The following is a 115343-nucleotide window of genomic DNA, read 5'->3' as shown; positions in this document are numbered from 1 at the left end:
AAATAAGATTGGTTAATAATACAAGCTATAACTCTTATCAAATCTATGGTTTAGATGGAAAAATAGTTCAGATAATAGAGACAGATGAAAACATTGCAGCTATAGACACATCTTATCTTAGTGATGGTTTCTATGTATTAAATTTAATTAATGAAACAGAAAATTACACTTACAAGTTTATTAAGTACTAATTAATAGTCAACTCAACAAAGTGTGTGAGAGGAAGTTCTATAAAAAAGAGCTTCCTCTTGTTTTATAGCTTACAAATCTAATTGGAAACCCTAACTTTTTGTTTTAACTTTGCTAATTAGTAACGTCCTGTAAGCATATGAGTAAAAAAGTCTTACTTAATTCTAAAGAAGTAAATATTACCCTTCACAGATTGGCTTGTCAACTCATTGAAAATCATGATGATTTTTCTCAAACAGTGTTAATAGGCATTCAGCCTAGAGGTACTTTTTTAGCAGACCGTTTGGCATCAATGCTAAAAGAAGAGTATAAAATAAAGGATATAAAATTAGGTCATTTAGACATTACCTTTTTTAGAGATGATTTTAGAAGGGGAGATAAACCTTTAGAAGCCAATACTACCGAAATAAATTTTATAGTTGAAGATAAAAACGTTGTCTTTATAGATGATGTATTGTATACTGGCAGAAGTATAAGATCTGCTTTAACAGCAATACAATCATTTGGAAGACCAAAGAATGTAGAACTTCTTACATTAATTGACAGACGATTCAGTAGACATTTACCAATACAACCAAATTATAGAGGAAGACAGGTAGACGCTATTGATAATCAAAAAGTGAAAGTCAATTGGGTAGAAAATGAAGGTGAAGATGCTGTATATTTAATTGATAAATAAAATTAACTGAGACTTCTAATTAAACAATTATGAGCGAATTAAGTGTAGACCACTTATTAGGAATAAAATATCTTACAAAGCAAGATATAGATCTTATTTTTGAAACTGCAGATCAATTTAAAGAAGTCATTAATAGGCCTATTAAGAAAGTCCCTTCGCTTAGAGATATCACTATTGCTAACTTATTCTTTGAAAATTCTACAAGAACAAAACTTTCATTTGAATTAGCAGAAAAAAGGCTTTCTGCAGATATTATTAATTTTTCAGCAGCTCAGTCTTCAGTAAAAAAAGGAGAAACTCTTATTGATACGGTTAATAACATTTTATCTATGAAAGTAGACATGGTTGTTATGCGTCATCCTAATCCTGGTGCTGGAATATTTCTATCTCAGCACGTTAATGCAAGTATAGTCAATGCAGGTGATGGAGCGCACGAGCATCCTACACAAGCCTTATTAGATTCTTATTCCATAAGAGAAAAGCTAGGAAGTGTTAAAGGTAAAAATGTTGTTATTGTTGGTGATATTCTTCATAGTAGGGTAGCACTTTCAAACATTTATGCTTTACAACTTCAAGGTGCTAATGTTATGGTTTGTGGACCAAAAACATTACTGCCAAAATATATAAAGGAATTGGGTGTTAAGGTAGAGACAAATCTTATGAAAGCCCTAGAATGGTGTGATGTGGCTAATATGCTTAGAGTTCAAAACGAACGAATGGATATTAGTTATTTTCCATCGACAAGAGAATATACTCAGCAATTTGGTGTCAATAAGGAGATTTTAGATAGTCTAAAAAAAGAGATTATAATCATGCATCCTGGTCCAATAAATAGAGGTGTAGAAATAACTAGTGATGTAGCAGATTCTAAACAAGCCATAATTTTAAACCAGGTTGAAAATGGTGTAGCTATTAGAATGGCTGTAATCTATTTGCTGGCGTCTAAAATAAAAAAGTAAGTTATGATTATAGATAGAGATGGAAATATTACAATCATTACTCAAGAAAAAGCTTCAGTAAAAACGTTGGTCAACAATATAGAACAGGCTTACGATAAGTATAAGAATGACCATCTTATTGTGAATTTATCGAGCTTGGATAAAATTTCTTTAGAAGATATTATTGAGTTTTTACGCCTATCTAACAATCATCGCGGTGATAAAAAATCGTTTGTTGTTGTTTCAGATAAAGTAGATTTAGATGAAATGCCAGATGAAATCATCGTAGTTCCTACCATGCATGAAGCTTACGATGTTATTGAGATGGAAGATATTGAAAGAGATTTAGGGTTTTAGTTTGAATAATGAGGCTATCATACTAAAAGAAGAGAAAATCTTAGATTTCATTTGGTTTTTTATTCTATTGATTGTTTTTGGCATAATTTCTATTCCATTCGAAGGGCTTTTTGAAAAAGAGGTTCATAATAAAGCTTTCGATTTTATAATGGCTTTTTTGTTTTTTTCGATTCTTTACATGACTCGTATAACTTTTATAGAAGGAGGATATATAGTTAAAGGAATAAAATTATCGTCATTTATCTTAAACAAACAAAAAATTCTAATTGCAGAGATAAAAGATGTAATAATTACCCAAGATCTTGAAAATTATTATGTGATTTCTGCAATTCATTATAATAATACTAGCTTTGAAATAAAGAAAATACCTAATAAGAATCCAGCACTCAAAGAGTTGGATTTAATTAGAACATATTTGAATTTAAATTCACATAAAAATTGAAACTCACCATTCTCGGCTGTCATAGCGCCACACCACGTACCAATACCAATCCTACATCTCAGGTTTTAGAGATAAAGAATCATATGTTTCTTATTGATTGTGGTGAGGGTACGCAAGTAGAGCTACGCAGAAATAAGATAAAGTTTTCAAGAATAAAGCACATTTTTATATCGCATCTTCATGGTGATCATTATTTTGGTTTGGTAGGTTTAATTAGCACATTTAGGCTGTTAACAAGAGAAACCGAACTTCATATATATGCTCCAAAAGGTTTAAAGGAAGTTATAACGTTACAAATGAAACTTTCGGATAGTTGGACTAATTATCCCTTAATCTTTCATGAATTGTCTTCCAAACAATCCGAATTAATTTATGAAGATGACAACGTTGAAGTACACACTATACCTTTAGACCATCGCATTTATACCAACGGATTTCTTTTTAAAGAAAAGGAAAATGATAGAAAAATTGATATTGAAGCAGTCACAGAAGCCAATATTAATGTGGCATATTTCAGAAAGCTAAAACAAGGAGCTGATGTCTTAAATGAAGATGGTGTTTTGATTGATAACAATACTGTTACAATGGATCCTAATCCTTCATTAAGTTATGCATTTTGCAGCGATACCGTTTACAACGAAGCAATTATTCCTATAATAAAAGAGGCTACAGTTCTATATCACGAATCTACTTTTTTAGAAAAGAATAAAATACTTTGTGCACCAACAAAGCACAGTACGGCTATCCAAGCTGCAACTATTGCAAAAAAAGCTAATGTAGATCATTTAATTCTTGGTCATTATTCTACGCGCTACAATGGTTACGACGAATTTAAACAAGAAGCACAGACGGTCTTTGAGAATGTACTTTTAGCCAAAGACGGTAAGTCTTTTGAGTTTAATTAAACTCACTAAGTTTTTGTACCCAGTCTATAGCTTCATCTAAACTTAAAGCTCTTTTTATTGGTATTGAGGCGAGTTGCTTTTCAATATTAGCATTTATAAATGTAGAATCTCTATAACTAACAATAGAAGCAGCTACTAAAATACTATCATCTTTATCAAAATACGACCATAAAACAGGGTCAATAGAGTAGGCATTTACTCTGTTAGCTATATAGGCAAGGGTTTTATGATGTCCATAATGTGCTCTAAGCGAAATAAGAACCTCTCCTAATTTGTTCCAATTAAAGTGTTCACCCTCATTAACTTCCATTATAAAAAAGTTGTCACATAAGTAGTAAGAACCAAAGTCAAGAATGACTTTTTTGTGTTGTATTGATTTGGAATAAGGGGAATCTTCAAATCGCATTTGTAAAAATTTTCTCTAAAATAGTCTTTTTTTTATCTAATCAAAAAATTGAAGTATCTTCGTAATACCATGGAAAAAGACCTCAGTAACTATAGAAAATCTTACGAAAAAGGCGAGTTATTACTTGATAATGTGCCAGATAACCCAATAGAGTTATTTAGAAATTGGTTTGTAGAGGTGGAGTCTAATTTTGATGTTGAAGAGCCTAATGCTATGACGGTATCTTCCATAGGATTAGATGGTTATCCAAAAAGTAGAGTAGTATTATTAAAAAAATATACTCACGAAGGATTTATTTTTTATACCAACTATAATAGTGAAAAAGGAAAAGCTATTGCAGAAAACCCACATGTATGTCTATCTTTCTTTTGGCATTCAGCAGAAAGACAAATTATAATTAAAGGTAAAGCCGAAAAAATTGCTGAAAATTTAAGCGATGGTTATTTTGAGTCTCGTCCCAGAGGTAGCCAACTTGGTGCTTTAGTTTCTAACCAAAGTGAGGTGGTAAAAAATAGAGAAGAACTAGAATCTAAACTTAAGGATTTAGAACTAGAATACGAGGGTAAGGAAATCGAACGACCAAAACATTGGGGAGGCTATATCATAAAGCCTGTAGAACTCGAATTTTGGCAAGGTAGACCCAATAGACTTCACGATAGAATACGATACAAACTACAAGAAGATTTCGATTGGAAAATTGAAAGATTAGCCCCTTAATTTTTTAACTAATATTCTGTGTTTTAATAGTCGTTGAAATGTTGTTTTTTAACGGTTAAACGCATTTTTATTATCCTGAATTATGTATTTCGTCGATGTTTTACATTTAAAATCGACGAAATGCATGTTTTTAATCGATTTTAACTTTTCTTTAACAATTTAGCAAATTTCCGCTGTTAAATTAGTAATCCCAAACCTAAATAACCTACTTATGAAAGTGACTAAACTATTGCCATTATTGGCTATTGTTGCCCTCTTAGGCCTTACATCTTGTTCTTCAGAAGATACTTTAGACGACCAAATGAATGCTATAGAAGTATCTGAAGCTCCTCAAGCCAAACAAATTGAAATTGAGATTATGGAGCTAATTAATAATTACAGAATTACCCAAGGATTAAATGCCTTAAATCAACATACCATAGTTAAAGCTGTAGCTTATACTCATACTGATTATATGATTGAGGTAAACAATGTATCTCATGATAACTTTTTTCAAAGAAAGCAAAGTTTAGAAGTTAATGCACATGCCAATTTAGTTACCGAAAATGTAGCTTACGGATTTAATTCGGCTGCTTCTGTGGTTAATGCTTGGTTAAATAGTCCAAGTCATAAAGAGAACATAGAAGGCAATTACACAGATTTTGACGTATCTGCCGAAATGAATAGCGAAGGAAAATGGTTTTTCACAAATATTTTCATTAAGCGATAAACCGCTATAAAAGTTGATTAATAGCCCCAACAGCCACAATGTGATTGTGGCTTTTTTATTTCTAATGAAATAAATAACTATGCTATTAAGATTGTAGACTTAATTAAAATTTATTTAAATTTCTTCTTTTAAAGTAGATGAAGATTTCAGATAGATTTAAAGGCTGTATTATGGGAGGAGCGATTGGCGATGCTTATGGGAGTTGTCATGAGAATGTTTTGCCTATTCAAAATTCAAAAGAAACATATTTCCTTTATGGTAAGCCTGAATCAGAAGATATGATTTGGGGTATTACAGATGATACTCAATTAACAATTGCTACTTGTGAGGCAATAACTGAAAATGAAAGTTTAGATGCAGAGATTTTTGCAAAAAAATATCTAGAATTTTATAAATCAAGAAAGCTAACAGGGTTAGGTGCTAGTACCCTTAAAGCCATGCAAGAGTTAGAGGTTGGTGGCCATTGGAGTCAGGTAGGTAGAAAAGGTGAATACGCAGCAGGTAATGGTTCTGCTATGAGAGTAGCTCCTTTAGCTTTTGAAACAAAAGTATCTAGAGATTTCATTAGAAATTTTTCAATTATAACTCATCATAATGATGAAGCTTATGTAGGAGCTTTATCTGTGTTTTTAGCAATTCAAGCCATTATAGAAGGAACTTGGACAGGCTTAGAAAATTTGTTAGAAATAATTATTGAGCAAATTCCTGATACGAGAGTAAGAGATAGGTTAATTACCATAAATAAATTGAACTGTGACGTAAATGAAGTAGGCAAATTAGGGAGTGATGGATATGTGGTAAACTCTATTCCATTAGCTATTGCTTATGCAAGCATGGTTCCAAAATTAGGTTTACATAATGTGTATAAACAGATTATTAGTTTAGGTGGTGATACAGATACTAATTGTTCAATTGCAGGTCAAATAGCAGGTGCATTTATTGGATATAGCAATATTCCTAGAGAACTCTTATTTAACCTAAAAGAGCTTAAAGAATATACATGGATAGATAAGACTATAGAAGCTTATCTTTCAAATAAAAATTGGTCATAACAAAAAAGCAAGCTCATGGCAAGCTTGCTTTAAAAAAACTAATTTGAGGAAGGTTATTAATCTTCCAAAATATAGAAGTAAGATCTTCGGTTGAGCTGGTGCTCTTCTTCCGTACATGTTACTCCGTTAGCACATTTATTTAATAATTGAGTTTCTCCGTAACCAATAGCACTTTCTATTCGCTCTGAAGCAATTCCTCTAGAGATGATATAGTCTCTTGTAGATTTTGCTCTTCGGTCAGATAATTTAAGATTGTAGTTATCTCTTCCTCGACTATCAGTATGCGATTCTATTTTAATCACCATTGTAGGATGCTTACGCATAACATCAACAATATTCTCAAGCTCATATTCTGCATCGGTTCTAATATTAGATTTATCAAAATCGAAGAAAATAGGGTTAATTACAATTTGATTGCTGACAATTAATGGCTCAAGATTTAAGTCAACATTATTAGATTTTTCGTTTTCCTCCGAAGTGGTAATTGATTTTTGATCATCTTTATAATCAGGCTTACTTCCAACTACAGTATAGGTTTTGCTACAGTCTATTTTAGGGAAAATATATTCGCCATTACTATTAGTGGTTACTTCATCAATGACCTTACCGGTTTCATCAATGAGTCTAACAGTAACTTCTTCTAATGGGTTATCAGTTCTTAAATCTCTGGCAATACCTTTTAATTTTTGTTGACATAAGTGTGAATTAAAGCTATAGATATCATCTCCACCTTTACCATTTGGTCTATTTGAAGAGAAATAACCAGATTGTTTGTCAGAATCTATAAAAAATGCAAAATCATCATAACCACTATTATAAGGTGCGCCAATGTTTTCAGGTTCTGAGTTGTCTCCTTTTAGGATATTAGATTTAAAAATATCTAACAAACCCAGATTAAGATAACCATCTGAAGAAAAGTATAAGGTACTGTCTTTGCTAACAAAAGGGAACATTTCTCGTCCTTCGGTATTGATTTTATCGCCTAAATTTTCAGGCTCTCCATAAGAACCATCATCATTTATTTTTACAGAATAAATATCGGTTTGTCCAAAACCACCTTCTCTGTCAGATACAAAATATAAGGTCTTATTATCGGCACTCAAAGCAGGATGACCTGTTGAGAAAACATCATCATTAAAAGGTAATTCTACAACATTAGACCAGGTTTTATTCACTAAGTTTGCTTTATATATCTTAAGGTGTGTTGTGCCTTCTTTGTCGTAATTTAACCTTTTGCGTTTGTTAACATTATCTCTGGTAAAATACAAGGTTTTACCATCATTAGTTATGGCAATAGAAGCTTCGTGATATTCAGAATTTATAGCTTCAGCTTCAAGCTCTGTAGGTGAACCATAGTTAATACTTTGACCATTTTCATTAACATCAACGACATATAAATCTAAAAAAGGTTCTTTATTCCAGTCATAAACTTTTCCATCACCTCTTGATGATGCAAAGTATAATTTTCCATCAGCTTGAAAAGAACCGAAATCTGAATTTTCAGAGTTAAATGGTAAGTTTTCTATATTTACTAGAATCTCATTTTTTGCTGTTAGCTTACTGTATATATCTGTCTCATCTGGGTTATAACCTTTTAGTCTACTATCACCTTGTTGAGCAGCACTTAACTCTTTAAACCATTTATCTGCCTCGTCATACTTACCAATACTTCTTAAAGATTGGATGTATTTAAACATATGTTCAGCATCTATTTTTTTATGTTTTTTTATGGCTTCACCATACCAATAAGCAGCTTTATCAGACTTGGAATTATTGTAATTTGCATCACCTAATCGAGTTAGCACGTGTTCACTGTCATCACCATTTTCTAAAGCTTTTTCATAAAGTTCTATGGCTTTTACATAACCATAGTTATCAAAAAACTTATCAGCCAATTTCGTTTGTGCAAAAGAAACTGACGAAGCAATAATTAGAAGTAAAGCTAATAGTCTTGTTTTCATAATCCGTTTCAATTTAGAAGTATCTTGGCGATTTAATTCGTTTGCTTTTAAAGACTTCAAACATTAAAAGAACCTCATGTGTTCCACCTGTGTAAGGTCTTATATCAGAAATAGGATATTCATATGCATATCCAACTCGTAGTTGTTTTGAAATTTGAAAATCAGCAATGCCTCCAATAGCACCAGCGTTATTATCAAATCTATATCCACCACCAATCCAAAACTTTTCATAGAACAAAAAGTTTGCCGAAGCATCAAAAGAAAGTGGCGCACCATTGGTTGCTTTTAATAATACCGAAGGTTTCAATTTTGTGTTTTCGCTAAGCGTGAAAACGTAACCACCAGTAAAATAATAACTGATTCTTTCTAAAGCCACATAGTCAAGAGTTCCGTTTTCACCTTTGTTGTAATCGGTATTTAATATTCTGGGAGCAGATAAACCAATGTACCATAATTGGTTGTGTAAATAAATTCCAGCTCCAAAATTTGGACTCCATCGATTAGATACATCTGCAAAGAATGGATCATTAATAACACTAGGGTCGTTTAGTAATTCTTCATCTAGAGTATAATGTGTAACACCACCTTTAATACCAAAAGCTAATTTTGTTTTTTCACTAGTCTTTATGGTATAAGAGTAATCAGCATATAAATAAGAGAAATTTTCATAACCTAGTTGATCATTTATAAAAGAAATCCCTAAACCCATATTTTCATTTCTCATAGGAGTATGTATAGATAGGGTTTGTGTCTCTGGGCCTCCTTCTAAGCCAACCCACTGGCTTCTATGTAAACCAACGATACTTAGTGTTTCTCTGCTTCCTGCATAAGCGGGATTTATAGAAATAGTATTAAACATGTACTGTGTAAATTGTGGAAGCTGCTGTCCGAAAACTGCAGAAACACACAAAAGGAGCAATACACTACTTATTAATTTATATAACTTCATCGGTTAAGTTTTAATTTGTTGCTACATAGATAGGACCTGTAAAAGGAGCCAATCCACTATTCTTTATATTGATGATATAATAGTATGTTCCAGTTGGGACTTTTCCAGAATTTCCTACAGATGAGCTATGCGACTCACCTCCCCAATCATTTTGATAATTACCAGACTTGTAAACTTCCGCACCCCAACGATTGAAAATCTGAACTTCAATTTCGAAACCACATTCTTCAATGGCAGAAACAGTAAAGAAGTCATTAAAGTTATCACCGTTAGCGGTAACAGTTTTAGAAATAACAACATTATCTGCAGAGCTACACGGTAATACTAAACACTCGTCATCTACACTAACAGTTACTTCAACTTCTGTCGGACATGGACCTTCAGTAATCGAATACCTAAAGATGTAATCACCAACATCAACAGAATTAGGATCAAAGTAGCTACCGTTTAATGTAGCATTTCCAGAAACTACTGTCCATGCTCCATTCATATCAAAATCTCCAGATAAGAGATTGAATAAATCAAATTCAATATCAAGAACACAACGTTGAGCATTCTCAGCTTGTATAACATTACTTATTTCAACAGTAATATTTTGTACAAACTCAGATTGATTTCCACAATCATCGGTAACAGTCCACATTCTTGTAATACTGTAATCTTCAAAATCATTAGTTTGAGTAGATGTTTCGTTATAATCAACATCAATATTATTAGAACAAGAATCTTGAAATACTAAACTTGGTACATTTGGAATTTCATCACATGAAACTGTAATATCTGAATCAAATGTAGATACCATTGCTGGTGGTGTAGTATCTTGAACTGTAATAATTTGAATATGAATTAACTCATTTCCACAGCTGTCACTTGCTATCCAAATGCGTTCTATAATATATTCGCCAATACAAGATGAATTTGAATTATCTATATTCTCAGAGAAATTCACAGTAGCAGATCCACAACTATCTGTTGCTGTTAAATTTGCAGCAGCTGGTACATTGTCGCATTCAACAATGATATCTGTAGGTAAATTTTCATTAAAAGTTGGCGCAGTAGTATCTTGAACAGTTATATTTTGCGTATGGCTAGTTTCGTTACCACAAGCATCCTGAGCAACCCAAGTTCTAATCAAAGTATAATCATTATCACAACTTCCAGAATTGATAGTTTCAGTCAATGTTACAGTAGCATCACCACAATTATCGGTAGCAGTTAAGTTTTCAGCATTTAATAAATCTTCACACTCCACAGTAATATCTGCTGGTAGACTTTCATTGAAAGTTGGTGCAGTAGTATCTTGAACTGTAATGGTCTGTACCAGAGCAGTAGTGTTTCCACAGTCATCAAATAAAGACCAAGCACGATTAATTGTAAAGCTTCCAGCGCAAGCACCATCTACTATAGTGTCTGTAAATGTTGCCTCAAGGTTTGAAGAAGAACAGTTATCACTTTCATCTGTAACGTCACCTGTAAAGACAAGGTCGTTGACATCCTGATCGCATTCCAAGGTTAAGTTTGCAGGAACCGAGAAAGTAGGAGGCGTTGTATCTTCAGTGGTTATGGTCTGATTAGCAGAAGTCGTATTTCCACAAGCATCAGTAGCCGTCCAAGTTCTGATGATAGTTTTGGTGTTTCCACATGCAGCGGTTTCTACGTCCGAGTATGAGATAGTTGGTGTAGCACAATCATCTGTAGCTGTAGCCTGACCTGTATTGGCGGGAGAAGTATCTTCTGTACATTCAATAGTTACATCTGCAGGAACAGTAAGAACAGGTGCAACGGTGTCTACAATAGAATATGTAGCAGTAACCGAGTCTGAATTTCCACAGACGTCTGTAGCAGTAAATGTTACTGTAATAGCACCATTGGCACAATCCACAGTAGTACTGTTGTTATAGTCATTGGACCAAATTACGTTACCACAACTGTCAGAAGCTGTTGCTCCAGCGTTGTTGGCAATCCAAGTCTCAAGCGTACCATCAGGTGTAACACCACATTCTATATCTATATTTGAGATATTTGAAGCATCGATAATAGGAGCAGTAGTATCTATAACTGTGATGGTTTGGTCAGCTGAAGCCGTATTTCCACAAGCATCAGTAGCAGTCCAAGTTCTAACTATGGTTTTAGTGTTGCCACATGCAGCAGTCTCAACATCGGACTGAGATATAGTTACATCTCCACAATTATCTGTACCAGTAGCACTTCCGGTAGCATTACTAGAGCTGTCCTCTGTACACTCTATAGTTACATCTGCAGGCACTGAAATTTCTGGTGCAGTTGTATCTTGAACTGTAATGGTCTGTACCAGAGCAGTAGTGTTTCCACAGTCATCAGATAAAGACCAAGCACGATTAATTGTAAAGCTTCCAGCACAAGCACCATCTACTATAGTGTCTGTAAATGTAGCCTCAAGGTTTGAAGAACAGTTATCATTTTCATCCGTAACGTCACCTGTAAATACAAGATCGTTGACATCCTGGTCACATTCTAAAGTCAAATTAGCAGGAACAGAGAAAGTAGGAGGCGTTGTATCTTCAGTGGTTATAGTCTGATTAGCAGAAGTTGTATTTCCACAAGCATCAGTAGCTGTCCAAGTCCTGATGATAGTTTTGGTATTTCCACATGCAGCGGTTTCTACGTCCGAGTATGAGATGCTTGGAGAAGCACAATCATCTGTTGCAGTAGCTTGACCTGTATTAGCAGGAGAAGTATCTTCTGTACATTCTATAGTTACATCCGCAGGAACAGTAAGAACAGGTGCTACGGTGTCAACAATAGAATATGTAGCCGTAACCGAATCTGAATTTCCACAGTCGTCTATGGCCGTAAATGTCACTGTAATGGCACCATTAGCACAACCCACAGAGGTACTGTCGTTATAGTCATTAGACCAAGTTACGTTACCACAAGAATCAGATGCTGTAGCACCAGCATTATTGGCAATCCAAGTCTCAAGCGTACCATCAGGTGTAACACCACATTCTATATCTATATTTTCGATATTTGAAGCATCGATAATAGGAGCAGTAGTATCTTGAACAGTTATGGTTTGTGTATGGCTAGTTTCGTTACCACAAGCATCCTGAGCAACCCAAGTTCTAATCAAAGTATAATCATTATCACAACTTCCAGAATTGATAGTTTCAGTCAATGTTACTGTAGCATCACCACAATTATCAGTAGCAGTTAAGTTTTCAGCATCTAATAAATCTTCACACTCCACAGTAATATCTGCAGGTAGGCTTTCATTGAAAGTTGGTGCAGTAGTGTCTTGAACTGTAATGGTCTGTACGAGTGAAGTCGTGTTTCCACAGTCATCAGATAAAGACCAAGCACGGTTAATTGTAAAGCTTCCAGCGCAAGCACCATCTACTATAGTGTCTGTAAATGTTGCCTCAAGGTTTGAAGAAGAACAGTTATCACTTTCATCTGTAACGTCACCTGTAAAGACAAGGTCGTTGACATCCTGATCACATTCTAAAGTCACATTAGCAGGAACAGAGAAAGTAGGAGGCGTTGTATCTTCAGTAGTTATGGTCTGATCAGAAGAAGTAGTATTTCCACAAGCATCAGTAGTAGTCCAAGTTCTGATGATAGTTTTGGTATTTCCACATGCAGCGGTTTCTACGTCCGAGTATGAGATAGTTGGTGTAGCACAATCATCTGTAGCTGTAGCTTGACCTGTGTTGGCAGGAGAAGTATCTTCTGTACATTCTATAGTTACATCCGCAGGAACAGTAAGAACAGGTGCAACAGTATCTACAACAGTTATTGTTTGTACACCTGTTGTTACATTACCACAATTATCTGAAACAGTCCAGGTTCTTTCAATAACTTGTGTATTCCCACAAGTATTCGTAATGTTATCAAATTCTGAAATAGTTACACCACCACATGAATCTTCTCCTTTTGCTAAACCAGTATTATCACTGGAAGTATCATCTCCACATTCTAAAGTAATATCTTCAGGTAAAGTTAAAATTGGAGGAGTGGTATCTTCGACAGTAATAACTTGATCAGCAGAAGTGGTATTTCCACATTCATCAGTAGCAGTCCAAATTCTAACTATAGTTTTTGTATTCCCACATGTACCAGGTGTTTCATTATCAATTTGTGTGATAGTAACAGTACTACAGTGATCATTACCTGTGGCTTGACCTGTATTATTACTTGATGAATCGTCTGTACATTCAATAGTAATATCAGAAGGAATATTGATAATAGGTGCAATTGTATCTTCTATAGTTATGGTTTGTACAGCACTAGCAGTATTATTACAGCTGTCAGTAATTGTAAATGTTCGAGTTAAAATTATTGGGCAATTATCAGTTGAAGTTATAACATCAATATAAGTTATATTTTCAATGCTAAAATCATCAGAGGCATTGTAATCTGAATTAGACTGAAATATAGATTGAACATCTGCTGATTCCACTGAACTATATGTGAATAAAGCATTGCTTTCTGTGATGTCTGAAGTGCTGCAACCTTCTATTGTGATTGTAGATGGTACAGATATTTCTGGGTTTTCTGTATCGTCAGCAGAAATAGTTATATCTAAACTAAACGAACAGTTATTAGAGTCTGTAACAAGAACAGTATAATTTGATGCTGATAAATTATCAAAAATCCCATCAGATTGAGATGTTATACCATTATCAATAGAATATGAATACGGAGAAACTCCACCAGATGCTTCAATTATGAAACTTCCTGTATCATTTCCAGAACAATCTACATTAACTGTTTGTGTAACGGATGCAGAAAGATTTTCAGAAGGTTCACTAATTGTATTTTGAGCTGTAGTAATACAACCATTAGCATCAGTTATGGTAACAGAATATGTACCAGCTGACAAGTTATTAATATCCTTACTTGTAGCTCCATTATTCCATGAATAAGTATAAGGTTGTGTTCCGCCAGAAACTGTTAAATCTATGGATCCTGTACTATCTCCTTTACATAGTACATGAGATGGGTTAGTAGAAGCACTCAAAGTATCAGGTTCTGAAATAGTGATGGTTGTAGATTCTTCACATAAAGTAGTTTCATCCGTAACTGTTACAGTATAATCTCCAGCTGGTAAGCCTGAAACTGAAGGTGTTGTATCGGTTAAAGAATCCCAAGTATAAGTAAATGGTCCAGTTCCATTAGAAACTATAGCAGTAGCAGTACCATTACTTTCACCATTACAAACTACAGGTGTCGATGTACCAGAAATAGATAAATCATGGCAAGTACCTGAGTCTACTGATGCAGATTTTGATAATGTACAACCATTAGCGTCCGTTACGGTTACAGTATATGAACCGACAGATAAGCCTAAAATACTAGGAGTTGTTTCACCACCAGGACTCCATAAATATGAATAAGGAGGAGTTCCACCAGAAACTGTTGCCAAGATGATACCATCATTGGTAAGAGGTCCTAACAAATCTGTTACAAGTGTAGAAATACTTAAAGGACTATCTGGTTGGGTTATTGTAAATGATTTTTGAACAGAAGAACATACGGTTCCATCCATAGTAACCGAAACATCATAGTCTCCAGATGGTAAGTTGTTAAGCGTACTGCTTGTTACTCCAGAATCAACCTGACCTGTACTCCAAGTAAATGTATATGTAGCACTTGGATTGTAGGCTGAGGCAGCAGATACTGTTGCAGAACCTGTAGCTTCACCGTAACAAGATACATTATTTGTGTTATCTATAGTAACTTGAGTATCACAGGTGTCATTACATTCTATTACAATAGTTTCTATTATTTGACAGTTGTTTGCATCGGTAATAGTTACAGAGTGGTTTCCATTACTCAAATTAGTTACAGTAGCACTAGTTTGGCTATCAGCAGAATTACTCCATAAATAGGTGTATGGTGCAGTACCTCCAGAAACATTTATTGTTGCTTGTCCATTGTTACAACCTTGAGAGGTAGTAGCGTGTGTAATATTTATATTTGAACTTAGAGCACTAGATGGAGAAGAAATGTTTTGACTTATTGTAGCTGTACAACCATTAGCATCAGTTACAGTAACCGAATAATTTCCTTGTGCAATATTTGTTATATCTTGACTTGTAGCTCCATTATTCCAACTGAAAGTGTAAGGAGGAGTTCCTCCTTCAACATAGGTGTAAATATTGGCATCAGATTCGCCATAACAAGAAACGTCATTATAATCTTCAATTGAAATTTGTAAAGCTTCGGCTTCAGTAATTTGAGCATCAATTGTAGTAGAACATGCGTTTGAATCTAAAACTGTTATAGTATAATTGCCAGCAGCTAAATTTTCGAATAATCCACTAGTTTGATAACTTGTACCTCCATTGATAGAATATGAGTATGGAGAAGTTCCACCAACACCTTCAACACTAATACTTCCAGAAGTATCGTCATTACAATCAATATTTTCTATACTAATAATATTTGCTGTTAATATAGAACTAGGTTGTGATATTGAAACTTGACTAGTTGAAGTACAGCCATTTGCGTCTGTAACAGTAACTCCATAAGATCCTGGTGCTAAATTGTTTAAATCTTGAGAAGTAGCTCCCGTATTCCAATTGTAAGTGTAAGGAGCTGTGCCACCAGAAACCGTAAGATCAATAGAACCATCAGATTCACCATAACAGCTTACGTTTGAAGTTGAAAGTGATGTTACTAACTCTTGAGAAGGTTGATTTATAGTATAACTATCTGATATAGTACAACCATTAGCATCGGTAACAATTACATTGTAAGTACCTCCAAAAACGTTTGAAATATCTTCCGAAGTAGCAGTATTATTCCATTCATAAGAGTAAGGTGGAGTACCTCCTGTTACAGTTATATCTATAGCTCCTGTGTTTTCAAGTTTACATAGAACATCAGTTACTGTAGCGGTTAAATTCATACCAGTAAGAACAATAGGATCTAAGTTTATGTTTTCACATTGAGTGTAGCTACTTCTTACTCTAAGTGTATAAGTACCAGATGATCTGGAAAATATTGGTGAACTTTGAAATGGTCCATTGTTAAGACTATATTCAAACTCATCACCAACAGGATTAATAACTTCAATTAAAAAGTTGCCATTTGTAGGGTCACAGCCTATTTCTACTTCAGGTTCCGTAGGTTTATTAACATAGGTTAATGTAACAGTAGCTTCATCACAGACGGATGTGTTAGGTGCAGGAAGGCAAACACTATAATCAAAAGTGACGTCACCTGTAAAACCATCATTTGGTACATAAGTATATGTACCATCAGAGTTTAATTGAAACGATTGACCAGCAGGTGTAGGACCTGATACTAATTGATATGTTGAACCGGCAGGCACATTGTTACCTAAATCAATATCACCACTATATGTAGAATTTATACAATTTACATCATGGCTATCTATGGCATATTTTTGAAGTATAAAAAACTTACCATCTCCATGGTCTCTTGTAGCGGCAACAAACTCTATTTTAGTGATTTTTGAACCAATAGGCGCAATATCATTTAAATAAAATAGAGCTATACCTATAGTCTGTCCATTTTCATTACATCTTCCAGATTGCCAATAGTCAGAATTATTATAAGGACTACCAAAATTACAGTTTTGGTAATTACCAGCATTTCTTACAAATGTAGATCCTAATACTTGTTCTGGGCCACCACCATTAGGTGTTCCCCAAATTTCTATATAAAAACAGTTATTTCCACCTCTTTCGGTAACTGCTAAAACACTTCCTTCATTAGCAGGAATAGAAGGGCTGTAAAAGATTGTTTGCCTTTGAGCATCAGTTGATTGGATTGCGCCAAAGTTTGAACAAATATTTCTACCGTTAAAGTTAGAAGTAAAGTAATGGTTTAAGTTTTTATCCTGAAAAGCACTTATAGCATCAGTATTCCAACTTGCAAAACTACTGTTAACACCCAAATCACTTCCGTTTAGTTGAATGCCGTTTCTGTAATCTCCATCAGGACCTAATGTGGTCATTTCATAACTCGTAGGAACTACGAATGTATTATACATTGTACCATTTACGGTAACAGACTGTATAGTTGCAGGATCACTAAGGCTTGATTGTGTATCTTCCCACTGAAACGTAACGCCTGATTGGATTGATGGAGCTTGTTGTGCTAATATTAAATTAGGAGTAATAATAGAAAGCGCTATTAAAACAATCCAAGATACATTTACTATTGTAGCACAAAAGTATCTATTTTTCATACTTTACTTTTATAACATTATTTAATGTTGTATACCTAAGAATTAAGCAAACTAAATTCAGAATTAGATTCTGTGTATTAGATAGTTACTTAATCATAAGTACTGAAAATTTGTTTTGTAAAAATGTAGAGGGAAGCAATGTTAATGTAAATGCACAACAGAATGGATTAATATATTTTTGATTTGGGGTCATTTACATTAATTTTACATAACAAAAGAAATTATAACTTAAATCATACACAAACATTAGAGTTAAGGGGGCAAAATAATCGTTAAAACGGATATAAACAACCTTTTGTCGATAAAATTTGTGCTTAATCGATAATTTATGAAATCAGTAATCTTAGTAAGACACGGAAAATCATCGTGGGAATTTAATGTTGTCGATAGAGATAGACCATTAAAATCCAGAGGAATAAATGATGCTAATTTGGTCGCTCAAGAGTTCTTAAATAGGGTAGATTTGCCAGAAAAAATTTTTTCAAGTCCAGCCAATAGAGCATTAAGTACTTGTAAAATTTTTGCCAAACATTTAAAAATATCCGAAGATTCTATTCATGTTGATGAAGAACTCTATGATTTTTTAGGTGAGAATGTCACAAGATTTATTAAAAATATATCCAATGATTATGATACTGTTATGATTTTTGGTCACAATCATGCTTTCACCTCAATTTCCAATATATTTGGCGATAAATATATTGAAAACCTTCCCACAAGCGGTTTGGTAAAATTAAATTTCAATATTGAAAACTGGAAAGATTTAAAACAAGGCACCACGGAATACATCATTATTCCTAAGGAAATAAGATAATGACAAAAGACAAGAATATTTACATAAATAGAGAGCTAAGCTGGTTACAGTTTAATGCAAGGGTACTTCAGGAAGCGGCAGATAAGGAAGTTCCTCTTATTGAACGGTTAAGATTTTTAGGTATATTTTCAAATAACTTAGATGAATTCTTCAAGGTAAGATATGCAACGGTTAAACGTATTTATGAAGCAGGTAAAGCAGGAAAAGCAGAGCTAGGAGGTATTAGTGCAGGTGATCTGTTAGAGGAAATAACCAAAATTGTAATAGACCAACAAAGCGAGAGTATTGAGATTCTAGAATCGATAGATGAAGAGCTAAAAGGAGAAAATATTCATGTGATTAATGAAACTCATATTGCTAAAGATCAGCACGATTTTATACGTAATTATTTCTATCAAGAAATAAGTCCAGCTCTTGTTGTTATTGTGCTAAATGAAGATGTAGAATTACCACATTTAAAAGACACTACAGGCTATTTAAGTATAAAGATGTCTAACAAAAATGGTCCAGATCAATATGCACTTATTGAAATTTCAAAAGCTATGGATCGTTTTGTGGTTTTGCCAAAGAAAAATGGTGCTGATTACATCATCATGGTAGATGATATCATCAGGTATTGTTTAGATGAAATATTCAACATATTTGATTATGAGACGATAACATCTCACATGATAAAAATTACTAGAGATGGTGAATTAGAATTCGATAGTGATTTAAGTAAAAGTTTTATTGATAAACTTTCTGCAAGTGTAAAAGATAGACAGATAGGTGAGCCAATTAGATTTGTTTACGATAAAAGTATTGATGAAGACACCTTAAATTTTCTTTTAGAGAAGATGGGAATTGACTCTAAAGATAGTATTATTCCTGGTGGTCGTTATCATAACCGTAGAGATTACATGGACTTTCCTAGTCTTGGAAGAACAGATTTGTTGTATGATAAAATAAAACCTTTACCTGTTCAAGGGTTAAGTTTAGAGGAAAGTATCTTTAAAACCATTGCAAAGAAGGATTATTTGGTTTATGCACCATATCACACCTTTTCTTATGTAGTGAAATTCCTAAGAGAAGCAGCTCTTGATCCTAAAGTTAGATCTATAAAAATTACCATATACAGACTTGCCCAAATTTCTCATGTAGCCAGTTCTTTGATAAATGCAGCTAAAAACGGAAAACATGTTACGGTTTCCATAGAACTTAGAGCTCGTTTTGATGAGGAAGCCAATATTCATTACGCAGAACAAATGCAGGATGCTGGAGTTAATATGTTGTTTGGTGTTCCTGGTCTTAAAGTACATTGTAAAATGTGTGTTATTGAGCGCGAAGAGAATGAAAAATTAGTGCGTTACGGATTCATAAGCACTGGAAATTTTAATGAATCTACAGCTAAGTTTTATACAGATTTCACTTTGTTGACTTCAAACCAAAAAATACTCAAGGATGTCAATAAAGTTTTCAACTTTTTTGAAGTCAATTATAAGATCAATAGATACAAGCATATTATAACATCGCCGCATTATACTAAATCAAAATTATTTAGTTTAATCGATCACGAAATTGATAATGCTAAAAGTGGAAAACCAGCTTATATAAAGCTAAAGATGAATAGCATCAGTAGTTATAAGATGGTTGATAAATTGTACGAAGCAAGTAGAGCAGGCGTAAAAATTCAGATGATTGTTAGAGGTTTGTGCTGTTTGGTTCCAGGTATTGAAGGTATGAGTGAAAATATTGAGATAATTAGTATTATAGACAAGTTCTTAGAACACACACGTCTTTATATTTTTGGAAATAACGATGATCCAAAAATTTATATATCTTCGGCAGATTGGATGACTAGAAACATAGATAATAGAGTAGAGGTGAGTTGTCCGATTTATGATGAAGACATCAAGAAAGAGCTTCAAGATTTATTTGAAATTTGTTGGAATGATAATGTTAAGGCTCGTATTGTAAATGAAACACAAGACAATCAATATCGTAGAAACGATAAGGAAAAAGTAAGAGCTCAATTTGATACTTACGACTATTATTTAAAAAAATTAGAAGGATAACATGCTGAAGATTGAAAAATACGCAGCTATAGATATTGGATCTAACGCTGTAAGACTACTAATTTCTAACATAATCATTCAAGATGATGTATCAGTCATTTTCAAAAAGAACTCATTGGTACGTGTGCCCATAAGGCTAGGTGCTGATGTGTTTATGAATGGCGAAATTTCAGAATACAATCAAAATAGAATGATTGATACCATGCAAGCTTTTAGTTTGCTTATAAAATCTCATGGAGTCGTTCGTTATAAAGCTTGCGCAACTTCAGCAATGCGAGAAGCTAAAAACAGTGAACCTCTGGCACAAAAAATTGTAGATACCACAGGAATTAATATCGATATTATTGATGGTGAAGAAGAAGCAGCTATTATTGCAGCAACTGATTTACATGAGTTTATAGATGAAAACAAAACCTATCTTTATGTTGATGTTGGTGGTGGTAGTACAGAGTTTTCCATCATTCATAATGGTGAAAAAATAAAGTCTAGATCTTTTAAAATAGGTACGGTTAGACTGCTTAACGATATCGTAAAAAATGAAACCTGGCAAGAATTAGAAAAGTGGATTAATGAAAACACCAAGCAATACGAAAAAATAGACCTTATAGGTTCTGGTGGAAATATCAATAAGATTTTTAAAATTTCAGGAAAGGCAATCGGGAAACCTTTAACGTACTTTTATTTAACCAGTTATTATAAGACTTTACAAAGTTATTCTTACGAAGAGCGTATAACAAAGTTGAATCTTAATCAAGATAGAGCGGATGTTATTATTCCTGCAACAAGAATATATTTGTCTGCAATGAAATGGAGTGGAGCCAAGGATATTTATGTACCAAAGATTGGTTTGTCAGATGGTATTATTAAAAGTATGTACTATGAAACGGTGTCTAGCGTAGAATTATAAGATTACAGTTATCCTTTCGTCTAGTATTTCTGTACAAAAATCCGATTATTGAATTCAATATTATAATTTAATTTATATTCGCTTACTCAAGTCTTAATAAATTTTAAATGAAAAAATTACTATTCGCCCTTGTCTTCGTAGCTTTTACTGTTTCTGGTTTTTCTCAAGACGTAAGATATGGTGTAAGAGGCGCTCTCAATATTTCCAATTTAGATTTTGATCCTGATGCTGATTTTGAAAACAAACACCGTAATGGTTTTGCTTTTGCTGGTTTTGTTGATTATGGGTTTACAGAAGACATCTCTTTATTAACGGAAATACAGTGGTCTGCCGAAGGTGGTAAGGATGAATCGCTACGAGCAGATTATATTAAAATGCCTATACTTTTAAGATTTATGCTATCTGATCGATTTACTGTTGGAGTAGGTCCTCAACCAGCTTTAAAAACGTGGGAGGATAAAGATGGTTTTGCAACATTTACTTTTTCTGGTGTTGCAGGATTAGAGTATATGATTACAGATGAGCTTTTTATTGATACAAGATTAACTTTAGGTTTAAGTAATATCTTAGATGAAGATTTAACAGATACAAAAGCAACAAACCATGTTATTCAATTTGGTTTCGGAATTAAGCTATAATATTTTCAAAAACATATAACAGAAAAAGCCTCGATATTAATCGAGGCTTTTTGTTTATCCATGTATGGTTTCTTTTGTACCTAAGTCTCTCATAATTTCAGCTTCATATTCTAAAAGATTCTGCCATTTTTCATCAACCTCTTTACGTTCTCCATATTTTCTAGCAAAGTTTAAAAACATAGTGTAGTGGTTAGCTTCACTAATCATTAGTTTTCGGTAAAACTTGGCTAATTTTTTATCCTCTAGTTCTTCAGAAAGTAATCTGAATCGTTCACAACTCCTAGCTTCAATAAGTGCTGCGTATAATAATCTATGTACTAATTGTGTGGTTCTACTACCTCCTTTTGGAAAGAATTTTAATAACGCAATTACATAGTCGTCTTTACGATCACGACCAAGTGTCCAACCTCTTTCAAGTATCAGATCATGAACCATTTTAAAGTGGCTCATTTCCTCTTCAACTAAATCAATCATTTCTTGTACAAGTTCCGTGTATTCAGGAAAGCCAACAATTAACGAAATAGCTGTACTTGCTGCTTTTTGCTCACAAAAAGCATGGTCAGTTAGTATGTCCTCAACATTTTTCTCAACAATATTTACCCATCTAGGGTCTGTTGGTAATTTTAATCCTAGCATAATTATTTTTTAGCAGTTTGAATAAAATTTGATCGTCCCTTACTATTAATGGTCATTCTATGGTAAGACGTACGTTCTGTTTCTGGTATGGTATAAATGAAATCTATTGCCACATTGTTAGTCAGGCTAGGGTCATCATCTACCTGAACCGATTTTAATACAGCCAATTCATAAAAGTTATGTAGTTCAGAACCTTGCTCAAAATTAGATTTAAATCCGAAGACTTTATTAGCCTTCTTTTTATCAAAGCTTTTATTGTAAATGATTTTTCCGTTTTTTTCAACTAAAATATCAAACTTGAAGTTTCTATAATGAGTTTGATAGTTAATAGTGTCTTTTATTTTGGTGAAAAGAACACTATTAGACATATCAGAATAGCTCTTTATTTTTACATGAAATCCGTTGCTTAAAAGTGTGTCAACTTCACGCTCAATATAGGTTTCAGGAATATAAATATCCTTTTGAAAACTTACTGTTTTTTTGAATTCTTCAACGCTATCCGCTAAAGACTGATTAGAAGTTCTTCTGCCTTCACAACTTGTAAAGCCAATAACCACAATTAATAATAATCCAAGAAGTGCTCTCATATTAAATTTCGTTTATCAAAGATATTTTAAAAATTTAATATAGAAAGTTCTGAAGTATTATTCTCTGTTTTTAGAAATAACAGATAACTATAAAGCTCTTTTATTTAAGTTTTCATCAGGGAAATCTCTTGGTAAATCATTCGGCTGATCAAAAGATTTAGTATCGCTAAGCGCTTCCATAAATTTAATAATATCTGATATTTCCTGCTCAGTTAAGTTTAACGGATCACTAGATAAAGTTTGATGTTCTAAATTTAATCCATTTCCAGCTCCACCACCTTTGTTATAAAAGTCCATGACCTCTTCTAAGGTGTCAAAAACTCCATTATGCATGTATGGTGCTGTTAAAGCTATATTTCTCACTGTTGAGGTTTTAAATGCTCCTTCATAAAAAGAAGCGACTTCTTGTGTAAGACCATTGCTGTATCTGCCTTTATCGTCATCAAAAGCCCAAGGCTCTTGTTTATTATTAGGCACGCCTAAAACTTCAGCTTCGCTATCAATATAAAGCGGTGGTAAGTTTCCTGAAAATAATGGAGCAAAATGACAAGTTGCACAAGCTGCTTTGCCTGTAAAGAGATTAAAACCTCTTTCTACAGCTTTTGGTAATTGATCTATTTTATTTTGAAAATATTGATCTACAGGACTGTCAAACGTATTAAGTTGCATTACGTAAGCTGCTAGAGCATAGTCAATATCATTAAATTTGATTTGATTACTGTTTGGAAATGCTTTTTTGAATAAGTCCACATACGTTGGACTATTTTTAATTTTTTCTAAAATCTCTTTGTATGAAGAGTTGAATTCTTTTTCACTTAGTACCACATGTTCAAACTGATCCTCTAAGCGCTGCGCTCTTAAATCGTGAAAGTATTTTGTAGCATAAACTGAATAATTTAAAGTCATGGCATTACGCTCAAGGTGACCGCCATTACTAGAAGAACTCAATGTTTTTCCGTCGGTAAATGCTTTTTTAGGATCATGACAAGTTGCGCAAGACATGGTGTTTTTTTGAGATAGAATAGGATCGTAAAAGAGTAAACGACCTAATTCTGATTTTTCATCGTAAGTATCGTCTTTACTTAAACTAACATAATAGAAGTTATTCAGAAAATCTTTTTCAAATAAATTTTCTGAAGTATAATTAACAGCTTGTGGATATCTTGAAACTTCATCTATAGTTTCATAATTCAAAGCTAAGTGAATGTCTTTTATATTTTTATATAAAGGATTTATAACTTCTTTAATGAAAACCAAACGATTGAAATTTTCAAAGTCAGCTCCTTTAATAATCTTTAAACCTTTTGAAATAATATTTGAGTTTTTCTTTAATAACTCAATTTGATTTACATTGTTTAATTCTGGTTTATATAAGCCAGTGTATTTTTTTATAGTTTGTAAAACTTTGTCTGCATCTTCAATACCTTGCAGTGTTCCAGGTGTATCAAAACCTGTGATACCTAATGAAGCCAAACGAATTATGGATTGTCTAGTAGCTTCAAAAAATTGTCTATCGTTAAATTTTCTAATTTTAAGATAGGTATTGATTTTTTTGATGTTTTTTTCAAAAAGTTCAACTTCTTTTAAAAAGGCTTCTTTTTCATCTTTATTAGAAAAATCCGAACCAGCAATCATCTCATCAATAACTTGCAACCCGTGTGGTTCAAGTACTGTAAGATCGGAAACTTTTTGTTCTAATTTAGGTAAAGGAGCTCCATTGACAATTTTATCATAAGCTTCCTTGTCTGAATATTCAATAATATACTCTACACTTTTAAAAGCATCTCGTAAAGCTCTATAAGACTTATCTACATTTTGTTTGGACTGATTTTGGTTTACAAAACCATCAACACTTTCTCTAAAATTGGTTGATTCTTCAACTAAAAATTCTAAATCTTCTATAAATTCAGCGTTGATTTCACCTATTACATTTGGTCTATAACCTTTGTAATTATTGAGATCGTTAAAATTAGAATCTGACCATTGGCTAAAAAGAGAAAAAACAAATCCAAGCAACAAGCCAACTAAAACAATGTGAGTATTTATCTTCATAATATTATAAAATGAAATAAGCCGGATGATTTACTCATCCGGCTAAAATTTTCTAAAAAACTTACTTAATGATTACTTTTTTAGTAATGCCTTCGCTAGTTTTTAATAAATATGTTCCTGTTTGGATACCAGAAATATCTATTGATTTTGTGTTACGATATACACCAATACGCTTTCCTGTAATATCGTATAAAGCACAATCAGTAGTTTCGCTTAAGTATAAGATACGCTCTGTTGGATTAGGATAAATTCCAAATTTGTTTGAATCAAAATGAAACTCTCTACTAGATAACGTCGCTAATGCTGTAGGATCATCAAACCCAGTGATAGCAAAAGTTAATGAGTTATTGTATGGGAATGGGTTAGCACCATCTGGATGCTGAGAGTTTACCAATACAGATTTACCATCAGCTGTAGCGCAAGCACCTGTAATTTCTGCACCTCTAGGAGTTTGGGTTAAACGAATTAAATTATCAACCGTAGGGTTAGCAACATCCATGTCTAAAATATACATTTCACACATACGATCGTTAGGATATTCTGATGGAGTTCTACCAAAAGACGTTCCATTTAAATCTTCGTTGATTAACATATATGTTTTTGGTGTACCATCAACATCTACATAAAGCATGTTTAAACCATCAGGATTAGATAAGTGCTTTGTTGGATAGTTAGCAACATCAGGACTTGTTGTAAAATAAGGACCACCTTCAACAAAAATATTAACATCTCCAGTAGCAGGATCGTATTCTAAAACACGTCCGTAATAATCCCAATATGCAGCATCGTCAGGACCAGTTGCTCCTTGATCTATAGCTCTTTGAATATGGTGAGCAGCATAAACTCCACCAGCAGTAGCGTCATCAGACCAGCTAGAAGCAGGATTGTCTCTGCCAGTTTCAGTCATATATATTTTACCATTATTTTTGTTTATAGTAACCCATTCTAAGCGGTTGAACATTGTAGCACCAGCAGCAATAGCTAAATCTGTAAAGTTCAACATGTTTGAGAAGTTAGAGTTGTCTATTTCAACCCAAGGATCACCAGCATTATCATGCTTATAAACATAAGTTGTTCCAGAAGTAAAATCACCAGGAGTATCTGCAACGAATTTTGTAAATAAACCAGGAGTTGCATCTGCACCCATATAAACTGTTTGGTTATCATTAGCAATTGTACCACCTTCAAATGGTTGACGTCCCCAATTATATTGTTTGCGTATTGCTTTAGAAGCTCTTGGGTCTATTTCTACCATCCAGTTGAAGTTTTGGTATTTTGGAATCGTTTGGAAGTTAGCCATCTCAAACTCTGTGTATTTAATAGTGTAGTCACTAATGTCTCTTACACCATTACCACTATCGTAAACGTCATTATTACTATTTCTAAACCATTCTTCAGCAGACCAAACACGACCATCAATATTAGAGTTAATACCTCCACAGTTCATCCCTGTTTCACCAACAGCAGAAAAATCTACATTAAAGAAGTCACCTTCACGACCATCACTTAAAGTTTGTGGAATAATATATAATTCATCAGTAGAAGGGGTTCTACCTAATAAGAAGGTAGTCATTCCACCACCATCACCGATTTTGTCATCAGCAATAATCATTTCGTGATTTACAGAAGCCCAACCAATAGCATTAGGATCATCTACACAGTCTTCAGCTGTTAAAGGAGTAAAACCGATAAAATCGTGCCATTGCTTAGCAGGTACTTCTTCATTAAGCCCTGTTTGTACCATATCTTCTCCACCAATAAATAATACTTGGAGTTGAAAAGGAGAAGGAGGAACTACTACTGTTGTAGCATCCCAATCTGTGTCAACCATAGTGGTTGGAAATTGACTCTGTGCTATTGATACTAAACCAAATCCGCACATCATCAAAGAAAGTAACTTACGTTTCATTTTAAATAGTTTTGTGATTAAATAAATTGGTTAATAATTAATGACTTAAAATTACTGGCGCTTTGTAAAGTCATTTTAAAAGCTATTTAAAATAATTGCAAACGAAACATTAAGGATGTGTTTTAAACATTATGAGAATGACCTATTATTAATTAGATAATTTACCTTTTAGTAACAAAGATTTTTTAAATTATTTAGTGTTGAAATTCTATAAACCCAATAAATACAAGTGATGTGAATTGAATTTAATGCTATGCCATTTTTTTTAACATTTATAAACAAGTGAAAGTTTCCTCTTATTTAGACATGTTATAAACAAGCGATTATCTCAAGTTATTCTTAAGAATAATAAACGGAATACCATCTTTCATCCATTGTTCAACATAGCCAAGTTTTGGAATTACTTCAAATGCTAAGGAGCCTAGAATTAAATCTGTATCACCATCTTTATCGTAGTCAGCGGCATCCATAACTACCCAACGGCCTTTATTTACTTCAGGAAAAGTGAAGTTTTGAAACGTATTATTTCCTGTGTTTTCATAATAAACAAAACTTTCTTCAGGTGTATTTACCCAATCTGGAAAAAAAGAAATCGCAGCTATATCCTTGTCGCCATCTCCATCAAAGTCATTGACTATGGCATTGTACGCTCCATTATGTTGAATGAATAACTCTTGTTTGAATTTGTTATTTCCATCATTCAAATAAATATAGATGCCATGCCAGGGCTTCATTATAGGTTTGTAATCTGCATTATCACCAGCTGTGTAAATGATATCCAAGAAACCATCATCATTATAATCTATAAGATCCATAAAACTTCCTCCCATAGATGGCGAAAATTGAAGTACTCGGTCTCTTTTAAAATTGGCCTTACCATCGTTGTAATAAATATCAATGCCTTCATCGGCTTGAGCAAATAGTGCTACAATATCTAAAAAGCCATCGTTGTTCATATCTCTCATATATGATTTTATAGCGCCAGGCTTTGCTAGTAAGGTTTTCTTAGTGTAAGAACTATCATTTTGAATGAAAACAGACAACGCACCTGTCCATTTTCCAAATTCTGAAACTACAATATCCATTTTTCCATCACCATTTAAATCTCCATAATCACTATGCACAGGTCTTTGTAAACCTTTTATAGGAACAGTTGATTTTATTCCAGATTTTTTTGGCAAGGTGGCAATTAACCCTTTTGGCGCATCGGTAGGAGAAAAACTACCCATTACGGTAAGCCAGAAGGCGTCATCTGTATCATAAAGGCTTACAGCACCTTCTTGTACATTTCCAGAGGTTAATAATTTTAGGTTACTAGAAAAAATGGAAAAACTTTTAGTAAAAGCATCACCTAAATAAATTTGACCGTTTTCTGAAAATTCTGCCATAGTAGAACTTGGTACATTTACTTTTTGATCTGGAATTATTGTGGTAAACTGCTTGAGTTCTTTTTTAATTATCTTTTTTGGTGGCAACGCTAATTCGTTTGGAGCATTATTTAAATAATAATCTTGAATCTTTTTCCAAGATAAACTATCCAAGGTTTGTTCGTTTGGAAATAATCCACTGGCTTTTACCAACTCACCACCTTCATTATTTTCAAAAAGGGCTTTTCTTTCATTGGCATTTTTATAAATGCCATACATGTAACCCATTCTTGGCAGCATATAATCTTTCCATATGTCTACAGTTAACATTTCAGGCTCTGGGTATTGATGACAGGCTTTACAATATATTTTTGAAAGCTGTTCTCCACTTAAATCGTCTTGTTTAGTGGTTTCTATTATTTCGTTGGAAGGTATAGAGTAAGTGTCATTACTATTATTTTTACAAGAAACGAGTAGTGTAGATAAAACAAGGATGAAGTAAACTTTATTCATTTGGTATTCAAAATAGAGATTAGTATAGTCATACTAATTTCAAAAAAAAGGGTATGCTTTATAATACCTTATTGTTACTATTTTATTAAGCTTAAGTAGGAATAAAATAAAAGTACCTAAATGTCTAACCCAAACGTTTTTTTGAGTAGTTCAATGTTTGGGTTTTTCTCCTTTAGTTTTTCGTACTTCTCTCTTGGTGTAAAGGCATATTTTTTAGCGATTTCTTCATTAACTTTTATATCTAATTCTAGATCGTAGTTAAGAAGTGTTTTCTTTAAATAAGCCATTAGAGGAAATTGAGCACGCTCTAACTCAATTTTATTTGTATTGTTGGAGTAGGTAAGATGAATCGTAGTTCCTTTTAGCTTAGGTGTATCCATTTGTAATATGGAAGCCATAATTTTTTCACCTTTCTTATCCATTTTAGCTGTGTAGGCTTTCCAAGCTTTTAGCAATGCTTCTTGGGTAACTGGTTCTTTTGGTAAATCGTCTTCATCAATAACAACATCCATCTGTCGTATTTGATGCTCTTTCTTTTCCCTTATACTTTTTAAAGAGAGACCAGAAGTAACTTTGCCAGGTTTATTGATGGATATCTTTGGTATTGTTGTAGGTTCTGAAACAGAGTTCTGAACTTTTTCAGGCTGCTTTTTAACAACTTCCTTGTTTGAGATATCTTTAGATATTTTTGGTTGAGCTTCTTCAGGTTTTTTTACAGGAATAGGAGTAATACCTTTTGCTGTAAAATAAGAAGCAGGAATTATGAAGCCCTTATTTTTTTTTTGCTCCATCAAAGGTGATAGAGGCTAGCTGCATCAATGTGAGTTCGACTAAAAGCCGTTGATTTTTACTCGATTTATATTTTAAATCACAACTGTTGGACAAATCAATACCTTGCATCAAAAAGGTATGTGAGGTCTTTTGGCATTGAATCATGTATTTTTCCTTAGTTTCTTCACCTACTTCTAAAAGTTCAAGCGTTGCTGGATTTTTACAAACCATTAAATCTCTAAAATGGGAAGCTAATCCTGCGATGTAATGATGACCGTCAAAGCCTTTAGACAGTATAGTGTTGAATTGTACTAACAACTCAGGAATTTTATTTTCTAAAATTAAATCGGTACTTGTAAAATAAGTCTCGTAATCTAGTACATTAAGATTTTCGGTAACGGCTTGTCTTGTTAGGTTTTTTCCAGAGAAACTTACTACACGATCAAAGATTGAAAGCGCATCACGCATAGCACCATCTGCCTTTTGAGCTATAATGTGAAGTGCATCATCCTCAGCAGTAATATCTTGTTCTTCTGCAATGTATTTTAAATATTCTTTAGCATCTGAAACCGTAATGCGTTTAAAATCGAAAATCTGACAACGCGATAAGATGGTTGGTATAATCTTATGTTTTTCAGTAGTTGCTAAAATAAAAATACAATGCTTTGGTGGTTCTTCTAAGGTTTTAAGAAAAGCATTAAAAGCCGCTTGAGACAACATGTGTACCTCATCAATAATGTACACTTTGTATTTACCAACTTGTGGCGGAATACGAACCTGATCGGTTAGGTTTCTGATATCATCAACGGAGTTGTTAGAAGCCGCATCCAATTCAAAAATATTGAAAGCAAAATCTTCGTCCTCGCTAGTGTTACCGTCACTGTTTATCATTTTAGCCAAAATACGAGCGCAAGTGGTTTTACCAACACCACGTGGACCAGTAAATAATAAAGCTTGAGCTAAATGATGATTTTCAATAGCATTCAGTAAAGTATTGGTAATAGCCTGCTGACCTACAACATCCTTAAAGGTTTGTGGTCTGTACTTACGTGCCGATACTACGAAATGTTCCATTGATAAATTAGTGAATTACAAATTTAAGAATAACCTATAAATAGGCGTTTTTGATATTTAATATTTAATATGAGTTATTAACAATTTATGTACATTTGCCGCCACGCAGATTGCCTTATCGTTCCGATAATTATCGGGAAGGAAAGTCCGAACACCATAGTGCAATCATAGTGGTTAACAGCCATCCATCGAAAGGTGAGGAAAAGTGCAACAGAAAGTATGTACAGGTAATGCTGTAGTGAAATCAGGTAAACTCTATGTGGTGCAATGTCATGTATACCAACGCTCGAGGGCTGCACGTCCGATTGTTGGAGGGTAGACAGCTAAAGTTTGCTGGTAACAGTAAATTCAGATAAATGATAAGGGTTAAGACCTTTGTGGTTTTAATACAGAATTCGGCTTATAGATTTGCTTGTCATTAAAAAACCCTTTACTGAAATAGTAAAGGGTTTCTTTTTGCGTTTAAGATTTTTTTATTCTGCATAGTAGCTTAAATCTGGACGAATTTTAGCTTCTACTTCATTGTATTTAGTAGCGAGCTTAATAACTTCCCAAAATGTAGCTTGGCTTTCATCTCCTAAAAGTTCATCATCATCTTTACCGTCTTGTGCTATGGCTAACTCACTTTCACCAGCTACAGAGACCATATAGTAACTTTCTTCGCTACCAAAACCGCTGTGATATACCTCATATCCATTTTTAACACCTTTATTTTCAAACATCTCTTTAATTTTTGCCATGCCTTCATTCATTGCTTTGGCGTTTTTGGGTGCGTAATACAAAAAGTGATATTCCCTTTCGTTTTTGTCTTTGGTATCATAGCCTTCTGGCATGTATGATAACTCAGGAATGAAATGTATAATCTCGTTACTATGAGAGTCATAGCATTCGTCCATTTCCCCAAACATTTTGCCCATTTCTTCTTTTCCAATTTTCTTAGCAAGGTCTTCCATTGGGTTGGTATCTAACTCAGCCATGTTCTTAATAGGAGATACATAAACGTATCGACCATCTTCCACACTAATAGTTGTCCAACTCATACCTTCAATCTTATTCTCCTCACAGCTATTTTTTAGCTTTAGTGCTAATTCTTCGTATTTTGGCATCATTTCAAACTTTACATTGTCTGTATGTACAACAAACATTGTAGGTTGCGCTTCTTCTTGTGAATTTGAAAAGTTTACAGTAAAAACTGTCATTAAGAGAACTAGTAATCCCATTTTTAAATTCTTCATAATAATTTGATTTAATTGGTTAGTAATATGTTTAATAGCAAGCACTAACAAAGAGGTTAATTAAATCGTAGATAAACAGGACTAGTTTATTTATTTAAAAATCAGAAGTTTATACAGCTAATTTAATAAAAAAATAATTTTAGGATTTATACTACAAATTGAAGTGTTTTAGAGTAGTATGCTTTGGTTTGAATTGAAGAGTAAAAAAGATATCTTTTTAGCTAAAAAAGCTAAACACATTACCACCATAACTTTTAGAATGGCTGTAATGATTTAACTGACTTAAATCGGTGTGTTTAGAATGTTCAACAATTAGAAGACCATCTTCTTCTAAAAGATTATTTTCAAAAACCAATTCAGGGATTTTAGAAAAAGCCTCTAATTCAAACTCATAAGGAGGATCTGCAAAAATGATGGTGTGCTGTTGTTTTGAATTCACCAAGAATTTAAAGACATCACTTTTTATAGTATTGATGGGCATTTCAAAAGCTTTAGCAGTTTCATTTATAAACTTAATACATCCAAAATTGTCGTCTACAGCAGTGATTGCAGTGGTACCTCTAGAAGCAAACTCATAACTAATGTTTCCGGTTCCAGAGAATAAATCTAAAACAGAGATATCATCAAAATAATAATGATTATTCAAAATATTGAAAAGTGCCTCTTTTGCCATATCTGTTGTTGGCCTAATAGGTAACTTCTTTGGTGCGGTAATTCGCCTTCCTTTGTATTGTCCTGAAATTATTCGAATCAAAACGAATTTAGAATTAAATAGTGATGATGAATTTTGGTATCATCAATACTGTTTGAAAATTTAAAATTATATTTTGTGGTGTTAAACTCAACATGTCTTACATAAGTGTAAAGTATGTTGTATAACTCATCATGTTCATCAATTAACCCACTAAGTTTTATGGGTGAGGTTTCTACATCAAGTTTTAATTGTTCAAAAACAAATAAGATATAGTAGATAAAATCTTCTTTGCTGTGATATTCAAATACATTGAATAACTGCAGTTTGTTGTAAGTAACAACAAGCAATTCTAATGTAGTTTTGTTACAATTGATATAAACAATAGGTGTTTCTGTAACGTCGTTCTTCTGTAAAACAGAATTGATTAATACACTAGCTGAATGCTTGTAAATAAATTCGCCAAAGGTTTCAAAAATGTAATTGTTGATGTTTACATAAGGTATGTAAACATTAATACTATCATTTACGGCAATATCATCTTCGGTGATAAAATCTGTTTTAAGAATTTTAGCGTTAAACTTTAGATAATCTGCTTTATTATTTTCGTTATAAATTTCCTTAGGAACTAGTGATGATAATTCGTTTTGGTGTATCACAGAAACAGAATTAAAATCTTCGGAAAATACGGTGTTGCTGCTTAATTCAGCTTTTAAATGATTTAAAGTATTGTAAGGTGTAGATTTTTGCTCAAACTCAATAGTATTGAGATATTCTACAGTATTTGTAGTTTGGTTTAGTATACAAAAAGAAAGCCCATTCAAATGTATTTGAATGGACAGTTCTTTAATATCTTTTGGTTTCAAATTTACTCTTTGTTTGTGTAGCTCTTTGGCCAGTTTCCTTTTGTGAATACTTCTTCCATAGAACCTACTTTAAGCGTTGGTCCGTTAACACCATCAACAGAAACTACTTGCTTTTCTTTTTCTACTAAGTAAGGCTCCTGGTCGTTTAAGATAACAGACTTTTCTACACTAGCTTCAAATACAGGGAATTCATCTAGTTTACCTGCTTTTAATGTAAACTTAGCTCCTTCTTCACCAACACCAACGTTCATCATCTTTTTGTAACGGTCACTACCTTTAAAAAGAGAATCTTTTACAGAGAAGTAACTTAAGGTATCTATTAAAGTAATTGTTTTAAAAGTTTCAACACCTTGAAAACGACGTGTAGCTTCTTCATCTAATACTAATGTGTCACGTCTTTGTGTAATTGGCACTTTAGCAGTATCAATAAACTTTATTAAGTTATCAAAACTATCAGTGTATTCACCATTAACTTCTTTATAGACTAATTGAGAGTCTCTAATATCTATTAATCGATCGATAGCTACTGCAAAACGTTTTTTCTTTAATTGGTTGAATTGAATCTCTTCATAAACGGACATGAAGGTTAAATAGCCTAAGAATATAATTAATGCCCAAAGCAAAAGGTTAATGACTGGTTTTAATTTTTTAGGAACAAATTTGTCAATTAACCAAACAATACCAATGGTTAATAGTATAATAACTACAACTGCAATAATTACGTTTAACATTTTCTTTTTTATTAATTAGGTCTTATCGCAAATCTACAATTTTTTTTTGTTCGTAAAAACTATCTAAATAAAAATCATTCAAAAATAAATTGTCAATAACTTATGATTTTGGAAAATATATAATAATGCTATCTTGCTTCATATTTATTACTCTATGATTTCTAATGCATCAGCATTTTACTCACTTTTAAAATCAAAATTTCCATTTGTACCCACATCTAAACAAGATCAGGTACTTATGCAATTATCTCAATTCATTTTTAGTAATGATAAGAATGCTATTTACCTCTTAAAAGGATATGCAGGTACAGGAAAAACTAGTATTATAGGTACTATTGTTGCTAATTTATGGCAAGCAAAAAAAAATGCTGTTTTGTTGGCTCCAACAGGTAGAGCGGCTAAGGTGATCTCTAATTATTCCCAAAAAGAAGCTTTTACCATTCATAAAAAAATATATTTTCCTAAAAAAGAAAAAGGAGGCGGTGTAAAATTTGTAATGCAACCCAATAAGCATAGAAATACAATTTTTATTGTAGATGAATCTTCTATGATTCCTGATGCGCCATCAGATTCCAAGTTTTATGAAAATGGTTCGCTTTTAGATGATTTAATGCAATATGTGTACTCTGGTCATCAATGTAAACTTTTACTTATAGGTGATGTTGCTCAGTTGCCTCCAGTAAAATCAGATTTAAGTCCTGCGTTAGATCCTAATGTTTTAAGCTTACACTATAACAAAGAAGTTATAGGAATTGAGCTTGATGAGGTTGTAAGACAAGAACAAGACTCTGGTATATTAGAAAATGCAACGGAATTAAGATCTGTATTAGAATTTGATTTTTATGAAAGTTTCAAATTTAATGTAGGTCCATTTAAAGATATAGTAAGGTTGATTGATGGGCATGAAATAATGGATGCTATTAATGATGCCTACAGCAGTGAAGGTTACGAAGAAACGGCTATAATTGTTAGGAGTAATAAAAGGGCAAACCTATATAATAAGCAAATAAGGGAACGTATTTTATTCAACGAAAATGAATTGTCAGCCGGAGATTACCTTATGGTGGTTAAGAATAATTATTTCTGGATAAAACCAACAACCGAAGCTGGTTTTATCGCTAATGGAGATATTATTGAAGTATTAGAAATATTCAGTATCAAAGAATTATACGGGTTTAGATTTGCCGAAGTAAAAATTAGAATGGTAGATTACCCTAGAATGCGACCTTTTGAAACCGTTTTACTTTTAGATACTATAGATGTTGAAAGTGCATCTTTAAGTTACGAAGATTCCAATAGATTATATCAGGAAGTAATGAAGGATTATGAGAATGAAACCTCAAATTATAAAAAGTTTTTAGGTGTAAAAAACAATAAATACTTCAATGCATTACAAGTGAAGTTTTCTTATGCTATAACATGCCACAAATCTCAAGGTGGACAATGGAATACCATTTTTGTAGAGCAACCTTATTTACCAGATGGTATGGATAAAGATTATATCCGTTGGTTATACACTGCTGTAACAAGAGCCAAAGAAAAACTATATTTAATTGGTTTTAAAGACGATATGTTTACCGAAAACCATTTGAACTGATAAGCTAAATAGCATAAGGCTTTCATGAGCCATATGCATATAAACTTTATAAAAAGTTAAAACATAACAAGACAAAATCATCCTAAAACAGTATTTTTGAATTCAGATAAAGTCGAAATATGAAGATTATTTCCATGATTCCTGCACGGTATAGTGCGTCACGTTTTCCAGGTAAATTAATGCAAAATTTAGCAGGAAAATCGGTGATTTTAAGAACTTATGAAGCTACTGTGGCTACAGAACTTTTTAGCGAAGTCTATGTGGTTACCGATAGCGAAATTATTTATAATGAAATTGTAAATAATGGAGGCAAAGCCATTATGAGCCAAAAAGAACATGAGTCTGGAAGTGATAGAATTGCTGAAGCCGTAGCCAATGTAGATTGCGATATTGTGGTAAATGTTCAGGGAGACGAGCCCTTCACAGAAAGAGAAAGCCTTTTTAAAGTTCTAGAAGTTTTTAAAGGAGATGCAGAAAAGGAAATAGATTTAGCTTCACTTATGGTTGAAATAACTGACTGGGATGAAATTAATAATCCAAATACAGTTAAGGTTATTGTAGACCAAAATAATTTTGCACTTTACTTTTCACGCAGTCCAATTCCTTTTCCACGAGATAAAAATGTAGGTGCACGTTATTTTAAACATAAAGGTATTTATGCATTCAGAAAACAAGCGTTGTTAGATTTTACGGTATTGCCGATGCAATTTATAGAAGCTACCGAAAAGATAGAATGTATTCGTTATCTAGAATATGGTAAACGTATAAAAATGGTAGAAACTGAAGTACAAGGTGTGGAAATTGATACACCAGAAGATTTAGAAAAAGCCAAGCGTTTGTGGAAATAGATTACAGTAACATAAAAGTAATTGGCTTTGATGCTGACGATACACTTTGGGTCAATGAGACTTATTTTCGTGAAGCAGAAGAAAAAGTAGGCCAATTATTATCCCATTATGAAACCCCTAATAAAATAGACCAAGAACTATTTAGGTTGGAAATAAAAAATTTACCAATTTATGGTTATGGAGTTAAAGGGTTTGTGCTTTCTATGATAGAATTGGCTATTGAACTATCTAATGGGCAAGTTTCAAACGAAATTATTTCAAAAATACTTCAAATAGGTAAGGATATGATAAACAAACCTATTGAGTTGTTAGATGGAGTAGAAGACGTATTAAAATCACTTTCCAAAGATTATAAGCTTATTGTAGCAACAAAAGGAGATCTTTTAGATCAGGAACGTAAGCTAGAAAAATCAGGTTTGCTCCAATATTTTCATCATATTGAAGTTTTAAGTGAGAAGCAAGAATCTAATTACGAGAAGCTTTTGAAGCATTTAGATATTAATCCATCAGAATTTTTAATGGTTGGTAACTCATTAAAGTCAGATATTTTGCCACTTGTAAATATTGGTGCAGAAGCTATTCATATACCTTTTCATACCACTTGGCTTCATGAAGAAGTTACAAAAAACGAAACTGATGGTGTGGAGTATAACACTATAAAAAGTTTAACAGAAATTTTAAAATATTTCAAACCGACTAAATAGAACTAAGTTCTTATTTTTGAAAAAGATATTAAAAAGTAAATGACATACAAAAATTATCCAATGGTGTCCAGAATTGTCTTTGGACGTGGAAGTTTCAATCAACTTGATGAGATTCTTGCGCCAAAGCGTAAAAACAGACAGGCTCCATTTATATTTTATGTAGATGATGTCTTTAAAGGCAATCATTGGTTAACGTCTAGGATAACACTGTCTTATAAAGATAAAATTGTTTATATACCTACTGAAGATGAACCTAAAACATCTCAGATAGATCAACTGGTAGAAGATATTATTTTAGAATATAGTGAATTGCCTTCTGGAATTATTGGTATTGGTGGTGGTATTGTAATGGATATTGCAAAAGCAGTTTCATTAATGCTAACCAACAAAGGGGAGTCAAAAGATTACCAAGGTTGGGATTTAATTAAACATCCTGCGGTATATCATGTTGGTATCCCTACAATATCTGGAACAGGAGCTGAAGTATCTCGAACAACAATACTCACGGGTCCAGAACGTAAACTGGGTATTAATAGTGATTACACACCATTCGATCAGGTAATTTTAGATCCAGAGCTTACTAAAGGAGTTCCTAAAGACCAGTGGTTTTATACAGGCATGGACTGTTTTGTTCACTGTGTTGAGTCCTTAAACGGAACATATTTAAACGCTTTTAGTCAGAGTTATGGTGAAAAAGCCTATGAACTTTGTAGGGAGATTTTTGTTGAAGATAAATTAAGCGAGGAAGAGTCTCAAGATAAATTAATGATGGCATCCTGGCATGGTGGTATGAGCATTGCCTATTCTCAAGTAGGAGTAGCACATGCTATGAGCTATGGGTTGGGATATTTGTTGGGTGTAAAACATGGTATTGGTAACTGTATTGTTTTTGATCATCTAGAGGAATTTTATCCTGAAGATGTGAAATTATTTAAAGAAATGAAGTCTAAATTCAACATAGAATTACCACAAGGAATTTGTGCAGATTTAGATGAACATCAGTTAAATATTATGATTGAAGTAGCTTTAAGCTTAGAGCCACTTTGGGAAAACGCTATTGGTAAAAATTGGAAAAAAATAGCTACACCAGAAAAATTAATGGAGCTTTACAAAAAAATGTAAGATGCATTGGTTAGCCAAATTCATCTATTTTAAGCTTTTGGGTTGGAAAATTGTAGGAAATACAAACTTTTCAAAAGATGCGCTTAAGAAAGTTGTTATTATAGCTGTTCCTCACACGAGTTGGCATGATTTCTATATTGGCGTTCTGCTCAGAAAAGCTGTAAATATTAAGGTGAATTTTGTAGCTAAAAAAGAATTGTTCAGGTGGCCGTTTGGTTATTATTTTAGAGCCGTAGGCGGTAGAGCTTTGGATAGAACTTCGGGACAGAATAAAGTAGAATCCATTGCAAAACTTTTTGAAAATGAAGAAGAATTTAGGTTAGCATTGGCACCTGAAGGTACACGGAAAAAAGTTGAAACATGGAGAACTGGCTTTTACTACATTGCTAAAACAGCAAACGTTCCTATCATTATGTTTACGCTAGATTTTAAAAACAAACATAATAAAGTCTCTGAACCATTTTATCCAACAGATAATATGGAAGCCGACTTTAAATTTATGAAGTCATTTTTTGAAGGTGTAGAAGGAAAGGTAAAAGCTTATAGCTGAGACTTTGGCATGAGATTTGAATATTATATTATGCAATGAAACATAAAGTAAACTCTATATAGTCCCTAAAAAGAAACATTGCCTCAAAAAGCTATCAAATTTATTTTGGTAGCTTTTTTTCTGCCATATACTTATCGAGAAGATAGTTGGTTTGAGATTGCAATTTAGTTCTGAAAAATTTAGTCCCTCCAAGTAATAAGCCTTTGAATCCCATAGCTTGCTTTGCCCATTTGTGCAGATCAAAGTTGTCTGTATGCTTAATAATAAGTCCATCTTTAAATTCAAATTCGGCATCAATTTTATTATGAACTTTTCTTCCTGTTTTGCTAAAAGTATACATAGCTTCCCAGTGTGCAGAACCTTTATTAGCATCTGTTTTTATATCAGAAAAAGTTACTGTAAAATCTTTTCCTTTTTGAGATTCGCACAACATAAGCCACATAGCCTTGGCGCGTTCACCTTTTAAAATACCAAAAGCAGGATCTTGAAAAATGATATCGTCATGATAGTATGACACCATTTTTTTAGCATCTAAATTGTTAAAAGAATCATAAAATTTAAATATTAAATCACTCATTATCAATTTATTGTGAAATAAGAGTCGATTTTTTAAAACCCACTTATTCATAATTGCGTAGGTAAAGTACAAACAAAAAACTTAAAATCATGAAAAATCAAAATGTAATGAGAAATCGAAAACTGAACTTAACCTTAACTATGGTAATGGCATTATCATTATTTGTAACATCTTGTAGTGATGACGATAGTAATGATGGTGGTATGAATAATACAAGTGTAGAACTTTTTGCCTCAAATAATTCTAATGGTAATATTACTGTTTATGACTTTTCTTCTGGAATGAATGGTTCCTCAAGAACTTTGCTTACTGCATCAACTGCAGCTGATGGTGTTTATTATAACAGTAGTTCTGAATCTGTTTTTCAAGCCTCAAGATCTGGAAACAATTTAGAAGGTTTTATGAATATTGATGATATTTTAGATGGTTCTTCAATTAGTGTAGGTATCACTGGTACAAGTGATATGATGAGTCCAAGAGAAGTTGCTGTAAATGGAAATCTTTTCGTTGTGGCAGACAATGCAGATGTAGATGGCGATACTAATACTCCTGACGGTAGGTTGTATATCTACAACATGAGTGGTGGAAACTTTACTTTAAGAAACGTTATTACAACAAATTTTAAACTTTGGGGAATTACCTTTAACGGTAATGATTTATATGCTGTGGTAGATGCAACAAATGAGTTAGCTGTGTTTACCAATTTTCTATCTAATACATCAACAACTACACTTAGTGCTTCTAAAAGAATTGCTATAGAAGGTATTGTTAGAACACATGGTATTACTTACGATGCTGGTTCTGATGTATTGGTGATGACTGATATTGCTTTAGCGTCTAACGGACAAGATGATGGAGGTTTTCACGTGATTGAAAACTTTACTAACAAACTTAACTCTACAGCTAATGGTGCAACATTAGCAATGTCTAGCCAGATTAGAGTTGCTGGTAGCGCTACAATGTTAGGTAACCCAGTAGACGTAGCTTATGATGCTGATACAGAAACAGTATATATTGCTGAAGCTGGTAACGGAGGCGGAAGAATATTAGCCTTTAATGATATAGGCTCTGGAGGAAATTTAACTCCAAGCTTTAATAGCGCGCTGGCATCGGCTTCGTCGGTGTACTTGTCTAGCAATTAATAATAATGATTGAGTTTTTAAATTTAAATTGCTATGAAGAAGAGGGCTTCCTTTAATTAGGAAGCCTTTTTTATTCTATAACAATTTTATTTCTATAGCCTATATCGGTGCGTTTATCAAATAAGAAATCAAAATAAATAGCATCACCAGCTTTACCTTCAACCATTACTTTCGTTCTTCCTATCTCTTGGTTCTTTTTGTTGTAAGCCTTAGCTATAAGTTCTTTGCTAAAATCCTTTTCAAAAATAATGTATAATATAAGCTTGTTGTTATTACCTACAGGTTGACTTTCTATGTCATAAACACCTTTCTTTAAGCCTTTGTTTAATAGTTCTTCAGAGAAAATAATTTCGCAATCTAAGGTTTTGTCTACACCATCAGAAACTCCATCAAAAAATTCCGTAGCAGATTCGCCGACAACTTCGCCACCTCGATTTATGCCTTCTTTAGCTTTATTAGAAATTCTATCACAGGATAAAAAGAGTATTAACGTAATTGTAAGTAATAATCTAAAATATTTCATTCTGAAAGTGATTTAATTTATAGTTATAAAACTACAATTTTAGAAGTAATTAATTAGTATAACGCTTTACTTTATCAATCAACTTTGTAATTTTTGAATAGATAAATTCATTGGTCTTCACATAATAAAAGGCAATAAAACAAACTGTTAATAAAAATAGAATTGCGCCAATTATCGCTTGCCATGGTACAAGTGTTCTTCCTATAAATCGATTGAGTCCTAAACCTGTATAACTTCCATAAATAATTATAAAATGAATGACATAGATGGATAAGGTTTTTTGTCCAATCTTTAAAATAACCGGTTGCTTAATATAGTTTTCGAACAGATAGAAAATAGCAAATATGACTAAAACGTTTCCAAGTCTGGTAAAGAGGTAATTGTAGTTTGCAGCATCTAGTAATAATTTAAAATCTGTAATATAAGATAAGCTTGTTAGTATATCAGATGATAGCATTATAAGGATAATCCCAACTACAAAAAAGCCTGAAACAATAGCAAGCTTAAATTTTGGACGCTCTAAATATTTGTAAAATAAAGTGGCTATAAACGCACCAAAAGCTACATAACCAAACCAAGGAATAATATTAAAAATAGAACCATTGGCTTTAGATAAATAGTTGGAAAATACCAGAGGTACATTAGGCAATTCTAAAAACCGATATAAAGGTTCTGTAATGAAGATGGCAACTCCAAAAAGCAACATTAATATTGAAAAAATTAGTGTCTTTTTAAAAGTAGCTTTATAAACTAATACGACCATTATTAGAGATAAACCAATGCATTGTAATACATCAACTACTAAAAAATAAGGTCTAAAGACACCAGTTAACCACTCAAAAAGAGGAATTCTAAGTGAGTAACCTATAGCAATAAGCATAAGACCGCGTAACAAGCCTTTTCGCATACGGATTTTCTCTGTGCCTTTATGTTTAGCCTTAATTAAGAGATAGGAAAATATTAAACCCGAAATAGTAAAAAACGTGGGTGCTGTAATACCTCTAAAATATTCCCAAGTACTGTAAGCTATATGGTTAGGATCTCTATACGAAACATCTATCAACGTATCAATAAAATGCCCTTGCAGCATCATAAGGATGGCAAATGCTCTTACAGCATCAATAAAATATAAACGATTTGCACTCAAGTTTTAGTTAGTTGGTATACAAATGTACTATTTACTCGGAAATATAAAAGTTGAAAGTTTTTGAGAGATGTGTATATTGTTAAGATATAGTTCCGTTTCAATAAACTATACCAATTGACATAACTAATTTAGTTTTTTAATGCTAAAGATCAAAGACTTAAGTATTTTAGTCTACCTTTGTCATATTTTAAAATAACGTATAACCCAAAATTAAAGACATAGAGTTGTAGTCTGAAGTCCAATCATTATAATAGGTCAACACGTTTCTTCTTGTGTGTAATCTGCACTCAATACTAAATTTATCAAGCAATTTATAGCCTATGCCAAATCCAAGATTACTAGAGGATTTAATATCTAAGTTAGACCTGTTTTCATATTCAATAACCGAACCATCACTAAATAAGTCTACAACCAAAGAAGCATTTATAAATATCTTAGAGTTCTTATTAAGGAAAAAGTAATGTCTTATACCAATAGGTAACTCAATAGAAGTATAATCTACTTCTACCTTTTGTGTTACAAAATAAGCAGTAACATCTGTGTCTGTTTTAAAGTAATGATAAGTCGGTTCTATAATAATAGCCCATTTATTTTTGTGGAAAGGCATTATCATTTCGGCTTCAACACCTAATCTAAAGGTAGTTTGTTCACCAAAATCAATATACGATGTGATTGAGTAACCGTTGATTGAAAGAGATGTTTGATTGACACCTAGTCTGGCGTTTAGATTAAAGAGATCTTTTTTCTCTTTATTTTCAAAGTTTGTAAATGTTTCGTTATTGCATTTATTGTATTTCTCAAAAAACTTAACCAAATCGCTTTTTCTGTAATGTAAATTCTTAATAGTGCCCATACCAATTGATGAGCATTGAAGATTGTTTATCAATTGTTGTTTGTATTGGTTGTTTTTTGTGATTTTATCAGATTCATTTAGAAATTCTTTGTAAACAAGTTGCTCAACATTTTTGTCTTCGGTACTAAAAAAATAGCGACTAACTTCAGCATTGATATAAGAATATAAATTGGCTTTGCCTTCTATGAGTACTTGTAAAAACAGAGTCTCTTCTTTAAAATCAGGTAGGTAATTTCTGTTTAAATCTTCGTTTCTAGAGCTAGAATAATCTATATCAACGGTATGTCTGCTGTATTTAAATCTATCATATACACCAAACTCTTTTACAGAATTAATTGTTTCTTTTTTATTTTCAGAGGTTTCTGTTAATTTATAGGTAAACCCGTCTGGATTAAATTTTAAATCTACATTTCTTATGAGGCACTCTACCTTTTCATCCGAGTTTGTTATAAAGTAACCTTTTTCAAATTTGATTTGGGAAAAAGAAAATAGATTGATAAAAATGATAAGAAAGAAAGTTAAGGTGTATTTCATGGCTAATAGCTGTAACTTTGTTGTTGTATTGTGTTTGGTTAGTTTTTGATAAAAAATATTGGCAATATAGGTTTTAAAGAATGAAAACTAAAGATTTACAAGTTAATAAAGTAAGAAATTACCAACAATATTTTTGAGATATAAAATTTATGAAAGCATTAGAAAATATACTTGCAGAATTCTCATCCTTAGCCTGGGGTTTACCATTACTTATTTTACTGATTGGAGGTGGACTTTATTTAATTGTGCGTTCACATTTTTTGCCCTTTCGGTATTTAGGGCATGCGATTAATGTACTTAGAGGCAAGTATGATGATTCTAACGATCCTGGTCAGATATCGCATTTTCAAGCGTTGACTACAGCATTATCTGCTACCGTTGGCATGGGGAATATAGCAGGTGTTGCTGTGGCTATTTCTGTTGGTGGTCCTGGTGCAGTATTTTGGATGTGGGTGAGTGCGGTTATTGGTATGAGTACTAAGTTTTTTACATCAACTTTAGCTATTTTATATCGTGGAAAAGATAGTGCAGGTGAGATACAAGGAGGTCCGATGTATTTTATTATCGAAGGTTTAGGGAAATCATGGAAACCTTTGGCAGTGTTTTTTAGTATTTGTGGATTGGTTGGTGCGCTTCCTGTGTTTAATGTTAATCAATTAAAGCAGGCAATAAATGATATTTTATTAGTTCCAAATGGTGTTGAAGTTAATCTGTATACCAATATAGGAATAGGTTTGGTTTTGGTATTTATCACTTCATTGGTTATTCTTGGAGGAATAAAGCGAATAGGTTCTGTAGCTTCTAAGTTAGTGCCGAGTATGGTCGTGTTGTATTTTGTTTTAGTGGTTGTTATTTTGATTTCGCATAGCGACGTGCTTCTTGATTATTTAATCTTAATTTTTACAGATGCTTTTGCTGCGAATAATTTTAAAGGAGAACCATTTCTAGGAGGTGCTTTAGGCGCTTTGATTCTTCATGGTATAAAGCGAGGTGCTTTTTCTAATGAAGCTGGTATTGGTACTGCGCCAATGGCACATGGAGCTGCAAAAACAGATGAGCCTGTTAGAGAAGGTTTGGTTGCTATGCTAGGACCTGCAATAGATACTTTAGTAGTTTGTACATTAACAGCATTAGCTATACTGGTAACAGGAGTTTGGCAAACTACAGATAATAATGGAGTAAGTCTTACAGCTTCTGCTTTTGCAAATGTTATGCCTGTTTATGGCAAATATTTACTTTTAGTTTGTATAGCTATTTTTAGTATGAGTTCTTTATTCTCTTATTCTTATTATGGTTCAAAATGTATGTCTTTTCTATTTGGATCAAAAAACAAACATTACTATAATTATTTTTACATTCTTAGCATTATCCTCGGAGCAACTACAAGTTTAAGTATGATGATTAATCTTATTGATGGTGTGTTTGCGCTTATGGCAATACCAACAATGTTGGCTACTATTATTTTGGCGCCAAAGGTTATAGTTGAAGCTAAAAGGTATTTTAAAAGTATTAAAAATTAAGGCTTACTAATCGAAGACTTAAACTGTGCAGGAGTCATCAATTCCATTTTTTTGAATTGTCGGTTAAAGTAACTCGTGTTATTAAACCCAGATTTAAATGCGACTTCAGACATTCTTAAATCTTTAGCCTCTTTGATCAGTTTTTTGGAAAACTTAATCTTTTCGGAATTAATATAATCTATTGGAGAAATACCTAGTGTGTTTTTAAACTGCTTGTGAAAATGAGAGGTGCTCATATGAGCTTTTTCGGCTAATAAATCGACAGAAATATCTTTATTGGTAAGATTGTCTTTTATGAACTTAATAACCGTTCCGATTCTGGTGTCATTAAAAATATTATTAGAGTCATTAATGATTAAAGACTTAGCTTTGGTTTGAAGTAACCTTACAATAAGTTCCTGAATCATTAAATCTAATAATACATCTTTAGATTTATTATTGTTTGTAAAGGTGTAAGTTAATCGTTCAATAAGATGATTAACATCTACATTATTAATAAGGTGCGAAGCGGAATTATCAATATCCCAATTATTGTTTTCATTTTCTATAGCAACATTGTGATTGAACTTTTCTACGACTTCTTCAATTTTGTTGGCATCAATACCTAAAGCTAAGCATTGCGTAGGTTTGTCTTCAGTTGCTAAAGGAAAGTCAATAACCATTTCCTTATTAGTTGGCATTACTACCGATTCTCCTGGGAAAAAATCAAAAGCTTCAAAACCATCAATATGCATAATTTTCTTTCCTGTAAGCATACTTGCTATAATAGGAAAATCAAAAGTTAAAGACACTTTTTCAGCATAAGCGTGAGTTTCGTAGATATTCAACTCGGCATATTCTGCATTGTAAGTAGTTCTATTTTCTACTAATGTAGTGAGTTTTCGGTTGTTTCGGTGATGACTTAGTAATGTTGCCATATTCAATAATACGAAATTTAATTTCTAAAAAGTCTTAATTATCGTTAATAATAGATATGTTCAAAAATATAATAATTATGTTCAATTTTTTTAGAATTTGATAAAATAACTTTATCAAAACTAAGTAATAGTCAGTTTTTTGGCTAAATAATAACAAATTAATAAATAAACAATTTAAAGGTATGAGTTATTCAAAACCACAATTTAAAGACAAATATTCCAACTTTATAGACGGAAAATTTGTACCACCTGTAGGTGGAGATTATTTTGAAAACACGTCTCCTATTGATGGGAGTTTAATTGCAAAATATCCTCGTTCTCAAAAGGAAGATGTAGAAAATGCAGTTGCGGCTGCTAATGCGGCAAAAGAAGCTTGGGGAAATACTTCGGTAACTGAGCGTGCAGCACTTTTAAATAAAGTAGCAGATATTATAGAAGAAAATTTAGAAGAGTTTGCATTGGTTGAAACTTGTGACAACGGTAAGCCAATTAGAGAAACTTTGAATGCAGATATTCCTTTATGTGTAGATCATTGGCGCTATTTTGCGGCTTGTATTAGAGCAGAAGAGGGTAGTGCGACAGAGTTGGATGCTAATACACTTTCCATGAATATTAAAGAGCCACTGGGTGTGGTTGGTCAAATTATCCCATGGAACTTTCCATTATTAATGTTATCGTGGAAGTTGCCTCCTGCTTTAGCAACAGGTAACTGTGTAGTGTTAAAACCAGCAGAGCAAACACCGTCTTCAGCAACTTTATTAATGGAGAAGATTGCAGATGTTTTTCCTCCTGGTGTCATAAACATAATTCATGGTTTTGGGCCAGAAGCTGGTAAGCCGTTAGCCTCAAGTTCAAAGATTGATAAAGTAGCCTTTACAGGTGAAACTACAACAGGGCAATTAATAATGCAATATGCCTCTAAAAACCTAAATCCTGTAACAATGGAATTGGGCGGGAAATCTCCAAACATTTTCTTTAACTCGGTTATGGATGCAGATGATGAGTATTTAGACAAAGCTATAGAAGGTGCTGTATTGTTTGCGTTTAACCAAGGTGAGGTTTGTACATGTCCTTCTCGTATTTTGGTTCAAGAAGATATCTACGATAAATTCATGGAGCGTGTTATTGCTAGAACTGAAGCAATAGTGCAAACAAGCCCATATAGTACAGACTGTATGGTTGGTGCTCAGGCTTCAAACGATCAGTACGAAAAAATTCAATCCTATATTAAAATAGGAAAAGATGAAGGTGCTAAAGTTTTATGTGGAGGTGAAGCGAATACAGAAGGTGATTTGGCAAATGGTTACTACATAAAACCAACAATTCTGGAAGGTCATAATAAAATGAGAGTTTTCCAAGAAGAAATTTTTGGACCTGTAGTTTGTGTGACAAAATTTAAGGATGAAGCTGAAGCTTTAGAAATAGCAAACGATACACTTTATGGTCTAGGAGCTGGCGTTTGGACACGCGATGCGCACCAATTATATCAAATACCACGAGCTATTAAAGCAGGTCGTGTTTGGGTAAATTGTTATCACGCTTATCCTGCACACGCACCATTTGGTGGCTACAAAAAATCTGGATTCGGTAGAGAAAATCACCAAATGATGATGAGTCATTACAGACAAACAAAGAACATGCTTATCTCTTACGATAAGAATAAATTAGGCTTCTTTTAATGGTTGATTAGTAGCTTTAAAGGCTGGATTATATATTATAGTTCGGCCTTTTTTATTACATTATAATATGAAAAGAGTAGAAATTACAGATAAGGCAGTTGAAATTGTAAAGCAATTAAAATCTAAACACGGAGATTTGATTTTTCATCAAAGTGGAGGTTGTTGTGACGGATCCGCACCTATGATTTTTGAAAAGGATGATATGTATTTAGATGAGAGTGATATTTTTCTTGGTGAGGTTGAAGGAATTCCTTTTTATATGAACCAAGATCAGTTTGAATATTGGAAGCATACACACTTAACAATCGATATTACTAAAGGAAGAGGGGCAAGTTTTTCTTTAGAGATTCCGTTAGGTCTAAGGTTTATTATTCATTCAAGAATATTAACTGAAGAAGAAGACGAATATTTTAATCCTAAGTTAACTTAAGAACACATAAATATTTTCTTACAATGGAAACCTCTAAAATTTATGATTTTAGAGGTTTTATCATTTTAATAAATTTACATGCTTAAATATTGTAATCTTTCAATTTTAAACACGAGTATTTACGGTATTTTTAATTAATTAAGATTATTTTACTTTGTTTGTTGCTAAAATAGTATATTTATGCTAAAATAATATATATGATAATTGATCTGTGTCCAAATTGTGGTTCTGACCAATACATTAAGAGTGGTGTTGTAAAAGAAAGACAACGCTATAAATGTAAAAAGTGTGGTTATTTTTTTACCGTAAATAAGATGGGAAAGAAAGTTGACGACTATTATGTAAACAAATCATTGCAGCTTTATTTAGAGGGTTTAACCTATAGAGAGATTGAGCGTATTTTGGGTGTCTCTCATGTTAGTGTGATGAATTGGGTGAAAAAATATAATATCAAACGTCCTTATAATTCTAATTATCACCCTACTTATAAAATACTAAATGCTCATGAGCTCGGTAAATTCTTTCAGCAACCTGAAAATATAAAAGGAGCAGGAGTTGTTGTAACTGAGTTAGGAGATAAATTTATGCTTATAAAATGGGAGAGATTCAAGGATTAGTATAGTATTTTAACAATTAAGTATATTAACTTTTTGTTAAGCATTTGTTTTTTAGAGATTAGTGGTGCACACAAAACTAATATTTAATAACTAACTAATTTCTAAGCTTTATGAAAAGACTTAATTGTTTTATAGTGTTATTTGCACTATGCTTCTTTTCTGGGTTTTCCCAATCAGAACCTGAAACAGGTTATGGGAAAGGTTACAGAATTAATTTTAACGACGACGGTACTAAGTACATGAGATTTATTTCTTGGGGACAATTTTGGGCACAATATAATGGTGATGCTCCAGATGGTACCGAACAATTATCACTTAGTGTAAGAAGAGCTAGAATTCTAAGCTGGATAAAATTCAGTGATAGATTTTCTCTAGTTACTCATTTTGGACTTAATAGTTTAAATGGTAATAATACTGGTCCGGTTGGTAAAGATGCTAGCGCTCAACTATTCTTCCATGATTTTTGGGGTGAATATAAGGTCGCTAAAGATTTTTATGTAGGTGCAGGTCTTCACTATTGGAACGGTATTTCTCGTTTAAATAATCAGAGTACATTAAATATGTTGACCTTGGATAATAATAGATCTTCATGGTCTACTATAGGTCTGTCAGATCAGTTTGCACGCCACATAGGTGTTTATATTAAAGGTAAACTAGGAAAAGTTCAGTATCGTTTTGCATTGAACGAAGCAAACACAAATACTTTAGATAATGATGCTTCTTCAAGAGATGTTGGTACGGCTACAGTTTATAGAGGAAGAGAGGTGCTTGGAGCTGATGAGGCTGGAAAAGTTATTCAGGGTTATGTAGATGTTAATTTATTGGACCAAGAATCTAACGCTTTACCATACAAAGTAGGAACATACTTGGGGGCTAAAAAAGTGTTGAATGTGGGTGCTGGTTTCTTCAGTCATCCTAACGGTGTAGTGCTTCCTAATGGAGAAGGTGATGATGTCCTTTTGTTTGCAGCTGATGTTTTCTATGATGCACCAATTGGAGAGAATGGATCGGCAATTACAGCCTACGCTACTTATCAAAATAATGATTATGGTGAAGATTTCATTTTAGGACCTTATACAACTGGTAATATGATTTATAGTCACGTTGGTTATGTACTGCCTGGTGATAAAACAAAAACAAGATTCCAACCTTATTTGGCTTACTCTACAAGAGCAATAGATGTTATCGATGACAATGCTAATGAATTTAAACTTGGAGCAAATGTATACTTCACAGGTCATCATTCAAAATTGAGTTTTGAATATGCTAACAGTAAAGTTGGTGATGCAGATGCAACAGGAATATTTACAGTGCAAGCTATGATTTTCTTGTAAAATCGGGCTCAAGAATTTATTTAATAATAACTAACTAAATATTAATTATGAGTGAAAAACAACAACACGCAACAGCGTACTGGCGAGAAAACCTCAGATACTTAATTGTATTGTTAACAATATGGTTCGTGGTGTCTTATGGATGTGGTATTTTGTTTAAAGATGCCTTAAACGAATTTAAACTTGGTGGTTTCAAACTAGGCTTCTGGTTTGCACAGCAAGGTTCAATTTATGTATTCGTGGTTCTTATTTTCGTTTACGTAAGATTAATGAACAAATTAGATAAAAAATACGGTTTCGACGAGTAACCCTTAACTAAAAAAAAATCAAAAAAGATTATGAGTGTACAAACTTGGACATGGATATTAGTAGGGCTTACTTTCGCTCTATATTTTGGAATAGCAATTTGGGCTAGAGCAGGCTCAACAAAAGAATTTTACGTTGCTGGTGGTGGAGTTTCTCCTTTAGCAAACGGTATGGCAACTGCTGCAGATTGGATGAGTGCCGCCTCTTTTATTAGTATGGCTGGTATAATTTCTTTTGCAGGTTATGACGGTTCGGTTTATCTGATGGGATGGACTGGTGGATATGTGCTTCTAGCTTTACTTTTAGCACCTTATTTAAGGAAGTTCGGTAAATTCACAGTGCCAGATTTTATAGGTGACAGATATTATTCTAACACTGCAAGAACAGTTGCGGTAATTTGTGCTTTAATTGTGTCATTTACCTACGTTGCTGGTCAAATGAGAGGTGTGGGAATTGTATTTTCTCAGTTCTTACAAGTAGATATTAACCTTGGTGTTATCATTGGTATGGCAGTAGTATTGACTTTTGCATTGTTAGGAGGTATGAAAGGGATTACCTATACACAAGTAGCTCAATACTGTGTTTTAATATTTGCGTTTATGGTGCCGGCTTTCTTTATTTCTATGCAAATGACAGGAAATATAATTCCTCAAATAGGTATGGGAGGAACAGTAGAAGGTGGTGAATTCTTGTTGGATAAATTAGATAAACTTCACACCCAACTAGGTTTTAACGAATATACGAGTGGGACAAAGTCAACTTGGGATGTATTTGCTATTACACTAGCTTTAATGACTGGTACTGCTGGTCTTCCACACGTAATTGTACGCTTCTTTACAGTTCCTAAGGTAAAAGATGCACGTAAATCGGCAGGATTAGCATTATTGTTTATAGCTATACTTTATACAACAGCTCCAGCTATTTCAGTTTTTTCTAGAACAAATTTAATTGAAACAGTAAGTAATACTGAATATACTGAAATCCCTGAGTGGTTCAAAAACTGGGAAAATACAGGTCTTATTGCTTGGGCAGATAAAAATGGAGATGGAAAAATACAATACGTTAATGGAAGCTCTATAGATGGTAAAAAGCCAGTTTACACTGATGCAAGAGGGGAGTATGGTCAGCGTATGATCTCTAACGCTAACACTTCTGCAAACGAACTTTATGTGGATAGAGATATTATGGTATTAGCAAATCCTGAAATTGCTAAATTACCAAATTGGGTTATTGCATTAGTTGCAGCTGGTGGGTTGGCTGCAGCTCTATCCACCGCAGCAGGTTTATTACTTGTGATCTCAACATCTATTTCTCACGATTTAATTAAAAAGCAATTAAAACCAGACATTTCTGATAAAGGTGAATTAATGTGGGCTCGTATTTCAATTTTTATAGCAATCTTAATTGCTGGTTATTTTGGAATTAATCCACCAGGTTTTGTGGCGGCAGTGGTTGCGCTGGCCTTCGGATTAGCGGCAGCATCATTCTTCCCAGCGATTATTTTGGGTATTTTTGATAAGCGTATGAATAGCCAAGGTGCTATATCTGGTATGGTTGTCGGAATTGTATTGATGTTGTTTTACATGATGAAATTCAAATTGAATATGTTTGGTGGAGGAACTAGTGAAGATTGGTGGTTTGGAACATCTCCTGAAGGTTTTGGTACCATTGCTATGTGTGTGAATATTGTTATCTCTGTAGTTGTATCGAGATTAACAGCAGCACCTCCTCAAGATGTTCAGGAAATGGTTGAAAATATTAGGATTCCTTCTGGTGCAGGAGAAGCATCAGCACATTAATATTTAGTTTTTAATTAGTACTGAATAAAGTTTTATTCAGAAGGTATAATCAGCATTACTTTGTAGTGCTGATTTTCCTTATATTAGTATCAAGAATATACTTATGAAAAAACGCCATGAACAAAAGCTGATAGTTCTCTCTATAGCTTTGTTTTTAATTTTTAATGTGCCTTTTGTATTGATTTTCAGTATTGATGGCCAGTTTCTTGGTGTACCTGTATTTTACTTATTTATTTTTTTAGTGTGGTTAATATCATTGATTATTTCTTACATTGTTTTAAAACGTCACTATGAGTAATTATGCATTGGTAGTCATAATTGTAGTGTATTTGGCAGTGTTGTTCTACATTGCCTTTCTTGCTGAAAGAAAGAAACAGAGCAAGTGGGTTAATAATCCTTATGTATACACCTTGTCCTTGGCGGTTTATTGTTCCGCTTGGACGTATTATGGAAGTGTAGGTATAGCAGCAAATTCTGGTGTTAATTTTTTACCGATTTATCTAGGGCCTGTAATTGCAGCTCCTCTGTGGATTGTAGTACTTCGAAAAATCATAAGAATATCAAAGCAACACAAGATTTCCTCTATTGCGGATTTTATTTCATTACGCTATGGTAACAATCGTTTTCTCGGTGCTTTGGTTACTTTTACATGTCTTTTAGGAACACTTCCTTATATCTCGTTACAGTTAAAAGCGGTATCTGAAACTTTTGAAATAATGTCTGATGAAACCAGTTATGTTTCAACTTCGGCTATAGACGATTCTACGTTTTATGTGGCTTTACTTCTTGCTGTATTTGCTACATTTTTTGGAACTCAAAAAACAGATGCTTCTGAAAAACATAAAGGTATTATTGCATCAGTGGCTTTTGAGTCGATATTAAAGTTGGTCTTTTTCATTGCAATAGGTGTATATATAACCTTTTATTTGTTTGATGGTACAACGGATATTTATGATCAAATTTCTAAAACCGATAATTTTAAAGCCTTAACGAATATTGATGGACTTAAGGGAGGATTTAATTGGTTTTTTACTTTAGGATTATCTTTTATAGCGGTTTTTCTATTGCCAAGACAATTTCAAGTTGCTGTATTAGAAAATAATAGAGAAAAACATTTAAAGAAAGCCATATGGTTGTTTCCATTGTATTTACTACTGTTTAATCTTTTTGTAATATTTATTGCTTGGGCAGGAAAGTTAACCTTTGGGGACTCGGCAAATGCTGAATACTATACTTTATTACTGCCGCTTCAGCATGACAATTCTTTTTTAGCAACTCTTGTGTTTTTGGGCGGCTTTTCAGCTGTGATATCAATGGTTATAGTTTCTACTTTAGCACTTTCGACTATGGTGAGTAATAACTTGGTGATTCCTTATGGTTTCTTGGATAAATTCATTAGAAATCAACCTGAAAGAAATTCAAAATACATAAAAACCATTCGTAGAATATCAATTTTCACAATAATTATATTTGCTTACTTTTTTTATATATCGTTTTCCAAAGAACTGTCGCTTTATTCTATAGGTCTTATCTCTTTTGTTATTATTGCTCAGTTAGCTCCTTCGTTTTTCATTGGATTGTATTGGAATCGAGGCTCTTCTAAAGCTACGATTATTGGGATGATAGTGGGTTTGTGTGTAACCATTTATACTTTGGTGCTTCCTTTTACTCTTGAAGCATATACGGGTACTGATGATTTTGTTCAAAATGGGTTGATGGGAATTTCACTATTAAAACCTCATGCCTTATTTGGAATTGATTTTTTAAGTCCACCTATGCATGCGTTTTTCTGGAGTATTACAATTAATACGCTGTGCTATTTAACATTTTCGTTGACTTCTAAGGGGAATTATAGGGAAAGAAATTATGCTGAAATGTTTGTGGATAGTAGAAATTTCACAACATTACAAGATAGTGCCTTGGTTTGGAAAGGTGAGGCTTACGTCGCTGATATTAAAAATGTTTTAGTGAGATTTTTGGGTGAAAACAGAGCTAATCGAGCGCTAAAAATATTTTTTACCAAATACGATTTACCTCAAGATACCCAGTTAGCAGATGCTAGATTGATTAATTTTTCAGAAAAACTATTGACAGGAAGTATAGGTTCGGCTTCTGCTAAAATACTGATAGCGAGTGTTGTGAAAGAAGAGCAAATAAGTCTTGTTGAAGTGTTAAAAATACTCGAGGAGTCTAAAGAGAATATAGTGAGTAATAAAGCTCTTTTAGAAAAATCAGAAGAACTGTCGCAGTTATCTTCAAAATTAAAAACTGCTAACCAAGAACTGATTACTAAGGATAGGCAAAAGGATGAGTTTTTAGATACCGTGGCTCATGAGCTAAAAACACCAATAACAGGAATTAGAGCAGCTACGGAATTACTTATGGATGATGAGGAAATGCCTAAGGATATCAAAAATCAGTTTTTGAAAAATATTCTTCAGGATTCTGACCGTTTGGGGAGATTAATCAATAATATCTTAGATTTTGAAAAGCTTGAAACAGGACGTCTGAATTTAGATTTGTCTCGTCAAGATATTTCAAAAACAATAGCAAAGGCAATATCAAGCTTAAAACATATAGCAGCTAAAAAGGAAGTTGAAATCATAAATAAGAATCCACACAGTTTTAAACTTGATTATGATGAGGACAGAATCTTGCAAGTTCTTACAAATCTTTTGTCTAATGCAATTAAATTTACAGAAGCTAAAAAGGGAAAAATTATAGTAGATTACAAGTTAGCTAACGAATTTGTAGAAATCTCAGTAAGCGACAATGGTAAAGGGATTCCGAAAGAGGATCACGATTATATATTTGATAAATTTTACCAATCGCAACATCAAAATACAATAAAGCCTCAAGGGAGTGGATTGGGCTTGGCAATTACCAAACAAATAGTAGAAAAACATCACGGAAAAATATGGGCTAAAAAAGGGTTAAAAAAAGGTGCAATGCTTGTTTTTACGTTACCTTTTAAGTAAATTGTCCCCACGTTTATATGAAGAAGAAAATTTTAATTGTTGATGACGAACCTAATATAGTGATGTCGTTAGAATATACTTTCAAAAAACAAGATTTTGAAGTGTATATTGCAAGGGATGGTAGTGAAGCACTAGAGATATTAAAGCATGAAATACCAAATGTGGTATTGTTAGATATCATGATGCCAAATGTAGATGGTTACCAAACCTTAACACAAATAAAAAATAATGACAGTCTTAAGGATACTAAAGTTGTATTTTTAACTGCAAAAAATAAGGCTTCAGACATAGAAAAGGGTTTAAATTTAGGAGCCGATAAGTATTTAACTAAACCTTTTTCAGTAAAAAAAATAGTTTCAGAAATATTGGAACTTGTAGATTAGAATTCAGTCTTTTAGGTTATTAAATATTGGTTTTGTGTGCAAACAAACAGTATTTAATTAAAATGAAAAGACAATGAAGTTTCGTATCAACCCTTTAGCATCAGATATTATAATTAGTATCTATGTTGTAGCTACGCTATACCTTAGGTTTAAGTTCGAAAATCAAACTCCAATTAGCCCAATCTTATCCATCGTTATGGGTATTTGTTTTGTGGTAATCATTTGGGCGTTGATTAAATTGAAAGTACTTAATCCTAATTGGTTCGGTTTGTTTAATTCCAAAAAATCGTAGCTATGCCATATCAAGATTTCTACAGAAAAAGTATAGATCAGCCAGAGCAATTCTGGAAAGAACAAGCCGATCAATTAGAGTGGTTTAAGCAACCAAAAACTATTTTATCTAAAGATTCACATGACTATTTTCAATGGTTTGAAGATGGAGAACTTAACTTAAGTTATCTGTGTATAGACAAACATATTAAAGATGGTTTTGGTGATCAAGATGCTGTTATTTATGACTCTCCAGTAACACACACTAAGCAACATATTACTTTTAATCAGTTGCATGAAGAGGTTTCTAAACTAGCTGGTGGATTACAGAGTTTAGGCCTGAAGAAAGGTGATACCTGTATTATTTATATGCCTATGATTCCGCAGGCATTATATGCAATGTTGGCTTGTGTAAGAATAGGTGTAATACACTCAGTTGTTTTTGGTGGTTTTGCACCGCATGAATTAGCTATTCGTATAGACGATTGTAAGCCTAAAGCAGTAATTACCGCATCAAATGGTATCGAAATTCAACGTGTTATTCCGTATAAACCTTTTGTTGATGAGGCTATAAAACAAGCTGAAAGTAAGCCTGAACATGTTATTGTGTTTGATAGAGAACAAAACGTTGAAATTCCAAAGCAAAATTATGATGTGGATTATAAGACATTGGTAGAGAAATCCTCTTCAGCAGAAGCGGTGTCTTTACCAGCAACACACCCTTCTTATATTTTATATACTTCAGGAACAACAGGAAAACCAAAAGGTATTATTAGAGATACCGGTGGTTATGCTACGGCGTTAAAATTCTCTATGAAATACGTGTACGGAGTAGATGAAGGTGATACTTATTGGGCAGCTAGTGATGTGGGGTGGGTAGTAGGACATAGCTATATTGTTTATGCTCCATTACTGAATAGAAATACAACTATTTTATTTGAAGGTAAACCTATAAAAACACCAGATGCCTCAACATTTTGGAGAGTGATTTCAGAACATAATGTAAAAGTGATGTTTACAGCTCCTACAGCAATTAGAGCAATTAAAAAAGAAGATCCTAACGGACACATGATAAAGCGTTTTGATTTGTCATGTTTAAAATATCAGTTCTTAGCTGGTGAACGTTGTGATGTAGCAACACTAACGTGGACTCACGAAAAATTAAACGTTCCTGTAATTGATCACTGGTGGCAAACCGAAAGTGGTTGGCCTATGTTAGCTAATATGGTTGGTGTACAATTACAGGAAGTAAGGCCTGGTTCAGCAAGTTTCCCTGTAAGTGGTTATGATATTCAAATTTTAAATGAAGAAGGGCACGAATTAGAAGCAGGAGTAGAAGGTTACGTTGCTGCTAAATTACCATTACCACCAGGAACATTAATGAATTTGTGGGGTAATCCAGAGCGTTTCAAATCAGGATATTTAGATAGATTTCCAGGTTATTATTTTTCTGGTGATGGAGGTTATAAAGATGAAGATGGCTACGTGTTTATCACAGGTCGTGTAGACGATATTATTAATGTTGCTGGTCACCGTTTATCTACTGCTGAAATGGAAGAAATTGTTGCTTCTCATAAGTCTGTTGCGGAATGTGCGGTATTTGGTGTCCACTGTGATTTAAAAGGGCAAAAACCTTTAGGTCTTGTTGTTTTGAAATCGGGATTAAATGATGATGAGGCTAACGTTCAAACAGAAATAATTAAAGAAGTAAGAAAAGAAATTGGTGCTGTAGCTTCATTTAAAGATGTTTACGTTGTCAATCGATTACCAAAAACAAGAAGTGGGAAAATTCTTCGTAAATTACTACGAAATATTGCGGATGAACAACAATATAACATTCCTTCAACAATAGATGATGTGGCAATTATAGACGAAATAAAAAATGTTTATGCCAAAAATCATGTTGGAATTCATTAACAAAATCTTAAATAACTAAAATAAACATATCTAAATCATGAGTAATTATCATATTAAACACTTAGAAGAATATTATCAAGTCTACCGTAAGTCAGTCAGAAATCCTGAGGTGTTTTGGGAGGAAATAGCAGAAGAGCACTTTATGTGGCGTAAAAAATGGGATAATGTTCTTAGTTGGGACTTTACTAAACCTGAGGTAAAATGGTTTGAAGGTGCGCAACTTAATATCACTGAAAACTGTATCGACAGACATTTGTACACACGTGGAGATAAAACGGCTATCATTTTTGAACCTAATGATCCGAGTGAAAAAGCAGAACACATCACGTATAGAGAATTACATGAACGCGTTTGTAAATTTGCTAATGTTCTAAAAGCACAAGGTATAGGAAAAGGGGATAGAGTTTGTATTTATTTACCTATGATACCAGAATTAGCGGTTTCAGTCTTGGCCTGTGCTCGTATTGGTGCTATACATTCTGTGGTTTTTGCAGGATTTTCATCTACTGCATTAGCGACACGTATAAACGATTCTGAATGTAAAATGGTCATCACTAGTGATGGGTCATATCGTGGATCTAAAACAATAGATTTAAAGGGTATTGTAGATGAAGCTTTGGAAGAGTGTGAGTCTATAGACAGTGTTTTAGTCGCTAAGCGCATCAATTCAGAAATCAGCATGAAAGATGGTCGCGATCATTGGTTGCAGCCCTTGCTAGATGAAGCACATCATGAATGTGAACCAGAAATAATGAATGCTGAAGATCCATTATTTATTTTATATACATCAGGCTCTACAGGAAAACCAAAAGGAATGGTGCATACTACTGCTGGTTATATGGTATATACAGCCTATACATTTAAAAATGTGTTTCAGTATAGAGAAAAAGATGTGTATTGGTGTACGGCAGATATAGGCTGGATTACAGGACATAGCTATATAGTTTACGGACCGTTATGTAATGGTGCAACAACCATAATGTTTGAAGGTGTGCCTAGTTATCCAGATTTTGGGCGTTTTTGGGAAATTGTAGAAAAACATAAAGTCAATCAATTTTACACGGCGCCAACAGCTATTCGTGCCTTAGCTAAAGAAGGTGTAGATTATTTAGATAAACATGATTTATCATCATTAAAAGTATTGGGAACTGTTGGTGAGCCAATTAATGAGGAGGCTTGGCACTGGTATGATGATAACGTAGGAAAGAAAAAAGCACCAATTGTAGATACTTGGTGGCAAACTGAAACAGGAGGTATTATGATTACGCCAATTGCTTTTGCTACACCAACAAAACCAACGTATGCGACCTTACCATTTATCGGAATTCAACCAGCATTAATGGATGAGCATGGACAAGAAATAAAAGGAAACCAAGTTGATGGTCGTTTGTGTATAAAATTTCCTTGGCCTAGTATGGCGCGTACCATTTGGGGCAACCATCAACGTTATAAAGACACCTATTTCTCAGCGTATGATAATAAATACTTCACAGGTGATGGAGCATTAAGAGATGAAGTAGGGTATTATCGTATTACAGGTCGTGTGGATGATGTTATTATCGTTTCAGGACATAACTTAGGTACTGCACCAATTGAAGATGCTATAAACGAGCATCCAGCAGTAGCAGAATCTGCAATTGTAGGTTTCCCACATGATATCAAAGGAAATGCATTATATGGATATGTGACTTTAAAAGAAACAGGTGAAAGTCGTAACCATGATAACTTACGTAAAGAAATCAATCAATTGATTACTGAGCAAATTGGGCCTATTGCTAAGTTGGATAAAATTCAGTTTACCAATGGATTGCCAAAAACACGAAGTGGAAAAATTATGCGTCGTATTTTAAGAAAAATTGCAAGTAAAGATACTAGCAATCTTGGTGATACAAGTACATTGTTGAATCCAGAAGTTGTTCAGGAAATAATGGACAACGCTTTGTAGAGTTTAATTAACTCAACTGTTTGTAAAAAAAGCGCCAAAGCATTTTATGTTTTGGTGCTTTTTATTTTATTCCTTTTATCTTCGCCTCAAATTAAAATTCCTATGCTTAAAGCTGTTTTATTCGATATGGATGGTGTTATTGTAGATACTGAGCCATTGCATCGAAAAGCCTATCATCAAATGTTTAAAGATGTTAACATTGAGGTAGATGAAGATCTGTATTCGTCTTTTACCGGACAATCTACGATTAATATTTGCAAACGATTGGTGGATCGATTTGGTTTAAGTCAAACGCCTGAAGATTTAGTAGCTTTAAAACGTAAAAATTATAAGGACTATTTTGAGAATGATGGTTTGGAGCTTATAGATGGTGTTTTAGAGAGAATTAAAGACTATCATGCTAATGGAGTTAATTTGGTTTTGGCTTCTTCGGCATCAATGACAGGAATTAATCAGATTTTTGAAAGATTTGATTTAAATCAATATTTCAGTGCGAAATTTAGTGGAGCTGATTTGGAAAAATCAAAACCGCATCCTGAAATATTTTTAAAAGCTGCTGCATCCACAGGTTTTGATAAGTCTGAATGTATGGTGATTGAGGATTCTACCAATGGTATTAAAGCAGCAAAAGCAGCAGGTATTTATTGTGTGGCTTTTAAAAGTCCTCACTCAAAACATCAGGATTATCATTTAGCGGATAAGGTAATTTCAAGTTTTAAGGAAATTAGTTATGCTAATATAGTTGATGCTATTTAGTTTTATTGACTATACTTCTCCTGTAATTGGTCAACAACATTAGCAATTTTTTCATCCATTAATTTTGAAGTGATAACGTTTGGTTCAGCCTGACGAACATCACAATTTTTAATAACGCAGCGTTCGCAAGTTACACCGACTTCAGCTTTTGGTATGGATTTGCTCTCGGCAAAAGAAACTTTCCTTTTGAACTGATTGTTGATTTGAATACCAATACTAACACTTCTATAACGATTGGCAACAAACGGATCTGTAGTTGCTGAAGACATTACCAAATAGGTTTTTTCTTCATTTGGATAGTTAGATATTTGAATATCAAATTCATGGTCTTTATTTGAAGCACTTATGCTTTTCAAAACTTTCATAGATACCCAACGTCTACAATAATGCTCGTCTGTTTCGTTAGCATGAGGAGATTGTTGTTTTGATAAGTGTAACTCTTTGTTGAGTTTAAAATCATTAGTGCCCTTCTGATGAGAAAAACGTAAAAAGAATAAACTTTTTAAGTTAAAATCTTTCGGTAAAATATTGGTTAGTCTTTGGTAAATAGACTCTGGAGAAGCGTTGTAGTTTTTTATAATACGCTCAAAATCTTTTGCTTTAAAAGACTTTTTTGAAAATAAAAGCTTTAGGTCGTCAACTAATCTTGTTCTAGGTATTATCAATGCTCCTGCAAAATAAGAGGCATAAAAATTATTTAAAACCTGATCGAAATTTTCAAACTTAATCCAAGAAAAAGTGTAAAGTCGTTCGCTTATCTTTAAATAATTATAGGCAATTTCTTTAGCATATATAAATGTGCGTTGCGCATCGTCAATATGTTTGGCTAGTAAAAGCGTTTTTGATTTTGGAATAAAAACAGAACGTAGATTATCTAATTCTGTGTGCGAAGCTAATTCTGTATTGTTGATTTTATAACTGTACTCTTCAACTAAAATATCTTCAAGCTCTTTAGATTTTAAAGGTTGGGTTAAGTCAACTTGGTAGGTTTTGGCAAATGCCAAAACCGCTTCTTCCATAGTGTCAATGTAATTATTGTTGGCTTCTTGAAAAGATCTCACAGAGGCTAAATAAAAACTCTCCTTACTGAAATTGTAGTTTTTAGCAATTTCTATTATGGTACTTATAAAAGCAGTAACCTTTGTAGGCGCATTTGAAATAATGTCTATCATAGTGCTTTCCTGAATGCCAAATAGCTCTAAAGGAATCTCTTTTAAGATTTTGGATTGTAGAATTTCACCAATAGGAGCAAGGTTTTTATCTAGTTTTAACGATACTAATTCGTCATAAGGCACTTCAAGATGTTTAGAAAGTAATGCTATTTTATCTGGTTTAGGATATTTTTTTCCCTTCTCTATTTCATTTAAATACGACTTAGAAAGTCCTGATAATTTTGAAAGTCCAAATAACGACAACTCTTTATCTGTGCGGATTTGCTTCAGTTTTAATCCGAAAATTAACTTGATATAATCTTGTTCCATAAATACAAATATAACACTAATTGCGAACTTATTTAAAAAGCGAAAAATAATTTTTAGCGAACGTTCGCTTGTTTTTTTAAAAAATTGGTTGTAACATTGTTTCATCAAAAAATAACAGTATGGAAATTTCAGTAACCACTCAGCAGAACATTACATTTTCACCACAAGTGAAAAACGTTTACCCACAATTGTTAACCGAAGAAGCTTTGGAGTTCCTTTCAGCTTTGCACCAAAAATTTAATTCTAAACGTTTGGCCTTATTAGAACGTAGAGAAAAACAGCAAGAAATTTTTGATAAAGGCGCCTTTCCTTCATTTCCGGTTGAAACAAAATCTATTAGAGAATCTGATTGGACAGCAGCACCAATACCAGAAGATCTTTTGGATCGCAGAGTAGAAATTACTGGTCCTGTAGATCGTAAAATGGTGATTAACGCACTTAATTCTGGTGCAAAAACTTTTATGGCAGACTTTGAAGATAGTAATGCACCATCTTGGGCAAACAATCTTGAAGGACAACAAAACCTTATAGATGCCAATAATAAAACCATTGAATTGATAGACGAAGCTAGAGGAAAGCATTATAAATTAAATGATGAAACAGCTGTGCTTTTGGTGAGACCTAGAGGTTTGCATCTTAACGAAAGTCATTTGCTGATTGATGGGGAAGAGGTTTCAGGAAGTTTATTTGATTTTGGATTATATGTGTTTCATAATAGTAAAACATTAATGGATAGAGGTTCTGCACCATATTTTTATTTGCCAAAATTAGAGCATTATCTAGAGGCTAGATGGTGGAACGAGGTTTTTGAATTTGCACAAGGTTATCTAGAAATTCCAAACGGAACTTTCAAAGCGACCTTACTTATTGAAACGATTACAGCAAGTTTTCAACTCGATGAATTTATCTATGAACTTAAAGAACATATTGTTGGATTAAACTGTGGACGTTGGGATTATATATTCTCATATATTAAAAAGTTCAGAAATCACGATGGATTTGTAGTGCCAAACCGAGATCAGGTAACCATGACAACACCATTTATGGCTGCATATTCTAATTTGGTTATTCAACGTTGTCATAAACGCGGTATTCATGCCATGGGAGGTATGGCAGCACAGATTCCAATCAAAAATAACCCTAAAGCTAACAAAGCTGCTTTAGAAAAAGTAAGAGTAGATAAAGAAAGAGAGGCTAAAAACGGACATGATGGTACATGGGTGGCGCATCCTGCTTTGGTAGAAGTGGCCATGTTAGAGTTTGATAAATACATGCCAACACCAAACCAGATTTTTAATAAACGAGAAGACATTAATATAACAGAGGAAGATCTGGTAGAGATGCCTCAAGGAACAATAACTGAAGCTGGCATACGCAAAAATATTAATGTTGGTGTTCTTTATATGGAGGCATGGTTAAGAGGTTATGGTGCAGTGGCACTTTACAATCTTATGGAAGATGCTGCTACAGCAGAAATATCAAGAACTCAAGTGTGGCAATGGTTGAAAAATGAAGCTTATTTAGAAGATGGTAGAGTTTTTAATAGAAATTTATTTGATGATCTTTTCGATGATGAAGTTGAAAAAATAATACGTGAAGTAGGTGAGGGAAAAATTAAAAATACAAAATTTTGTGATGCTATTAATCTCTTTAAAAGATTGGTGGCACAAACCGAATTTGAAGAGTTTTTAACGCTTTCGGCATATAAACAACTATAATATAAACAACAAATCCCGCGAATGCGGCAACATTCAAACGGGACTCATATTTAATAATCGTTAATTACAAATTTATGAAAAATTTATCAGAAACTAAGTACAGTTCTGCATTACAAACCGTGAAAGACCTAAAACAAAAGTACGGTGACACGTGGAATGCAATCAATCCTGAAAGTGCAGCAAGAATGGCTGCTCAAAACCGATTCAAAACAGGATTAGACATAGCTAAATATACAGCAAGCGTAATGAGAAAAGATATGGCAGCGTATGATGCAGACAACTCTCAATATACACAATCTTTAGGGTGTTGGCATGGTTTTGTAGCGCAGCAAAAAATGATTGCAGTGAAAAAGCATCACAAGACGACTGATAAAAAATATTTGTACTTATCTGGTTGGATGGTTGCGGCCTTACGCTCAGAATTTGGACCATTACCAGATCAATCTATGCACGAAAAAACAGCTGTACCAGCATTAATTGCTGAGATTTATGATTTCCTCCGTCAGGCAGATGCCATAGAGTTGAATGATTTATTTAGAAGATTAGAAAATGGTGAGGATGTTCAAGCAGAAATAGATAATTTTCAGACTCATGTTGTTCCAATTATTGCAGATATTGATGCAGGTTTTGGAAATGAGGAAGCAACATATTTATTGGCAAAGAAAATGATTCAAGCTGGTGCTTGCGCTATTCAGATAGAAAATCAGGTTTCTGATGCTAAACAATGTGGTCATCAAGATGGTAAAGTAACGGTTCCTCATGAAGATTTTATTTCAAAGCTAAATGCGGTTCGTTATGCCTTTTTAGAATTAGGTGTTGATGATGGTATTATTGTAGCAAGAACAGATTCTGAAGGAGCGGGACTAACCCAAAAATTACCTGTGAGTAAAGAGCCAGGTGATTTAGCTTCAAAATATCTCGCTTTTGTAGAAGCTGAAGAAGTGGCTATTGAGGATGTAAAAGAAGATGAGGTATTGCTAAAACGAGACGGAAAATTGACAAAACCAGTGAGACTACCTAATGGTTTATATAAATTCAAAGATGGATCTAATATTGATAGAGTAGTGCTAGATTGTATTACGAGTTTGCAACATGGAGCGGACTTGTTATGGATTGAAACTCCAACACCAAATGTGAAGCAAATTGCTCATATGATGAATAGAGTTAAGGAAGTTGTTCCGAATGCTAAATTGGTTTATAATAATTCTCCATCATTCAACTGGACCTTAAATTTCCGCAATCAAGTATTTGAAGAAATGCTAGCTGAAGGTGAAAACATGACAGCTTATGATAGAAATAACTTAATGGATGCACAATATGATGGAACAGAATTATGTCATCGTGCTGATGAAAAGATACGAACTTTCCAAATTGATGGAGCAAGAGAGGCAGGTATTTTCCACCATTTAATTACGTTACCAACATACCACACAACAGCTTTACACATGAACAATTTAACAGAAGGTTATTTTGGAGATGAAGGTATGCTGGCTTATGTAAGAGATGTGCAGCGTCAAGAAATTAGAAAAACAGTGTCTTGTGTAAAACATCAAAGAATGGCAGGCTCAGACCTTGGTGATGATCATAAAACATTCTTTGCAGGTGATAATGCATTAAAAGCTGGAGGTTCTAAAAACACGTCTAATCAGTTTGAGACTGAAGCAGCACCCAAGAAGAAAAAATTGACAGCTGTAGCGTAAAGCTTTAAGATAATTTAAATTGTTAGAAGAGGATGTGATTTAATTCTTTTATTTATTTTAATTAGTTAGGTTGAGGCACACTTATTTGCAAAGTGTGCCTCTTTTTATAATAAACCTCTTCGTTCAGGTTTTAATAAATCTTTCAATTTTAAACTCCCATTTTTGTTAAGAATGGATACCAATTTTAAGAATAGGAGTGCAGTGATATAAGCATCTCCTGAAGCAGTATGTCTATCGTGAAGTGGAATTTTAAAACGCTCAGCTAATTCGTCTAGACTAAAATGAGCTTTACTAGTATCTAGTCTGGTTTTATTGAATAGATGGCTAGTGTCTAAAGATTTATTCTTCAGTTTTGGTAACTCCATACGTTTTAAAGCATTGTTTATCATAGCAATGTCGAATGCGGCATGATGTGCTACTAAAACACTATTTTCAACATAATTTAAAAATTCAATGATGGCATTTTCTTCCTCAACTTTATTGAGCTTACCTTCTTTCAATAAACCATGGATTTTTACAGTTTCAGAATTGAAATGTTCTTGTTCTAAATAATATTCAAACTGATCTGAAACTCTAATTTTTAGGTGAATTATCGCAATACAGCCAATAGATAAAATCCTATCATTTTTTGGATCTAAGCCGGTAGTTTCGGTATCAAAAACTATAAATCTTATAGCTTCTAGGTTTTCTTCAGAATTCTTGAATTTTGAAGTATAATCTTCCCAAAATTTGGGATATGATTTTCTACTAAACCAACCCATATTACATCAATTGATTAAGCTTAAAACGCATTTTTATCAATTCTTGGATAGCTTTAACAGCTTTAAAACTTCGTTTTAGTTTCAATCGATCGCTTTTACTCAAGTCCACCAAATTTATAAAGCGACCAGAGTCAGAATTGGCAAGACCTTGTTCTGTTCTAAAGCGCAATAAGTCTTTGAAAGCTTCTATGCAGAATAAATAAGTGTCTTTGTTTTCGGGTTCTAATTCTATTAATTTTTCATAACGATTAACAGTGTTATTTACAGACTTAATATTGTGAGATAAAATGAGTAGCCGAGCAGCATCAACCAAAGGCATCATTGCCCTAGCTTTAATATCAAATTGATCTTTGTGTTCACCATTATCTTCAACTAAAAACTGTCTGAAGAAGCTCAATGGAGGTGGGTTTTGTAGTGCATTTCTGCCTAAATAACTCAAGAAAATTGAATTATGTTCAATGGTTTCAAAAATATGTTCAGATAGTTTTTCGACCAATTTTGTATCACCATATACATAATCGTAATCAAAGAAAATAGTGCAGAGCATTAAATTGTCTTGATCTGGTGTGGTAATCCAACTTTTAAATTGCGCTTGCCACTCTGAAACCGAATTGCACCATTTAGGATTGCTACCCATCATATGTGCAGGGCACAATTCAAATCCAACTATACTCAAAGCTTTATTGATATGTTTTGAAAGCTCTAAAAAATATGGTTTTACGGTTTCATTTTTTTCTTTAGAAACATCTTCATAAACCAAAGCATTATCTTGGTCGGTGAGCAGTAATTGTTCTTCACGACCTTGACTTCCAATGGCCAGCCAAGCAAAATTTACAGGTGGCTTTTTGTTCATTTTATCAATAGACAATTCAATTACTTTTTGCGTAATAGCATTATTAATAGCGGAAACCATTCGGGCCACAAAGTCAATTGGAATATCTTGTTTTAGGTAACGCTGAAGCAAGTCTTCGGTACGTTCTCTTATATTTTTGAGCTGATCAACAGCTGTACTTCGTTTTATTTCTTTTACTAAAGATGACGCATTATTTTCTCTTAAAACAATAATATCATGTTCAGAAAGTATACCTGTTAGCTCAGAATTTGTAGTACCATCTTTTGTAATACAAAGGTGAGTAATTCTATTTTTAAGCATTGCAATTTGTGCTTCTGAAACACTTATATTCTCTGGAAATGTTTTTACAGGAGAAGACATAATGGCTTCGACGGTTTGCTGAATATCCACTTTTCCTGTTGCGATTTTTGTTCTTAAATCTTTGTCAGTTATTATACCTACAGGCTTCTTGTTTTCAACAATAACAATTGAACCAACATGAGCTTCGGTCATTATAGATGCAGCTTCTTTTATAGTTGAGTTTAGGCTACATGTAATTGGATTTTTGGAATAGTCTGCAGATTGTAATTCAGGGAGATTTAGAGAACCATCTAATTCTAGCTCAGTTCTAGTTTTATTTCTGTCTGAAGGTTTTACATTAGAAACAAAGCTTTGCATTAAAAATTTTGAAGCATCACTATTAGTTGTGATGAATTCGTTCAAAATTTCTGATGATATACTATATAACACACTTTCTTCAATAGCTTTGGCGTCTAGAATATAAGTGCCTGTTCTGATTAGTGCTCTTAGACCAAAAATATCACCTTCGTCACACTTATCAACTAAAGTGTTTTCTTCAGAATAAAGACCAATCGCTCCATCTTTGACAACATAGAAATTAGACTCAATACTTTGATTTATAGAGAAAACTGTTTGATCTTTTTCAACATAAATCACTTCCACAGCTTTAGAAATAGCGAACAGTTGTTCGCGAGAAAGCATATTGAAAGGCGGAAAACCTTTTAGAAAGTCATAGATGCGTTCAGCAATGGTATTCATCTTAGCAATTTAGCCAAAAATTGAATTTGGCTAAATGATATCCATCATATAATTGCTAAAATATTATAGTTTTTGCTAACCTTCGAAATCAAAATCGTCATCTCCGCCACCATTTTGACCTCTTCTCGAACCTTCTCTTTTATTCAATTGTTGATTGAATCTATAGATAAAGGATAGGTTGATTTGGCGCTGTCTCCACTGAGATTCGTTATATCTAGTAAAGAAGTCTGTAGTTGTTAAAGCTTGACGTTTTCTTGAGTTTAATAAGTCTCTTACGTTAAGAGATAACGTTCCTCTATTGTTTAAGATTTCTTTACTGAAAGCTAAGTCTATGGATAAGATACCATCTGTATCTGATTGAGCATCTTGTCTGGCACCTCTGTAGAAAGCGTTAGTTTGCCAATCTATTTTCCATGGCATAGTAACTTTAGAGCTAAATCTAGCGAACCAGCTTGTATTTTTTGTACTATAATCTACACCGTTGAATTCACCTTCAGTTTCGAATTGAAAAAAGTTAAAACTAGAATTTAATCTAAGCCATTTTGCAGGGTTGTATAAGAATCCTAATTCTGCACCAGTCCTGTTATTTGTTGAAAGGTTTACAGGTATTGTTCTAATAATATCTATGCCATCAGATGTTTGTTGACCTGTATTTTCTTCAACTCGCTCAAATGAATCCGTTTCATGTTGATAGTAAATAGAACTTGTTAATGTAAATATCTCCCAACGTCTAAGATACCCTAAATCGAATGTACTTGAAAAAGCAGGTTCTAAATTTGGGTTCCCTTGAAAAACGTTAGTTCTACTAGATCTAGAAGGGAATGGGTTGATAAACCAACTGCGCGGACGGTTAATTCTTCTATTATAACCTACAGTTATACTTTCTTCGCTGTCTGAATCGCTACCACCTAAATTATAGATTAAATTAACTGTAGGGAAAAGGCCTAAATAGTTGTTATTGAAATCTGTTTCAATAGGAAAACCAAATTCTTCTACAAGTTCTTCATCTGTTAATCTAGAATCTATTGTTCCTTTAAGTTGTGTATGTTCTAAACGTAACCCTAATAGGAAAGAAAATTTACCAAACTTATTACCATACTGAGAATAAATAGCATTTACATTTTGATCATAATCAAAAACATTGGTGTAAACATCATTAACTTCTAAGTCGCCATTAGCTAAATTTTCTTGTTCAAGAACATAATCAGTAACCTCATTTTCAAAATTACCTCTATAACCTGCTTCAAAACGAGAGTCTTCACCTAATGGTAAAACATAATCAGCTTGGAGTAAATATTCCTTTTGATCTTCGGTAGTAGTTTCTTGTTCGCTTTGTATACCAGTAGGATTTGTTTGGTTTGTAAAAATGTAATCTTCATTATAATTTGTAAAACCTTCTTCTGAAGAATTTTCAAATTGAAAATCAGCTGTTAATTTATGGTCGCTGTCCTCGCCAAAACGTTTCACGTAGTTTAAAGCTACTTGATATCTATTGTCTTGTTCAGTTTGTTTTTCGCGACGTAATGTTTCTTCTACAATGCTACCATCATTAAAACGTTCACTACTATTTAAGGATAAATCTGCATCGCTACCAAGTCTATAGAAAAAGCTACCTGTTAAAGAAGACGATTCACTTAGAAAGTATTCCATACCTATGTTGGCATTATAATTTCTATTGAGTCTTTCTACCTCTTGATCTTCACGAATTCTTCTAAACTCAGGCTCTACAAGATTGTTATCTTCATCAAGTTGATCAAAATACGTGATATCATTAAAACTATTTCTTGGCGCATCAAAATAACGCCACCCAAAGTTAGAGAAAAGGTTATATTTCTCTGTACGGTAATTTATAGCAGCAGAAACCCCTAGATTATCTGGATTACCAATAGTAAGATTTACAGATCCGTTAAATCCTAAAGTTTCTTTTTGACGAAGAATGATATTTAAAATACCAGCAGTACCTTCAGCATCATACCTTGCAGAAGGTGAGGTAATAACTTCTACACGTTCTATAGCTTCTGCGGGAAGTTGACTAAGAATATTGCTATCTCCAAAACCTGCCATTGCTGATGGTTTTCCGTTAATAAGAATTCTTACGTTTTCGTTACCTCTCAAGCTTATAGCGCCATCAATATCAACAGCTACAGACGGAACATTATTAAGTGCATCACTTACGGTACCACCAGCTGTAGTTAAGTCCTTACCAATATTGTATACTTTTTTGTCTAATTTTATTTCTACGGTTGTACTCTCAGCGACAATTTCAACTTCATCTAAGGATTCTATATCTAAATCGAGAGCAACAGTACCGAGATTGATATCTTCAGAAATGGTTTTGTTATAGTAGTTTTTAGTTTTATATGAGATATACTCTACCGCAATATCGTAAACTCCAGATTCTAAGTCTACATTAAATTTTCCTTCACTATCAGTTATACCACCAGTAACGGTTTTGTTATCAGATTTACTCGTAAAAGTAATAGTGGCATATTCTAAAGGGTAGTTAGAGCCTTGCTCTACTACAGTACCTTTTACTGTGACGTCTTTCTGTGAAAAAGAGAAATTAAATACAAGTAAAAGCAAAAAAGGTAAGTATATTTTCATAGCGGTTTTTTAATCGCCACAAAAATACACTTACCCTTATTGTAATCGGTTAATCTTTTGTTAAAGCAGAATTGATTTCTTTAATTCGAAATAGTTAAAAGCAATAGTAACCTAATTCTCAATTGTCTTTGTCTTTTCTTTTTTTACGTTTTTTTTTCTTTTTATCTTTAATAACGTCTTTTTCATCAAAGTCACCTTTAATCATTTCTTTGATTTTTTTCATGTCATTTTCCGAAATGAGTTCTTCCAATTCTTTAAAGTGAGTTTCTTCTAACTTTTTAATAGCTTCTTTTCTATCAAGGCTGTGCTCAAATTGTGTTTTGAAAATAGCGATCTTAGCTTCGAAAAAACTATAGATCTTCTGTTTTAATATCTGTTTTTGAAAATCATCAGCTTCTAAAGTGGAAAGGAAGTTTAGAACATATTCTTCTCTACGCTCTTCCATTTCACGCTCTCTTTTTTCTATTTCTTGCTCGGTAGGTTCAGTATTTGCAGGTACTCTGCCTATATTTCTAGAGCGTTGTCCTAATGCAGAAAGACTTGTTAACAAGAATAAGAATAATATTGTTTTTTTCATACTTATATAATTTTTGAAATCAATTCTGGCGGTCTTCCTACAACAGCTTTTTCTTTATTTACTACTATAGGGCGCTCAATTAATTTAGGATTATTAATCATAGCTTCGATAACTTCGTTGTCACTTAAATCTTTGCCTTTAAACTCAGATTTCCAGATGGCTTCATTTTTTCTAACAAGTTCTAAAGGGCTTATTCCTAGTTTTTCTACTATAGATTTAAGTTCTTTAGCATCAATGTTTTCTTCTAGGTATTTAATGGTTTGAAATTCTTTTCCTGAAGATTCTAATATAGCTAGCCCTTGTCTAGATTTTGAGCATCTTGGATTGTGATATATTTTTATCATCTCCTTAATTTTATAATTATTGTGCCGTATCTTTTTGTCCCATCATCATAAGATAAGATTTTAAAAATGGTTCAATATCCCCATCCATTACGGCATCTACATTACCAGTTTCGTGTGTGGTGCGTACGTCTTTAACTAACTTGTAAGGATGCATTACATAATTTCTTATTTGGCTTCCCCATTCAATTTTCATTTTGCCTGCTTCGATATCTTCTCGTTGAGCCATTTGTTTCTGAAGTTCAATTTCGTATAGCTGAGATTTTAGCATTTGTAATGCTCTGGCTCTGTTATCGTGTTGTGAGCGTGTTTCTGAACATTGAATTTGTATACCTGTAGGCTTGTGTAATAACTGAACTTTGGTTTCAACTTTATTGACATTTTGTCCACCAGCACCACTTGATCGCGCCGTTGTAATTTCGATATCTGCGGGATTTATTTCAATCTCAATAGAATCATCTACTAAAGGGTAGACATATACGGAAGCAAAACTAGTATGACGTTTTGCATTACTGTCAAAAGGTGAAATACGAACTAGTCTGTGAACACCGTTTTCGCCTTTTAGCCAACCAAAAGCATAGTCGCCTTCAATCTCTAAGGTTACGGTTTTTATACCAGCAACATCACCTTCTTGGTGGTTAAGCTCTTTTACTTTGTAACCACTTTTTTCAGCATACATTAGGTACATACGCATAAGCATGCTTGCCCAATCACAACTTTCGGTTCCACCAGCACCAGCAGTGATTTGAAGAACAGCACTTAAACTGTCTCCTTCTTCAGAAAGCATGTTTTTAAACTCGAGCTTTTCAATAGCGTTTATTGCTTTATTGTAGCGGTTTTCAACATCTTCTAGAGTAGCTTCCTCTTCTTTATAGAACTCATAAATGACCTCTAAATCTTCATAAAGTGTTTTTGCAGCATTAAAATCATTAACCCAACTCTTTTTTTCTCTTAGGGAACGCATAACCTGTTCGGCTTTTTTAGAATCGTTCCAGAAGTTTGGGTCAAACGTTTGCTCTTCTTCGTTGCTTATTTCGATGAGTTTGGCATCTAAGTCAAAGATATTGCCTAAGTGCATCTAGGCGGGAATTAAGATCTTTTATTTGATCTGATGTTATCATAGTCTATTTTAATTTATACAAATATAATAGGCCTTATTTAAGTGCCATAATTTTGAATTGTTTTTTTAGAAATTCCGTAGCTTTATCACAAAAGTAAAAGAATGATAATAGATTTAAGAAGTGATACTATAACCAAACCAACACCTATGATGTTGGATGCTATGATGAATGCAAAAGTTGGTGATGATGTGTACAAAGAAGATGCTACTGTGAATGAATTGGAAACGCGTATTGCTGATATGTTTGGTATGGATGAAGCCTTATTTTTTCCAACAGGAAGCATGGCTAATCAAGCAGCATTGAAACTACATACAAATCCTGGTGAACAGGTTATTTGCGATAAGTATGCACATATTTATAATTATGAAGGTGGTGGAGCTTCTTTTAATAGTGGGATTTCGTGTAAATTGATTGATGGTCATAGAGGGATGTTTACAGCAGATCAGGTTGAGGAATCTATTAATCCACCAGATTTTTATCATAGTCCATTGACATCATTGATAGAAATTGAAAATACAACAAATAAAGGTGGAGGTGCTTGTTGGGATTTTGAAGAGCTGAAAAAAATAAGAAAGGTAGCAGATAAACATCATCTTGGTTATCATTTAGATGGAGCAAGACTTTGGAATGCAATGGCTGTCACTGGTGAGGATCCAAAACTTTATGGTGGATTATTCGATACTATATCTGTATGCTTAAGTAAAGGTTTAGGGTGTCCGATAGGTTCTGTTTTAGTAGGTAAAAAAGAACTTATGAAAGGAGCTCTTAGGGTTCGTAAAATTTTAGGAGGTGGTATGAGGCAAGTAGGATATTTAGCAGCTGCAGGACTTTATGCTTTAGACAATCATTTGGATAGACTTTCTGAAGACCATAAAAAAGCAAAGGAAATAGGTGATCTCTTAGAAACATTTTCTTGGATAAAAAAAGTAGAGCCTATAGAGACCAATATTGTTATTTTTGAGTTGAATGAAAAGGTGAATGAAGATATATTCTTATCTCAGTTAAATGAAAAAGGAATAAGAATTATAGGAATGGGAAGTAATAAATTACGTATTGTAACACATTTAGATTATACAGATACTATGCATTACTGCTTATTTGATGAACTAAAGAAACTAAAGGTTTTATAATTTTTGAAAATTCGATTTAACTCATCATTTTTATGACTTTGCAACTAAGTATTATTATTCCCGTATACAATTCTGAGGAATACATAAATACTTGCATTCAAAGTATATTGAAACAAGGTTTAAGTCCTAAAGAATATGAAATCATAATTGTAAATGATGGTTCAACTGATAGTTCTGAAAAATTAATAGAAAAATATTCAAAGAGATTTGAAAATATTAAAGCCTTACACAAAGAAAATGAAGGAGTAGGAAGTGCAAGAAATAAAGGTCTGGAAGTTGCCAACGGAAACTACATTTATTTCATAGACCCTGACGATTACTTAGTAGGAAATGTTTTGGGACAATTGGTAGAGACTGCAAAAAATAACGATTTAGATATATTGACTTTCGAATCTAAATCAACAAAAAGTACTTTTGAAGATAGTACTTTTTCTGAAAAACTTTATTTAAATATAATACTTAATGGCTTAGATTATATAGCAAATCATAAAGTTAAAAATGAGGTTTGGTGGTACTTAATAAAAAAAGATTTTTTATTAAAAACTAATATTAAGTTTATTGAAGGTCGCTGGATGGAAGATGCAATCTTCACAATACAATTATTTCTCAAAGCTTCAAAAATAGCCCACCTCCCTTTTAAAATACATAGACATTATTTATCCAAAAACTCAGCAATGACAAATAGAAATAGTTCTCATTATATCAAAGTCATTGATGATAACAGAAATGCAGCAGTAGTTTTTGAATCAATAATTAATGATGTAGAAAATCAGAGTTCTAATTTTAGAACAATTGAAAGACTTAAAGTGAAACAGCAGTCATTTGTCTTTTTTATGATGATAAGAATGTTAAAATCCAAAATGAAATTATCTGAAATTAAAAAGGTTATTCAAGACCTGTCAAATACCAGTGCTTATCCTTTAGATAAGTTTCCAGGTAAGGATTATGAGGGTTTGCAATATGTTATTTTAGCTAAGTTTTTAAGTAATCAGCACATGTTTTACATGACTTTTAGACTTTTAAATCCTTTTATTCGGTAATAAATAGGTAAAAAAAAGAGACCCAATTTTGGGTCTCTTGTTAATATTATTTTTAGGTGTAGAAAATGATTTCTACCACCACCAGCACCAGTTGTAAGAAGGTTCGTATTCACATAATTCACCTCCTAAAGAACTTTCACCACTTACCACTTCTAGTACTCCACGCTTATATCCAGGACCTATATTGATATCACAGTCAGTTCTAAACTTAGTGTAATAACAGTTACCTACATAAACATAAACATAATCACCGAATGTTCCGTTCCAGTTAACACCACTTAAATCAATTGTGTCACCATGACCTACTACTTGATCATAGATTTTTACTGCATAACAAGTGTTTTCGTAACGTTGGTAAATTTTAACTCTATAGTTGTAATACCAATCCCATTCAAGAGTTAAGTCGGTAACTTTACCAAGACAGTCTTCACAAGAATCAGCTTCAACTTCTTTAGTTACGATTACTGATTGTTTACCATCTGGTACAAGTACTATTGCCATTTGCTCACCACAGCTAGGTGTAAAACCAGCACCTTGAGATAAAGCTAAGCTCTTTAATTCATGTGCTTGAGCAACATCATTTCCGTCGTCATTCCAGTTACCTGTTGGGTCACTTAAATAAACACAATCGTAGCAAACAGAATCGTCAATTAATAGCCAAATAGCATATTGAACATGTCCAAAATTATATGCTCCAAGTCCATTTGGACTTTCCTCACCAATAATAGTTTGATTTAATAACCAGTTTACTTTATCAAAGTTTTGAGGCTTTTCAAAAACTCCTTCAGGTAAGTCTCCGTAAGTAGAATAAACGTCAAAGTCAACAGTCTCGTTGTTATTTAAACTTAAATCCTGGTCAGCACACCAAGCAGGTATGTTAGTTCCAGATAAGTAACCTGAGTTATCGTTGATAGTTAAATTAAAGTAAGCGTCAGTCCCAGGTTTTGCAGTTGTAGTTACTGTAACTTGGCTAGGAAGCATTGCTTCAATAGTATCAATACTACAAGCATCTGATCCACTATTGTTATTACTTCCACCGCCATAGTATCCGCCGTAATAACCTGTTTTAGCAGTAGCTAATTCATTAGAGGTTTTTATTAATTTTTCACTGTCTTTATCAAAGACTAATTCTTTTTCTTCTAAAAGTCCATCAGAAATGACGTTACCATCTTTAAAACGTAATTCAGCTTGATTTTCATTTTGTTGGTTGTCAACTGATTCGCTTTGACATGATGCCATTATGAATAGCACCATTAATAAACATAATTTAAGTAATTGTTTCATAAATTGAAATTTGGTTAATAGCATTATTAATGGGTCAAATATATGTGCAAAGATTTTTCCGAATTTAAAATTTAGATAAACGGTATAACTATTAGGTAGGATTCACAGTCAAATCATTTCGTCGACTAAAAATGCATTTTTACGACTATTTTATTGAATATATAATAAGTTAAGGTATCTGAAAATCAGAATGTAACAAAAAAAAGGCATCTCTTTATTTTGAAAGAGATGCTTTTAAAGTTTTATAAATGAGTCAATTATTTAAACATATCCATACCAGGAATATTAGGCATTCCTTCTTTTGCTACTGCAGCAATTTCAGATTCATTGACGTTTGTAGCTTTTTCAATGGCCTTGTTAATTATAAGAATGAGATAATCTTCAAGCATTTCTTTATCCTGTAATAAATCTCCATCTATCTCAATAGACTTTAGGGCTCTATTAGCGGTAATAGTAACTTTTAGCTTATCGTCATTACTAGATTCGTCAATTAAAACAGTATTTAAGCGTTCTTTAGTTTCTTCAACTTTTTTCTGAGCTTCTTTAAGTTTACTCATCATTCCCATCATATCTCCAAACATAAAATTTCAATTTTAAATTAATACAATACAAAATTACTAAATTGCGCCACTTTTTGAATAAATATTTCCTAAAACAGTGTATGGGTAAATTAGAAATTAAGCCACCAATAGCAAAAAAGATTCCTCATCAATTAGAAAAGCATGGAGACGTCAGAGTAGATGATTATTTTTGGATGAAAGACAGAGAACATCCAGAGGTGATAGATTATCTCAATGCAGAAAATGACTATTGCGATTCTGAAATGGCTCATACCAAGCAATTTCAAAAGGATTTATTTGAGGAGATGAAGGCCAGAATTAAAGAAGATGATTCTTCGGTGCCTTATAAATACAATGGTTATTGGTACATCACAAGATTCGAAAAAGGTAAAGATTATCCAATATATACTCGTAAAAAGGAGTCATTGGATAACCCTGAAGAATTGATGTTTGATTGTAACAAAATGGCAGAAGGTCACAGTTATTTTAAGTTGGCCGGAATTAGTGTAAGTCCAGATAATAAACTTGTGTCATATGGAGTCGACACTACAGGAAGAAGAAATTATACTGTAAAAGTAAAACGTTTAGATACGCATGAAGTATTTAATGATGATATTGAAAACACTACAGGTTCTTCAAGTTGGGCTAATGACAACAAAACATTGTTCTATACTAAAAAAGATGAAGTAACTTTAAGAGCATATCAAATTTATAAGCACAAGTTAGGTGAAACTGAAGACGAACTAGTGTTTGAAGAAGGTGATGATACTTTTGGTGTTGCGGTTTACAAGTCTAAGTCTAGAAAATATATCATTATTGCTTGTTACAGTACGTTAACAAATGAATATCATATTCTTAATGCAGACAAACCCGATGAGAAATTTCAGGTATTTCAAGAACGTATTAGAGGATTAGAATATAGTATATCGCATTACGATAATCATTTTTATATCCTAACGAATAAGGATAAAGCTTCCAACTTTAAATTAATGAAAGTTGAAGAAACCAAAACTAAGATTGAAAGTTGGACAGAAGTTATTCCACATAGAAAAGATGTATTGCTAGAAAATATAGATATTTTCAAAGATTATTTAGTGGTAAGCGAAAGAAGTAATGGCCTTAACGAAATCCGAATAATGAGATGGGATGGAGCAGAGGATTACTATTTGCCGTTTGATAACGAAACCTATACAGCGTATACAGGTACAAATGTCGATTTTGATACAGAATTACTTCGTTATGGTTACAATTCACTAACAACACCATCTTCTGTTATTGAATTTAATATGAGAACCAAAATAAAAACTGTTTTAAAAGAACAGGAAGTTTTAGGAGGAAAGTTCAATAAGGATAATTACACTTCAGAACGTATTTGGGCTACTGCAAATGATGGTGCTAAAATTCCTATGTCTTTGGTATATAGAAAAGACATTAAAAAAGATGGCAATAATCCATTATTGCAGTATGCTTATGGGAGTTATGGTTCTACAGTAGATCCTTATTTTTCTACAATTAGATTAAGCTTATTAGATAGAGGTTTTATCTATGTTATTGCTCATATTAGAGGAGGTGAATATTTAGGTCGTGGCTGGTATGAAGATGGTAAATTATTACAGAAGAAAAATACGTTTTCAGATTTTATAGCATGTTCAGTTCACTTAATAAAAGAAAAGTACACGTCGTCTAAACATTTGTATGCCATGGGCGGAAGTGCAGGTGGCTTATTAATGGGAGCTGTAATTAATGAAGCACCAGAATTATATAATGGAGTTATTGCAGCAGTACCATTTGTAGATGTAGTAACAACTATGTTAGATGATTCTATTCCATTAACAACGGGAGAATATGATGAATGGGGAAATCCTAATGATGTACTCTATTATAATTATATGAAGTCGTATTCACCTTACGATAATGTTGAAGCTAAAAATTATCCAAATATGTTGGTAACAACAGGTTTGCATGATTCACAGGTGCAATATTGGGAACCTGCAAAATGGGTGGCTAAATTAAGAGAGTTGAAAACAGATTCTAATAAACTATATTTAAAAACAAACATGGATGCTGGTCATGGTGGTGCTTCAGGACGTTTTGAAAGCCTAAAAGAAGATGCCGAAGAGTTTGCTTTTTTATTAGACTTAGAAGGAATCACGGATTAATTCAAAAAAAAATGTTACTTTTGCGAGGTTTTAGGTGTCAAAACAAGTAACTTGATTACCGATAAATAGCATTTATGGACAAAAACAAAAATGTATTTGATAATGTACTTCAGCTAATTGGAAGTACACCTCTTATCAAACTGAATCGAATGACAACCGAAATAGACGGTGAGTTTTATGCAAAAGTTGAAGCATTTAATCCAGGTCATTCATCTAAAGACAGAATCGCTTTACACATTATTGAAGAGGCCGAGCGTCAAGGTATCTTAACTCCAGGCGATACAATCATAGAAACTACATCTGGTAACACAGGTTTTAGTATCGCAATGGTAAGTATCATCAAAGGATATGAATGTATTTTGGCAGTAAGTTCAAAATCTTCAGCAGACAAAATAGACATGTTAAAGTCTATGGGAGCTAAAGTTTACGTTTGTCCAGCACACGTAAACGCTGATGACCCTCGTTCATATTACCAAGTAGCAAAGCGTCTTCACGAAGAAAATAAAGGTTCAATATACATCAATCAATATTTCAATCAATTAAATATTGATGCACACTATAACAGTACAGGTCCAGAAATTTGGAATCAGACAAATGGTGAAATTACGCATTTGGTGGCATGTAGTGGTACAGGTGGAACTATCTCAGGTATTGCAAAATACTTAAAAGAGCAAAACCCAAATGTAAAAATCATTGGTGTTGATGCTTATGGTTCTGTTTTGAAAAAGTATCATGAAACTAGAGAGTTTGATGATAAAGAAATTTATCCATACAGAATTGAAGGTTTAGGAAAAAACCTTATTCCTACAGCTACAGATTTTGATGTTATAGATAAGTTTATAAAAGTTACTGACGAGGAAAGCGCACATACAGCAAGAGAAATCTCAAATACTGAAGGTTTATTCGTAGGTTACACTAGTGGTGCAGCAATGCAAGCAGTAAAACAATTAAGTGAAGAAGGCGAATTTAAGCCAACAGATAAAGTTGTGGTGGTTTTTCCAGATCACGGTTCAAGATACATGAGCAAAGTGTACAATGATAAGTGGATGGAAGATCAAGGTTTTTTCGATAGTAAAAATAAAGTACACACAACAATAGAGTACGTAAAGTAAGACTACTAACTATATCTAAAACCTATCTCAATGCATGTTGCGATAGGTTTTTTTATGTTTAAAACTTGGTGGATAGTTACTTTAAATAAATTATGCTGTGATAATATTATTAATTAATTTTGCAGCAACTAACAAGATTAAATTAACAATAAATTAATGGTTTATTTACTTGCTTTATTTCAGGTAAAAAAGCATTAATAGCAATTTTAACGCATGAAGGATTTATTTGAAAAGATTTATAGAGATAAAGGACCACTTGGTAAATGGGCTGCTCAGGCAGAAGGCTATTTCGTTTTCCCAAAGCTAGAAGGTCAAATTTCTAATAGAATGAAGTTTCAAGGTAAAGAAGTTATTACTTGGAGTATTAACGATTACCTTGGATTGGCGAATCATCCGGAAGTAAGGAAAGTTGATGCAGAAGCAGCAGCACAATACGGATCTGCTTATCCTATGGGCGCACGTATGATGTCTGGCCATACAGATCTTCATGAACAACTACAAAACGAACTTGCTGAATTTGTTAGTAAAGAAGCTGCTTATCTTTTGAATTTTGGATACCAAGGTATGGTATCTACAATTGATGCTTTAGTATCTAAAGACGATATCATTGTTTATGATGTTGATGCGCATGCATGTATTATTGATGGTGTGCGTTTACACATGGGTAAACGATTTACATACAAACACAATGATGTTGAAAGCTTAGAGAAAAACTTGGAGCGTGCAACTAAAATGGCAGAGCAGACTGGTGGTGGAATCTTAGTGATTTCAGAAGGTGTTTTTGGTATGCGTGGCGAACAAGGACGACTAAAAGAAATCGTTGAGCTTAAGAAAAAATTCAATTTCAGACTTTTTGTTGATGATGCGCATGGTTTTGGTACGCTAGGAGCTACAGGTGCTGGAGCAGGTGAGGAGCAAGGAGTCCAAGATGATATTGATGTGTATTTTGCTACGTTCGCAAAATCTATGGCGAGTACAGGTGCTTTTATTGCTGGTGATAAAGAAATCATTGATTACTTAAAGTATAATTTACGTTCTCAAATGTTTGCCAAATCTTTACAAATGCAACTTGTTGTAGGTGCATTAAAACGTTTAGATATGTTGCGTACAATGCCAGAGTTAAAGAAAAATCTTTGGACAATTGTAGATGCATTACAATCTGGTTTAAAAGAAAGAGGTTTTGATATCGGTACAACTCAAAGTTGTGTAACTCCAGTATATTTAAAAGGAAGTATTCCTGAAGCTATGGCACTAGTTAAGGATTTAAGAGAAAATCATGGAATATTCTGTTCTATTGTGGTTTATCCTGTTATACCAAAAGGGTTAATCTTACTTAGAATGATTCCTACGGCAACACATACTTTAGAAGATGTTAGAGAAACCTTAGATGCTTTTGATGCTATTAGAGAGCGTTTAGTGAATGGAACTTACAAGAGAATGTCTGCAGCTTTAAATGCCGCAATGGGAGAATAATTAAAATATTATTATTTGATATATAAAAAAAGCTACCGTAACGGTAGCTTTTTTTAGTTTAAGTTTTTTCTAAAGGTTTTACGTCTTTTATAAACTTCAGGACCAAAGTGTTTCCATATTTTGTGAATGGCTACATTGTCTTCAAGTTCAGGTGTTCTATAACAGTTTTGGATACCTTTGCTTTTAAAGATGTCATAGTATTCATTAAAAATAACAGCATGGACACCTTTGTTTTGATATTCAGGATGAATACCTATTAAGTAAAAAATAACGTCTTTACTGTTCTTTTTCGCTTTTAATATATGTGTGAATCCAAATGGAAATAGTTTACCATTAGCTTTTCTTAATGCCTCAGCAAACTTTGGCATTACAATAGCAAAACCAATAAGCTTTTCATTTTCATCAACGACAAATTTTATATATTCTGGGTTAACAAAACTGATGAACTTTTTCTTAAAATATTCCTTTTGAATATCGGTAATTTCAACAAAAGAGGATAGTGAAGAGTAAGACTCATTAAACAAATCAAACATCTTATCCGCCCAAGGCATTACCTCTTCGGTTTTTGTGAAAGAAAGTGCTTTTAATTTATAACGTCTTTTGATTAAGGCTTGAGCTTTTCTAAAGCTTTCAGGATCTACATTGTTAAATGGAAATCTACTTTCAGAATATTCTTTTTCAATTTCATAACCAAGCGCCTTATAGTGGTCTACATAGTATGGATGATTATACCATGTTATCATACTTGCAAGACTATCGAATCCTTCCGTTAAAACCCCAACTTTATCAAGGTTAGAAAAGCCTACTGGTCCTTCAGCATAATCTAGTTGGTGCTCTTTACCAATATTTTCAACGGTTTCTAATAATGCTTTGCTGACTTCGAGATCGTCGGTGAAATCAAACCAGCCAAAACGCATTTTCTTAATTTGCTGTTTATTTATTTCTAACCAATTTACAATAGCTGCAACTCTACCAACAATTTCATTACCCTTATATGCTAGGAAAAACCGAGCTTCGGCATCATTGAAAATAGGATTTTTATCTTTATCAAAGGTTTCTAATTCTTGCTTTATAATAGGAGGAACCCAATATTTGGAATCTTTATAGATTTTAAAAGGAAACTTTACAAAATCCTTTAAGTCTTTTTTAGAGACTGCTTCTTTAATTGTAATCATAAAAATTAATTATAGTTGAAGACTAATTGTCGAAACCATCTAGTACTTTAACTTTTTCTTCTTTTTTCTTCTTTTTCTTTTTTCGTTTCTTTTTGAAATTTCCATCATTACCATTGCCATTATCAATTTTCTTATCTTGATGGAAATCTAACCTGTAAGAAGCCCCAAAAGCAATATTGAACACAGAAGGAGTATCTTTAGTATTGAAGGCTATATTGGCGTCTAATTGAAAATCTCTAGTCCATAGATAGGCACCACCGAATCTAAATATATTATCGGCATAAAAATCACTTTTAATACCTTGAGCTTCTCCAAAAATAACCCATTGAGGAGTAAAAGAATGTGTTAGAGTCAGAATATATTGAAAGTCTGAAAACTCAGAACCAATTCTATCTTTTATTAAATTCATTACAAATACCCATCCACCATTAAAATTATTTTGTGTTGCTACCATTATTTTTGGACTTACACCTTCAACATCTGGAGCTGTGTATGGATTATTTTTTGTGTCGAAATTAGCACCTGCATAAATAGAAACAGCTGGAATTAATGATTTCCATTGGAACTTTCTATTCGCGTGATAACTATATAAATTAGGTTTTGCTTCTTCTGCATTTTTGTAAGGATCGTAAATAAGATATTTTGCACCTAGAGTAAAGTTCTTCATGTTTGAACGAGAATTTTCTGTAGGTATTACAGCATTGTTGTTAGTGAAAGTATCATTCTGATAAACACCATCTAAGGATAATTCTAGTTCTTCAAAAAGTAAACCGTATCTAATAGCAAAATCCAATCCAAATCCATTTACCTCATAATTTAATGGTACATGTTCTTCATTTACTGTAAAAGCGCCTGCTTCTAATTGAACAACACCTGTTCCGACAGAAAAAGCACTTTTAGAGACACCTGGTCTGTTAGAATTGATGACTTCAGTATACTGCGCATAGACAGAACTAAATGACAATAAAATAAGTAGAGAAAAAAATGATTTGAGTGTTTGCATTTTCTTTTGGTTTAAAATCAAATATAGATATTTTATAGTTTTTTTAAGGAATAATAACGGATTATAAATACGTATAATTGTATTTTTGATAATTATTAGAGAATATGATACAACAAGCTTCGGCCATGGGATTATTGAGAACCATTTTAATTATCTTACTCATTTATTTTGGTATAAAAATATTATCTCGCCTTTTTGCTCCAGTACTTATGCGTTTTGTTGCTAAAAAAGCACAAGAAAAGTTTGGTCAGCAATTTGGAGGATTCCAAAATCAAGCAAATCAAAAACAACAGCAGAAATCTAAAGAAGGTGAAACTGTAATTGACAAAATGCCAAATCAGAATAAACAATCAAATTCTGATGTTGGAGAATATGTCGATTACGAAGAAATTGATTAATTTTCCACTTTAATGATTTAAGCCAACTTACTACATGTCATTTTTTTTAAAACGATTTTTACCTCACATCCTAATGATTATAGGCTTTGTGGTACTTTCCCTAGCATATTTTAGCCCAGTTTTACAAGGCAAAAAGATATTTCAAAGCGACATTATGCACTACATTGGTATGGCGCAGCAGCAAAAGGAATTTGCTGAGAGTACTGGTGAAGAAACCTATTGGACAAACAGTGCTTTTGGTGGTATGCCCACCTATCAGTTAGGTGCAAAATACCCTCACAACTATATAAAGAAGTTAGATTTAACTTTAAGATTTTTACCAAGACCAGCAGATTATCTGTTCTTATATTTCATAGGTTTTTACATCTTATTGTTATCGCTAAAAGTAGATTTTAAATTGGCAGCTCTTGGAGCTATAGCTTTTGGTTTTTCAACATATCTCATTATAATTCTAGGTGTAGGTCACAATTCAAAAGCTCATGCTATTGCATATATGCCTTTGGTTTTAGCAGGAATCGTATTGGTATTTAGGAAAAAATATATTTTAGGATTCTTACTTACCGTTGTAGCTTCTGGTTTAGAGATTGTGGCTAATCATCCACAGATGACTTATTATTTGCTGTTTTTAATTATAGTTTTAGGAATTACGTATTTAATAGATGCTTACAAAAAAGGCGTTCTACCTCATTATTTTAAATCTGTTGGTTTGTTGGCTTTAGCAGGAATTTTGGCAGTTGGCCTAAACGCCACAAGTCTTATGGCAACTCAACAATACGCTAAAGAGAGTACAAGAGGAAAAAGTGAACTTACTATAAATCCTGATGGTAGTGAAAAGGAATTGACTTCGGGATTAAATAAAGACTACATCACAGAATATAGTTATGGAATAGCAGAGACCTTTAATCTGTATATCCCAAAATTTATGGGAGGAGGTAATAGTGAGGATGTTGGTAGAGACTCTGAAACCTATAAAGCATACATCAATTTAGGCGCTTCACCAATAGACGCTCTAGATGCTTCTAAAAACGCACCAATGTATTGGGGAGACCAGCCTATAGTTGAAGCGCCTGCCTATGTTGGTGCAGTTATTATTTTTCTTTTTGTTTTAGGATTATTCCTTGTTAAAGGCAGGTTGAAATGGTGGCTAGTTGGCGGAACAATACTTTCATTATTATTGTCTTATGGGAAAAATCTAGGTTTCTTAACCAATTTTTTTATTGACTATGTGCCATTATATAACAAATTTAGAGCGGTAAGTTCTATTCAGGTTATTTTGGAATTGTGTATTCCTGTACTCGGAATTTTTGCTTTGGTACGTTTGTTTAATGATTCCAAAACCAATGAAGAAAAGCTTAAAGCATTAAAAATTACAACCATAATAACTGCAGGCTTAGCTGTTGTATTCTTATTATTCAAATCCGTTTTATTTGATTTTGAAGGACTAAGAGATGATCAGTATATTGAAGCTTATGGTAGACCTTTTATCAATGCCGTAATAGAAGATCGTATGTCGTTGTTTACAACAGACACTATAAGAACATTGATTTTAGTTTTACTTTCTGCAGGTGCTATTTACTTATTTCTAAAGAAAAAACTTTCTGAAAATCTTACGGTTGTTGTTTTCGCGGTCTTAATCCTTTTTGATTTGGTGACAGTAGATAGGCAATATGTCAATAACGATGATTTTATATCTGCTATTAGAGTTGATAAACCCTATCAGGCCACTGCGGCAGATAAAGAAATTTTAAAGGACAAAGCTCACTTTAGAGTTTTAGATATGTCTTCTCAAGGACAAAGCCAACCAGGAAGAGCAGCTTATTTTCATAACTCTTTGTTCGGATATCACGCAGCTAAATTAGGGCGTTATAACGATTTAATGGAATTTCATATTTACAACAATAATATGAACGTTTTAAATATGCTGAATACCAAATATATCATCGCTGAAGAACAAGGTCAGGTATTTCCTTATACCAATACTGATGCTAATGGGAATGCTTGGTTTGTGTCTAGTTTAAAACGAGTAGAAAATGCTAATAAGGAGATAAAATTATTGGATAGTCTTGAGACTAAAAATAAAGCAATCACGACCCAGTCTATAGCTGAGAAATCAAAAACATTTATTGTCGATTCAACAGCTTCAATAACTTTAAAAGAATTTAAACCAAACTACCTTAAATACGAATCAAATAATTCAAATGATGGTTTTGCTGTATTCTCAGAAATCTATTATGGTGAAGGTTGGAGTGCTTATGTTGATGGTGAACTAATGCCTTATATAAGAGTAAATTATGTGTTAAGAGGGATGGAAGTGCCAAAAGGAAGCCATATCATAGAGTTTAAGTTTGAACCGGAAGTTGTAGAAACCGGAAGTAAAATAGCATTAGCAAGTTCTGCTGTTTTTGGGATTTTATTGCTGTTGGGAATATATTATGGTTTTAAAATTAAGAGAGAAGAATAATAATACACCTTGCTTTTGCAAGAATAAAATCCCTTCCCTTTGGGAAGGTTAGGATGGGCTTAAAAGTACTCATAATCACATATTACTGGCCACCAGCAGGTGGGCCAGGTGTACAACGTTGGTTGAAATTTGTAAAATATTTACCAGATTTCAATATAGAGCCAATTGTCTATTGCCCTGAAAATCCTAATTATCCGATTGTAGACGATAGTTTAATTTCTCAAATTCCAAAGGATATAACTATTCTAAAACAACCTATTAGTGAACCCTATGGCTTAGCTAATGTATTTTCTAAAAAGAGTTCAAAAAAGATAAGTTCAGGAGTTATACCAAAAGCAAAAAAACAATCTTTTTTAGAAAAGTTGATGCTCTATGTAAGAGGTAACTATTTTATACCAGATGCTCGTAAGAATTGGATAAAGCCTTCGGTAAAATTTCTTTCAGAATACATCAAAGAAAATCACATTGAAACTGTTATCACTACTGGTCCTCCACATAGTTTGCATCTTATTGGTCTTCATTTGAAAGAAAAATTGAATATAAAATGGTTAGCAGATTTTAGAGATCCTTGGACGACGATTGGTTACCATAAAGATTTAAAACTTACTAAATCATCTCAAGAAAAACATAATGCACTTGAATCGGCAGTATTAAATAAAGCCGATCAAATTTTGGTTACAAGTTTTAATACTCAAAAAGAATTTAGTACAAAAACAAACCAACCCATTACTGTTATTACAAATGGCTATGATTCACATTCCGTAAGAGTAGAAGGGAAGGATGAATCGTTTACATTCTCGCATATTGGGTCGTTATTATCTGAGCGAAATCCTAAAGTTTTATGGGAAGTGTTTTCAGAACTTGTTGCTGAAAACAAAGAGTTTTCAAAATTGTTTCAGTTGAATTTAATAGGAGTCGTAAGTGATGATGTTGTAGAGTCTATTCATAATTACGGTTTAAAAAATCACTTAAATATTGTTGGCTATGTTAGCCATAATGAGGCGATAAAATTTCAGATGCAATCTCAAATATTATCACTAATAGAGATAGATTCGGAAGACACAAAAGCTATTATACCAGGAAAGTTGTTTGAATACATGATTTCTGAAACACCAATTTTAGCTATTGGTCCTGAGGAAAGTGATATTCAGAAAATAATTGCTTCAACCAACACAGGGAATTACTACAGTTATAATCAGAAAGAAGAACTTAAACTTCAGGTTTTAAACTATTTTGATGCGTATCAAAATAATAGTTTAGAGGTTAATGCTATTGGTCTTCAACCTTACAGTAGAAAAGCACTTACAAAAAAATTAGCAGACTTGATTGCAAGTATGTAATTTAAAGAAATAGTTGTAATTTGTATAGCTATGGGAATTGTTCTAAACCAATCATTAAAAAACACAGTAAGTACATACTTGGGTTTTGGTATTGGAGCCATTAATACACTGTTTCTTTACACTAATTTTTTAACGGACGATTACTACGGTTTAGTAGCATTTTTACTTTCTGCGGCTAATATTATGATGCCATTTATGGCTTTTGGTGTTCATAATGCCATAATAAAATTCTACTCTTCCTACAAAACCAAAAACAGTATCAATAGTTTTCTAAGTTTGATGCTTTTTTTGCCTTTAGTTTTTATTATTCCGGCTACAATTATAGGCTTCTTTGCTTATGATTTTATTGGTAATCTCTTGGCTAATGAGAATATGATTGTAAAAAGTTACGTATGGCACATTCTTATTTTGGCTGTAGCTATGGCTTATTTTGAAATCTTTTTTGCTTGGACTAAAGTGCAGATGAAAACCGTGTTTGGTAACATGATGAAGGAAGTTTTTCATCGTGTTTGTATTATGGTTTTACTTTTTGCAGTTTACTTTAAATGGCTTACTGTTCAGCAATTTATTAACGGTTTGGTAGGTGTGTATTTGCTAAGGGTTTTAATTATGAAATTGTATGCCTATTCTGTAAGATTTCCTAAGCTTAAATTTCAGAAAATTGAAAAGCTTCCTTCTATTTTAAAATACTCAGGATTAATGATTATAGCTGGCTCTGTAGCTATGCTAATTTTAGATATAGACAAGTTCATGATTGGTATTATGGTCGATGATATTGGGCAAGTAGCCTATTACAGTGTCGCCATTTTTATAGCCACAGTTATTGCCGTACCACAGCGCGCCATGCACCAAATCATGATGCCTTTAACAGCGAAATATCTTAATGAAAAAGATCATATTGCTTTAGAAGATTTGTATAAACGAAGCTCTTTGAATTTGTTGGTTATAAGCGGATTTATCTTCCTTCTAATTATATTGAATATCAATAAATTGTATGAGATTCTTCCAGAACAATTTACCGGAGGACTATTTGTAGTTTTATTAGTAAGCTTAGCGAAGCTGTATGACAATATTTTAGGAAATAATAATGCTATACTTTTTAATAGCGATTATTATAGAATGGTTTTATTTTTTGGGGTTTTATTGGCTGTACTCGCTATTATTTTAAACTATATTTATATTCCTCTTTATGGCATTGAAGGATCTGCAATAGCAACATTTTTAGCGGTTGCAATTTACAATACAGTGAAATTGATTTTTGTAAATAGTAAATTTAAGATTCAACCCTTCTCTTTTGCTTCAGTGAAAATTCTCTTGATTTTAATGGTATTTTTATTAGGGTTTTATTTTTGGGATTTCCCGCTTCATCCTATATTTAATATTGTAATAAAATCACTGCTCATAGGTGTTTTATATTTCTGGATTATTCATAAGCTGAATATTTCAGAAGATATTTCTCAGCAAATAAAAAAGTATCTAAAACTTTAGATACTTTAATAAAACGAGAAATCCCGTAAGGTGCTCTGAGGCATACATCATACGGGACTTCTACTAACCAACCAAAAAAATCATATTTTTATATCTTAACCTCTTGTTCTTCTAGAGCTTGATCTTGTAGAACTTTGGTTGCTTTTTCTACTATTGCTAGATCTTGAACTCACAGACGAGGAACTTCTTTTACTTTGAGAAGAACTTCTAGGTTTTACGCTTTGTGTTCTTGCTTTACTATATGTACGAGAATTGCTTGTACTTGGTTTTCTAACTGTTGTACTTTTTCTCGTATTTGTATTATTAGACACTGTACCTCTATTAGAGGTCACATTTCTGTTTGAACTTCTATTAGTTACGCTACTAGTACGCTGTGTTCTGTTTTGGCTAGAAATACTTCTATTATTTCTAGACGTTGTAGCATTTCTGCTAGTTGTAGTTCTCGATGGAGTTGTTGCTCTAGAGTTTGAACTACGTGTACTAGAAGATCTTGATACTCCTGAATCATTGTTTCGAGAGCTTCTTGTTGTAGCAGTATTGCTTGCTAAACGTGTGTTTCTACTTCTAGTGATCTCAGTATTTCTACGTGTTACAGTACGTTGTACTTCACGCTCTCTACTATTTCTAGGGGTTTGTGCATATCTGTTACTATTGTGAGTTTCTCGTCTTACAACAGTTGTGCTACCACGTCTTCCATTGTTAACAGTTACATATCTTACGTTATTTGTGTAAGGTCTGTAGTAAATATGTCTTACAGGTGTGTAATATCTTCTGTAAGGGTTTACACTAATCATACAGTAATTTACTGGTGGTACAACATAGAATCTGTGCCAAGGTCTGTAAACATAAGCTCTATTATATATGTTTATATAACCATCATATCTCCAAAAAACATTATTTCTATAATACACATGTAATCCACCTATTCTGCTAATTCTGTTAAAACTGTTGTATGTAATGAAAATATCACCTATTTGGTTTACCCTTCCGTAGTAATCGTAATAGATTGGTGTGTTTTCAACTTGAATAATAGCACCAAAACTATCGTATTGTACATAAGGATTATAATCATAACCTGAGTTAAAACTTAATGAAAAGCCAGGTGTATTAATACCTACACTAACATCTGGTCCGTAATTCGGAATATAAAAATCAAATTGACCATCTCTATAAACCGAAAACTCGATGCCTCCTTCAGTGAATATGAAAGAATTTCCATAACCTTTCACATAATTATTAGTTGAAGCATTGGCTTCAGTTGTAGTTGTGTTGGTTGCGAATGCAGTAGTGCTAAAAGCCACTAAACTTGCAAATAAAAATAGAATCCGTTTCATAATAATAGGTTTTAAATTAAATACGCTAATTATAAAACAAACAGCGTGCCAAAGTTTGGAGGTGTTGTTTTGTTGTTTGATTTTCAGTTATTTAAGTGTTTTAGATATTGTATTTTGATTATTATTGTGTTTTAAGTGTTATTTTTAAAATGAATTAAGATTAGAACAACAATGATTAAAAAAACGATATTACTATTTATAGTTGCAGGAATAGGATTCTTTAATACAAAAGAAGTTACAACATATCAAACCAAAGAAAATATTGGCTATTACGATGAGTCAATTTCAGACTCCGATGATTACATCCAAGAGCGTTGTGTTTTAGACTTATATTATCCTAAAAAAGAAGAAAATTACGCCACAATTATTTGGTTTCATGGTGGTGGATTAACAGGTGGAAATAAATTTATTCCCGAATCATTAAAAGAAAAAGGTGTTGCGGTTGTCGCTGTAAATTACAGACTAAACCCAAAAGTAGAAGCTCCAGCATATATTGAAGATGCTGCAGCTGCAGTAGCTTGGGTATTCAAAAATATTGAAAGTTATGGAGGAGATCCATCTAAGATATTTGTTTCTGGTCACTCGGCTGGTGGTTATTTGGCTAGTATGGTTGGCTTGGATAAATCTTGGTTAAAAAAGCACGATATTGATGCCAATAGTATTGCAGGTTTAATTCCTTTCAGTGGACATACTATAACACATCTTACGGTTAGGAAAGAGCAAAATATTCCCGAAAAGCAACCTTTGATAGATGAGTATGCTCCTTTATTTCACATCAGAGCAGATGCGCCACCATTAATGTTGATTACAGGTGATAGAGAATTAGAAATGTTAGGTCGATATGAAGAAAATGCATATCTCATGCGAATGATGAAAGTTGTAGGTCATAAAGAAACAACCCTATACGAACTTGATGGTTTTGATCATGTTGGAATGGCTTATCCTGCTTTCCCTTTGTTGTTAAAAGAAGTCAAACGAATTTTAGAAATGCAAAAACCCTGAAATGTTTGGGGTCACATTCAGGGTTTTTAGGACACTAAATCTAGTTTAGTGCGTTCAACAAATAATTAAAATCTCAAACTTTAAGTTTTTTCTGTTTAACGGTTTTACCATTCTTTCTATAATAGTAGTATTCATCATCGTTATTCCAGTTATCGTCCCAGTTATCTTGTTCGTCATTTTCAAAATAGTATGTTGTACTACCAGAGTTTCCATTGCCTCTATTGTTTTGATTCACGAAACCTCTTGTTCCAATAACATCACCATGTCTGTTATAAAGAATTTGTAAACCGCCAACTTGTTTTAACTGTCCGTTTCTATAACTCATGTAAACAGTTCCAGCACGTTTAATTCTTCCAGAACTATCATAGTTAAGAAACACATTTCCGATTCGTCTTACACGACCATATCTGTCGTGAGTAACCAAAACACCACCATCATGAGCGTAGTTTACACCAGGAGCTCCATAAGTTCTATTAGTGCTTCGTCTAGTTCTTGACGTTGTGCGTTTATAGTAGTAATTATCGTTTGAAGATGTTGTATAAACATCTGTATTAAAATCGAAACTACCATCAGCAAAGATTAAGAACTCTACACCACGTTCTACAAATGAAATAGGTTGTGTATAACGATAGCGTGATGTAAGATCTAAATCTTGGCTAGTTAACCCGAATGAATTCGGGATTTCCGCTGCGGTTACGGTTGTTAATCCCATTAACATACTCGCAAAAAGTAAAGTAATTTTTTTCATAACTAAATAATTTAGATTTGTGCCTACTCATTTTTAGCTTTTCGGCTTACGCTATGCAAGGGTATTTTCAATTAGCGTGCCACTTTTTTAAGTAAAAGATATTCAGTGTTCTATGTTTTGGTTTTTAGTTTGTGAAGTCGTGATTTGAATTTTTATTCTGAAAGAGATCAACTTATGTATTGTAAAAATTGTTAATTTTAGATTCCACAACTAACCAAAAATGAGCATACCAAAAGAAACCTGTAGGAATTGTGAGCAACCTTTACAAGAAGGTTATAGCTTTTGCCCTAACTGCGGACAGAAAACCAATGAAGAACTTACCCTTGGTGTTCTGTTCTACAATACCATTAGTAATTACTTTTCTTTTGATGCTAGGTTCTTTAAGAGTTTTATTCCTTTAATGTTCAGACCAGGCTATTTGGCTAAGGAGTTTATAAAAGGGAAGCGTTTAATGTATTTGCATCCTGCGCAGATGTATTTGTTTATTGCCGTTATCTTCTTTTTTGTTTTCAATTTTTATGTGAGAGATAGTAGAGCTGAAATAGATAAGGGCATGCAGAGCATTATCGAAAAAAGAGAAAATAAAGATTATAGTTTTTTTGATAAAGATAGTGCTAGGGTAGCAGCAGACTCAGTAAAAATTCAAAAGCTCATAAATCCACTAAAAGCAAACAAAGAAACTTTAGGATTGTCTGATGAAGAAATAAAAGCATTAGATTCTTTAGCCATAATTAATGTAGATGATAAGAAAAATATAAACACGTCATTTACATTTAGAGAGCAAGAATTAGATTCTTTAATAGCAATCGGTGCACCAAATGAAACACTATATAAATCCATGGGAATGGATGATGATGCGGGATATTTCAAAAGAAAACTCTATGCTCAGGCATTAAAGTTTTATAAAACAATGGGATTAGGGCAAATCTATCAGACGTTTATTGATAGTATTCCTTTAGCTATGTTTTTCTTATTGCCAATTTTCGCTTTTCTATTAAAGATTTTCTTTTACAACAAAGGTAGATATGCACATCATTTAGTATTTAGTTTCTACTACTTTTCGTTTTTATTTACAGTATTTAGTATTGTTTTCGCTGTTAATCGTTGGGTTTTAGATATTCCAGATGTTATAGATTGGCTTATCGCTTTATCTACATTTTTCTATTTGTTTTTTGCAATCAATAAATTTTACGAACAACATTGGATTTTGAGTTTTATAAAAAGTAGTGTTGTAAGCTTTTTATTCTTGCTGTTTGTTCTGCCGTTCTCTTTTGTTATCCTAGGGTTTATAGCGTTTTTATTTTATTAGGATTTAGGAGTTTCGGCATGCCAAATAGGGACATTTAGAAAGTCACTGAGTACATGAGCGTCATCGATTATAGATTTTAAATTACCATGATCTACAACGTTTTTACGAGAGCCATCCTCTAAAACTAAGTTGAGTTCAAAACTTCCATAAGAACCATTTTTACTACTAATAGTTTCTCCAATGACTTGAATTGCGATAATTGATTTTATAGGAAATTGTTTTTTAGAGTTTTCATCTCTCTTAGAAGGGTCGACTTTATAAGTTTTGTAATAAAGTCCTAATTGTTTATCAAAAACTCTTGGCATAGCTGAGAAATAATAAATAAGGCTTCCTGTGGTACTAAAAACAGCACCAAACATAAACATAATCCAATTTGAAGGAGTTGTGCTTATTACAGAAAGACTAATTATTACAACGATCAGCCCTACGATTACAAAAATACCAGCAAAAAGAATACCACCAAATGATGGACGATAAGTATATTTCCAAGGTGTTTTTTGAATTAGTTCATGCGTTTTAAAATTAGAACCACCAGGTTTTAAAGGAGAAATAGCTACGCTTTTCTTAAGTGAAGTATCTGTGAAATCAACAGCTTTATTTTCTCTAGCTTCAATAACTTCTTTATGAAAACCTTTTGGTAAATCCATCTTACAACTTTTCTTTAAGGTATTCGCCTGTTACCGAATTTTTATTAGCAACTATTTCTTCAGGTGTTCCTGAAGCTACGAGTTGGCCACCATGTTTTCCACCTTCAGGACCTAAATCTATAATATAGTCAGCACATTTTATCAAATCAATATTGTGTTCAATAACTATGATAGAGTGACCTTTTGCTATTAAAGCTCTAAACGACTTTAGTAATTTTTGAATATCATGAAAATGTAAACCTGTTGTAGGCTCGTCAAAAATAAAAAGTGCATTATCACTTTTGCTACCTTTACCTAAAAAGGTCGCTAGCTTAATACGTTGTGCTTCACCACCAGAAAGGGTAGAAGAAGACTGCCCAAGAGTAACATAGCCCAAACCAACATCCTGAAGTGGTTGTAGCTTATTCTTTATTTTTTTCTCTTTATGACTTTCAAAAAATGTAATAGCATCATCAATAGTCATATTCAAGATGTCGTCGATAGATTGTCCTTCAAACTGCACTTCTAAAACTTCTTTTTTGAAACGCTTACCGTTACAGGTATCGCAAGTAAGATGTACATCGGCCATAAATTGCATTTCAATAGTTACTTCACCTTCACCTTTACAGGTTTCGCATCGGCCACCATCAACGTTAAAACTAAAATGCTTGGCTTGGTAGTTTCTGATTTTACTCAGTTTTTGAGAAGCAAACAACGCTCTAATGTCATCATAAGCTTTGATATATGTTACAGGATTTGAACGAGAGGATCTTCCAATAGGATTTTGGTCTACAAATTCTATATGTTGAATATTACTGAAGTTGCCTTGTAATTCTGTGAATTGACCTGCTTTATCACTGAAACCAGTTAGCTTTTTCTGTATGGCAGGAAAAAGAATTTTCTTGACTAAAGTACTTTTTCCACTACCAGAAACACCTGTGATTACAGTAAGCATTTCTAGCGGAAAAGTAACATCGATATTCTTTAAGTTATTTTCACGAGCACCAATCACTTCAACATGATATTTTGAAGTTTTACGTTTTTTTGGTACTTCAATTTCTAATTTCCCATTAAGATATTTAGCTGTTAAAGTATCTGATGCAAGTATAGCATTGTAATCTCCAGCAGCAACAACTTCGCCACCAAAAGTACCTGCTTCAGGACCAATATCTATGATAGCATCAGCTGCTTTCATAATGTCTTCATCGTGCTCAACAACGATAACTGTATTTCCTAAATCTCTGAGTGATTTTAAAACATTTATAAGGCGTTCAGTATCTTTTGGATGTAAACCAATACTTGGTTCGTCTAAAATATACATAGACCCAACAAGGCTACTTCCAAGGGATGTGGCTAGGTTGATACGTTGACTTTCTCCACCAGATAATGTATTGGAACGTCTATTTAGCGTTAAATAATTTAACCCAACGTTAGATAAGAATTCTAATCGCGTATTGATTTCGGTAAGTAATCGTTTTGCAATTTGAGCATCGTATTCATTCAATTCTAATTCCTTGAAAAACGTACTTAATTCATTAAGAGGTAAATCTACCAAATCGGTAATTGTTGCATTTCCGACCTTAACATAATTTGCTTCCTCTCTTAATCGTTTGCCTTTACAAACATTACATTTCGTTTTGCCTCGATAACGCGATAGCATAACTCGGTTTTGAATTTTGTAAGCTTTAGATTCTAGTTCAGCAAAGAAATCATCCAAACCTTCAAAATGCTTATTGCCTTTCCAGATTAATGCTTTGTTTTCATCACTTAATTGGAAATAAGGCTTGTGGATTGGAAAATCGAATTTATGAGAATTGTTTACCAATTGGTCTCTATACCAACTCATGCTTTCACCTCGCCAAGGAAAAATAGCGTTTTCATAAACAGATAACGCTGTATTTGGAATTACTAAGTCTTCATCAATACCAATAACATCACCATAACCTTCACATTTAGGACAAGCTCCGTAAGGATTATTAAAACTGAACAAATGCGCATTAGGTTCAAGAAAAGTCATCCCATCTAACTCAAACTTATTATTGAATGTTTTTTGTTTTTTATCGGCTAGCGATTCTATAATACAAGTGCCAACTCCTTCAAAAAAGGCTGTTTCAATAGCATCTGCTAAGCGATTAATAAAATCCTCATCGTGTTTGTAAACAATTCTATCGACTACTAAGAATAAGTTTTTATCCGACTTAATATCTTGTTTTAAAGCGTCATCAATCCTAAGAACGTCATCCTTCAGTTTTACACGAGCATAACCTTGTTGTTGTAAGGTTTGTAATTTGTTTTCAACAGTTCGTCCTTCTTCAAGAATGATAGGAGCAAGCAGTAATAGTTTAGAACCTTCTTCAAATTCTTTTATATAGTCTAAAACATCTTTAGTTGTATGCTTTTTTACTAAATCACCAGAGATAGGTGAGTAGGTTTTTCCAATACGAGCGAATAATAACTTTAGGTAATCATAAATCTCAGTAGTGGTGCCAACTGTAGATCTTGGATTTGTAGAATTTACTTTTTGTTCAATAGCAATTGCAGGAGCAATACCTTTAATATAATCTACTTTAGGTTTGTTTAATCGTCCTAAGAACTGACGTGCATAACTCGATAAACTTTCCACATAGCGTCTCTGACCTTCAGCATAGAGTGTATCAAAAGCTAAACTAGACTTTCCTGAGCCAGACAAACCAGTTATAACAACTAATTTATTTCTGGGAATAACAACATCAACATTTTTTAGGTTATGAAGTGTAGCACCTTTTATGATGATGTTTTCTTTTGGGTTAACGTCTAAAACAGTAGTGTTCATAGGATTTATACAAAAATATTTCACAAAGATACTACAACTATTTTATCTATTAAAGGAACACTTTATCCGACAAAATGTTAAATTTTAGTACTAAATTTTGTTTTTTCGGAATGATTGTTGTTATATTTGGAACATAAACATTTAAATTACAACTGCGTATACTATAAAATTACTTTAATTAAAAAAAGCTAAAAACCCCAAACTTAGGACCGCTTCTAAGTATTAAAGTAATTATTATGGAAAAAGAACTTATCCCTGACGCAGTATTGGTTAGCAATTACATAAAAGGAGACGAGTGTGCTCTTGCAGTTTTAATTGAACGCCACAAACAAAAAATCTACAGTTTTATATTTTCTAAAGTTTATGACAGAGATATTACGGAAGATGTCTTTCAAGATACTTTTATCAAAGTGATTAAAACTCTAAAACGAGGAAAATATAATGAAGAAGGTAAATTTTTACCTTGGGTAATGCGAATTGCTCACAATTTAGTTATTGATCATTTTAGAAAAAACAGTCGTATGCCTAAGTTTGATAATGCAGGTGAGTTTAGTATTTTTTCTGTGTTAAGTGATTCTAGTCTAAATGCAGAAAAAAGCATGATTAAAGATCAGGTAGAATCTGATGTTAGACGTATCATTGAAGAATTACCAGAAGACCAAAAACAAGTACTTTTGATGCGTATGTATAATGATATGAGTTTTAAGGAAATATCAGAACGTACGGGAGTTAGCATTAATACAGCATTGGGTAGAATGCGTTACGCCCTCATCAATATGAGAAAGGTTATAGAGCAGAATAATATAATTTTAACAAATTGATACAATAAAGTATTTGAAGTTACGTTTTTGCTATATAATAACCCATAAATTATTAAAATGGCAAAACTTTACTCTAACCCTTCCCCAAAAAATGATAAGTTATTACCAAAGGATGAAACTATAAGTTATCTTTTGAATTACTCTAAGGCTTTAAGTGTTATAAGTTATAATAAATTGAAGTTTGAAGCACTTCTTAATTAAGTTGAAAGGAAACCCTAATTTGTAAAAGAATTAGGGTTTTCTGTTAACAATAACTCTTCGTAATTTTGAGTAGTAATATACTCTTCTCTAAGATCTCTTAAGTAAAGAAGTACTTTTTCTTTTAAAGGGTGATTGTCTTTGAGGCAGTTCTTTATATCCTCGTCATAGACCGTAACAAGAATATACCAATGTCCTTTTCTTGATGAATAGCTGTTTTCAAATAATTTGGAATTTCCATTACTTTCTCTTTTAGCATCAGCTATTACAAATGGTAAATTTATGGTTTCATCTGTTCTTTCGGCTTCGTAGTAAGATAGATAAAGTGTCTCGCCTTCAAATTCAAAAGGTACATTATAGCCTACATTTTGATCGTTTAGCTTATATTTTTTATTGATGTAATTATAAAATTCCTTTTCATTTTTAGGGTCTTTAAAAATGAATGCCATCTCTCTAGGCATTTTCTTTTGGAATTTCCGTCCTTGCATTACCTTGTAGTCTACATTCTTGAATTTAGGCGCAACTTTTACGGGAATGCAAGATGTTATTAATAACATGCTGGCAATAATTATTACTTTTTTCATTGATTGATTGTTTTGCAATTCCTTATCAATAATTATACCATTAAAGAGTTATTTCTTCTTTTTGTAATAATCATCTAAAACAGATTTTCTACCAATAGTTTTTGTAATGATGTCTTTATCTAAATCCCAGCCTCTAGCAGGTGAATACTCTCTTCCGTACCATATGATTTGAAGGTGAAGATCATTCCATAGTTCTTTTGGGAACAAACGTTTGGCATCTTTTTCGGTTTGAACCACATTTTTTCCATTACTTAAGTTCCACCTATACATTAAGCGGTGGATGTGTGTGTCTACAGGAAAGGCAGGAATTCCGAAAGCTTGAGATAATACAACAGCAGCGGTTTTGTGGCCAACAGCTGGTAATGCTTCAAGTTCCTCATAAGTTTGAGGGACTTCACCATTATGTTTATCTATTAAAATCTGTGATAAACCATAAATACCTTTACTCTTCATAGGCGAAAGTCCAACAGGTTTAATAATTTCTCGTATTTCCTCAACACTTAGCTTTATCATGTCGTAAGGGTTATCGGCACGCTCAAAGAGTAGTGGAGTAATTTGGTTGACACGAACATCGGTACTTTGTGCAGACATTAATACGGCAATCAATAGTGTGTAAGGATCTTTGTGGTCTAGTGGGATAGGGATTTCTGGGTATAGTTGATCTAGTGTATTTATTACAAAATTGACTTTTTCTTCTTTGTTCATTGAAAATTTTCTTAGTTCTTCAAAATTAATATTCTTGATACAAATTATATCCAAAAGATTGAGAATTCTTAGATTATATAGTTAACAAAAGTATTACTTTGTAGTCAGTTAAGTCATACATTATGAGATTACTATTAATTGTAAATAGAGTTGATGAAGCTCATGGCCTGGTGAGAATTGTTGTGTTTCAAACTAATTATTTTATCAAACATTATGGTTATGAAGTTGAATTATTGATTTTAGACTCTAAGTCAAGATATAAAGAAGCACATTACGATATTTCAAAAAAAGCAAAACTGAATTATTTTGAAGCTAAAGGTGGATTTGATTTTTTTTATAAAGTCCAATTTATAAATAGTATGATAAATAATATTTCACCTGATGTGATTATGGTGTGTATTGATCATTTATTTGGATTAACATTACCATATTTTATTAAAAGAGCATCACCTTTAATTTATCAGCGTCATAGTACAAAAAGTATAAATATAGATAGGATTTCTAGAGGTTGGAAAGTTAAATTAAATAATAAAATTAAGCAGATTCTAATTTCAAAAGCTGGTGCAGGCTATGATAGTTTTGTGATTCTGTCAGAGCAGCATAAAAAAGATTGGAAGCATTTAAAAAATATTCATGTAATAAACAACCCTGTTACTATTGATAGTTTTGGCGAAACAGCTGATTTAAAGGCTAAAACTGTAGTGGCTATAGGAAGGCAGGATTATGTAAAAGGGTATGATATGCTTTTGGATGTTTGGAAGAAAGTACAAGAATCTCACCCTGATTGGAAATTAGAGATTTATGGCAAAGTCAATAAAAGTCTAGGCTTGGAAGAAAAATCTAAACGCTTGGGGCTTGATCAAAGTATTAAATTTTACAACCATACGTCAAACATAAAAGAGGTGTATTTAAAATCCTCAATATTAGTTTGTAGTTCTAGGATAGAAGGTTTTCCGCTTGTATTTATTGAGGCGATGTCTTTAGGAGTGCCTGTTATTTCTTTTGATTGTCCTTATGGCCCTCGCTCTATAATTAATCATGATGAGGATGGTTTGTTGGTTGAAGCAAATAATATAGATAAGATGGTAGAGTCGATTGAAAAACTTATTACTGATGAAAAAACAAGGAAGTATTACGGCAAAAATGCTAAAGTGAATGCAAATAGGTTTTTACCAGAAAAAATATATGACCAATGGGATTTATTATTTAAAAGTGTATTAAAACAAAATGATTAGGAATAAGAGGTTTAACTAATTTATAACAGGCAGTAATTTTTGAAGCCTAATCATTCATTGTATTTTTACAAAAACAAATTTAAGCATTATGACGCATTTAAAAGTAGGTGATAAAGCACCAGATTTTACAGCAAAAGATGAAAAAGGAAATACAGTCTCATTAACAGATTATAAAGGCAAAAAATTAGTGGTTTTCTTTTATCCAAAAGCAAGTACTCCGGGTTGCACTGCGGAAGCTTGTAATCTTAATGATAATTATGAGCGTTTTAAAGCAAAAGGTTATGAGATTTTAGGAGTCAGTGCAGACAGTGCTAAGCGACAAACTAATTTTAAGAATAAGTATAGTTTTCAGTATCCGTTATTGGCAGATGAGGACAAAGAAGTAATTAATGCTTTTGGGGTTTGGGGACCAAAGAAGTTTATGGGACGTGAGTATGATGGTATTCACAGAACAACATTTGTTATCGATGAAAATGGTGTTATAGAGGATGTTATTACCAAAGTAAAGACTAAAGCGCATACAGATCAGATTTTAACTGATTAATCATAAAAAAAAGCGACTTATTTAAGTCGCTTTTTCTTTTTATAATTTCAATTTTTTTTGAATTACTTGTGCATCACTTCTTCAGATTCCCAGCCAAATAGACTCTGTTCTTTAATTAGTTTTGCAATACCTGTTGGTAACATACTTTCCCAACCAGGTTCATTGTTCACAATCATTTTAAGAACTTTTCTGGAGAATACGGATAGGTTAGAAGCATCAAAATCGGTAATATCAACAACTTTACCATTGTATTTAAAGAACTTATAAAGCTCCTTCATACGTGGGTGAACTTTAAGGTTTTCACTTGTAGTTAAGCTACCATCTTCATTTTCCATTGGGTATAAGTAAACTCTAAGATCTTTGTAGAATAATTTACCAAAGGCTTCAAGAATACCACCACTAAGATGACGGTAATATTTCTCATCAAAAATATCTACCAAGTTGTTTACACCCATAGCTAATCCCATTCTATTTTTAGAATATTGAGAGAAGTATTCAACAAGTTTGTAATACTCTTGGAAGTTGGAAATAAGTACCGTGTGACCAAGTGAGCACAATAAACGCGCACGATCCATAAAATCTTGCTCATCAATTTTTCCTTCTGCTCTTAGGTTAGATAATGTAACCTCAAAAATAACTTGAGTTTTCTCTTTATCAACCTTATTTTCTTTAATAAACATTTCATATGATCTCTCAAACATATCAACGTTTACTTTTGTAACAGGCCTAAAACTACCTCTCAATGCTAAGATGTTCTTTTTGTAGAGTACTCTAGCTGGAAGTACATTATTTCCATCAGGCGCAAACATTACGGCATCTGTCATACCATTTTTAACAAGTTGTAAACTCATTAAACGGTTATCTACATTCTTAAAAACAGGACCAGAGAAGTTAATTGTATCAATTTCTAATTGGTCTTTTTCTAAGTGATCGTATAAGTAGCGTAATAATTTGCGAGGCTGATTATATTTATAGAAAGCACCATAAATTAGGTTGGTTCCTAATTTACCAAGCGTTTCCTGTTGTAAGCGTGCATCGTTTTCTTTAAAACGTATATGAATCACAATTTCACTGTATTCGCCTTCTGGCTCAACTTGAAATTTAATACCAACCCAACCATGACCTTTGTATTTTTTAGCAAAGTCGATAGTTGCTACTGTGTTGGCATAAGAAAAGAAAATCTTATTTGGATTTTGATCTTTGGAAATACGCTTTTCCATGAGGTTAACTTCGTGATTCAGCATCTTACGAAGTCGTGCTTCTGTTACATAGCGTTTATCATCTTCAATACCATAAATGGCGTCACTAAAATCCTTATCGTAGGCAGACATAGCTTTGGCGATAGTACCAGAAGCACCACCTGCTCTAAAGAAATGTCGAACAGTTTCCTGTCCTGCACCAATCTCGGAAAAAGTACCGTAAATATCTGCGTTAAGATTTATACGAAGTGCTTTATCTTTTAGCGATGGAATATTTTCTATTTCGTAATCACCTTTATACGTTATGTCCTTCATAGACCTTGGGTTTACATCGTTTTCGCAAAGGTATCAATTTACTATTGCAAACAAAAAAATAAGTTTATTTTTGTTTCAAACTTAACAGTGTTGAAGATTACATTTTTGGGTACTGGTACATCGCAAGGAATTCCTATTATAGGAAGTACTCATCCTGTATGTTTAAGTGATAATCCAAAAGATAAAAGGTTACGTGTTTCTGTTTTGGTTGAGTGGGACGACTATACTTATGTGGTGGATTGCGGACCAGATTTTAGACAACAAATGTTAAGGGCAAATGTGTCTAAAATAGATGGTATTGTTTTTACGCACGAGCATGCAGATCATACCATGGGACTAGATGATATAAGGCCATTTTTCTTCAGGCAAGGAGATATTTCGTTGTACGCGCACAAACGTGTTTTTGAAGCTTTGAAAAAGCGTTTTGATTATATTTTTACTACTGAAGATAAATATCCAGGTGTACCAAGTGTTATTCAAGAGGAAATCAAAAATGAACCATTCTTATTAGGAAATCTTGAAGTAGTTCCTATAGATGGACTGCATCATAAACTTCAGGTTTTTGGGTTTAGATTTAAGGATTTTGCGTATTTAACAGATATGAAAACTGTACCTGATGATGAAATTTTAAAACTGAAAGGTGTCGAGGTTTTAGTGGTTAATGCCTTACGTGAAGAACCTCACATGTCACATTTTAATTTAGAAGAAGCTTTAGCGTTTATAAAGCGTGTAAATCCAAAAAGAGCCTATTTAACTCATATTAGTCACTTAATGGGATTTCATGATGAGGTACAACAAAAGCTACCAGAAAACGTTTTTTTAGCATACGATAATTTACAAATTACCCTATAGATATGAAGAGTAGAATTTTTATGTATTTATTTATTTTTTCGGTTTTATTGATTGTTTTTCAATATGTGAATTCAAAAAACATTATCGATAAGTATGAAAAAGATATAAAGATATTTAAATCTAAAATAACTGATAATGAAAAGGAAATTGCTGAACTACAAGAGCAAAATTTTGAGCTAAATTATTTTAATATCGATAGAAATGAAGATGCTCTAACTTATTTTGAAGCACAAGGCTATGATACGGATCAGTTGATTCCTGCAATTATTGATGGATTATATGCTATGAACGATTATGAAGGGGAAGAACACCCAATAGTGCCTTATGTATCTATGACGGACTCTAAACTATTGATTAATAAAGTCAGGGTTTTAAATCATAAATGGATTATTGCCAATTTTACAGATGGTGAATTTTGGGGTGAAATTTTTGTGACCTATAGCATAGATGAAAATAATGACCTTAAATATAAACTGGTTGAATATTTTTTGTATCCTAAAGTTGTGGGTTAACCCCGTTTTTCTAACCAATTTCTAAAGTCATAGAAGTTTTGTGGTGCTACACCATGTCCGACAGGATATTCTGAATATTTATAATCAATATTCAGAGCTTTTAAAAATTCAGGTGCTTTTCTTGCCCAATCTATAGGAATAACTTGGTCTACTGAACCATGAGAGCAAAAGAAGCTAAGATGAGCTACATCTTTTTCATCAATACTATTTGGAAGTATATCGTCATTAACATAGCCACTAAGCGCCACAACATTCTTCACTTTTTCAGGATAATTTAAAGCCACGGCATAGCTCAAAATTGTGCCTTGACTAAAGCCTAAGAGTGTTACATTTTTTGAATTTACAGGATAAGTTTCACAAGCATAATCAATAAATTCTGAGATTAAATCTACAGATTGTTTAGCTTGTTCGTTATCGCTCCATTTTCCTTTTTCAGCATCAAAATTTATAGCATACCAAGCGTTTCCATAGGGTTGCATAGCGTAAGGAGCTCTCAGTGATATAATAAAAAGCTCTTCAGGTAATTCTGTAGCAAATGAAAACAAATCGTTTTCATCGCTTCCATAACCATGACACATTATTAAAAGTGGTGCATTTTCCTTTAAGCTAGATGGTCTTGTGATATAGTGTAAATTAGCCATAATTATTGACCTATCGATTTAAATACATTCTGAAAAAGGTTACCGAGAATAGGGATTTTATTCATTTTACCAGAAACAGCTCCTGCAATTCCATATACTAAAAGAACAGAAAAGAAAATCCACCAAGAAAGTGTAATATTCCAGTTGTTAAAATAGCCAACAATATAGCCCATGCACATAAACAAAAGCCATAGTCCAAGCCCTTGTCTTATATGAAAAGAGATAAATGTATTTCTTTTATCTTGATTTGTAAAAAACGCAATTAAAACACCAATTAAGGTTAAATATGCAATGATTCCGTAGGTTTTACCTTCTTTAACAGAGTTGTCATTCATTATTTAAGAACGATTTTGTTATTTGCAATTATACCATAGGTTTCTCCAGTAAGTTGCATGCCTAAGAAAGCTGAATTTTTAGACTTGGATGTAATATCAGCTTTACTAAATTGATATTTAGCATCAGGATTAAACAAGCTCAAATTAGCTTCTTCACCTTCACTGATAGTAGTTTCAGTAATGCCAAATCTTGACTTTCCTTGTGTTAAAAGCGCGATGCTTTTTTTGGTAGTAAATACAGTTTGTAATGCACCAAATGCAGATTCTAAACCAATAGTACCATACTTAGCATGATCAAACTCTACTTTTTTATGTTCAATATCAATAGGGTTATGGTCTGAAGTCACCATATCAATAGTGCCATCTTTTAAGCCTTCAATTAAAGCCTCGCAATCATTTTGTGTACGCAATGGTGGCAGAACTTTATATCTGGTGTCAAAACCATCTAGATTATCATCGGTAAGTACTAAATTATGAATAGCAACACTACAAGTGACGTCTAACTTTTTAGCTTTAGCTTCTCTTATTAATTCTACAGATTTTGCTGTTGAGATTGTTGGAATATGAAGTTTTCCTTCCGTATATTCTAATAAGAATAAATCTCTAGCAACTTGTAGTTCTTCCGCTAAAGCAGGATTGCCTTTCAGTCCTAACTTTGTACTGTTGATGTGTTCGTTAACAACACCTAGTCCAGAAATCTTAGATTCTTGAGGAAATGACATAACTAAACCATCAAAATTGCTAGCATATTGCATGGCAATTTTCATAAGGTTAGGATTAGATACTGGTTTTTGATAATCGTAAAACGCAACCGCTCCAGCATTATTCATATCATAAAGCTCTGCTAAATCTGTGCTATTACTAGCTTGTGTTAAAGCTCCGATAGGATAAAGACTTACAGCGTTATTTCGTGCTTTCGCAGCTACAAAAGTAATGTCTGCAAAACTGTCTATAATAGGGTTAGAGTTTGCATTGAGTGCAACAGATGTAAATCCAGCGTAAGCAGCTGTTTTTAAACCGTTATCTATAGTTTCTCTATCTTCAAATCCAGGTTCGCCAAAAGAGACACTGCTATCAAACCAACCTTGCGACACATGCAGATTGTCTAGCTTTATTTCTTTGTAATTGTTGGGATTAGATATGCGTTTCGAAATCTTTGTAATACGACCTCTTTCAATTAAAATATCAACCGTTTCATTGTGAAAATCACTTTTAGAATCAACGATGGTTGCAGATTTTATGAGTGCGTTCATTTAAGATATTTTAGAATAAGCATTTCAATAATTAAAAATGCTAATGCAAAAATAACAAACCATTTCCATAGCGCATTAACATTTGAGCTACTTTTTATTGTGTTTATGGTATTGGCTAAGCTAGAATCGGAGTTAACATTCTCAATATCCGATAAATCGTTATAAAACAATTTGCTTTCTTTTCTGTTGTAATTAAAGCTCAAATGCTCAAGCAGAACTTCTTTGTTTTTTACATCATAAATTCCTGCTGTTTCAGGAAAATCACCAGTTTCAATAGCAACAGATTTACTATAGGTTTTTTGTAATGGAATTATAGAATTCTCAGTATTTGATAAGGTTAAAATATCATCTTGTCCAAGAGAAACATTAACCGCTATAGTATTTCTATCTCCTATGGTGTAGTACAGTTTTGAAAGTTGTAAACTCTGAAGTCCCATATTGTATAAAACAGGTACTATAAGTTGTGAGTTTTTAAAGTTAGAATTATCAGAATTTAATGGTGAAGAAAATGCATACATATTATCATTTCCCATTAAAAAAGAAGCTCCATCTTCATACGCTAATACACTGTTAGATTTCGAAGCAAAAACATAAGACATTCCAACTTTAGGATATTGAAAATTCGTCACTTTAGAATAGAATGCGTTTGCTAAAAGCGGATGGTCATAATTAATACTTGTAATTCGTTTTTCGTTATTTGAAATAGAAGAATAATTTGAAATTAATGAATTTGCAAATGTTTGATTGTAAGAATTTAAATTAACTTCTTTTGAAGGGATAATTAAAATATGACCTCCGTTGCTTTTAAAACTGTTTAAAGCAGAAATAAGTGCGTTAGATATATTATCAATCTCATTAAGAATGATAAAATTTTGATCTGGAATTACATTAAAATTCAGGCTTTCTAATTTGAAGCTTTTAAACTCAAATTCATCATCAGTGTAGATACGTTTTAGAAATGCATCTTCGGCATTTCCGTTAATACTCAAAACCTTAATTTTTGGCTTTTCATTGATGTTGAAATAGAACGTATTGTCGTACTGTAAACTAGCGTCATCAATTACAATTTTTCCGTTTACAGAAGTGTTGGGAATAGTAAAAACTGTTTTAGCTTTATCTTCAATACTAACTGCACTTTTAGCTAATAAGTCGTCACCATTAAATAAAGATACGGTTACATTATCTTCAGGTTCAAACGGGTTAGAAAGCACAGTAGTAATATCTAAAGTTTCAGGAGTGGTTTTGGAAATATAGGCACTGTCAATACTTATGTTTGATACTAAATTAGATTTTGGTTGTACCAAATTCAGATTGACTAGACTATCATTTTCAAAATTCAAAGGATTGTCTTTTTGCTGAAAATCCGAGACCATCAGTAAATTCTTGGTTGCCGAACCATTATTAGAAAAGAGTTGTTTTCCTTTTAAATAAGCCGCCTCATAATTGAGTTGTGTTGGTGAGTAGCTCAGTTCAATTAAGTCTTTCTTTAAAGCTTTTACAGAGGTATTTCTGTAAGTAGCTTCATTAGTGAACAAACTTATTTTTTCATCTTCAGGAAAGGTGTTGATGATATCCTGAATTGCTTCGTTGAGTAGTGAGCCATTACTGCCTTGAGCTTGCATGCTAAAGGAATTGTCTAAATAAATGACCGTTTCTTGGGTATCATTAAAATCTTCTGTGTTAGGAATAAAAGGCTGCGCAAAAGCGATAATAGCACATGCTAAAAGCAACATTCTCGTTAAAAGCGTCAACCATTTTTTTAACTGTGAACTTTTTCGGGTTTGAAGTTTTACAGCTTTTAGAAATTTTACATTGGTAAATTCAACTTTTTGAAAACGACGCAGTTGAAAAAGGTGAATAAGAATAGGAATTATCAGTAAAAATAAAGCGTAAAGTAATTCTGGGTGTTTAAACTGCATTCCTGTAATTCGAATTATTTTTATTGTCTATAAAAGCAAAATAATATCAGTTTGAGCGCAGTCGAAAACTTAGAGAATAAAATACATTAAGCATTTCGACTGCGCTCAATGTGACAACAAAACTGAATCCTGCTTTTAGTTAGCTCAAATATAGAAAATGCAAAGCGATAACAGCATTTTGCTTTTGAGAAATTTAACAGAAAAAGAAGTAATCCGTCATAGACAGCATATTCTGCTTTTTAAAATAGGCTCTAATCTCGCGTTGCGCATCTTCATTGGCAACAGTAACAATACTTTGAGGTTGTTTGAGTTGGGTTAGGTAATCAAAATTTAAAAGCTCTTGGTCGTAGATGTGTTTCCCAATTTTTTTAGGATTATTGCAAATCCAGTAAAACGGGACTTTGTTTTTTAGCAAAAGTTTAGCAACGGTTTTTCCTTTAGCTCCAGCTCCCCAAATTGTGAGTGGTCTAGACTTGTCATAATCTAATTCAAGAAAATAATGTGTCTTTATATCCAGAAAATAGTTTTGGGCGTAATGCTCATGTGTTCTAGACGTTCTGGTGCTGTAATCGCGCCAATGCAACAAGACTTTATCACAAGGAATGCACTTATAATTGGCTCTGTAAAACCGAAAAGTTAAATCGTAATCTTCAGGATAGCGATTGGGTTCAAAACTTTCACAAGCTGTAAAATCATCTCTATGAAGTAACCAACAAGGCGAAGGAATGACACATTCTTTATAGATTTCAGAATAATTGCTTCCAGTTTCAGTGAGTTGATTAATCCAACGCTCGTAGCGCGCGTAACCATCACTAACACCATCTGTTCTAAAATATTTTACTTGTCCAACAGCAAGGTGTTTTTTGCCATGTTTTAATAAGCTGTTCAGCATTACCTCCAAACGGTCTGGAGTCATAATATCATCACTGTCCATTCGTGTTACATAGTGGCCAGAACTGAGTCTAAAAGCCATTCTTAAAGCTTCAATAATTCCAGAGCCTTCATTTTTATAAAGTTGAATTCGCTCATCTTTTTCAGAAAATTGTTTCACGGTTTTATAGGAGTCATCTTCAGAACCATCATCTACAAAGATAGCCTCCCAATTGGTGTAGTTTTGAGCTAATATTGAATTGATACATTCGGGTAAGAATGCCGAAGTGTTCTTAAAGGGAACAAAAATGCTTACTAAAGGTTTTGCCATTGTGCGAATTTAACAAAACCTTTAGGTTTAAAATAGTAACAGATTGTAGATTTGCCGATCTAGTAAAAAAACTAAAATTTAAAACATGAAGAATTATTTAGCCATTCTTGGCTTAAGTATCATTTTAGTTGGTTGTGGTTCAGCAAAGCCAACTGTAGATGATTTAGCAGTTAACAACCCAATTGTAACAGCTTTAGATTTAACAGCAGTAGATAATGATAGAGTTCCTGTGACTATTAATCCTGGTCGTTTTACTACAGAAACCGTAACCTATAGATTACCTCGTGTGGTACAAGGTACTTACTCTGTTAGTGATTTTGGAAAGTATGTAGATGATCTAAAAGCTTTGGATTATGATGGTAATGAATTGGAAGTTACTAAAGTTGATGATAACACTTGGACTATTGCAGAAGCTAAGAAATTAGATAAAATTACCTATTACGTTAATGATACCTTTGATATAGAATCTAATGGTGGTATTGGTGGTGAACAACCATTTTCACCAGCAGGAACAAATATTGAAGAAGATAACTATGTATTGAATCTTCACGGATTTATTGGTTATTTCGATTCTTTAAAGAATAACCAATACGCTTTAGATGTAACGGCTCCGGCAACATTTGTTAGAACTTCTGCTTTAGAAAATAAAGGTATGAAGTCTAGTGCAGATGGAAAATCTATCACTAGCAGCTATTTTGCACAACGTTATTTCGATATTACAGACAACCCAATGATGTACGGTAAATTGGATGTTGAAGAATTTATGGTAGGTGATATCAAAATTGTGTTGAGTGTGTATTCACCAAACGGTGTACATACAGCAGCCAGCCAAAAAGAGACTGTTTTTAAAATGATGCAAGCTCAAAAGGCGTATTTAGGAGATGTAAACAGTACTCCACGTTACGATATTTACTTGTATTTATCAGAAGGTACGGAAACTTCTCCTAAAGGTATGGGAGCTTTAGAACACCATACATCTACGGTTGTGGTATTACCAGAGTCTTCAACTAAAGAAGGCTTAGCAGCGTCTATTGTAGATGTTGTAGCACATGAGTTTTTTCATATTGTAACTCCTTTATCTGTGCATTCTGAAGATGTACATTATTTCGATTATAACAAACCAACATTTTCTAAGCATTTATGGATGTATGAAGGTGTAACGGAATATTTTGCACAGCACTTCCAAGTGTATGAAGGTTTAGTGGATAGTGAAACGTTCTATAACACTATGTTAGAAAAAATCAACATTTCGAAGCGTATGGACGACGCTATGAGTTTCACTATTATGAGTGAAAACGTGTTGGAAGAGCCTTATGCCTCTAATTACTACAACGTGTACCAAAAAGGAGCATTAATCGGTATGTGTATTGATATTTTAATGCGAAAAGAAAGTAATGGTACAAGAAGTATGTTATCATTAATGAAGGAACTTTCAGCGAAATATGGAAAGGACAAACCTTTTGATGATGATACCATCATTGCTGAAATCACTAAAATGACTTACCCAAGTGTTGGTGAATTCTTAAAAACACATGTAGAAGGTGATGTACCAATTGATTACACTGAATTCTTTACTATGGTTGGTTTAACAACAGGTGAAGTAGAAGTACCAACGAATTTTATTTTTGCTGGTGGACAAAATATCATTTTTGATGCAGACCAAGAAAAAGGGTCTATTTTCTTCTCAGAAATGGCATTAAAGAACTCATTCTGGAAATCTCAAGGAGTTCAAGCTGGTGACGTGATTAAGAAAGTTAACGGACAAGAATTGACCTTGCAGAATGCACAAATGGTTATTGGTAGTATGTTCGGATGGCAAGCTGGTCAGGATATCACTATGGAATTAGAAAGAAATGGTGAGGCAATTAAAATTGAAGCAAAACTGACTCAGCCAACAGCTATGAGTGAAGGTTTAACTGAAGATGAAAACGCTACAGCTGAACAAATCGCAACGAGAGAAGCTTGGTTGAAAGGTTAATTAATATTGTATAAGCATCCTGAATTGTCACGCTGAGCTTGTCGAAGTGTCGTTTTAGGATCTTATTTAAAGTTTATAAAATAAAAAGGTTTCCAATTTGGAAGCCTTTTTGTCTTTTGTAATGCTTGTAACAACTTTGTCATTCCGAACTTGTTTCAATCTAATTAGTGTTGGTGTGTGAAATTGTGTGTTTTAGATGCTGAAATAAATTCAGCATGACACATTACGACGAGGTTTGGCACTATAAATTAAAACTCCTCAAAAACTCCCAACCCAAACAACGCAAAATCATATTTCACAGGATCGGTTGGGTCTAACCGTCTTAAGGACGCATCGAGTTCTGCTAAAGCTTTAGCATCGTTTTGTTTTCGTTTTAATAAGCCTAGTTTTCGTGCTACATTACCTGAATGCACATCCAAAGGACAACTCAATTGCGCTGAACGCAATGACTTCCAAATGCCAAAATCTACACCATTATGATCATTACGAACCATCCAACGTAGATACATGTTGATACGCTTGGCTGCCGAATTTTTAAGCGGATCACTCACATGCTTTTTGGTGCGTTCTATATGCGGTAACTCAAAAAACAATTCTTTAAAATGATGAATGCTTTGCTGTAGCGAGTCTGCTGTAGCATATTTTGCAAAAACAGCTTCTAAACCTTGATGCTTCAGATAAATGTGCTGTAAGCTTTTTACAAACTGAATAAAATCTTCACCATTAAAGGTTCTATGTACAAAAGGCAATAGCTTTTCTAAGTCGCTATCTTGGTGCTGTGTCACAAACTCAAAAGGGGAGTGGTCTAACAACGTCACCATTTTGTTGGCATTATTGATAATACTTTTACGATTGCCCCAAGCAATAGTAGCTGCCAAAAACCCAGCAATTTCTATATCCTCTTTTTTTGAAAACTGATGCGGTACTTGTATAGGATCGCTCTCAATAAATTTTGGGTTGTTATAGAGTACGACTTTAGTATCTAAAAATTCTTTAAGAGATTCTTTTGTAAGTTTCAACGGCTTGGTTTTGGTTTAAAACACAAAAATACAAGAAGTTTTAAGGAAACTACGTAAAGTTACGTATAGTGTTTATTGTCAGAAAATTATATTTTAGCATTATGCTTTTAGTTGATTGAAATGGAACTATATCTTGACGTTGCCATCAAGCTTTGAAAATTTTATTACTTTTATTAAATGACTAACAGAAATTATCATAATCAAAACCTTCACGATAATGTGATAAATAGTGCACGTAGATTTTTAAATACTACAGACTACGATATTTACACAAATCCATCATCACAAAAAAATGCTGGTATCGGTGATTTATATCCTGATATTGTGATGACCGTTAAGGGTAAAACTACAGTGAAATTTATAATTGAGGTTGAAACTGCTGATAGTATTAATCTTTATGAGGCGACAAATCAATGGAAAAAGTATGCGACGAATATTCAGGCATCATTTTATATTCTTGTCCCATTAAATTTAAAAGTCAAAGCAGACCAATTATGTAAGCAAGTTGGTATTAGTGTTCGTTTCGGAACGTACAGTGTAGACTATGCTGGAAATGTTACTAATATAAGTTTTAACTAATATGGGAGAAACAATACTTGGAATTATATTAGGAGGTTTAGGAGGTACTTTTGGAACAATATTTTATAATCGTTACAACAACCGAATTCAAAAAATGCATTGTTATTGTATAGATGAAGACATTATGTCTAAACTACCAATAACAAATGATGATGGTACTACACACCAAAATATCTACACCAAAGAATTTCTACTAAAAAATACTACAAATTCAGACCAAAAAGACTTTAGGGTAATATTCGAGTTTGATGTAGGTGCAATTATTTTAAAACATACTAATAAATCTAAAGTCGGCACAGATACTTTTAGCAAAAGACTTCCAAAAGAAAACGAATACTCTGTTAGAATTAAAGATTTTAATCGTGGAGATGAAGTGAAATTTATATTTGAAATTGCCAACATTACTGACAATCACATCAATATAACCGAAGCAAATTGTATTGGTTTTAAAATTGTGCATAAAGATAAGCGTAAGTCCAAAGCAAATTCAAAATTGACCTTTGTTTCGAAGGAAGTACTTAATCCCGATACTTAGAAAGCTAGATGACAACAATGTATACATGCAATTACAGCGGTACATGGTTAAATGAATTTTCGTTTTCTACAAAAACACTATTTTACTAACTGAAAAAACAAAACCGAAAAAGTTGCTACTTTCCATATAAAAACACGATAAGCGTAATACCAAAACCTACCTATTATATACCTGATTTTCCTGTTCCGCGACACGTATAAAAGTAGTGCGTTTGGTGAGTTCTTTTAAACGTGCCGCACCAACATAGGTACAAGTGCTACGTATGCCTCCCAAAATATCTTGTAAGGTATCTTTAACATCACCTTTGTAAGGCACTTCTACAGTTTTGCCTTCACTGGCTCTGTATTCGGCAACTCCACCAACATATTTATCCATAGCAGTGGCAGAGCTCATACCATAAAATTGTTTGTAGCGTTCTCCGTTACGTTCTATAAGTTCGCCACCACTTTCGGTATGGCCAGCAAACATGCCACCTAACATTACAAAATCGGCACCAGCACCAAAAGCCTTGGAAACATCACCAGGTGTGGTGCAACCACCATCGCTAATAATTTGGCCTCCCAAACCGTGAGCTGCATCGGCACATTCTATAATGGCAGAGAGCTGCGGATAACCCACTCCGGTTTTTACACGTGTCGTACAAACGCTACCAGGACCAATGCCTACTTTTACAATATCGGCACCAGAGAGTAGGAGTTGTTCTACCATTTCGCCTGTCACCACATTACCAGCAATAATGGTTTTGTTAGGGTAAAGATTACGGGTTTTGTTTACAAATTCTACAAAATGCTCAGAGTAACCATTGGCGACATCAATACAGATGAATTTTAATTCAGGATGTTGGTTAAAAACGGTTTTTAGTTTATTGGCATCATCTTGTCCTGTACCAGTACTTATGGCAATAAAGTCTGTAATATTGGTTGGAGCATTGCTTAAAAATGCGTGCCATTGCTCTGGCGTATAGTGTTTGTGTATGGCTGTAAAGAGTTTATGGTCGGCAAGTACTTTAGCGATTTCAAAAGTGCCTGTGGTATCCATATTGGCAGCCATAATTGGGACGCCTTGCCATTCAGCTTTACTGTTTAAAAAGGTGAAATCGCGTTCTAAAGTGACTTCAGATCTACTTTTTAGGGTAGAACGTTTGGGACGAAACATTACATCTTTAAAGCCAAGTTTTACATCGTGTTCTATACGCATCTTTGGAGAAATTTGGTTACTCTCAAAAATACGAGTTCTGTAAAAAAGGAAATCATCAAAAGCACAGAAGCCTTGGTGATTTTTATTAACAATTGTTTATAGTTGGTTTGCTTATAATATGGTTCTCGATACAATTTCTCATGCTACTTCGACAGGCTCAGCAGCCATTCGAAATCACTCGAACTGACGTAAGGCTTTCAATCTATATATACTATTGTTTTATTATTAGGTTACCGTCACTTCGAGTGGAATTCTGGAAGAATTTTGTATCAA

Annotated in this window: 97 protein-coding genes, 1 other RNA gene and 1 pseudogene (1 of these 99 running past the window's edge); 55 read left to right on the top strand and 44 right to left on the bottom strand. The window is 33.1% G+C overall.

Annotation, left to right across the window (positions count from 1 at the left end):
* The 6 genes from QGM60_RS07920 to QGM60_RS07895 form a co-directional block, all read left to right on the top strand.
* On the top strand, nucleotides 1–191 hold the end of the coding sequence (locus QGM60_RS07920; protein ID WP_281139701.1) for a T9SS type A sorting domain-containing protein. The gene continues 553 nt to the left of window position 1, outside the view; the window shows 191 of its 744 coding nt (coding positions 554–744); the start codon falls outside the window, past its left edge; it ends in the stop codon at nucleotides 189–191.
* 137 nt (nucleotides 192–328) lie between these two features.
* A complete protein-coding gene (pyrR, locus tag QGM60_RS07915; RefSeq protein ID WP_281139700.1) occupies nucleotides 329–868 on the top strand; it encodes a bifunctional pyr operon transcriptional regulator/uracil phosphoribosyltransferase PyrR in 540 nt (179 codons plus the stop codon).
* 29 nt (nucleotides 869–897) lie between these two features.
* Nucleotides 898–1827: an aspartate carbamoyltransferase catalytic subunit gene (locus tag QGM60_RS07910; protein ID WP_281139699.1), complete on the top strand. Its 930-nt coding sequence runs from the start codon at nucleotides 898–900 to the stop codon at nucleotides 1825–1827.
* Between the two features lie 3 nt (nucleotides 1828–1830).
* Entirely contained in the window at nucleotides 1831–2163 is a 333-nt protein-coding gene (locus QGM60_RS07905) for a ribonuclease Z (protein ID WP_281139698.1), read from the top strand.
* A 1-nt stretch (nucleotide 2164) separates the two neighbouring features.
* Nucleotides 2165–2605 (top strand): hypothetical protein, encoded by a 441-nt coding sequence (locus QGM60_RS07900; RefSeq protein ID WP_281139697.1) that lies wholly within the window; start codon nucleotides 2165–2167, stop codon nucleotides 2603–2605.
* Complete coding sequence (locus tag QGM60_RS07895; RefSeq protein WP_281139696.1) at nucleotides 2602–3510, top strand: ribonuclease Z; 909 nt, start codon at nucleotides 2602–2604, stop codon at nucleotides 3508–3510. Before QGM60_RS07900 ends, QGM60_RS07895 begins: the two co-directional genes overlap by 4 nt.
* Here the strand turns inward: QGM60_RS07895 and QGM60_RS07890 are convergent.
* On the bottom strand, nucleotides 3503–3916 hold the full coding sequence (locus QGM60_RS07890) for a hypothetical protein (RefSeq protein ID WP_281139695.1): 414 nt from the start codon (nucleotides 3914–3916) through the stop codon (nucleotides 3503–3505). The two genes, QGM60_RS07895 and QGM60_RS07890, sit on opposite strands and share 8 nt — an antisense overlap.
* Before the next feature lie 69 nt (nucleotides 3917–3985).
* On the opposite strand from QGM60_RS07890, the gene pdxH reads away from it, so the two are divergent.
* From pdxH to QGM60_RS07875, 3 genes are all read left to right on the top strand, one after another.
* Complete coding sequence (gene pdxH, locus QGM60_RS07885) at nucleotides 3986–4633, top strand: pyridoxamine 5'-phosphate oxidase (protein WP_281139694.1); 648 nt, start codon at nucleotides 3986–3988, stop codon at nucleotides 4631–4633.
* Nucleotides 4634–4844: 211 nt separating this feature from the next.
* The gene (locus tag QGM60_RS07880) at nucleotides 4845–5342 is read left to right on the top strand and encodes a CAP domain-containing protein (protein ID WP_281139693.1); all 498 of its coding nucleotides are present in this window, start codon (nucleotides 4845–4847) and stop codon (nucleotides 5340–5342) included.
* 137 nt (nucleotides 5343–5479) lie between these two features.
* Nucleotides 5480–6394, top strand: coding sequence for an ADP-ribosylglycohydrolase family protein (locus tag QGM60_RS07875; RefSeq protein WP_281139692.1), 915 nt, complete (start codon nucleotides 5480–5482; stop codon nucleotides 6392–6394).
* Between the two features lie 56 nt (nucleotides 6395–6450).
* Here the strand turns inward: QGM60_RS07875 and QGM60_RS07870 are convergent, their stop codons facing one another.
* The 3 genes from QGM60_RS07870 to QGM60_RS07860 are packed head-to-tail and all read right to left on the bottom strand — an operon-like array spanning nucleotide 6451 to nucleotide 17507.
* Nucleotides 6451–8355, bottom strand: a complete 1905-nt coding sequence (locus QGM60_RS07870; RefSeq protein ID WP_281139691.1) for an OmpA family protein — start codon at nucleotides 8353–8355, stop codon at nucleotides 6451–6453.
* 13 nt (nucleotides 8356–8368) lie between these two features.
* Nucleotides 8369–9304, bottom strand: coding sequence for a type IX secretion system membrane protein PorP/SprF (locus QGM60_RS07865; protein ID WP_281139690.1), 936 nt, complete (start codon nucleotides 9302–9304; stop codon nucleotides 8369–8371).
* Nucleotides 9305–9314: 10 nt separating this feature from the next.
* Nucleotides 9315–17507, bottom strand: coding sequence for a gliding motility-associated C-terminal domain-containing protein (locus QGM60_RS07860; protein ID WP_281139689.1), 8193 nt, complete (start codon nucleotides 17505–17507; stop codon nucleotides 9315–9317).
* A gap of 328 nt (nucleotides 17508–17835) precedes the next feature.
* Between QGM60_RS07860 and QGM60_RS07855 the strand changes: the two genes are divergently transcribed.
* The 4 genes from QGM60_RS07855 to QGM60_RS07840 all read left to right on the top strand — a co-directional run bounded on the left by QGM60_RS07855 (nucleotide 17836) and on the right by QGM60_RS07840 (nucleotide 21920).
* Nucleotides 17836–18321 carry a histidine phosphatase family protein gene (locus tag QGM60_RS07855; RefSeq protein WP_281139688.1) on the top strand — a complete coding sequence of 162 codons (486 nt, stop codon included), beginning with the start codon at nucleotides 17836–17838 and terminating at the stop codon, nucleotides 18319–18321.
* Nucleotides 18321–20375: a polyphosphate kinase 1 gene (gene ppk1 / locus QGM60_RS07850; RefSeq protein ID WP_281139687.1), complete on the top strand. Its 2055-nt coding sequence runs from the start codon at nucleotides 18321–18323 to the stop codon at nucleotides 20373–20375. The genes QGM60_RS07855 and ppk1 overlap by 1 nt, the downstream gene beginning before the upstream one ends.
* Nucleotide 20376: 1 nt before the next feature.
* A complete protein-coding gene (locus QGM60_RS07845; RefSeq protein WP_281139686.1) occupies nucleotides 20377–21282 on the top strand; it encodes a rod shape-determining protein in 906 nt (301 codons plus the stop codon).
* Between the two features lie 107 nt (nucleotides 21283–21389).
* Nucleotides 21390–21920, top strand: a complete 531-nt coding sequence (locus QGM60_RS07840; RefSeq protein WP_281139685.1) for a porin family protein — start codon at nucleotides 21390–21392, stop codon at nucleotides 21918–21920.
* Between the two features lie 54 nt (nucleotides 21921–21974).
* Here the strand turns inward: QGM60_RS07840 and QGM60_RS07835 are convergent, their stop codons facing one another.
* The 6 genes and pseudogenes from QGM60_RS07835 to dnaX all read right to left on the bottom strand — a co-directional run bounded on the left by QGM60_RS07835 (nucleotide 21975) and on the right by dnaX (nucleotide 30829).
* Entirely contained in the window at nucleotides 21975–22556 is a 582-nt protein-coding gene (locus tag QGM60_RS07835) for a tRNA-(ms[2]io[6]A)-hydroxylase (protein WP_281139684.1), read from the bottom strand.
* A 2-nt stretch (nucleotides 22557–22558) separates the two neighbouring features.
* On the bottom strand, nucleotides 22559–23143 hold the full coding sequence (locus QGM60_RS07830; RefSeq protein ID WP_281139683.1) for a hypothetical protein: 585 nt from the start codon (nucleotides 23141–23143) through the stop codon (nucleotides 22559–22561).
* Nucleotides 23144–23230: 87 nt separating this feature from the next.
* A complete protein-coding gene (locus QGM60_RS07825) occupies nucleotides 23231–25195 on the bottom strand; it encodes a cytochrome c peroxidase (RefSeq protein WP_281139682.1) in 1965 nt (654 codons plus the stop codon).
* Nucleotides 25196–25256: 61 nt separating this feature from the next.
* The gene (locus QGM60_RS07820) at nucleotides 25257–27104 is read right to left on the bottom strand and encodes an alkaline phosphatase PhoX (RefSeq protein WP_281139681.1); all 1848 of its coding nucleotides are present in this window, start codon (nucleotides 27102–27104) and stop codon (nucleotides 25257–25259) included.
* Nucleotides 27105–27427: 323 nt separating this feature from the next.
* Nucleotides 27428–28984, bottom strand: a complete 1557-nt coding sequence (locus tag QGM60_RS07815; protein ID WP_281139680.1) for an FG-GAP-like repeat-containing protein — start codon at nucleotides 28982–28984, stop codon at nucleotides 27428–27430.
* A 116-nt stretch (nucleotides 28985–29100) separates the two neighbouring features.
* Nucleotides 29101–30829: pseudogene (dnaX, locus tag QGM60_RS07810) on the bottom strand (DNA polymerase III subunit gamma/tau).
* A 102-nt stretch (nucleotides 30830–30931) separates the two neighbouring features.
* Between dnaX and rnpB the strand changes: the two are divergent.
* Nucleotides 30932–31248: RNase P RNA component class A (gene rnpB, locus QGM60_RS07805), an RNA gene on the top strand.
* 54 nt (nucleotides 31249–31302) lie between these two features.
* Here rnpB and QGM60_RS07800 read toward each other — a convergent pair.
* From QGM60_RS07800 to QGM60_RS07785, 4 genes are all read right to left on the bottom strand, one after another.
* Entirely contained in the window at nucleotides 31303–32064 is a 762-nt protein-coding gene (locus tag QGM60_RS07800; RefSeq protein ID WP_281139679.1) for a hypothetical protein, read from the bottom strand.
* Between the two features lie 217 nt (nucleotides 32065–32281).
* The gene (rsmD, locus tag QGM60_RS07795) at nucleotides 32282–32815 is read right to left on the bottom strand and encodes a 16S rRNA (guanine(966)-N(2))-methyltransferase RsmD (RefSeq protein WP_281139858.1); all 534 of its coding nucleotides are present in this window, start codon (nucleotides 32813–32815) and stop codon (nucleotides 32282–32284) included.
* The gene (locus QGM60_RS07790) at nucleotides 32815–33621 is read right to left on the bottom strand and encodes a DUF3822 family protein (protein ID WP_281139678.1); all 807 of its coding nucleotides are present in this window, start codon (nucleotides 33619–33621) and stop codon (nucleotides 32815–32817) included. The genes rsmD and QGM60_RS07790 overlap by 1 nt, the downstream gene beginning before the upstream one ends.
* A gap of 2 nt (nucleotides 33622–33623) precedes the next feature.
* On the bottom strand, nucleotides 33624–34352 hold the full coding sequence (locus QGM60_RS07785) for a hypothetical protein (RefSeq protein WP_281139677.1): 729 nt from the start codon (nucleotides 34350–34352) through the stop codon (nucleotides 33624–33626).
* A 154-nt stretch (nucleotides 34353–34506) separates the two neighbouring features.
* On the opposite strand from QGM60_RS07785, the gene QGM60_RS07780 reads away from it, so the two are divergent.
* The 5 genes from QGM60_RS07780 to QGM60_RS07760 all read left to right on the top strand — a co-directional run bounded on the left by QGM60_RS07780 (nucleotide 34507) and on the right by QGM60_RS07760 (nucleotide 39173).
* On the top strand, nucleotides 34507–35949 hold the full coding sequence (locus tag QGM60_RS07780; RefSeq protein ID WP_281139676.1) for an ATP-binding domain-containing protein: 1443 nt from the start codon (nucleotides 34507–34509) through the stop codon (nucleotides 35947–35949).
* A gap of 134 nt (nucleotides 35950–36083) precedes the next feature.
* Nucleotides 36084–36797: a 3-deoxy-manno-octulosonate cytidylyltransferase gene (kdsB, locus tag QGM60_RS07775; protein ID WP_281139857.1), complete on the top strand. Its 714-nt coding sequence runs from the start codon at nucleotides 36084–36086 to the stop codon at nucleotides 36795–36797.
* A complete protein-coding gene (locus QGM60_RS07770) occupies nucleotides 36788–37501 on the top strand; it encodes an HAD family hydrolase (protein ID WP_281139675.1) in 714 nt (237 codons plus the stop codon). Before kdsB ends, QGM60_RS07770 begins: the two co-directional genes overlap by 10 nt.
* A gap of 39 nt (nucleotides 37502–37540) precedes the next feature.
* Nucleotides 37541–38623, top strand: a complete 1083-nt coding sequence (locus QGM60_RS07765; protein ID WP_281139674.1) for an iron-containing alcohol dehydrogenase family protein — start codon at nucleotides 37541–37543, stop codon at nucleotides 38621–38623.
* A 1-nt stretch (nucleotide 38624) separates the two neighbouring features.
* The gene (locus QGM60_RS07760; RefSeq protein WP_281139673.1) at nucleotides 38625–39173 is read left to right on the top strand and encodes a 1-acyl-sn-glycerol-3-phosphate acyltransferase; all 549 of its coding nucleotides are present in this window, start codon (nucleotides 38625–38627) and stop codon (nucleotides 39171–39173) included.
* 100 nt (nucleotides 39174–39273) lie between these two features.
* On the opposite strand, the gene QGM60_RS07755 is transcribed toward QGM60_RS07760, so the two are convergent.
* The gene (locus QGM60_RS07755; RefSeq protein ID WP_281139672.1) at nucleotides 39274–39750 is read right to left on the bottom strand and encodes a nuclear transport factor 2 family protein; all 477 of its coding nucleotides are present in this window, start codon (nucleotides 39748–39750) and stop codon (nucleotides 39274–39276) included.
* Nucleotides 39751–39839: 89 nt separating this feature from the next.
* Here QGM60_RS07755 and QGM60_RS07750 point away from each other — a divergent pair, with 89 nt between their 5' ends.
* Complete coding sequence (locus QGM60_RS07750; protein WP_281139671.1) at nucleotides 39840–40892, top strand: hypothetical protein; 1053 nt, start codon at nucleotides 39840–39842, stop codon at nucleotides 40890–40892.
* A 70-nt stretch (nucleotides 40893–40962) separates the two neighbouring features.
* On the opposite strand, the gene QGM60_RS07745 is transcribed toward QGM60_RS07750, so the two are convergent.
* From QGM60_RS07745 to QGM60_RS07735, 3 genes are all read right to left on the bottom strand, one after another.
* Entirely contained in the window at nucleotides 40963–41415 is a 453-nt protein-coding gene (locus QGM60_RS07745; protein WP_281139670.1) for a hypothetical protein, read from the bottom strand.
* A 49-nt stretch (nucleotides 41416–41464) separates the two neighbouring features.
* Nucleotides 41465–42562, bottom strand: coding sequence for a heparan-alpha-glucosaminide N-acetyltransferase domain-containing protein (locus tag QGM60_RS07740; RefSeq protein WP_281139669.1), 1098 nt, complete (start codon nucleotides 42560–42562; stop codon nucleotides 41465–41467).
* A 187-nt stretch (nucleotides 42563–42749) separates the two neighbouring features.
* The gene (locus tag QGM60_RS07735; RefSeq protein WP_281139668.1) at nucleotides 42750–43949 is read right to left on the bottom strand and encodes a tRNA modification GTPase; all 1200 of its coding nucleotides are present in this window, start codon (nucleotides 43947–43949) and stop codon (nucleotides 42750–42752) included.
* Between the two features lie 149 nt (nucleotides 43950–44098).
* Here QGM60_RS07735 and QGM60_RS07730 point away from each other — a divergent pair, with 149 nt between their 5' ends.
* Nucleotides 44099–45469: an alanine/glycine:cation symporter family protein gene (locus QGM60_RS07730; protein ID WP_281139667.1), complete on the top strand. Its 1371-nt coding sequence runs from the start codon at nucleotides 44099–44101 to the stop codon at nucleotides 45467–45469.
* Here QGM60_RS07730 and QGM60_RS07725 read toward each other — a convergent pair.
* Nucleotides 45466–46386, bottom strand: a complete 921-nt coding sequence (locus QGM60_RS07725; RefSeq protein ID WP_281139666.1) for an AraC family transcriptional regulator — start codon at nucleotides 46384–46386, stop codon at nucleotides 45466–45468. The two genes, QGM60_RS07730 and QGM60_RS07725, sit on opposite strands and share 4 nt — an antisense overlap.
* 182 nt (nucleotides 46387–46568) lie before the next feature.
* Between QGM60_RS07725 and QGM60_RS07720 the strand changes: the two genes are divergently transcribed.
* From QGM60_RS07720 to QGM60_RS07665, 12 genes are all read left to right on the top strand, one after another.
* A complete protein-coding gene (locus QGM60_RS07720; protein ID WP_281139665.1) occupies nucleotides 46569–48065 on the top strand; it encodes an aldehyde dehydrogenase family protein in 1497 nt (498 codons plus the stop codon).
* A 67-nt stretch (nucleotides 48066–48132) separates the two neighbouring features.
* On the top strand, nucleotides 48133–48495 hold the full coding sequence (locus QGM60_RS07715; RefSeq protein ID WP_281139664.1) for a DUF779 domain-containing protein: 363 nt from the start codon (nucleotides 48133–48135) through the stop codon (nucleotides 48493–48495).
* 197 nt (nucleotides 48496–48692) lie between these two features.
* Nucleotides 48693–49112, top strand: a complete 420-nt coding sequence (locus tag QGM60_RS07710) for a helix-turn-helix domain-containing protein (protein ID WP_281139663.1) — start codon at nucleotides 48693–48695, stop codon at nucleotides 49110–49112.
* Nucleotides 49113–49222: 110 nt separating this feature from the next.
* Nucleotides 49223–50446 (top strand): hypothetical protein, encoded by a 1224-nt coding sequence (locus tag QGM60_RS07705; protein ID WP_281139662.1) that lies wholly within the window; start codon nucleotides 49223–49225, stop codon nucleotides 50444–50446.
* Between the two features lie 47 nt (nucleotides 50447–50493).
* Nucleotides 50494–50754, top strand: coding sequence for a DUF4212 domain-containing protein (locus QGM60_RS07700; RefSeq protein ID WP_281139661.1), 261 nt, complete (start codon nucleotides 50494–50496; stop codon nucleotides 50752–50754).
* Nucleotides 50755–50784: 30 nt separating this feature from the next.
* The gene (locus QGM60_RS07695; protein ID WP_281139660.1) at nucleotides 50785–52551 is read left to right on the top strand and encodes a sodium:solute symporter family protein; all 1767 of its coding nucleotides are present in this window, start codon (nucleotides 50785–50787) and stop codon (nucleotides 52549–52551) included.
* 290 nt (nucleotides 52552–52841) lie between these two features.
* Complete coding sequence (locus QGM60_RS07690) at nucleotides 52842–55529, top strand: sensor histidine kinase (RefSeq protein ID WP_281139659.1); 2688 nt, start codon at nucleotides 52842–52844, stop codon at nucleotides 55527–55529.
* 17 nt (nucleotides 55530–55546) lie between these two features.
* Nucleotides 55547–55912, top strand: coding sequence for a response regulator (locus tag QGM60_RS07685; protein ID WP_281139658.1), 366 nt, complete (start codon nucleotides 55547–55549; stop codon nucleotides 55910–55912).
* Nucleotides 55913–55985: 73 nt separating this feature from the next.
* On the top strand, nucleotides 55986–56204 hold the full coding sequence (locus QGM60_RS07680; RefSeq protein ID WP_281139657.1) for a hypothetical protein: 219 nt from the start codon (nucleotides 55986–55988) through the stop codon (nucleotides 56202–56204).
* Nucleotides 56205–56206: 2 nt separating this feature from the next.
* Nucleotides 56207–58099, top strand: coding sequence for an acetate--CoA ligase (locus QGM60_RS07675; RefSeq protein ID WP_281139656.1), 1893 nt, complete (start codon nucleotides 56207–56209; stop codon nucleotides 58097–58099).
* 37 nt (nucleotides 58100–58136) lie between these two features.
* Complete coding sequence (gene acs / locus QGM60_RS07670) at nucleotides 58137–60044, top strand: acetate--CoA ligase (RefSeq protein ID WP_281139655.1); 1908 nt, start codon at nucleotides 58137–58139, stop codon at nucleotides 60042–60044.
* Between the two features lie 102 nt (nucleotides 60045–60146).
* Nucleotides 60147–60800, top strand: coding sequence for an HAD family phosphatase (locus tag QGM60_RS07665; protein WP_281139654.1), 654 nt, complete (start codon nucleotides 60147–60149; stop codon nucleotides 60798–60800).
* A 2-nt stretch (nucleotides 60801–60802) separates the two neighbouring features.
* Here QGM60_RS07665 and QGM60_RS07660 read toward each other — a convergent pair whose 3' ends face one another.
* Complete coding sequence (locus QGM60_RS07660) at nucleotides 60803–62281, bottom strand: XRE family transcriptional regulator (RefSeq protein WP_281139653.1); 1479 nt, start codon at nucleotides 62279–62281, stop codon at nucleotides 60803–60805.
* 119 nt (nucleotides 62282–62400) lie between these two features.
* Here QGM60_RS07660 and aceB point away from each other — a divergent pair, with 119 nt between their 5' ends.
* Both aceB and QGM60_RS07650 read left to right on the top strand, forming a co-directional pair.
* The gene (gene aceB / locus QGM60_RS07655; protein WP_281139652.1) at nucleotides 62401–63999 is read left to right on the top strand and encodes a malate synthase A; all 1599 of its coding nucleotides are present in this window, start codon (nucleotides 62401–62403) and stop codon (nucleotides 63997–63999) included.
* A gap of 74 nt (nucleotides 64000–64073) precedes the next feature.
* On the top strand, nucleotides 64074–65699 hold the full coding sequence (locus QGM60_RS07650; protein ID WP_281139651.1) for an isocitrate lyase: 1626 nt from the start codon (nucleotides 64074–64076) through the stop codon (nucleotides 65697–65699).
* 104 nt (nucleotides 65700–65803) lie between these two features.
* Here the strand turns inward: QGM60_RS07650 and QGM60_RS07645 are convergent, their stop codons facing one another.
* The 6 genes from QGM60_RS07645 to prfB all read right to left on the bottom strand — a co-directional run bounded on the left by QGM60_RS07645 (nucleotide 65804) and on the right by prfB (nucleotide 72994).
* Complete coding sequence (locus QGM60_RS07645) at nucleotides 65804–66460, bottom strand: 3'-5' exonuclease (RefSeq protein WP_281139650.1); 657 nt, start codon at nucleotides 66458–66460, stop codon at nucleotides 65804–65806.
* 1 nt (nucleotide 66461) lies between these two features.
* Nucleotides 66462–68351, bottom strand: a complete 1890-nt coding sequence (locus QGM60_RS07640; protein WP_281139649.1) for a DUF294 nucleotidyltransferase-like domain-containing protein — start codon at nucleotides 68349–68351, stop codon at nucleotides 66462–66464.
* Nucleotides 68352–68426: 75 nt separating this feature from the next.
* The gene (locus QGM60_RS07635; RefSeq protein ID WP_281139648.1) at nucleotides 68427–70955 is read right to left on the bottom strand and encodes an outer membrane beta-barrel protein; all 2529 of its coding nucleotides are present in this window, start codon (nucleotides 70953–70955) and stop codon (nucleotides 68427–68429) included.
* Nucleotides 70956–71073: 118 nt separating this feature from the next.
* Nucleotides 71074–71532: a hypothetical protein gene (locus tag QGM60_RS07630; RefSeq protein WP_281139647.1), complete on the bottom strand. Its 459-nt coding sequence runs from the start codon at nucleotides 71530–71532 to the stop codon at nucleotides 71074–71076.
* A gap of 2 nt (nucleotides 71533–71534) precedes the next feature.
* On the bottom strand, nucleotides 71535–71876 hold the full coding sequence (gene arsC, locus QGM60_RS07625; protein WP_281139646.1) for an arsenate reductase (glutaredoxin): 342 nt from the start codon (nucleotides 71874–71876) through the stop codon (nucleotides 71535–71537).
* 16 nt (nucleotides 71877–71892) lie between these two features.
* Nucleotides 71893–72994, bottom strand: a protein-coding gene (gene prfB / locus QGM60_RS07620; protein ID WP_281139645.1) for a peptide chain release factor 2 whose coding sequence is annotated in 2 segments (ribosomal slippage) — nucleotides 71893–72930 and nucleotides 72932–72994 — 1101 coding nt in all. Because the reading frame shifts where the segments join, the coding sequence is not laid out codon by codon here.
* A gap of 101 nt (nucleotides 72995–73095) precedes the next feature.
* On the opposite strand from prfB, the gene QGM60_RS07615 reads away from it, so the two are divergent.
* Together QGM60_RS07615 and QGM60_RS07610 are read left to right on the top strand one after the other, a co-directional pair.
* Nucleotides 73096–74124, top strand: coding sequence for a GntG family PLP-dependent aldolase (locus QGM60_RS07615; RefSeq protein WP_281139644.1), 1029 nt, complete (start codon nucleotides 73096–73098; stop codon nucleotides 74122–74124).
* A gap of 32 nt (nucleotides 74125–74156) precedes the next feature.
* Nucleotides 74157–75164: a glycosyltransferase gene (locus QGM60_RS07610; protein ID WP_281139643.1), complete on the top strand. Its 1008-nt coding sequence runs from the start codon at nucleotides 74157–74159 to the stop codon at nucleotides 75162–75164.
* A 72-nt stretch (nucleotides 75165–75236) separates the two neighbouring features.
* Here QGM60_RS07610 and QGM60_RS07605 read toward each other — a convergent pair whose 3' ends face one another.
* Together QGM60_RS07605 and QGM60_RS07600 are read right to left on the bottom strand one after the other, a co-directional pair.
* Nucleotides 75237–76448, bottom strand: a complete 1212-nt coding sequence (locus tag QGM60_RS07605; protein ID WP_281139642.1) for a hypothetical protein — start codon at nucleotides 76446–76448, stop codon at nucleotides 75237–75239.
* A gap of 257 nt (nucleotides 76449–76705) precedes the next feature.
* Nucleotides 76706–77029 carry a YbaB/EbfC family nucleoid-associated protein gene (locus tag QGM60_RS07600; protein WP_281139641.1) on the bottom strand — a complete coding sequence of 108 codons (324 nt, stop codon included), beginning with the start codon at nucleotides 77027–77029 and terminating at the stop codon, nucleotides 76706–76708.
* 80 nt (nucleotides 77030–77109) lie between these two features.
* Here QGM60_RS07600 and QGM60_RS07595 point away from each other — a divergent pair, with 80 nt between their 5' ends.
* The 3 genes from QGM60_RS07595 (at nucleotide 77110) to QGM60_RS07585 (ending at nucleotide 81752) form a co-directional block, all read left to right on the top strand.
* On the top strand, nucleotides 77110–79167 hold the full coding sequence (locus tag QGM60_RS07595) for a S9 family peptidase (protein ID WP_281139640.1): 2058 nt from the start codon (nucleotides 77110–77112) through the stop codon (nucleotides 79165–79167).
* Between the two features lie 74 nt (nucleotides 79168–79241).
* On the top strand, nucleotides 79242–80279 hold the full coding sequence (locus QGM60_RS07590) for a cysteine synthase family protein (RefSeq protein WP_281139639.1): 1038 nt from the start codon (nucleotides 79242–79244) through the stop codon (nucleotides 80277–80279).
* A gap of 213 nt (nucleotides 80280–80492) precedes the next feature.
* Nucleotides 80493–81752 carry an aminotransferase class I/II-fold pyridoxal phosphate-dependent enzyme gene (locus QGM60_RS07585; RefSeq protein WP_281139638.1) on the top strand — a complete coding sequence of 420 codons (1260 nt, stop codon included), beginning with the start codon at nucleotides 80493–80495 and terminating at the stop codon, nucleotides 81750–81752.
* 53 nt (nucleotides 81753–81805) lie between these two features.
* On the opposite strand, the gene QGM60_RS07580 is transcribed toward QGM60_RS07585, so the two are convergent.
* A complete protein-coding gene (locus QGM60_RS07580; RefSeq protein WP_281139637.1) occupies nucleotides 81806–82927 on the bottom strand; it encodes a GNAT family N-acetyltransferase in 1122 nt (373 codons plus the stop codon).
* Nucleotides 82928–82949: 22 nt separating this feature from the next.
* Entirely contained in the window at nucleotides 82950–83930 is a 981-nt protein-coding gene (locus tag QGM60_RS07575) for a transporter (protein WP_281139636.1), read from the bottom strand.
* A gap of 104 nt (nucleotides 83931–84034) precedes the next feature.
* On the opposite strand from QGM60_RS07575, the gene QGM60_RS07570 reads away from it, so the two are divergent.
* Genes QGM60_RS07570 through QGM60_RS07555 form a run of 4 tightly spaced genes read left to right on the top strand, consistent with a single transcriptional unit; the run spans nucleotide 84035 to nucleotide 89617 of the window.
* The gene (locus QGM60_RS07570; protein WP_281139635.1) at nucleotides 84035–84328 is read left to right on the top strand and encodes a DUF4834 family protein; all 294 of its coding nucleotides are present in this window, start codon (nucleotides 84035–84037) and stop codon (nucleotides 84326–84328) included.
* A 34-nt stretch (nucleotides 84329–84362) separates the two neighbouring features.
* Nucleotides 84363–86789: a YfhO family protein gene (locus QGM60_RS07565; RefSeq protein WP_281139634.1), complete on the top strand. Its 2427-nt coding sequence runs from the start codon at nucleotides 84363–84365 to the stop codon at nucleotides 86787–86789.
* A 53-nt stretch (nucleotides 86790–86842) separates the two neighbouring features.
* Nucleotides 86843–88129, top strand: coding sequence for a glycosyl transferase family 1 (locus QGM60_RS07560; protein WP_281139633.1), 1287 nt, complete (start codon nucleotides 86843–86845; stop codon nucleotides 88127–88129).
* 30 nt (nucleotides 88130–88159) lie between these two features.
* Nucleotides 88160–89617, top strand: coding sequence for an oligosaccharide flippase family protein (locus QGM60_RS07555; protein WP_281139632.1), 1458 nt, complete (start codon nucleotides 88160–88162; stop codon nucleotides 89615–89617).
* Nucleotides 89618–89712: 95 nt separating this feature from the next.
* On the opposite strand, the gene QGM60_RS07550 is transcribed toward QGM60_RS07555, so the two are convergent.
* Nucleotides 89713–90951, bottom strand: coding sequence for a hypothetical protein (locus QGM60_RS07550; protein WP_281139631.1), 1239 nt, complete (start codon nucleotides 90949–90951; stop codon nucleotides 89713–89715).
* A 171-nt stretch (nucleotides 90952–91122) separates the two neighbouring features.
* On the opposite strand from QGM60_RS07550, the gene QGM60_RS07545 reads away from it, so the two are divergent.
* Entirely contained in the window at nucleotides 91123–91953 is an 831-nt protein-coding gene (locus QGM60_RS07545) for an alpha/beta hydrolase (RefSeq protein WP_281139630.1), read from the top strand.
* A gap of 73 nt (nucleotides 91954–92026) precedes the next feature.
* On the opposite strand, the gene QGM60_RS07540 is transcribed toward QGM60_RS07545, so the two are convergent.
* Nucleotides 92027–92701 carry a hypothetical protein gene (locus QGM60_RS07540; RefSeq protein WP_281139629.1) on the bottom strand — a complete coding sequence of 225 codons (675 nt, stop codon included), beginning with the start codon at nucleotides 92699–92701 and terminating at the stop codon, nucleotides 92027–92029.
* A gap of 220 nt (nucleotides 92702–92921) precedes the next feature.
* On the opposite strand from QGM60_RS07540, the gene QGM60_RS07535 reads away from it, so the two are divergent.
* Complete coding sequence (locus QGM60_RS07535; protein WP_281139628.1) at nucleotides 92922–94010, top strand: DUF3667 domain-containing protein; 1089 nt, start codon at nucleotides 92922–92924, stop codon at nucleotides 94008–94010.
* On the opposite strand, the gene QGM60_RS07530 is transcribed toward QGM60_RS07535, so the two are convergent.
* The gene (locus QGM60_RS07530; RefSeq protein WP_281139627.1) at nucleotides 94007–94657 is read right to left on the bottom strand and encodes a hypothetical protein; all 651 of its coding nucleotides are present in this window, start codon (nucleotides 94655–94657) and stop codon (nucleotides 94007–94009) included. The genes QGM60_RS07535 and QGM60_RS07530 overlap by 4 nt on opposite strands.
* Before the next feature lies 1 nt (nucleotide 94658).
* Nucleotides 94659–97448: an excinuclease ABC subunit UvrA gene (gene uvrA, locus QGM60_RS07525; protein WP_281139626.1), complete on the bottom strand. Its 2790-nt coding sequence runs from the start codon at nucleotides 97446–97448 to the stop codon at nucleotides 94659–94661.
* A gap of 236 nt (nucleotides 97449–97684) precedes the next feature.
* Here uvrA and QGM60_RS07520 point away from each other — a divergent pair, with 236 nt between their 5' ends.
* Both QGM60_RS07520 and QGM60_RS07515 read left to right on the top strand, forming a co-directional pair.
* Nucleotides 97685–98269, top strand: coding sequence for a sigma-70 family RNA polymerase sigma factor (locus QGM60_RS07520; RefSeq protein ID WP_281139625.1), 585 nt, complete (start codon nucleotides 97685–97687; stop codon nucleotides 98267–98269).
* 57 nt (nucleotides 98270–98326) lie between these two features.
* Nucleotides 98327–98470, top strand: a complete 144-nt coding sequence (locus QGM60_RS07515) for a hypothetical protein (protein ID WP_281139624.1) — start codon at nucleotides 98327–98329, stop codon at nucleotides 98468–98470.
* Nucleotides 98471–98484: 14 nt separating this feature from the next.
* On the opposite strand, the gene QGM60_RS07510 is transcribed toward QGM60_RS07515, so the two are convergent.
* Both QGM60_RS07510 and nth read right to left on the bottom strand, forming a co-directional pair.
* Nucleotides 98485–99051 (bottom strand): hypothetical protein, encoded by a 567-nt coding sequence (locus QGM60_RS07510; protein ID WP_281139623.1) that lies wholly within the window; start codon nucleotides 99049–99051, stop codon nucleotides 98485–98487.
* 48 nt (nucleotides 99052–99099) lie between these two features.
* The gene (nth, locus tag QGM60_RS07505; RefSeq protein ID WP_281139622.1) at nucleotides 99100–99756 is read right to left on the bottom strand and encodes an endonuclease III; all 657 of its coding nucleotides are present in this window, start codon (nucleotides 99754–99756) and stop codon (nucleotides 99100–99102) included.
* A 122-nt stretch (nucleotides 99757–99878) separates the two neighbouring features.
* Here nth and QGM60_RS07500 point away from each other — a divergent pair, with 122 nt between their 5' ends.
* The gene (locus QGM60_RS07500; protein WP_281139621.1) at nucleotides 99879–100991 is read left to right on the top strand and encodes a glycosyltransferase family 4 protein; all 1113 of its coding nucleotides are present in this window, start codon (nucleotides 99879–99881) and stop codon (nucleotides 100989–100991) included.
* An 88-nt stretch (nucleotides 100992–101079) separates the two neighbouring features.
* Nucleotides 101080–101535 carry a thioredoxin-dependent thiol peroxidase gene (gene bcp, locus QGM60_RS07495; protein WP_281139620.1) on the top strand — a complete coding sequence of 152 codons (456 nt, stop codon included), beginning with the start codon at nucleotides 101080–101082 and terminating at the stop codon, nucleotides 101533–101535.
* 62 nt (nucleotides 101536–101597) lie between these two features.
* Here bcp and QGM60_RS07490 read toward each other — a convergent pair whose 3' ends face one another.
* Nucleotides 101598–103049, bottom strand: coding sequence for a TonB-dependent receptor (locus tag QGM60_RS07490; RefSeq protein ID WP_281139619.1), 1452 nt, complete (start codon nucleotides 103047–103049; stop codon nucleotides 101598–101600).
* A gap of 90 nt (nucleotides 103050–103139) precedes the next feature.
* Here QGM60_RS07490 and QGM60_RS07485 point away from each other — a divergent pair, with 90 nt between their 5' ends.
* Both QGM60_RS07485 and QGM60_RS07480 read left to right on the top strand, forming a co-directional pair.
* Complete coding sequence (locus QGM60_RS07485; protein ID WP_281139618.1) at nucleotides 103140–103901, top strand: MBL fold metallo-hydrolase; 762 nt, start codon at nucleotides 103140–103142, stop codon at nucleotides 103899–103901.
* A 2-nt stretch (nucleotides 103902–103903) separates the two neighbouring features.
* A complete protein-coding gene (locus tag QGM60_RS07480) occupies nucleotides 103904–104413 on the top strand; it encodes a hydrolase (RefSeq protein ID WP_281139617.1) in 510 nt (169 codons plus the stop codon).
* Here the strand turns inward: QGM60_RS07480 and QGM60_RS07475 are convergent.
* The 5 genes from QGM60_RS07475 to QGM60_RS07455 all read right to left on the bottom strand — a co-directional run bounded on the left by QGM60_RS07475 (nucleotide 104410) and on the right by QGM60_RS07455 (nucleotide 109762).
* Nucleotides 104410–105054: an alpha/beta fold hydrolase gene (locus tag QGM60_RS07475; protein ID WP_281139616.1), complete on the bottom strand. Its 645-nt coding sequence runs from the start codon at nucleotides 105052–105054 to the stop codon at nucleotides 104410–104412. The genes QGM60_RS07480 and QGM60_RS07475 overlap by 4 nt on opposite strands.
* A 2-nt stretch (nucleotides 105055–105056) precedes the next feature.
* On the bottom strand, nucleotides 105057–105389 hold the full coding sequence (locus tag QGM60_RS07470) for a hypothetical protein (protein ID WP_281139615.1): 333 nt from the start codon (nucleotides 105387–105389) through the stop codon (nucleotides 105057–105059).
* The gene (locus QGM60_RS07465) at nucleotides 105389–106642 is read right to left on the bottom strand and encodes a dihydroorotase (protein WP_281139614.1); all 1254 of its coding nucleotides are present in this window, start codon (nucleotides 106640–106642) and stop codon (nucleotides 105389–105391) included. The genes QGM60_RS07470 and QGM60_RS07465 overlap by 1 nt, the downstream gene beginning before the upstream one ends.
* Entirely contained in the window at nucleotides 106639–108561 is a 1923-nt protein-coding gene (locus QGM60_RS07460; RefSeq protein ID WP_281139613.1) for a BatA domain-containing protein, read from the bottom strand. The genes QGM60_RS07465 and QGM60_RS07460 overlap by 4 nt, the downstream gene beginning before the upstream one ends.
* A gap of 193 nt (nucleotides 108562–108754) precedes the next feature.
* Nucleotides 108755–109762, bottom strand: a complete 1008-nt coding sequence (locus QGM60_RS07455) for a glycosyltransferase family 2 protein (protein ID WP_281139612.1) — start codon at nucleotides 109760–109762, stop codon at nucleotides 108755–108757.
* Between the two features lie 85 nt (nucleotides 109763–109847).
* Here QGM60_RS07455 and QGM60_RS07450 point away from each other — a divergent pair, with 85 nt between their 5' ends.
* The gene (locus tag QGM60_RS07450; RefSeq protein WP_281139611.1) at nucleotides 109848–111740 is read left to right on the top strand and encodes a peptidase M61; all 1893 of its coding nucleotides are present in this window, start codon (nucleotides 109848–109850) and stop codon (nucleotides 111738–111740) included.
* A 248-nt stretch (nucleotides 111741–111988) separates the two neighbouring features.
* On the opposite strand, the gene QGM60_RS07445 is transcribed toward QGM60_RS07450, so the two are convergent.
* Nucleotides 111989–112759 (bottom strand): TIGR02757 family protein, encoded by a 771-nt coding sequence (locus QGM60_RS07445; protein WP_281139610.1) that lies wholly within the window; start codon nucleotides 112757–112759, stop codon nucleotides 111989–111991.
* Between the two features lie 177 nt (nucleotides 112760–112936).
* On the opposite strand from QGM60_RS07445, the gene QGM60_RS07440 reads away from it, so the two are divergent.
* Both QGM60_RS07440 and QGM60_RS07435 read left to right on the top strand, forming a co-directional pair.
* Nucleotides 112937–113338, top strand: coding sequence for a hypothetical protein (locus QGM60_RS07440; RefSeq protein ID WP_281139609.1), 402 nt, complete (start codon nucleotides 112937–112939; stop codon nucleotides 113336–113338).
* A gap of 1 nt (nucleotide 113339) precedes the next feature.
* Nucleotides 113340–113873 (top strand): hypothetical protein, encoded by a 534-nt coding sequence (locus QGM60_RS07435; protein ID WP_281139608.1) that lies wholly within the window; start codon nucleotides 113340–113342, stop codon nucleotides 113871–113873.
* Nucleotides 113874–114029: 156 nt separating this feature from the next.
* Here the strand turns inward: QGM60_RS07435 and QGM60_RS07430 are convergent, their stop codons facing one another.
* Nucleotides 114030–115070, bottom strand: a complete 1041-nt coding sequence (locus tag QGM60_RS07430; RefSeq protein WP_281139607.1) for a GMP reductase — start codon at nucleotides 115068–115070, stop codon at nucleotides 114030–114032.
* Nucleotides 115071–115343: the final 273 nt, after the last annotated feature.

It is taken from the genome of Winogradskyella sp. SYSU M77433 (assembly GCF_029911945.1).
Classification (GTDB): domain Bacteria; phylum Bacteroidota; class Bacteroidia; order Flavobacteriales; family Flavobacteriaceae; genus Winogradskyella.
The sequence above is the reverse complement of the archived record's forward strand: the minus strand, read 5'-3'. Positions and strand labels throughout refer to the sequence as shown.

Excerpts from the sequence above, each read along its gene's own strand:
- QGM60_RS07540 (WP_281139629.1), bottom strand. The coding sequence starts at position 92,701 with ATGAAAAAAATTACTTTACTTTTTGCGAGTATGTTAATGGGATTAACA.
- QGM60_RS07510 (WP_281139623.1), bottom strand. The coding sequence starts at position 99,051 with ATGAAAAAAGTAATAATTATTGCCAGCATGTTATTAATAACATCTTGC.
- QGM60_RS07430 (WP_281139607.1), bottom strand. The coding sequence starts at position 115,070 with ATGCGTATAGAACACGATGTAAAACTTGGCTTTAAAGATGTAATGTTT.
- kdsB (WP_281139857.1), top strand. The coding sequence starts at position 36,084 with ATGATTCCTGCACGGTATAGTGCGTCACGTTTTCCAGGTAAATTAATG.
- QGM60_RS07910 (WP_281139699.1), top strand. The coding sequence starts at position 898 with ATGAGCGAATTAAGTGTAGACCACTTATTAGGAATAAAATATCTTACA.
- QGM60_RS07660 (WP_281139653.1), bottom strand. The coding sequence starts at position 62,281 with ATGGAACAAGATTATATCAAGTTAATTTTCGGATTAAAACTGAAGCAA.
- QGM60_RS07855 (WP_281139688.1), top strand. The coding sequence starts at position 17,836 with ATGAAATCAGTAATCTTAGTAAGACACGGAAAATCATCGTGGGAATTT.
- QGM60_RS07475 (WP_281139616.1), bottom strand. The coding sequence starts at position 105,054 with ATGGCTAATTTACACTATATCACAAGACCATCTAGCTTAAAGGAAAAT.
- QGM60_RS07580 (WP_281139637.1), bottom strand. The coding sequence starts at position 82,927 with ATGATTACAATTAAAGAAGCAGTCTCTAAAAAAGACTTAAAGGATTTT.
- QGM60_RS07665 (WP_281139654.1), top strand. The coding sequence starts at position 60,147 with ATGCTTAAAGCTGTTTTATTCGATATGGATGGTGTTATTGTAGATACT.
- QGM60_RS07685 (WP_281139658.1), top strand. The coding sequence starts at position 55,547 with ATGAAGAAGAAAATTTTAATTGTTGATGACGAACCTAATATAGTGATG.
- nth (WP_281139622.1), bottom strand. The coding sequence starts at position 99,756 with ATGAACAAAGAAGAAAAAGTCAATTTTGTAATAAATACACTAGATCAA.
- QGM60_RS07825 (WP_281139682.1), bottom strand. The coding sequence starts at position 25,195 with ATGAAGATAAATACTCACATTGTTTTAGTTGGCTTGTTGCTTGGATTT.
- QGM60_RS07575 (WP_281139636.1), bottom strand. The coding sequence starts at position 83,930 with ATGCAAACACTCAAATCATTTTTTTCTCTACTTATTTTATTGTCATTT.
- QGM60_RS07835 (WP_281139684.1), bottom strand. The coding sequence starts at position 22,556 with ATGCTAGGATTAAAATTACCAACAGACCCTAGATGGGTAAATATTGTT.
- QGM60_RS07455 (WP_281139612.1), bottom strand. The coding sequence starts at position 109,762 with ATGGCAAAACCTTTAGTAAGCATTTTTGTTCCCTTTAAGAACACTTCG.
- acs (WP_281139655.1), top strand. The coding sequence starts at position 58,137 with ATGAGTAATTATCATATTAAACACTTAGAAGAATATTATCAAGTCTAC.
- QGM60_RS07700 (WP_281139661.1), top strand. The coding sequence starts at position 50,494 with ATGAGTGAAAAACAACAACACGCAACAGCGTACTGGCGAGAAAACCTC.
- QGM60_RS07715 (WP_281139664.1), top strand. The coding sequence starts at position 48,133 with ATGAAAAGAGTAGAAATTACAGATAAGGCAGTTGAAATTGTAAAGCAA.
- QGM60_RS07610 (WP_281139643.1), top strand. The coding sequence starts at position 74,157 with ATGACTTTGCAACTAAGTATTATTATTCCCGTATACAATTCTGAGGAA.
- QGM60_RS07830 (WP_281139683.1), bottom strand. The coding sequence starts at position 23,143 with ATGAGAGCACTTCTTGGATTATTATTAATTGTGGTTATTGGCTTTACA.
- QGM60_RS07750 (WP_281139671.1), top strand. The coding sequence starts at position 39,840 with ATGAAAAATCAAAATGTAATGAGAAATCGAAAACTGAACTTAACCTTA.
- QGM60_RS07530 (WP_281139627.1), bottom strand. The coding sequence starts at position 94,657 with ATGGATTTACCAAAAGGTTTTCATAAAGAAGTTATTGAAGCTAGAGAA.
- QGM60_RS07765 (WP_281139674.1), top strand. The coding sequence starts at position 37,541 with ATGACATACAAAAATTATCCAATGGTGTCCAGAATTGTCTTTGGACGT.
- QGM60_RS07595 (WP_281139640.1), top strand. The coding sequence starts at position 77,110 with ATGGGTAAATTAGAAATTAAGCCACCAATAGCAAAAAAGATTCCTCAT.
- QGM60_RS07760 (WP_281139673.1), top strand. The coding sequence starts at position 38,625 with ATGCATTGGTTAGCCAAATTCATCTATTTTAAGCTTTTGGGTTGGAAA.
- aceB (WP_281139652.1), top strand. The coding sequence starts at position 62,401 with ATGGAAATTTCAGTAACCACTCAGCAGAACATTACATTTTCACCACAA.
- QGM60_RS07840 (WP_281139685.1), top strand. The coding sequence starts at position 21,390 with ATGAAAAAATTACTATTCGCCCTTGTCTTCGTAGCTTTTACTGTTTCT.
- QGM60_RS07565 (WP_281139634.1), top strand. The coding sequence starts at position 84,363 with ATGTCATTTTTTTTAAAACGATTTTTACCTCACATCCTAATGATTATA.
- QGM60_RS07695 (WP_281139660.1), top strand. The coding sequence starts at position 50,785 with ATGAGTGTACAAACTTGGACATGGATATTAGTAGGGCTTACTTTCGCT.
- QGM60_RS07785 (WP_281139677.1), bottom strand. The coding sequence starts at position 34,352 with ATGTTAAACGTAATTATTGCAGTTGTAGTTATTATACTATTAACCATT.
- QGM60_RS07535 (WP_281139628.1), top strand. The coding sequence starts at position 92,922 with ATGAGCATACCAAAAGAAACCTGTAGGAATTGTGAGCAACCTTTACAA.
- QGM60_RS07640 (WP_281139649.1), bottom strand. The coding sequence starts at position 68,351 with ATGAATACCATTGCTGAACGCATCTATGACTTTCTAAAAGGTTTTCCG.
- QGM60_RS07570 (WP_281139635.1), top strand. The coding sequence starts at position 84,035 with ATGATACAACAAGCTTCGGCCATGGGATTATTGAGAACCATTTTAATT.
- QGM60_RS07600 (WP_281139641.1), bottom strand. The coding sequence starts at position 77,029 with ATGTTTGGAGATATGATGGGAATGATGAGTAAACTTAAAGAAGCTCAG.
- QGM60_RS07710 (WP_281139663.1), top strand. The coding sequence starts at position 48,693 with ATGATAATTGATCTGTGTCCAAATTGTGGTTCTGACCAATACATTAAG.
- QGM60_RS07735 (WP_281139668.1), bottom strand. The coding sequence starts at position 43,949 with ATGAAATACACCTTAACTTTCTTTCTTATCATTTTTATCAATCTATTT.
- QGM60_RS07470 (WP_281139615.1), bottom strand. The coding sequence starts at position 105,389 with ATGAATGACAACTCTGTTAAAGAAGGTAAAACCTACGGAATCATTGCA.
- QGM60_RS07605 (WP_281139642.1), bottom strand. The coding sequence starts at position 76,448 with ATGAAACAATTACTTAAATTATGTTTATTAATGGTGCTATTCATAATG.
- QGM60_RS07860 (WP_281139689.1), bottom strand. The coding sequence starts at position 17,507 with ATGAAAAATAGATACTTTTGTGCTACAATAGTAAATGTATCTTGGATT.
- QGM60_RS07615 (WP_281139644.1), top strand. The coding sequence starts at position 73,096 with ATGATAATAGATTTAAGAAGTGATACTATAACCAAACCAACACCTATG.
- QGM60_RS07545 (WP_281139630.1), top strand. The coding sequence starts at position 91,123 with ATGATTAAAAAAACGATATTACTATTTATAGTTGCAGGAATAGGATTC.
- QGM60_RS07435 (WP_281139608.1), top strand. The coding sequence starts at position 113,340 with ATGGGAGAAACAATACTTGGAATTATATTAGGAGGTTTAGGAGGTACT.
- QGM60_RS07780 (WP_281139676.1), top strand. The coding sequence starts at position 34,507 with ATGATTTCTAATGCATCAGCATTTTACTCACTTTTAAAATCAAAATTT.
- ppk1 (WP_281139687.1), top strand. The coding sequence starts at position 18,321 with ATGACAAAAGACAAGAATATTTACATAAATAGAGAGCTAAGCTGGTTA.
- QGM60_RS07730 (WP_281139667.1), top strand. The coding sequence starts at position 44,099 with ATGAAAGCATTAGAAAATATACTTGCAGAATTCTCATCCTTAGCCTGG.
- bcp (WP_281139620.1), top strand. The coding sequence starts at position 101,080 with ATGACGCATTTAAAAGTAGGTGATAAAGCACCAGATTTTACAGCAAAA.
- QGM60_RS07680 (WP_281139657.1), top strand. The coding sequence starts at position 55,986 with ATGAAGTTTCGTATCAACCCTTTAGCATCAGATATTATAATTAGTATC.
- QGM60_RS07520 (WP_281139625.1), top strand. The coding sequence starts at position 97,685 with ATGGAAAAAGAACTTATCCCTGACGCAGTATTGGTTAGCAATTACATA.
- QGM60_RS07905 (WP_281139698.1), top strand. The coding sequence starts at position 1,831 with ATGATTATAGATAGAGATGGAAATATTACAATCATTACTCAAGAAAAA.
- QGM60_RS07890 (WP_281139695.1), bottom strand. The coding sequence starts at position 3,916 with ATGCGATTTGAAGATTCCCCTTATTCCAAATCAATACAACACAAAAAA.
- QGM60_RS07450 (WP_281139611.1), top strand. The coding sequence starts at position 109,848 with ATGAAGAATTATTTAGCCATTCTTGGCTTAAGTATCATTTTAGTTGGT.
- QGM60_RS07800 (WP_281139679.1), bottom strand. The coding sequence starts at position 32,064 with ATGAAGAATTTAAAAATGGGATTACTAGTTCTCTTAATGACAGTTTTT.
- QGM60_RS07745 (WP_281139670.1), bottom strand. The coding sequence starts at position 41,415 with ATGAAATATTTTAGATTATTACTTACAATTACGTTAATACTCTTTTTA.
- QGM60_RS07725 (WP_281139666.1), bottom strand. The coding sequence starts at position 46,386 with ATGGCAACATTACTAAGTCATCACCGAAACAACCGAAAACTCACTACA.
- QGM60_RS07550 (WP_281139631.1), bottom strand. The coding sequence starts at position 90,951 with ATGAAACGGATTCTATTTTTATTTGCAAGTTTAGTGGCTTTTAGCACT.
- QGM60_RS07490 (WP_281139619.1), bottom strand. The coding sequence starts at position 103,049 with ATGAAGGACATAACGTATAAAGGTGATTACGAAATAGAAAATATTCCA.
- QGM60_RS07515 (WP_281139624.1), top strand. The coding sequence starts at position 98,327 with ATGGCAAAACTTTACTCTAACCCTTCCCCAAAAAATGATAAGTTATTA.
- QGM60_RS07460 (WP_281139613.1), bottom strand. The coding sequence starts at position 108,561 with ATGCAGTTTAAACACCCAGAATTACTTTACGCTTTATTTTTACTGATA.
- QGM60_RS07555 (WP_281139632.1), top strand. The coding sequence starts at position 88,160 with ATGGGAATTGTTCTAAACCAATCATTAAAAAACACAGTAAGTACATAC.
- QGM60_RS07440 (WP_281139609.1), top strand. The coding sequence starts at position 112,937 with ATGACTAACAGAAATTATCATAATCAAAACCTTCACGATAATGTGATA.
- QGM60_RS07630 (WP_281139647.1), bottom strand. The coding sequence starts at position 71,532 with ATGAAAAAAACAATATTATTCTTATTCTTGTTAACAAGTCTTTCTGCA.
- QGM60_RS07675 (WP_281139656.1), top strand. The coding sequence starts at position 56,207 with ATGCCATATCAAGATTTCTACAGAAAAAGTATAGATCAGCCAGAGCAA.
- QGM60_RS07590 (WP_281139639.1), top strand. The coding sequence starts at position 79,242 with ATGGACAAAAACAAAAATGTATTTGATAATGTACTTCAGCTAATTGGA.
- QGM60_RS07755 (WP_281139672.1), bottom strand. The coding sequence starts at position 39,750 with ATGAGTGATTTAATATTTAAATTTTATGATTCTTTTAACAATTTAGAT.
- QGM60_RS07645 (WP_281139650.1), bottom strand. The coding sequence starts at position 66,460 with ATGGGTTGGTTTAGTAGAAAATCATATCCCAAATTTTGGGAAGATTAT.
- QGM60_RS07480 (WP_281139617.1), top strand. The coding sequence starts at position 103,904 with ATGAAGAGTAGAATTTTTATGTATTTATTTATTTTTTCGGTTTTATTG.
- QGM60_RS07820 (WP_281139681.1), bottom strand. The coding sequence starts at position 27,104 with ATGAAACGTAAGTTACTTTCTTTGATGATGTGCGGATTTGGTTTAGTA.
- QGM60_RS07650 (WP_281139651.1), top strand. The coding sequence starts at position 64,074 with ATGAAAAATTTATCAGAAACTAAGTACAGTTCTGCATTACAAACCGTG.
- QGM60_RS07585 (WP_281139638.1), top strand. The coding sequence starts at position 80,493 with ATGAAGGATTTATTTGAAAAGATTTATAGAGATAAAGGACCACTTGGT.
- QGM60_RS07500 (WP_281139621.1), top strand. The coding sequence starts at position 99,879 with ATGAGATTACTATTAATTGTAAATAGAGTTGATGAAGCTCATGGCCTG.
- QGM60_RS07465 (WP_281139614.1), bottom strand. The coding sequence starts at position 106,642 with ATGAACGCACTCATAAAATCTGCAACCATCGTTGATTCTAAAAGTGAT.
- arsC (WP_281139646.1), bottom strand. The coding sequence starts at position 71,876 with ATGATAAAAATATATCACAATCCAAGATGCTCAAAATCTAGACAAGGG.
- QGM60_RS07815 (WP_281139680.1), bottom strand. The coding sequence starts at position 28,984 with ATGAATAAAGTTTACTTCATCCTTGTTTTATCTACACTACTCGTTTCT.
- QGM60_RS07875 (WP_281139692.1), top strand. The coding sequence starts at position 5,480 with ATGAAGATTTCAGATAGATTTAAAGGCTGTATTATGGGAGGAGCGATT.
- QGM60_RS07845 (WP_281139686.1), top strand. The coding sequence starts at position 20,377 with ATGCTGAAGATTGAAAAATACGCAGCTATAGATATTGGATCTAACGCT.
- uvrA (WP_281139626.1), bottom strand. The coding sequence starts at position 97,448 with ATGAACACTACTGTTTTAGACGTTAACCCAAAAGAAAACATCATCATA.
- QGM60_RS07705 (WP_281139662.1), top strand. The coding sequence starts at position 49,223 with ATGAAAAGACTTAATTGTTTTATAGTGTTATTTGCACTATGCTTCTTT.
- QGM60_RS07560 (WP_281139633.1), top strand. The coding sequence starts at position 86,843 with ATGGGCTTAAAAGTACTCATAATCACATATTACTGGCCACCAGCAGGT.
- QGM60_RS07690 (WP_281139659.1), top strand. The coding sequence starts at position 52,842 with ATGAGTAATTATGCATTGGTAGTCATAATTGTAGTGTATTTGGCAGTG.
- QGM60_RS07865 (WP_281139690.1), bottom strand. The coding sequence starts at position 9,304 with ATGAAGTTATATAAATTAATAAGTAGTGTATTGCTCCTTTTGTGTGTT.
- QGM60_RS07880 (WP_281139693.1), top strand. The coding sequence starts at position 4,845 with ATGAAAGTGACTAAACTATTGCCATTATTGGCTATTGTTGCCCTCTTA.
- QGM60_RS07635 (WP_281139648.1), bottom strand. The coding sequence starts at position 70,955 with ATGAAAATATACTTACCTTTTTTGCTTTTACTTGTATTTAATTTCTCT.
- QGM60_RS07720 (WP_281139665.1), top strand. The coding sequence starts at position 46,569 with ATGAGTTATTCAAAACCACAATTTAAAGACAAATATTCCAACTTTATA.
- pyrR (WP_281139700.1), top strand. The coding sequence starts at position 329 with ATGAGTAAAAAAGTCTTACTTAATTCTAAAGAAGTAAATATTACCCTT.
- pdxH (WP_281139694.1), top strand. The coding sequence starts at position 3,986 with ATGGAAAAAGACCTCAGTAACTATAGAAAATCTTACGAAAAAGGCGAG.
- QGM60_RS07870 (WP_281139691.1), bottom strand. The coding sequence starts at position 8,355 with ATGAAAACAAGACTATTAGCTTTACTTCTAATTATTGCTTCGTCAGTT.